Genomic DNA, 103,529 nt, shown 5'->3' with positions numbered 1-103,529 from the left:
CATCCTGGGCAGGCGGAGCCGGCTCGGGCGCAACGGCACCCGTTCGGCGCGGGCCGGGCGTGTTCGGCTCGTCATCCGACGCGGTGATCCCGCCGAACAGCGCCGCCAGGCCGTCGCCCTCGTCGTTGTTGAAACTCACTTCGCCCTCATCCCGATCCATATCTGCGGCAACCGCCGATCATCCATCGGCGGCCTGCGCCGGCGCGGTCAGCCCGGCGAGGGTCTTCTTTCCTCGCCGCAGCACGGCCATTCCCCCCGACAGCCAGGCGTCGGCCATCGCGTCGATGGCGTCGACGCGCACGTTGTTGAGGTAGACGCCGCCCTGTTCGATCGCGCGCCGCGACTCACTCAGGCTCGAGGTGAGGCCGGCATCCACCAGAAGCTGCGCGACGGTCGTTCCGGATGCCGCGGGGGCAGACGGTAGCTCGGTGATCGCCGCGCGCAACGTGGCCTCGTCGAGCGCACCGAGGTCACCGTTGCCGAACAGGGCCTCAGCGGCCGCGAACGCCGCCTCGGTGGCGGCGGCCCCATGCACGAGCGTCGTCACTTCTCGGGCGAGCGTGCGTTGCGCTTCGCGTTTGAACGGTTCGCTCGCGACCGCCGCCTCGAGTCGCTCGATCTCGGCCCGCGACAGGAAGGTGAAGACCTTGAGGCGTGCGATCACGTCGGCGTCGTCGGTGTTGAGCCAGAACTGACTGAACGCGTACGGAGAGGTGAGTTCGGCATCCAGCCAGACGGCGTTGCCTTCGCTCTTGCCGAACTTCGTGCCGTCGCTGTTGGCGATGAGCGGGGTGCCGATCGCGTTCACCGACACGCCCTCGGCCTTGTGGATGAGGTCGACGCCGCTGGTGAGGTTGCCCCACTGGTCGCTGCCGCCGGTCTGCAGCACACAGCCGTACTCGCGGTACAGATGCAGGAAGTCCATGCCTTGCAGCACCTGGTAGCTGAATTCGGTGTACGAGATCCCCTCGTCGGAGTGCAGCCGCTTCGCGACGATCTCTTTGCGCACCATCGTGCCGACCCGGAAGTACTTGCCGATGTCGCGCAGAAAGTCGATCGCCGACAGCGGGGCCGTCCAATCGAGGTTGTTGACGATGCGGGCAGCGTTTGTACCGTCGAAGGCGAGAAAGCGCGCAACCTGCGCCTGCAGCTTGCCCACCCATTCCGCGACCGTCTCGGGGGTGTTGAGCACGCGCTCCGCCGTCGGTCGCGGGTCGCCGATGAGTCCGGTCGAGCCGCCGACGAGGCCGAGCGGCCGATGGCCGGCGAGCTGGATGCGGCGCATCGTCAGCAGCTGCACCAGGTTGCCGAGGTGCAGGCTGGGCGCGGTCGGGTCGAACCCGCAATAGAACACGACGGGCGGGCCGGCGAGCAGACGCTTCAGCTCCCCCGCATCGGTCGAGACATGCACGAGGCCGCGATAGACGAGCTCGTCCCAGACGTCGTCGAACGTCGGGTCGTTGCGCTGGTGCGCGAGAGCATCAGTAGCGGGCACCGGGACAGATTACCCGCCTCGACCTGGGCAGTTGTTCGTCCGCGACCGCGATGTGGCCCGACACTAGGCTCGCAGCGTGCTCCCCCGCCCCCTCATCGCCGGATCGATCGTGCTGCTGGCCACCGGGTTGGCGTTGACCGCCGCCCCCGCCACGGCCGGTGTCGACGACTTCGAGTTCGAGTCGATGACGGTGCAGTACTCACTCAGCCGAGACACCGACGGAACAGCTCGCCTACACGTCGTCGAGACGCTCGTCGCGCTGTTTCCGGAGTACGACCAGAACCGCGGCATCGTGCGCGACATCCCCACCGATTACGGTCGCGTCGACATCGGTGTCGACATCCGGTCGGTCACCGACGAGACGGGCGACTCTGTGCCGTACGAGGAGTCGCGGTGGAGCGACGATCAGGGCGCCGAATACGTGTCGCTCGCGCTCGGCACCGACGACTTCGTGCACGGCCGCACGACCTACGTCATCGAGTGGACAGCGCACGACGTCATCGGCACGTTCGACACCGGCCAGGAGTTCTACTGGGACGTGAACGGCACCGGCTGGGCGCAACCGTTCGGTGGGGTGTCCGCCTCCCTCATCCTCTCCCCCGACCTCCGCGCCGCCGCGACGGGCCAGACGGCCTGCTTCTTCGGGCACGAGAGCTCCACCGAGCGCTGCGAGATCCAGACCACCGATGAGGGGGTCGAGATCGCGCCGATCGCCCTCGGCGGGTATCAGAACGTCACGATGGTCGTCGGGTTCGAACCGGGCACCTTCCGAGAGGGCACACCGGTCGACGAGACCTGGCCGTTCGTCGTGCTGCCGTGGGTGCTTCTCGGGGTACTCGCCGCGGCCGGCTTGACCGCCGTCGCGTTCCGCCGTCTCCTGTGGCGGCATGCGCCGGGGCGAGGCATCATCGTGCCCGAGTACGAGGGGCCCGAGGAACTCGGGGTGATGGCCGCCGCCGAACTGCTCGGGCGTCCGCGGGCCGCGCTGCCCGCCCAGATTGTGAAACTCGCGGTCGACGACATCGTGCAACTCGTCGAGGACCCTGACGAACCGGAGCACCGCCGGTTCCGGCTCGACGTGCTCGACCGCTCGGCGGCCGTGTGGGGACCGGACGACCGTGCGCTCCAGAAGCTGTTCATCGACGGCTCCCGCGATGGCGCATCGCTCGTGCTCGACCGCAAGAACCGAAAACTGGGTGACCGAGTGGCTTCCCTCGTGGGCCAATCGCGGAAGGGTCTGCGGCCGAAGTTCCTCAGCCGGGGCGAGCGCAGCCCGCTGCGGCGGGTCATCTTCTGGCCGGCCTTCGCGGTGCTCGCGGGCGCGATCGGGCTGGCCGTGCTGTGCGGCATCGAGGATGTCGGCAGCCCGCTACTCTCGGTCACCATCCCGCTCGCGATCGTCGGCTCGCTCGTCGTCATGGCCTTCAACGGCCGGCCGGAGCGCCGCACCGAGAAAGGCAGCGCCGTGTACGAGCAGCTGCTCGGATTGCGCGACTACCTGCAACTCGCCGAAGCCGACCGGCTACGGGTGTTGCAGAGCCCGGAAGGCGCAGTGCGTACCCGCATCGACCCCACCGACTCCGCCGCGGTCGTGAAACTCTACGAACGTTTGCTGCCCTGGGCGATTGTCTGGGGTGTCGAGAAGCGGTGGGCCGCAGAACTCGCGGCGCACTACAGCGAGACCGCTCCCCCGTCGTCGAGCCTGCAATTCTCGTCGGGTTTCTCGAGCCTCGCGAATCTCGGCACCACGTTCGCGGCGAGTTCGTTCGCGACGACGCCACCGGTGTCGTCGTCGTCGTCGGGGTCAGGGGGAAGCAGCTCGTCGAGCGGCTTCTCGAGTGGCGGCGGCTCCTCCGGCGGCGGCGGAGGCGGCGGAGGAGGCGGCGGCCGCTGATTCCGGCTGCACGGATGTTTCAGGCGGCTCGGATGTTTCAGGCGGCTCGGGCCTGTCGGGCGGCTCCGGCGGGTAGACCCAGGTGACGAGCACCACCGAGATCATCATCAGCAGGATCCACGACCCGAGTTTCGCGAGCGACACCGGCGTCCAGCCATCCGCCTGGGCAGGGTAGACCCACGCCTGCCCCGCCGTCGCGACATTCTCGGCGATCCAGATGAACAGGGCGACGAGCACGAACGCGAAGAGCACCGAGAGCCGCAAGCGGGCGCGGAACACCCGCGCTTCGAGAACCGTCGGCCAATAGAGGACGACGATCGCGGCGAATAGCGCCCACCGTACGTCGAGCACGAAGTGGTTGGTGAAGAAGTTGATGTAACACGCGATCGCGACGAGCGCGGTGAGCCAGCGCCGCGGGTAGCGCTCGAAGCGGATGTCGAAGAGCCGCACGACGCGCACCATGTAGGACCCGACTGCGGCGTACATGAACCCCGAGAACAGGGGAACCGCGCCGAGATGCAACACCCCGCCCGCGCTGTACGCCCAGGACCCGACGTCGGTCTTGAACAGCTCCATCACGGTTCCGACGACGTGGAAGAGCAGGATGACGCGCAACTCACCCACCGTCTCGAGGCGACCGACCAGCATCCCGATCTGGATGAGCACCGCGATGATCGTGAGCAAGTCGTTGCGGGCGAGCAGAGCGTCGTCGGGATACAGCACACGTGTCGCGACGATGGCGACGAGCAGCAGCGCGCCGAAGAGCGATGCCCACGCCTGCTTCGCGCCGAACACGAGGAATTCGGTGAGGAACACCCATCCGCGGGTCGGGGGTACTCGCGCAATCAGACGGTGCGCAGCGTGATCGACGAGAACCTCGAGCGAGGTGAAGCGGGGCACCGCCACATGCTAGGGGTGGCATCCGGAGCCGGGCTGAGACTCTGCCCGCGCGGGTCGACCGGTCGGTCGGCGGCGGCTGCTACTCTCCCGAAAGGAGGTGGCGAAATGGCCTGGCTCAGCGTTGCGGCGTTCATCGTCGCCGGAACGCTCGGGGCCTTGTCGATCGCCGCGAAGGGCCGGGTCGCCCTGACGATCCTCGGCGCGCTGACGTTTCTGATGGTCACCTTTGGCGGGGGCGTCGGCATCCTCTTCGCCGGGGCACCCAGCCACTCGTTCCTGCCGCAGCACGCCGTGCAGGGCATCATCGCGGCGAGCGCACTCTGGGCAGCGGTGCTCGGCGGCGGCGCCGTCGTACGGATGGTGCTCGAATGGGCGAACGGCGGTCAGCCCGACCCCGACCGGCTGCCGGGAAGCGCGTGGATCGGCGTGGCTGAGCGGTTCGCCTTCACGCTGGCCCTCATCATCGGCGCGACCGAGATCGCCGCGGTGGTGTTGGCGGCCAAAGCCCTTGGCGTGTACGCGACGCGTAAAGACAACGTGACCGCTGCGGTGCGGGTACTCGGCACCCTGGTGAGCATCGGCTGGGCGCTCTATTGCTTCGTCGTGGCCGTCCTGGTGGGATTCCGGCTGGCGTAGTGTTCGTCATCACCGCAGACCAGGTCGACAGCCGCCATCGACCCGACCTCGTCGATGTCACGCTCGAGGGGCTGAACCTGCGGTACGGGTCGGCGCTGACGCTGCCAGTCGAGCAGAACTCGGGCGACGAGATCCAGGGGCTCACCGACGACGCCGAGGCGGCGCTCGACATCATCTTCGAGCTGACTCGCGCCAGCCAGTGGAGCGTCGGATGCGGCATCGGCCCGATCGACGAGCTGCTGCCCAAGACGGTGCGCGCCGCCCGCGGCCCCGCGTTCGTGGCGGCGCGCCAGGCGGTGACCAAGGCGAAGCAGTCGCCCTACCGGTTCGCGCTGAGGTCGAGTCGGTCTTCGGCAGCCGATCCCGGGCCACTGGTGACGCTCGCCATCGCGTTGCGTGCGCGCCGCACCCTCGAGGGGTGGGAGGTGTACGACCTGCTGCGCTCCGGGCTGACGCAACGCGAGATCGCCCAGCGACTCGGGGTGAGTCCGCAGGCGGTGAGTCAGCGCATCTGGGCCGCCAACATCCGCACCGAACTGGATGCCCGAGCCGACCTCCAGGCGGTGCTCGCCCTCGCGAACGAGGCGACGCCCGCTTCATAGGTCGTCACGCGCGCCCGACTGTCAAGTGACGGGTGTGCGGGCAGGGATGATGGTGTCATGAGCACACTCCGGCTCGCGTTCTCGGCCGCCGACCCCGGTCTGCGCAGGCTCGGTGCCGCGGTGCGCGCCACGGCCAGTTTTCTCGTCGTGGTGATCGCCCTGCTCGTCGTCTGCGGATCGACCGGCATCGCCTGGTCGCTCGCGATTCCGGGCATGCTCGTCGCCGCCGTCGGCAGCGCGACGATCGGGATGGGGCTGCGCGAGCGTCGTCGCTTCGTGCCGCTCCTGCTGCTCGCCGGATCGGGGAGCCTGGGGCTCGTGCTCGGGATGCTCGTGCTCGGCGACCCGCTCGTCTCGGCCGCCGTATTCTTCGGAATCGCCGTCACGGTGATCGCCTCGACCCTGCTCGGCACCGGCGGCACGATCGTCGCGTTGGGCGGAGTGGCGGGATTCGTCGCGGCCGCAATCGTGAGACCGGTGTGGTCCGACCTGCCCTGGACTCTCGGCGGCGTCGTCATCGGAGCCGGCCTTCCCGTTCTGATGCTCACCGTGCTGCTGCGGTATCGCCCTCGCATCCACACCCGACGCATGGTCGGCAGCCTGCGCACCCTCGTCGAACAGATGCCGCGCGCCGTCGCGGGAGGCGAACAGTCCGCACGCCGGCACCTGGATGCCCTGGAAGCGGCGATCTCGGTGACCCGCGCCCGCATCGCCGCTGATCCCGACGGGTGGCCCGACGCGCTGCGACGCGGCGACGGCACCGCGCTGGCCGAACTGGGAGCGCGGTTCGAACTCGCGGTGGCGGCGGCACTCGCCGGGAAGGGAACGTCGGATCTCGACGCTCTCGTGGCCGATCCCCTGCTGCATGCCCCGGAACGCGCCCGCACCCCGGCGCGCACCTCCGCGCTTGATCAGCCGTACGCCCCGCCTCGCCTGGACTGGCGCCGCGCCGCCCGCAGCCTGCTCTCCATCGCGACGCAACTGCTGACGGCCGTAGTGCTGGCGCTTGCGGTCGCCCAGGTCGTCGACCCGCGGCACTGGTATTGGGCAGTGCTCGCCGCTCTGGTGATGGTGTTCGGAACGACGTCGGCGGCGGCATCCCTCAGCAAGGGCTATCGCCGGGTGCTCGGGGCGATAGCCGGGTTGGCGGTCGGCGTCGCCTTCTCGTTGCTTCTGGGTGACAACCTCATCCTCGTCGCGCTGGTCGCCGCGGTCGCGATGTTCGCGCAGCACTACGCGGCCGAGCTCGCTTACGGCGTCAGCGTCTTCGCCCTCAGCGTGCTGGTGACGGTGCTCTTCGGTCTGACGACAGCGGACAGCTTCGCCACGCTGCCGACGCACCTGCTGCTCACCGCAGCCGGCGCTGTCATCGGCACCGGGGTCGGCTTCGCGGTGCTGCCCGCCCGCATCGGTGAGACGATGCGGCGGCACGCCGACGACGCCATGGCCGAGGTGCTGGCGACGCTGTCGGGCATGGCCGCGGGCGGTCGAGCCGACGAGGTGACTCTGGCCGGACGCGACGCCCTCGCTCGCTTCGAGGTGCTGCGCTCCGAGGCCAAGTCGTCGCGCCGCGGATGGCAGCTCTCGCGCCACGAGCGCATCCTCGCCGAACAGATCGGTGCCGGCGCCATCGTCGCCCGCGAGCTGCGCGCCGCCGTGCACGACTACCGCGCGCGCGTCATCGACCGTCCCGGCTACAGCTCGGCGGTCGCGGACGTCGCTGCCAAGGTGGCCGGCATCCGCGCCGACCTCACCCGGGGGCCCTCCCGTTCCCGGGAAGAGTCCCGCCCCTCGGCGCCGACGGCGCCCGAACACGGCCTCGTGAGGCTCGAGCTCGCGATCGACGGTCTCGCGGACGCCCTCCGCGCGGGCTGACGGATCGCCTCAGCTTCGCTTCTTCGGCACCGACTTCTGGTACGGCGAAACGGTCGGATCGCCGGGGATACAGAAGCGCCACGGGTAGTCGTGTGAGCCGCCAAGGCCCGACACTCCCGTGCGCGGGCCGGTCGAGAACTCCGGCACCGGATGCGGCGGCAGGTCGATCCGGAACAGCTCGCCCACGCGGGCCCCGTTATCGGCGAGAGTGATCCCGAGCGCGACGGCGAGCCGCGCGGGACCGCGGGCGAGGTCGGCATCCACTTTCGACGTGATGCGGCGCGTACGCGCTGCGTCGATGCCCTCCACGATGGAGCCGGCACGCAACAGCACCGCCGTTGCCTCGCCTTCGGCGCCGCAGACGATGTTCGCGCAGGTGTGCATTCCGTAGCTGAAGTACACGTAGAGGTGGCCCGGCGGGCCGAACATCACGGCGTTGCGGCGGGTCTGGCCGCGGAAGGCGTGCGACCCGGGGTCGTGCTCGCCCAGGTAGGCCTCGACCTCGGTCAGCCGCACGCTCACGCCGCGGCCGTGCAGCACGGCGCCGAGCAGCTGCGGCGCGACCTCGGTGGCCGGCCGCGCCAGGAAGTCAGCGAGATCGGTCAGAGCAGTGAGTACCAGACGATCGCACCGACGACGACCACCACCGCGATGCCGATGATGAGCGGTAGCTGCCAGGGGCGCTTCGAGGCGGAACGCGCCTCGCGCTCGGCGCGCGCGGAGCGGGCGGATTCACGGCGGCGCTTCCAGTCGCTCTGGCCGGACAGTGTCATGGCATCGCCTTCGGGGTCATCGGGTCTCCTTCAGTGACGTCGGGGCGAGGGGTCGCACGGCGGCGGTCAGGGCGGCGAGCTGCTCGGCGACCCGCTCGGGCGCCGTGCCCCCGACGCCTGAACGGGACGCGATCGACCCGTCGACCGTGAGCACCGCCCGCACGTCGGGCGTGAGGCGGGTGTCGATCGCGGCGTAGTCGGCATCCGTCGGTTCATCGAGCTGCAGGCCGCGCTCCTCGCAGAACCGCACCAGAGCGCCCGCAATCTCGTGCGCCTCGCGGAACGGCACCCCGCCGCGCACGAGGTGATCGGCGACGTCGGTCGCGAGCGAGAAGCCCTCGGGCGCGAGGGCGCGCATCCGCTCGGTGTCGAAGGTGAGGGTCTCGACCATCCCGGCGAACGCCGGCAGCACCAGCTCGAGGGTCGCGACGGAGTCGAACACCGGCTCCTTGTCTTCCTGCAGGTCGCGGTTGTACGCGAGCGGCAGGCCCTTGAGGGTCGTCAGCAACCCGGTGAGGTTGCCGACGAGGCGACCGGCCTTGCCGCGCGCGAGCTCGGCGATGTCGGGGTTCTTCTTCTGCGGCATGATGCTCGAGCCGGTCGAGTAGGCGTCGTCGAGGCGCGCGAACCCGAACTCGCGCGTCGTCCACAGGATGATGTCTTCGGCGAAGCGCGAGACGTCGACGCCGACCTGCGCGGCGATGTAGGCGAACTCGGCCACGACATCCCGGGCGCTCGTGGCGTCGATCGAGTTCGGCAGCGGGTCGCCGAGGTTCAGCTCGCGCGCGATGATCGTCGGGTCGAGGCCGAGGGCGCCCCCCGCGAGGGCACCGGCACCGTAGGGAGAGCCTTGCGCCCGCACCCGCCAGTCCCGCAGGCGCTCGAGGTCGCGCACGAGCGGCCAGGCGTGGGCCAGCAGGTGGTGCGCGAGCAGAATCGGTTGCGCGTGCTGCAGGTGCGTGCGGCCCGGCATGACGGCGTCGGGATGCGAGGAAGCTTGCGCCGCGATCGCGTCGATGAGCCGCACGATCTCCCGGGAGATCACGTCGGCGTGGTCGAGCAGAAACAGGCGGATGAGCGTGGCGATCTGGTCGTTGCGGCTGCGGCCGGCGCGCAGCTTGCCGCCGAGCTCGGGCCCGACGACATCCACGAGGGCCGACTCGAGGGCGCCGTGCACGTCTTCGTCGTCATCGGTTGCGACGAGCTCGCCGCTGTCGAGGCGGCGCGCCAGTTCGTCGAGGCCATCGTGCATCGCCGACGCCTCGGCCGCGGTGAGATGGCCCGCGGCAGCAAGGGCTTTCGCGTGCGCGTGCGACCCGGCGATGTCGTAGCGCGCGAGCACCCAGTCGAAGTGGGTGCTGCGGCTGAGCGCGGCGAGCTCCGGGGCCGGACCCCCCTCGAAGCGCGCACCCCAGAGCTTGGCCATCAGGCGCGGGTCTCGACACGCGGGCTGCGCCCGCTACTCGACCATCGAGTCATGACAGGTCCCGGCGGGCCGAGATCTTCGAGGGCAGCGACCAGATCTCGATGAAGCCCTTTGCGAGCGACTGGTCGAAGGTGTCGCCGGTGTCGTAGGTCGCGAGTGAGAAGTCGTAGAGCGACTGCTCGCTCTTACGGCCGGTGACGACGGCGCGGCCGCCCTGCAGCTGCAGCCGGATCTCGCCCGACACGTACTTCTGGGTGTCGTCGATGAAGGCATCCATGCTGCGCTTGAGCCCCGAGAACCACAGGCCCTCGTAGACCAGTTCGGCCCAGTCGGCTTCCATCTTGCGCTTGTAGCGGTTGACGTCGCGCTCCAGGGTGAGGTTCTCGAGTTCCTCATGCGCCGCGATGAGCGCGATCGCGCCGGGCGCCTCGTACACCTCGCGGCTCTTGATGCCGACGAGCCGGTCTTCGACGATGTCGATGCGGCCGACACCGTGGCGACCGGCGATGGCGTTCATCTGCTGCACCGCCTCGAGCGGCGTGACCGCGGCGCCGTCGATCGCCACCGGGATGCCCCGCTCGAACGTGATCGTCAGCTCGTCGGCGGGGCCGTCGGCCGAAGGGTCGAGGGTGTACTCGTAGAGATCCTCGACCGGGGCGTTCCACGGGTCTTCGAGGAACCCGGTCTCGACGGCGCGACCCCAGACGTTCTTGTCGATCGAGTAGGGGTTCTTCTTGGACTGCTGGATCGGCAGGTTGTGCTCCTCGGCATAGACGATCGCCTTGTCGCGGGTGAGCGCGAGATCGCGCACGGGCGCGATGCTCGTCAGGTCGGGGGCGAGAGCGGCGACGGCGGCTTCGAAGCGCACCTGGTCGTTGCCCTTGCCGGTGCAGCCGTGCGCGACGGTGTCGGCGCCGAGCTCCTTCGCGACCCGCGCGAGGTGCTGGGCGATGACCGGACGGCTGAGCGCCGAAACCAGCGGGTACCGCTTCTGGTACATCGCGTTCGCCTTGAGGGCGGGCATCAGGAAGTCGTTCGCGAACTCACTCTTAGCGTCGACGACGATCGACTCGACGGCGCCGCAGTCCAAGGCGCGCTGACGGATGTCGTTCATGTCCTCACCGCCCTGGCCGACGTCGACCGCGAGGGCGATGACCTCCTTGCCGGTCGCATCCTTGAGCCAGCCGATTCCGACCGAGGTGTCGAGTCCGCCCGAGTAGGCGAGGACGACGCGTTGTGCCATGAGTTGTTTCTCCTGTGGTTGCTGGTGTTCAGCTTAGGGATGGGTAGGGTAGGCGCATGTCCGAGCCGAACTCAGCGTCCGACCCGACTCCCGAGGTGCCGAAGGCTCCGTCGTTCACTTACGGTGAGGCCGCGCCGGCGCCCCAGCAGACGCCCGAGCCGAGTTCGCCGCTCCCCCCGCCGATGTACGGCGAGCGGATGCCGGACTACGCCGCTGCACCCGCCTACGGCACACCCGCCTACGGAACGCCGGTCTACGGCGCCGCAGTGCCGCCGGTCAAGCGGCGTCGCGTCTGGGATCTCGTGCTGACGGTCATCCTGTTGGTCCTCGGGCTGTTCGGCATGGGCATCGGCCTGATCTACGCCGCGATCTTCGCCGACCCCGTGCTGGTGCAAGACGTCTTCGACCAGGCGTACGGTCAGTCCGGCCTCGGCAGCTGGAACGGAGACGTCGGAGCGGCCCCGGCGATCATCGCGATCAGCCACATCGTGCTGTACCTCATCGCCCTGGGCGTCAGTATCCCGATGCTGATCAAGAACAAGATCGCGTTCTGGGTGCCGCTGACCGCCGGTGTCATCGCGGCGATCGTGTTCTGGGGCACGTTCATGGCGATCATGTTCAGCGACCCGTCGCTGCTGTCGGGCACGATCCGCTGAACTGATCATCCGGCACTCTTCTCGAGCAGCCAGGTGAGCAGCGCCTTCTGGGCGTGCAGCCGATTCTCGGCTTCGTCCCAGATGACGCTCTGCGGTCCGTCGATCACGTCGGCGGCGACCTCGTAGCCGCGGTCGGCCGGCAGGCAGTGCAGGAAGATCGCGTCGGACTTGGCGAGCGTCATGAGGTCGGTCGTCACCTGGTAGCCGCCGAACACGGCGACGCGGTGCGCCTTCTCGTCTTCCTTGCCCATCGACACCCAGGTGTCGGTGACCACGACATCCGCCCCCGCGACGGCCTCGTTCGGGTCGGTGAAGATCGTGACCGAGCCGCCCGTCTCAGCGGCACGGGCGTCGGCATCCGCCACCACCGCATCCACCGGGCTGAACTCCTCGGGAGCAGCTACCCGCACGTGCATGCCCGCGGTCGCGCAGGCGAGCAGGTAGCTGTGCGCCATGTTGCTCGCCCCGTCGCCGAGGAACGTCACCGTGAGACCGGCGAGGGTGCCCTTGTGCTCGCGGATGGTGAGCAGGTCGGCGAGCAACTGGCACGGGTGGAAGTCGTCGGAGAGCGCGTTGACGACGGGCACCGTGGTGCCGGCCGCCATCTGCTCGAGCCCCGACTGCGCGTAGGTGCGCCAGACGATCGCCGCGACCTGCCGTTCGAGCACCCGGGCGGTGTCGGAGGGGCTCTCCTTTCCGCCGAGCTGGCTGTTCGCCGTCGAGATGATGAGCGGGATGCCGCCGAGGTCGGCGATGCCGACGGCGAACGACACCCGGGTGCGCGTCGACGACTTGTCGAAGATCACCGCGACGGTCTGCGGCCCGGCGAGGGGCTTGCGGCCCCAACGGTCGGCCTTGATGGTCTCGGCGAGGTCGAGAACCGCGGTCTGTTCGGCCTGCGTGAGGTCGTCGTCGCGGAGGAAGTGGCGGGTCATGAGGAGTGTCCTTCGGTTGCGGCCAGAGCCTTCGAGAAGAGGTCGAGGAAACGATCGACATCGTCGGCGTCGATCGTGAGCGGCGGAGCGAGGCGGATGCGGTCGTCGGCCGCCGCGTTGACGATGAGCCCCAGCTCGAGGGCCCGCGTCGCGACGGCGTTCGCCCACGGTCCGGCGAGGCCGATGCCGACGAGAAGCCCGCGACCGCTGACATCCGTGATCGAAGGATGCGTGAGGGCGGCGAGTCCGGCGCGGATGCGCTCCCCCATCGCCCGCGCGTTGCCCACGAGGTCGGCCCGCTCGATCTCACCGAGTACGGCATTCGCCGTCGCGGTCGCCAACGGGTTGCCGCCGAATGTCGTGCCGTGGTCGCCGGGCTTCAGCAGGTCGCCGGCCGCGCCGAAAGCCACGAGCGCGCCGATCGGGAAGCCGCCGCCGATGCCCTTCGCGAGCGCGACGATGTCGGGGGTGATTCCCTCGGCCTGGAAGGCGAACCACTCCCCCGTGCGCCCGGCACCCGTCTGGATCTCGTCGATGATCAACAGCACGCCGTGCTCGGTGGTCAGCTCGCGGGCACGGACAAGGTAGCCCTCGGGCAGGTCGAGCACGCCCGCCTCGCCCTTGATCGGCTCGAGCACGAGGGCGGCGACATCCGGGCCGATGGCACCTTCGAGGGCCTCGATCGTCGTCGGCAGAAACTCGGGCCCGGGCATCAGCGGTTCGAACGGCTCGCGAAGCGTCGGTTTGCCGGTGATCGCCAGGGCACCCGTCGTGCGGCCGTGGAACGACTTCTCCAGGGCCAGGATGCGCGGCCGCCCGGTGCGCCGAGCGACCTTGACGGCGGCCTCCATCGCCTCGGTGCCGGAGTTGCAGAAGAAGACGCGGTCCCCACCGGTGAGCCGCTTGAGCCGCTCGGCGAGCTCCAACTGCGGCTCGCTCGCGAAGTAGTTCGAGATGTGCGCGAGGGTCGCGGCCTGGCGGCTCACGGCATCCACGAACACCGGATGCGCGTGCCCGAGTGCGTTCACCGCGATGCCGGCGAGGAAGTCGAGGTACTCGACGCCATCGGCATCCCACACGCGGGCGCCCTCGCCGCGCACGAGCACCTTGAGCGGGGTCGGGGCGTAGGAGAACATCGCCTCCCGGAATCTGGTCTCGACACGCGCCTCCGGCGCTACTCGACCACCGAAGTCGTTCATGCCACCACCTCCGTGCCGATGCCGGCATCCGTGAAGATCTCCAGCAGCACCGAGTGGGGCCGCCGGCCGTCGATGATCGCCGCCTTCGGCACGCCACCGTCGACCGCTTCGAGGCAGGCGGTCATCTTCGGGATCATGCCGCTCTCAAGTTTCGGCAGCAGCGCCCGCAGCTCGGTCGCGTCGATGTTGGACACGAGCGACTCCCGGTTCGGCCAGTCGGAGTAGAGCCCGGCCACATCGGTGAGCACGACGAGCTTCTCGGCCCCGAGAGCGACCGCGAGGGCCGCGGCGGCCGAGTCGGCGTTGACGTTGAGCGACTGGCCCGGCACGTCGAGGTCGGGGGCGATCGACGACACGACGGGGATGCGCCCGGCCTCGACCTCCGCGAGCACCGAGGCGGGGTCGACCTGCACCACATCACCGACGAGGCCGATGTCGACCAGGTGCTTTTCGCCGTCTGGGCCATCCACGACGACACCCCGGCGCCGGCCGCCGAACAGCCCGGCATCCTCCCCCGAGATCGCCGACGCCAGCGGCCCGTGCTCGTTGATCAGGGTGACCAGCTCGCGGCTCACCTGTCCGGTGAGCACCATGCGCACGACATCCATCGTCTCGGGCGTCGTCACCCGGTAGCCGCCCCGGAACTCGCTCGGGATGCCGAGCCGGTCGAGCATCGCCGTGATCTGCGGGCCGCCGCCGTGCACGACGACGGGCTTCAGCCCGACGTAGCGCAGGTAGACCATGTCTTCGGCGAACGCACGCTGCAGCTCGGGGCTCACCATCGCGTTGCCGCCGAACTTGACGACGACGATCTTGCCCGAGAAGCGCTTCAGCCAGCCCAGACTCTCGATCAACGTGCCGGCTTTGATCTCGGCGCCGAGCGCCCGCTCGTCGGCTTCGAGTTCTTCCGGGGTCATGACGAGTACGCCGAGTTCTCGTGCACGTAGTCGTGCGTAAGGTCGTTGGTGAGGATGATCGCGCCCGCGTTTCCGGCGTGCAGTTCGAGCTGCAGCAACAGGGTGCGCGGGGTCAGGTCGACCTCTTCGCGCGGCCGGTCGGGGCCGCCCTTGGCGCACACCCGCACGCCGTTCATCAGCACGTCGACGTCGTAGGGGTCGAACGCGGCCTGCGTCGTGCCGATCGCGGCGAGAACCCGGCCCCAGTTGGGGTCGTTGCCGAACACCGCGGCCTTGAACAGGTTGTTCCGCGCGATCGCCCGCCCGACCTCAACGGCATCCTCTTCGGTCGCTGCCGACATGACCTCGATCACGATGTCGTGGCTCGCGCCCTCGGCATCCTGTTGCAGTTGGAACGCGAGATCCATGCAGAGCGCCTGCAGCTCGGCGGCGAAGACGTGGATGTCGGGGCTGATGCCCGAGGCGCCGCTCGCGAGCAGGGTGACCTGGTCATTCGTCGACATGCAGCCGTCGCTGTCGAGCCGGTCGAACGTGACCCGGGTCGCCGCCCGGAGGGCCTGGTCGAGCTGCTCCGACGTGAGGTCGGCGTCTGTCGTGATCACGACGAGCATCGTCGCGAGTCCGGGTGCGAGCATCCCGGCGCCCTTCGCCATGCCGCCGATCCTCCAGCCGTCCCGTTCGCGCGTCGCCGTCTTCGGGTGCGTGTCGGTCGTGATGATCGCGGCCGCGGCATCCGCTCCCCCGTCTTCGGAGAGCGCGGCGGCGGCTGTCGCGATGCCGGGCAGCAGCTTCTCGCGGTCGAGCTGCATGCCGATGAGGCCGGTCGAGCAGACAAGCACGTCGCCGGGGCTGACGCCGAGCGCCTCGCCGACGGCTTCGGCGGTGAGGTGCGTCGTCTGGAAGCCTTCGGCGCCGGTGAAGCAGTTCGCTCCCCCGGAGTTGAGCACGATCGCGCTCACGGTGCCGTCGGCGATGACCTGCTTCGACCAGATGATCGGGTTGGCCTTCGCCCGGTTGCTCGTGAACACCGCGGCGGCGTTCTGCCGGGGGCCGCGGTTCACCACAAGCGCGAGGTCGGGATTGCCTGATGACTTGAGCCCGATCGGGATGCCCGCGGCTTCGAAGCCTTTCGCGTACGTCGTGCCGGTGCTGGCTGAACTGCTCACGGGGCGACTCCATCGAGGGGAAGGCCGAGCGTCTCGGGCAGTCCGAGCGCGAGGTTGGCAGATTGGATGGCGGCGCCCGCGGTGCCTTTCACCAGGTTGTCGAGCGCGCTCACCACGACGACCCGGCCGGCCCGTTCGTCGACGGCGAGGCCGATCTGCACGGTGTTCGCACCGATCGTGTCGGCCGACTTCGGGAAGACGCCGGCAGGCAGCAGATGCATGAACGGCTCGTCGGCGTAGGCGCTCTCCCACACCTCTCGTACAGCCTTCGGGTCACCGACGAGTTTCGCCGTCGAGGTCGCCAGGATGCCGCGCGCCATCGGCACGAGCACCGGCGTGAACGAGATGGTCGGGTTCGCTCCCCCGGCCGCCGCGAGGTTCTGCACGATCTCCGGGGTGTGCCGGTGGATGCCGCCGACCTGGTATGCGGAGGCCGAGCCGAGCAGCTCGGCGGCGAGGAGGTCGGTGCGCAGGCTCCGGCCGGCGCCGCTCGGGCCAACCGCGAGAACCGAGACGAGGTCGTCGGGGGCGATGACGCCCGCCGCGATTCCGGGAACCAGCCCCAGGGTGATCGCCGTGACGTTGCAGCCGGGAACGGCAATGCGCGTCGCCCCGACCAGGTTCGCGCGCTGCGTGCCGCCCCCTGCGAGAAGCAGCTCCGGCATCCCATACGTCCACGCGCCGTGATACTCGCCGCCGTAGAAGGCGGCCCAGGCGTCGGGATCGGTGAGTCGGTGGTCGGCCCCGCAGTCGATGACCAGAACGTCGTCGGGAAGGTGCGCGGTGATCGCGCCCGACGCCCCGTGCGGCAGGGCGAGGAAGACGACATCCGCCCCCGAGAGCACGGCAGCGGTGGTCTCCTGCAGCACGAGATGGCGCAGCGAGACGAGGTGCGGATGCACGGCCGAGAGCGGCTGCCCGGCGTTCTGATGAGCCGTCACGGTGACGATCTCGAACTCGGGATGGGCGGAGAGCAGCCGGAGCAGCTCGCCACCCGCATAGCCGCTCGCGCCGGCGACGGCGACAGACACAGACATGAAAGGGGCCTTCAGATTCGACGGGACGAGGCCGGATCACCGACCAGGACGGTAAGCGGCGACGTCGCGCGAACTCGAGAGGCTCAGCGGTGCGACGTCGCCTGAAGTCGGCGCGCACGACGGAGCGAACGGAGCTCGAGGCCCCGGAAGTCGTTCCGCGTCAGTTCCACGCCTCGACCATACTCCCCGGGCGCTACCGAGCACTAATCTGAGACCTGAACAGGGCTCATCGCGGGCTCCCAAGCGGAAGAAGAAACCATGGCTGACCTCAGCTCGCTGCTCAAGCAGATCCCCGTCGCCGACATCGCCGAGCAGCTCGGCATCGACGAATCCGTCGCCGAAGCCGCCGTGCAGCAGGTCGTTCCCGGCCTCGTCGCCGGCCTGGCCGCCAACGCCGAAGACCCCAAGGGTGCCGCGTCGCTTGAGAAGGCCCTGTCGCGCGACCGCGGCGCCGTGCACAAGAAGAAGGTGTCGGAGATCGACACCGAAGACGGCAAGAAGATCGTGAAGAACGTCTACGGCGACAAGCAGGATGCCGTCGCCACCAAGCTCGCCGCCTCGGCGACGAAGGCCTCCGATGCCGGCGACGTCACCGGCGACATCATCAAGCAGATCCTGCCGATCGTCGCCCCCATCGTGCTCGCCTGGCTCGCGGAACAGTTCCTGGGAGGCAAGAAGGAAGAACCGGCGGCGAAGGAAGAGTCCTCAGGCGGGGCAATCGGCGACCTGCTCGGCGACCTGCTCGGCGGCGGCTCCTCATCCGGTTCGTCGAACTCGACCGGCGACCTGCTCGGCGGAATCCTCGGCGGTCTGCTCGGCGGCGGCAAGAAGTAGCCTCGGCATCCTCGAACGCGCTGTCCCCTCGGGGCGGCGCGTTCGTCGTCTTCCCGGGTCCGGCGGATGCTGCGGCTCGCTTTCCGTTAGTCGCGGAGAGTTGCACCGTGCCGGGATTCGGCGAGGGCGACGCCGGCGAGTTTCGCCTCGGTCGCCTCGGCTGCGGTCAACGTGCGGTCGGCGGCGCGGAAGCGCAGCGCGAACGTGAGCGACTTCGAACCCTCGGGGACGCCCGATCCGCGGTAGTCGTCGACGAGCCGGGCATCTTCGAGCAACTCTCCGGCACCCTCGATCACGGCATCCCGAACCTCGGCGGCGGGGATGTCGGTGGAGACGACGAGCGACACATCTTGCGTCGCCGCGGGCAGCGTGCCGATCGGGCGCGCGGCGATCTCGGTCGCACCGAGGCCGAGCAACGCGTCGACGTCGAGTTCGGCGACCGCGACGACCCCGGGCAGGTCGAGCTCGCGCGCGAGGGATGGCAACAGCTCACCGGCAACACCGACCGCCGTGGTGCCGACGCGCAGCTCCGCGGTGCGGCCCGGGTGAAGCGCGGGGTGCGTTCCGGTGGAGGGGCGGATGTCGGCGGCCAGCGCCAGCCCGACCGCGGCGACGGCGTCGAGGGCGTCTGCGAGGCCCGCGGCGACGGCCGCGGCCCGCGGCTGCTTCGGCACGACATCGCCGAGGAAGAGCACCGCGACACGGCGCGGCTGCGGCGGCAGCCCGCTGGTGAGTGCGTCGAGCACCGACGGCTCGAGTTCGACGGCGCCCGGCGGTAGTTCGGCCGTGCCGTACTCGACTCCCGGTTCCGGGCGGAAGACGGTGCCGATCTCGAAGATCGCCAGGTCGGTCAGCCCGCGCGAGAGGTTGCGACGCGCCGTCTCGAGCAGCCCCGGCAGCAGGGTACGACGCAGGAACGGCGCCTGCGGGTCGAGCGCATTCGCGAGCTGCACGGCAGCGGCGCCGGGTTCGAACCGCTCGACCGTCGCGGCCGACTGGAACGGGTAGGCGAGCACCTCGGTGAGGCCCGCCGCGGCGAGCGTCTGCGCCAGGCGCCGCGTCGCCACCTGCGACCGCGTCCAGCCGCGTCCGGGCGGGGCGACCGGCAGCTGCGAGGGGATGCGGTCGTAGCCCGTGATGCGCGCGACTTCCTCGATGAGGCTCGGGGCGTCGACGAGGTCGGGCCGCCACGGCGGTGGCGTGACGGTCCAGCGGTCGACGGTGGCATCCACTGTCGCTCCGATAAGGGTGAGCGTGTCGCGCACCTCGTCGTCGGTGTACTCGACCCCGATGAGAGCGGCGGCGTCACCGGGCGCGAACGCGATCGGGATCGGCTCGCCGAGATACGGCACGACAGTGCCGAGCGGGTCGATCGTGCCGCCGGCGAGCTGCACGAGCAGGTCGGCGACGCGCTGGGCGGCGATGGGTCCGAGGGTCGGGTCGACGCCGCGCTCGAATCGCTTGGATGCCTCGCTCCACAACTTGTGCCGACGCGCGGTGCGCGCGACGGTGACCGGGTCGAAGTGCGCGGCTTCGATCAGGATGTCGGTGGTCGCGTCCGACACTTCGGTCGCGAGACCGCCCATGACGGCCGCCAGCCCGATCGGGCCGGAGTCATCCGTGATCAGCAGGTCTTCGGCATCCAGCTTGCGCACCTGGCCGTCGAGGGTCTCGAGGGTTTCCCCCGCCGTCGCCCGTCGGACCACGATGCCGCCTGACAGTTTCGCCAGGTCGTAGGCGTGGGTCGGCTGCCCGATTTCGAGCATGACGTAGTTGGTGATGTCGACAGGCAGGGAGATGGAGCGGATGCCGGCGAGCTTGAGTCGCGCGGCCATCCCCGAGGGCGTCGGCCGGGTCGCATCGACGCCGCGCACCACGCGGACGGCGAAGGCGTCGCACCCGGCACGACCGCGGATCGGCGCGGCGTCGTCGATGCCCACCGAGTAGCCAGAGGCCTCGCCCACGACCGGCTCGAGGGCCGGGTCGCGGAACCGGGCGCCGGTCGAGTGCGAGTACTCACGGGCGAGCCCGCGGATCGACAGGGCGTAGCCGCGGTCGGGCGTGACATTGATCTCGACGGCCGAGTCGTCGAGCCCGAGCAGCGCGATCGCATCCTCGCCCGGCTCGCCGACGAGGCCGCGTTCGTGTAGCCGCAGGATGCCGGAGTGCTCGTCGCCGAGGCCCAGCTCGCGCTCGGAGGCGATCATCCCGTCGCTCACGTGCCCGTAGGTCTTGCGCGCGGTGATCGGGAACGGCCCGGGCAGCACCGCCCCGGGCAGCGACACCGGCACGAGGTCGCCGACCTCGAAGTTGTGGGCGCCGCAGACGATTCCGCGCGGAGTACCTTCCCCGACATCCACCTGCACCCAACGGATTGTCTTGCCGTTGCTCTGCGGCTCATCGACGAACGAGAGCACGCGGCCCACCACGACGGGACCCTGCACGCCGAAGCCGTGCACGTCTTCTTCCTCGAAGCCGACCTTCACCAGCGCCGCGTGGAGGTGCTCGAGAGTCACGTCTTCCGGGAGGTCGACCCAGTCGCCCAGCCAGGAGATCGGGATGCGCATCACACCACCATCCCGAACTGCTGCGAGAACCGCACGTCGCCCTCGACCATGTCGCGCATGTCGTTCATCTCGTTGCGGAACTGCAGGGTGCGCTCGATGCCCATCCCGAACGCGAAACCCTGGTATTCGGTCGGGTCGACGCCGGCGCTGCGCAACACGTTCGGGTTGACCATGCCGCATCCGCCCCACTCCACCCAGCGCGCGCCGCCCTTGGCGTTCGGCTGCCAGACATCCATCTCGGCGCTCGGCTCGGTGAACGGAAAGTAGTTCGGGCGCAGGCGGATCTGCGCGCCCTCACCGAACATCGCCCGAGCGAGGTGCTCGAGCGTGCCGCGCAGGTGCGCCATCGTCAGGCCGCGGTCGATCGCGATGCCCTCGATCTGGTGGAACACCGGGGTGTGGGTGGCATCCAGCTCGTCCTTGCGGAAGACCTTGCCCGGAGCGACGACGTAGAGCGGCAGCGGCCGGTCGAGCAGCGATCGGATCTGCACGTTGCTGGTCTGGCTGCGCAGCACGAGGTTGCGGTCGGCGGGCTCGACGTAGAAGGTGTCCTGCTCGCCGCGCGCCGGATGGTCGGGGTCGATGTTGAGCGCGTCGAAGTTGAACCAGGCGTGCTCGAGTTCGGGGCCTTCCGCGACCTCCCAGCCCATCGCGATGAAGATGTCGCCCATCTGCTCCATGAGCAGCGACAGCGGATGCCGGGCGCCGGTTCGGCGGCGGGACGGCACGGCAGTGACGTCGATCGCCTCGGCCGCGAGCTGCGCGGCCTCTTCAGCGGCGAGGATGCGGGCCTCGGCCTCGGCGAGCGCCCCGTTCACCTGCGCCCTGGCCTCGCCGACGAGCTTTCCGGCAGCGGCCTTGGAGTCGGTGGGCACCTCGCGCATCGACGCGTTGAGCTTCGCGAGCGGGCTACCCTCAGCGGTGTGGGCGGCGCGGGCCGCCTTCAGCGAGGCGGAATCCTGCGCATCGGAGATCGCCCTCAGTGCGGCGGTGACAGCCGTCTCGACAGCCTGCGGAGTGATCTCGGACACGAGTGTCGAGCTTAGTGGGACGGGCCGGTGCCGACTCCTCCCGAGCCCATGCCCGCATCCGGGACCTTCGACGTATCGATGTCGCCCTCCGGATGCACCCCGCGACGCGGGATGCGCGGCTTGCCTGCACCCGGTCCGGTGCGCTTCGCGACGATGCGCGCCACCCACGACAGCAGCAGGTTGAGGGTGAGGTAAATGACGAGCACGACGAAGAACAGTGTGAAGAAGTATTGGTTGCCGAAGAAGTTCGACAGGCTGCGCACCGTGTTGAGCAGCTCCTGGTAGCCGATGATGTAGGCGAGCGCCGTGTCCTTCAGCAGCACGACAAGCTGCGCGATGATGATCGGCAGCATGTTGCGCACCGCCTGCGGGAACTCCACGAGCAGCCGTGTGCCGAGCGGTGAGAGCCCGATCGCGAGACCGGCTTCGCGCTGGCCGCGCGGCAGAGCCGCGACGCCCGACCGCAGGATCTCACCGATCAACGCGCCGTTGTACACGGCGAGCGCCCACACGCCGGCCCAGTACGCCTGCGCGGCGAACACCAGCAGGATGAACAGCATCATGAGCAGCACGGGCATGCCGCGGAAGAACTCGAGCACGATCGTGACCGGCAGGCGGATGAAAGCCGACCGCGCGGTGCGCCCGAACGAGAACAGCACGCCGATGACGATGGCGAACACCGCCGCGACCCCGGCCATCGACAGGGTGCCGGCGAGCGCGGTACCGAGGCGCCGCCACACCGCGAGATCACGCAGGATGTCCCAGCGGCTCGGGTCGAACAGCCCGACCTGCACCGAACCGGCGGCGGTCGTGCGTGGCAGGGCGAGGGTCACGATGAGCCACGCGACGGCCGCGACGAGCAGTACGACCACGACGACTGACACGATGCGTGCGAACCGCTTCGCGCGCGGGCCGGGAGCTTCGTAGAGAACGCTCATCGCAGCACCGCCACCCGGCGTTCGACGAGCGCCGCGATACGGCCGAGCGTCACGGTCACGACGAGGTAGAACAGCGCGACCGACAGCAGGATCATGATCGTCGAGTCGCCCCGGTCGTTGATGACGGTGCGACTCGAGGCGATCAGCTCGACGACGAAGAAGCCACCGGCGACCGAGGTGTTCTTGGTGAGCGCGATGAGCACGTTGATGATCGGCGGGATGACCATCCGCACGGCCTGCGGCAAGATCACGATGCCGAGCGTCTGCCCGAACGTGAGGCCGATGGCGCGCGCCGCCTCCGCCTGGCCGAGCGGGATGCCGTTGATGCCGGAGCGCAGCGCCTCGGCGATGAAGGGCGCCGTGTAAGCGGTGAGGCCGATCGCGGCGAGCGTGAAGTAGCCCGACTGCGGGTCGAGGCCCGCGAAACGAACCCCGACGTAGGGCAGCACGAAAGCACACCCGAAGAGCACGAGCGTGAGCGGGATGTTGCGGAAGACCTCGGTGTACACGGTCGCGACCGCCCGCAGCGGCGCGACGGGAGAGATGCGCATCCCCGCGACGACGGTGCCGAGGATGAGCGCGCCGAGCCCGGCGATTCCCAGCAGGGCGAGCGAGCGGCTGAAGCCCGACAGCAAGGTGTCGAGATTCTCGATCACGGCATCCATCGGTGCGTCACCTCCTCGGTCGGGCCCCGCAGGGCGTGGGAAGCCGGGCGCCGCACTCCAGGTGCGACGCCCGGCTCATCCGTCAGTAGCGGTCGACAGCCGGCGGTTCGGGCAGGTCGAGCTGCGCTCCGACCGTTGCCTCCCACGCGGCGGCCCAGTCGCCGTTCTCGTACGACGCCTCGAGGACGTCGTTGATCCACGTGCGGAACTCGTCGTCATCGATCGCGAGACCGATGCCGTAGGGCTCCTCGGTGAACGGCGCGTTCAGGAGTTCGAACTCGCCCTCGTTGTTGAACGCGAGCCCCGACAGGATGACGTTGTCAGTCGTCAGCGCAACCGCGGCACCCGTGCGGATCGGCTCGAGGCAGTCGCCGTAACCGGCGGCTTCGAGGATGTTGTCGGTGTACTCCTGGATGTTCGCCAACGACGTGGATCCGCTCACCGTGCAGACGGTGGCATCCGGGTTGTCGGTGAACCACTCGGGCCCGGTGATTCCCTCGGGGTTGCCGGTCGGCACGAGGATGTCCTGGCCCGCGACGTAGTACGGCCCGGCGAAGGAGATGATCTCCTTGCGGGCGTCGTTGATTGTGTACGTCGCGACGACGACATCCACGGTTCCGGCCTGGATGAAGGGCTCGCGGTTGGCCGAGACGGTCTCGATCCACTCGATATTGCCCGGCTCGATGCCGAGGTGCTTCGCGATGATCAGACCCATCTCGACGTCGAAGCCCTCGGGCGTGCCGTCGGGGCCCTCGAGGCCGAACAGGGGCTGGTCGAACTTGGTGCCGATCGTGATGGCGCCCGCGTCGGCGAGCTCCGCCATCGTGGTGCCATCCTCGAACGGAACGGCCTCGAACTCGGTCGGATCGCCCGGGTCGGGATCGCCGCCAGGCGCGCTGGAGTCGACGCAGCCCGCCAGGACCAGAACTCCCGCCGCCGCGAGGGCGGTGATGGATAGACGTGTGCGGTGTCGCATGATGTCCCCTCTACTGCTGTGTATCGCACCCACTGGTCAGTGGGTGAGGATCTTCGACAAGAAGTCCTTCGCTCGATCGGAGCTCGGCTTCGTGAAGAAGTCATGTGGAGTCGCCTCTTCGACGACTTCGCCTTCGGCCATGAAGATCACGCGGTCGGCGGCCTTCCGGGCGAAACCCATCTCGTGCGTGACGACGATCATCGTCATGCCGTCTTTCGCGAGGCCGACCATGACGTCGAGCACCTCGTTGATCATCTCGGGGTCGAGCGCCGAGGTCGGCTCGTCGAAGAGCATCAGCTTCGGCTCCATCGCGAGCGATCTGGCGATCGCGACGCGCTGCTGCTGGCCACCCGAAAGCTGCGCGGGCATCTTGTCGGCCTGATCGGCGACGCCGACCCGGTCGAGCAGCTCCATGCCGCGCTTCTTCGCCTCGGTGGCGCTCTTGCCGCGCACCCGGATCGGGCCGAGCGTGATGTTTTCGAGAACCGTCTTGTGGGCGAACAGGTTGAACGACTGGAACACCATGCCGACATCCGCACGCAGTTTTGCGAGCGCGCGCCCCTCTTCGGGCAGCGGCACCCCATCGATGAGGATCTGCCCGGAGTCGATCGTCTCGAGCCTGTTGATCGCCCGGCACAGCGTCGACTTGCCGGAGCCCGACGGCCCGATGACGACGACGACCTCACCCGGGGCGACGGTCGTGGAGATGCTCTTCAGAACGTGCAATTCGCCGAAATGCTTGTCCACCGCGTCCAGAACGAGCAAGGGCTGCATCAGATCAGTGCATCACGTACCCCAACCGGGGGTCAACCGCTGGGCGAGATCGTCACACAGTCGACACACAGTCGCTCAGGAGCGTTGGGCGAATGCCGACTCGTAGAGACAGACGGATGCCGCCGTCGCGAGGTTGAGCGACTCGGCATGCCCATAGATGGGCACCTTCACCACCCGATCGGCGAGGCGCAACTGGTCGTCGGGCAGCCCGTGGGCCTCGTTGCCGAACACCCACGCGGTGGGGGCGGTGAGGATGTCGCGAACGCGCGGCAGGTCGGCGCCCTTCACGTCGGCGGCGAGAACCTGCATCCCGGCGGCCCGGACCGCCGCCAGTGCTTCGTCGAGAGTGCCGTTCTGCGCGACCGGCACGTGGAAGAGCGAACCCGTCGTCGACCGTACGACCTTGGGGTTGTAGGCATCCACGCTGTTGCCGGTGAAGATCACTCCGTCGGCGCCCGCGGCATCCGCTGCTCGGATGATCGTGCCCGCGTTGCCCGGGTCGCGGATCTCTTCGAGTATGGCGACCAGGCGCGGTCCGCTCGCGAGGAGGTCGGCGATCTCGACGGAGAATTGCCGGCAGGTCGCGAGCACGCCCTGCGGGGTGACGGTGTCGGCCATCGTGTCGAGTACGGCATCCGAGACGTTGACGACGTCGATGCCGCGCTCGGTTGCCGACTGCACGAGGTCGACGTAGCGGTCGCGGGCGGAGCGGGTGATGAAGATGTCGACGAGCAGGTCGGCTCGGAAGGCCAGCGCCTCGATCACCGCTTGCGGTCCTTCGACGAGGAACACCCCCGTGTCGGCGCGGGCGTGGCGCTTCGCGAGCTTCGCCACGGCGCGCACCCGCGGAGAGCGCGGGTTGTCGATCATGTCCTCAGGTTAAGCGCGCGGGGTGAACGCGGGGTGAAGGCTCGCTCGCGACGGACCCAGAAACGACGCGAGGGACCCCCGCGTGCGGGGATCCCTCGGGCCATAGAACCCTCTATGGCGAGCTAGCTCAGGCTGCGGGCGCGTTGACGTCCGACGGCAGGGCCTTCTTGGCGACCTCGACGAGGCCGGCGAAAGCGGCGGGCTCGTTGACGGCCAGCTCGGCGAGGATGCGACGGTCGACCTCGACACCCGCGAGGCCGAGGCCCTGGATGAGGCGGTTGTACGTCAGGCCGTTCGCCCGGGCCGCGGCGTTGATGCGCTGAATCCAGAGGCGACGGAACTCGCCCTTCTTCGCGCGACGGTCGCGGTAGGCGTAGACGAGGGAGTGGGTGACCTGCTCCTTCGCCTTGCGGTAGAGGCGCGACCGCTGACCGCGGTAGCCCTCCGCGCGCTCGAGGATCGTACGGCGCTTCTTGGCGGCATTGACCGCCCTCTTTACACGTGCCATGTCAGTTCTTTCTTGTCCGGGCCGGGCTTACTTGCCCAGGAGCTTCTTGATGACCTTGGCGTCCTGAGGAGCCAGAACGACTTCCTGGTTCAGGCGACGGGTCAGCTTCGAGGACTTGCCCTCGAGGTTGTGGCGCATGCCCGCGCCCTGCTTCATGACCTTGCCGCTGCCGGTGATCTTGAAGCGCTTCTTGGCACCGGAGTGCGTCTTCTGCTTAGGCATTGCTTTCCTCTTCTTGGGGCTCCGCGGCCTCGCTCGCTGCGGGGCGCGGGGGCTTGTTCTCGGCCTTCTTGGCCTGGGCTTCAGCCTTGGCGTCGACCTTGCTCTTCAGCGGGCCGATCACCATGACCATGTTGCGACCGTCGATGGTCGGGGTGGACTCGACGGTGCCAAACTCTGCGACATCCTCGGCGAAGCGCTGCAGGAGGCGGACGCCCTGCTCCGGACGGGACTGCTCCCGGCCGCGGAAGAGGATCATGGCTTTCACCTTGTCCCCGCCCTGGAGGAAGCCCTCCGCGCGCTTGCGCTTGGTCTCGTAGTCGTGCTTGTCGATCTTGAGGCGGAACCGAACCTCTTTGAGGATCGTGTTCGCCTGGTTGCGCCGGGCTTCCTTGAGTTTCTGGGCCTGCTCGTACTTGAACTTGCCGTAGTCCATGATCTTCACCACGGGCGGAACGGAGTTCGGGGCAACCTCGACCAGATCCAGTTCGGCTTCCTGCGCGAGGCGCAGCGCATCTTCGATGCGGACGACGCCGACCTGTTCTCCTGCGGGACCGACCAGGCGAACCTGGGGGACGCGGATCCGGTCGTTCGTTCTGGGATCGCTGATGTGTGGGTTCCTTTCGCTGTACTGATACGAAGGAAGCATCCACACGGCGCGCTGTGTGCAACAGCTGACCGCACTCACCCTGTCTACCGAGCGTCTCGCGACGACCGGCGGAGTGAAATTCGACCCGATAACCTAGGAACGGTTGTGCGGGTGGGAGGATTCTCCACTTCGTTACCGGGGTTATGGCCCCGGAGCCCGTATGAGAATAGCAGAGGACCCCGCACTTGGCACTTGACGCCTTCGGCCGCACCGTCGACCAGCCTCCTCTGACTGTTGAACCCGAGATCCGCGACATCGCCGAGGTTCCCGCCGTCGAGGTGATCAACACCGTCGCCGTGCATCTGCTCTCGGCCGCCGCCGTGCAGTGCGGGCTCGCCGAAGACGACCCCCGCGTCGACCTCGACGAAGCACGCAAACTCATCGACGCCCTCGCCGGTTTGGTGACTGCCGCCGCCCCGCATCTCGCCGACGTGCACGCCCGACCCCTTCGCGATGGTCTGCGCTCGGTGCAGCTCGCGTTCCGTGAAGCTTCCGCGATTCCCGACCCGATCGGTCAGGGCCCCGGCGAGAAGTACACCGGCCCCGTCACCTGAGTCGCCCACCCTGCCGCTCGCTCATCGACCCGGCACTCCCCCCTCCCCTCGATCCGCGACTTTTCGTCCAGATCGAGTCGTCGGCAGGACGAAAAGTCGCGGATAGAAGTGCGTCGGCGCGCTCAGAGCGACTCGAGGCGCACGGCGATCGAGTCGACGCGGCTCGCGATCACCGAGGATGCCGCCCACGCGTCGCCGAGACGAGCGTGCAGGGCATTGAGTTCGGCGCGGTCGAGCCCGCTGTCGAGGGCGAGTTGCACGATCAGTTCGGGGCCGGTGAGCCGAGCGTCGGGATCCCCGGGCGCGAGTTGCACGGCGCGCACCGCCCGCTCCCCCGTCGTCGCGGCCAGGAACGCCTCGAGAACCCGCTCGTCGAGATAGCAGGGGATGAAACGGGCCCCCGTCGCCAGCGCCTCGAACCCGGTGCGGCGCACGGCGAACTCGGTGGGCGAACCGGGATCGAGCACGATCGCGCCGAGATCGTCGGCGGCGGCGGCGAGAGCGGCCTGCGGCGCGGGCACCGGGATGGGACGCGCGCCGGGATTCCACGTGCGCATCGCGTCGACCGACGAGAAAACCGGAAGCACCGTGCGCCCATCCGGCCCGGCGACGGTGACGAGCGCGAGCTCCTGCGTCTTGTCGACGAGCTGCCCGTGGGCGCCGATCCCCTCGTCGCCGCGTTCGGTGACCAACGGCACCAGCAGCCGGGCGGAACCGAGTGCCGCGACGACCTCGGTCACCCCGAGCTCGCGACTGCGGAACCGCAGCACCGCCTCCACGAGACGCGCATCGGCCGAGCCGTCGTCATCCGCCGCCGGGTTCTCGTGGAACGCCCGCCCCTCGAAGGGGACACCGGCCGAGTCGGCGTGGACCACGAAGAAGCTCAGTCTCCCGCGACGTCGAGCGCTTCGGCGAGCGTGAACGCGCCCGCGTAGAGCGCCTTGCCCACGATCGCGCCCTCGAGGCCCTGCGGCACGAGTTCGCGTAGTTCGGCGATGTCGTCGAGGTTGGCCACGCCGCCGGATGCGATGACCGGCTTCACGGTGCGAGAGCAGACCTGCATCAGCAGCTCGAGGTTGGGGCCCTTGAGGGTGCCGTCTTTCGTGACGTCGGTGACGACGTACCGCGCGCAGCCGGCCTCCTCGAGACGGTCCATGACGGCCCAGAGGTCGCCGCCCTCCTGGGTCCAACCCCGGGCGGCAAGCGTCGTGCCGCGCACATCCAGTCCGACCGCGATCGCCTCGCCGTACTCAGCGATGACGTGGGCCGCCCACTCCGGGTTCTCGAGCGCGGCGGTGCCGAGGTTGATGCGCTTCGCCCCGGTCGCGAGGGCCGCTTCGAGCGTCGCGTCGTCACGGATGCCACCCGAAAGTTCGATATTGACGCGTTTGGGCGTGTTCTTGATGACCTTGCGGATGACGCCGGTGTTGCTGCCGCGGCCGAAGGCGGCGTCGAGGTCGACGAGGTGAATCCACTCCGCGCCCTGGTTTGCCCAGTTGGCAGCGGCCTCGATCGGGTCGCCGTAGCTGGTCTCGCTGCCCGCCTCCCCCTGGGTGAGCCGTACGGCCTTGCCGTCGGCGACGTCGACAGCCGGAAGAAGAGTGAGCTTAGGAGCGGAGTTGAACTCGGTCACAAGGTCGAAAGCGTAGTCGCTCCAACGCCCGGTTCCGTCACAGCGAGCCGATCCAGTTCGAGAGCAAACGGATGCCGGGCTCCCCCGACTTCTCCGGGTGGAACTGGGTGGCCGAGAGCGGGCCGTTCTCGGCGGCCGCGACGAACCGCCCACCGTGGTCGGCCCAGGTCACCCGGGGAGCCGCGAAGGCACCATACACGTCGAGACTCCAGTCGCGCGCCGCGTACGAGTGCACGAAGTAGAAGCGCTCATCGTGGATCCCATCGAACAACACCGAGTCGGCGGGCGCGTCGACGGTGTTCCAGCCCATGTGCGGCAGCACGGGTGCCTGGAGTTCGTCGACGACGCCGGGCCACTCGCCGAGGCCCTCGGTGTCGACGCCGCGTTCGACGCCCCGCTCGAACAGCACCTGCATGCCCACGCAGATGCCGAGCACCGGGCGACCACCGGCGAGCCGACGCTCGATGAGTTCCCCGCCGCGCACCGCGTTCAACGCCGACATCACCGCTGCGAACGCGCCGACTCCGGGCACGACGAGGCCGTCGGCATCCATTACCCGCTGCCGGTCGGCGGTGAGCTCGACCGATGCGCCGGCGCGTTCGAGCGCCTTCACGGCCGAGTGCACGTTGCCGGAGCCGTAGTCGAGGACGACGACGGATTTCGCGGACGCCACGACTACAGCGCGCCCTTCGTCGACGGGATGCCGCGCACCCGGGCGTCGGGCTCGACGGCCTTGCGGAAGGCACGTGCGAACGCCTTGAACTCGGCTTCCGCGATGTGGTGCGGGTCGCGGCCGGCCATGACCGCGATGTGCATCGTCAGCCCCGCGTTGAACGCGATCGCCTCGAAGACGTGCCGCACCATCGAGCCGGTGAAGTGCCCACCGATGAGGTGGTGCGCGAACCCTTGCGGCTCACCGCTGTGCACGAGATACGGGCGACCGGAGACATCCACGACCGCCTGCGCGAGCGCCTCGTCGAGCGGAACGAGAGCGTCGCCGTACCGCCCAATTCCCGACTTGTCGCCGAGCGCCTGCTTGATCGCCTGTCCGAGCACGATGCCGGTGTCTTCGACGGTGTGGTGCACGTCGATGTCGGTGTCGCCGGACGCCTTCACCGTGAGGTCGACGAGCGAGTGCTTGCTGAACGCCGTCAACAGGTGGTCGAAGAACGGCACCGTGGTGTCGATGCTCGACGTGCCCGTGCCGTCGAGGTCGAGGCTGAGCTCGATCGACGACTCGCTCGTCTGACGCGAGAGGCTGGCTTTTCGAGAGTTACCGGCGGTGCGGGAGGCCATGCGGCCAGCCTACCGAGCGCCACCTTCGCCCAGCGCCGCCAACGCCGACAGGAAGTACGTCGTCTCTTCCTCGGTGCCGGCCGTGACGCGGAGGGCCCCGGGCAGGCCGACATCCCGAATCAGGATGTCGCGCTCGCGCAACGCACGGAACGTCGCCTGGGGAGACTCGACGCCGTCGAAGAGTACGAAGTTCGCCTGGCTCTCGTGGGCGCGATATCCGAGCACCGGGAGCTCCGCCAGCAGCCGGTCCCGTTGACCGCGGATGTCGTCGACCATGGCGAGCATTTCCGGCGCGTGGCCCAGCGCCGCAACGGCCGCCGCCTGGGTGAGCGCGGAGAGGTGATACGGCAGTCGCACCAGTCGCAGGGCATCGGTGACGGCGGCATCGGCGGCGAGGTAACCGACCCGCACGCCCGCGAACGCGAACGCCTTGCTCATCGTGCGGGACACGATGAGCCGCTCCCGGCCGGGCAACAGGGTGAGGGCACTCGGCACCTCATCGGGCATGAACTCGGCGTAGGCCTCGTCGACGAACACGATGCCGCGCGACGCCGCGTAGACCGCCTCGATGGTCTCGATCGACAGCGGCGTGCCGGTCGGGTTGTTCGGCGCACAGAGGAAGACGAGGTCGGGGTCGGTGCGCTCGATCGCCGCGACGGCCGTCTCGGGCGAGATCGTGTACCCGGCATCCCGCTCGGCGGTCACCCACTCGGTGCCAGTACCGGCCGCGATGATCGGGTGCATCGAGTAGGTGGGCGGGAAGCCCAGCACCGCGCGGCCTGGGCCGCCGAATGCCTGGAGAACGTGCTGGATGATCTCGTTCGACCCGTTCGCCGCCCAGATCTGGTCGGCGCGGAGCCCGTGGCCCAGGTAGCCGGCGAACGCCTCCCGCAGCTCGAGGAACTCGCGGTCGGGGTATCGGTTGGCGCCGAGCACGGCCCGGGCCAGCGACTCGACGATGTCGCGCGCGACCGCTTCGGGGATCGGGTGGGTGTTCTCGTTGACGTTGAGCGCGTAGCGCACGGCATCCTGCGGCGCCCCGTAGGGCGTGGCGCCCTTCAGGTCGTCGCGGACGGGAAGATCAGAAAGGGAAACCACCGCGCGAGTCTACTGAGCGCGGGCCCCGCGGCTCAGTCGGTGTACTGCGGGGGGATCGCGAGCTCTTGCCCCGGCTGGATCACCGCCGAGTCGAGCTGGTTGAACGCTGCTACCTGAGCGGCGAACTCGCGCGGGTCTTCGGCGGGAGCGACGTCGGCGGCGATATCCCACAGCGACTGCCCGGCATCGACGGTGACCCAGGTGAGCGAATCCGAGGCCGCATCTCGGGTGGCGACGGCTCCCCCGGCGCCCAGCCCGAAGACGAGGCTGGCGATCACGAGCGGAACCACGGCGAGGGCGGTGAATACCGCACGACCGCGCCGGGTCAGGCGAAGCCGGGGCGTAACCATTCGCTGCGTCGGCAGGTAACTCACGACTGCGGTCATCTCGTCCTCCACGGGTTGCTGTGGTGTGAGTCCCGCTTCCGGAACCCCTGGCGGCCGGGCCGGGGGTTCCGGAAGCGAATCTCTGTTCCGAACATACCTTCGATCGAACGTATGTTCAACCTCATTCGCTCGATTTCTCGACGAATCAGCCGACACACTCGAACGAATGTTTGCCGAAGCGACCTCGACCGGATACAGTTTCGATCGCCGGGATGATTCGATCACCGACCACCGACATCGGGCAGACGACCGGCTACTAGAGGAGGAAGCGTGGACGAGATCCAGGACCAGGACGCCGCTCTGGAGCGCCAGCGCACGCGCCGACGCACCTCGCTGAGCGAGAAGCAGACCGCGATCCTCGAGATGATCCAGCGCTCCGTCGCGACGCGTGGGTACCCGCCGAGCATGCGCGAAATCGGGGATGCCGTCGGCCTTTCGTCGCTCTCGAGCGTGACCCACCAGCTCACCCAGCTCGAACTCTCCGGCTACCTACGCCGCGACCCGAACCGGCCGCGCGCCCTCGAAGTGCTCATCGAACTTCCCGGTACGGAGTCATCCGACTCGGGCATTCCCGTCGGCGACGCCGCGATGGTGCCGCTCGTCGGACGCATCGCCGCCGGCATCCCGATCACCGCCGACCAGCAGGTGGATGAGGTGTTCCCGCTCCCCCGCCAGCTCGTGGGCAAGGGTGACCTGTTCATGCTCAAGGTGGTCGGCGAGTCGATGATCGACGCCGCCATCTGCGACGGCGACTGGGTGGTCGTGCGTCAGCAGAAGAACGCTGAGAACGGCGAGATCGTCGCGGCGATGCTCGACGGGGAGGCCACCGTCAAGGTGTTCCGGCAGCGCGACGGCCACGTCTGGCTGCTGCCGCGCAACTCGGCGTTCGAGCCGATCGTCGGGGACGACGCCGAGATCCTCGGTCGCGTCGTCGCGGTGCTGCGCTCGGTTTAGCGGTCTCGACACGCGGCCTTCGGCCGCTACTCGACCACCGAGGTGGGTGGCCTTCGGCCGCTACTCGACCACCGAGGTGGGTGCGTGGCGGGTGAGCCAGCCGCGCACGAGGGTCATGAAACCCGCGTGGTCGTCGCGGAACACCGTGTGACCCGACCCCGCGATCGTCGTCACCGTCATGCCGAGGTCACGCAAGGTCGAGGCCGCCGTGCGCGAGATGAGCAGGCTCCTCTCCGCGAGAATGACCAGCGATGGCGCGACGAGCCGGCGCGGGGGCACGAGGGGGCGCGTGTTCGCGAAGCCGAGGATCGTGCGCTTGTCCCACACCCGTAGGGTCGCGAGCTCGAGTTCGATGTCAGCAGCGCTCCATCCGGGATTGAGCCGGCGCAACAGCCACGCGCTCGGACGAGGCGCCAACGTGAACATCGTCTTCACCGCGACTCCGCGCATGCCGCCGGGGAATGAGAAGGCGGGGTCGACGTAGATCGCGGCGCGCGGAGAGAATCGCTCGGCCACCAGGCTGGCGACCAGAGCGCCGAGCGAGTGACCCATGAGCAGGTCGGGCGGCGAGTCGAGCTCCGTTTCGAGCGTCTCGGCGACGTCCTCCGCCCACCCGCGCGGCGAGTACCGGCGTGAACGCGGGCTGACCCCATGGCCGGCCAGGTCGACCGCGACGACGCGGTAGCCGTCATCCCGGAGGTCGGCCGCGACGCGGTGCCAGGCGCGGTGATCCGACATCATGCCGTGGATCAACACGGCGGTGCGTGGCCCGGAACCGGACCGATGCACGGCGAGTCGCATGCCGTGACCCTAGCCGCGTGGGCTGGACGCTGGCCCAGCCCATGCGGTGAGCTTGCCGAGGGCTCAGCCGTCGAGCGCGGCCCGGATGATGCGCGCGATGCGGTCGGTCGCGACCAGCTTGATGCGCGTGCCGTCTTCCTCGTACTCCGTCTCGAGCACTCGCGCCTTCTGGTGCGCGAGCGAGATCACCTCGCCGCGGTCGTAGGGCACGAGCAGGTCGAGCTCGACATCCCACTGCGGCAGCGTGTCGGCGATGCGCTGCCGCAACTCGTCGATGCCTTCACCCGTGCGAGCACTGACGAAGACCGCACCCGGCTCGAGGCCGCGCAACACCAGCCGACGGTCGTCGTCCAGCAGGTCGGCCTTGTTGAACACCACGATCTCGGGAAGGTCGCGCGCGCCGACCTCGCCGATGACGTCGCGTACCGTCGCGAGCTGCGCCCCCGGGTCGGGGTGGGCCCCGTCGACGACGTGCACGATGACGTCGGACGCGCCGACCTCCTCGAGTGTCGACCGGAACGCTTCCACCAGTTGCGTCGGCAGGCTGCGCACGAACCCGACCGTGTCGGCGAGCGTGAACTCCCGGCCGTCGGGGGTCGACGAGCGGCGCACCGTCGGGTCCAGGGTGGCGAACAACTGGTTCTGCACGAGCACGCCGGCCTGGGTCAGCCGGTTGAGCAGGCTCGACTTTCCGGCGTTCGTGTAGCCGGCGATCGCGACGCTCGGCACCTCGAAGCGGTCGCGGTTGGCCCGCTTCGCCTCGCGCGCCGGAGCGAACCCCTTGATCTGCCGGCGCAACTTCGCCATGCGGTCGTGGATGCGGCGCCGGTCGAGTTCGATCTTCGTCTCACCGGGACCACGCGAGCCCATTCCGGCGCCGCCGGAGCCCACCTGGCCACCGGCCTGGCGCGACATCGACTCACCCCAGCCGCGCAGACGCGGCAACAGATACTCGAGCTGCGCGAGTTCGACCTGCGCCTTGCCTTCGCGGCTCTTCGCGTGCTGGCTGAAGATGTCGAGGATGACGGCGGTGCGGTCGATGACCTTCACCTTCACCTTGTCTTCCAGCGCGCGTCGTTGGCTCGGGGCGAGCTCGGTGTCGGCGATCACGGTGTCGGCACCGAGGGCGGTGACGATGTCGCCGAGTTCCTGCACCTTGCCGCGCCCGAAGTAGGTCGACGGGTCGGGATGCGGGCGACGCTGCAACACCCCGTCGAGCACGACGGCGCCCGCCGTCTCGGCGAGGGCCGCGAGTTCGCGCAGGGAGTTCTCGGCGTCCTCGGCATCCCGGTTGTACACGCCGATCAGCACGACGTTCTCGAGACGCAACTGCCGATACTCGACTTCGGTGACATCATCGAGTTCGGTGCTCAGTCCGGGCACGCGGCGGAGTGCCGCGCGCTCCTCGCGGTCGAACTGCTCGCCGTCGAGGTCGGCGGTGCTCGTCTCGTCGTCGTGCAGCGCCTCGGCCCGGCGCTCGCCGAACCGGCTCACCGTCGCTGCCCGCGTGAGCTCTGTCGCGAGTACGCGGTCGACGTCGCGATCAGGCTCGCTGGAGCCCTCGTTGGAGTGCGCGGTGGAAAGGGATTCGGTCATTGTCGTCTCACCCTAGTTCTGTGGTCTTGGCGTTTTCGGTAGGTTCATACGCATGCCCGCCCCCGAGCACTACTTCTCGGCCAACCCGGGAGGCGAACTCGTGCCCCGCACCATTTCGGTGCGACTCGCCGGGCGCGATCTGCAGCTGACGACCGCGAACGGCGTCTTCAGCCCGGAACGAGTGGATGCCGGAACCTCGGTGCTGTTGTCCCACGTTCCGGCGCCGCCACCCGGGGGCAATCTGCTCGACCTCGGCTGCGGCTGGGGTCCGATCGCGATCTCGCTCGCTCTCGAGTCGCCACGGGCTACGGTCTGGGCGGTCGACGTCAATGAGCGTTCTCTCGAGCTGGTGCGCCGCAACGCCGCGCAACTCGGGCTGACGAACATCAACGCCGTCACCCCCGACGAGGTTCCGGCTGATGCGTTGTTCACGACGATCTGGTCGAATCCGCCGATCCGGGTGGGCAAGAACGAACTGCACGCCATGCTGCTGCACTGGCTGCCGCGACTCGAACCCGGCTCGGACGGCTGGCTCGTCGTTCAACGCAACCTGGGGTCCGACTCGCTGCAACGCTGGCTACAGGCGGAGCTGCCGAGAGACTTCGCGGTCCTGCGCGCGGCCACCAACAAGGGCTACCGAGTGCTGCGCTGCCGGCGTCGTTCGGGACTGACTCAACCGATCGACATCGTCGACAAGACCGTGGTCTCCTAAAGAAGCTTCATAGTCCCCGAGAATACCAGCTCGGCCGGGCCGCTCAGCAGTACGTGGTCGCCGTCCGCGCTCGGCGTAACCCGCACTCCCACGGTGCCGCCGGGCACATCGACCCGCCACGCGTCGGGTGCCGCCTCCCCCGCCCAGTGCCGCGTCGCGAGCGCTGCGGCGGCTGCCCCGGTGCCGCACGAGAGCGTCTCGCCCGAGCCGCGCTCATGGACACGCATGCGGATGCGGCCGACGCCGTCGTGCACGAGCGGTTCCGCCGGCACCACGAACTCGACGTTGACGCCATCGGGAGGAACCGGGGTCACGTGCGGAGCGGCGCCGAGGTCGAGGGCATCCAGCTCGGCGTCGTCAGCCAGGGCGACGACGACGTGCGGGTTGCCGACGCCGACAGCGAGCCCGGGACGGTCGACGTGGAGACCGGTGGCGGCGACCATCGCGTCGCCCGCAACAATGAACGGGCCGAGGTCGACCTCGAAGCCGTCGGCGAGACGGGTCAGTTGTCGCACTCCCCCGCGGGTGCCGATCGCCACCGAGTCACCGACCGGCAGGTCGAGCAGGCCCTGGGCGATGAGATACGCCCCGTAGACACGGATGCCGTTGCCGCACATCTCCGCGGGGCTGCCGTCGGCGTTGTGGTAGTCCATGAACCATTCGGCTGCCGGGTCTTCGGCAAGCGCGGCGGCTCCCTCGGGGAGGTTCGCCGACCGCACGGCGCGGATGACGCCGTCACCACCGACCCCGAAATGCCGGTCGGCGAGTGCGGCGAGGTCGTCGGTGTCGAGGTCGACACGGCCGTCGGGGTCGGCGAAGAGCACGAAGTCGTTGCCCGTGCCGTGCCCCTTGGTGAAGGCGATATCGCGCCCGTCGAACTGCGAAGCCACCAAGCGATGCTATCGGCGCGACCCGGTCACGCGCCGAGCGCAGCCAGGGCCGCATCGACGCGCGCGGGGTCGTCAGCGTCGAGCCAGTGGGTCAGCCGGTAGCGACCGAACCAGCTCACCTGACGGCGGGCGTAGCGGCGGGTCAGGGCGGCCGCCTGTTCGATCGCCTGCTGTTCGGTCAGCTCGCCCCGCGACTGGGCGGCTGCCTGCGCGTAGCCGATCGCCCGGCTCGCGGTTACGCCCAGCCCGGCGGGCAGCAGCCGCTCAACCTCGGCGACGAGGCCGTCGCGCCACATGCCGAGCACCCGCTCGTCGAGGCGCTCGACCAGCCGGGCGCGGTCGGTGCGCAGCCCGATCGTCGTACTCGGCCGCCACAGCTCGCTCTCGGCGGGAATGCCGGCTCCGAACGGCGAACCCGTGATCTCGAAGACTTCGAGGGCCCGCACCAGCCGCCGCCCGTTCGCTGGGCCGATCGCGTCGGCGGCTGCCGGGTCGACGGCGCGCAGTCGGCGGTGGAGCATGCCGGGGCCCTCTGCGTCGAGTTCGGCCTCCAGCCGCGCGCGGATGCCCGCATCCGTTCCCGGGAACTGGAAGTCGTAGAGCACGCTCGAGACGTATAGCCCGCTGCCGCCGACCAGGATCGCGACCGCGTCGCGGGCGAGGACGTCATCGATGATGGCGCGAGCCTCGGTCTGATAGCGGGCGACACTCGCCTCCTCGCGCGGCTCGAGCACGTCGAGCAGGTGGTGCGGGATACCGCGCCGCTCGGCGACCGGAACCTTGGCGGTGCCGATGTCCATCCCGCGGTAGAGCTGCATCGCGTCGGCGTTGACGATCTCGACGCTTCGACCCGAGTCCCGAAGCCGGGTGGCGAGGTCGAGCGACAGCGAAGACTTGCCGGTGCCGGTGGCGCCGACGATCGCGACGAGCACGGGCGTCAGCTCGCGGTGGGGCGGAGGCCGATCGTGGGCAGGCCGAGGTTGACGCGCCCGACCGTATCGACCGGTGCCGACGGAACGGCGCAGGACTCGGCTTCTGCCCGGTCCCAGGCCTCTCCGGCGCGGGTCCGGCGAACCGGCAGGGTGGGACCGCTGGGAGCGGCGATGAGGAAGTGCGGCGCGGCACGGGTGACCTCGACGGTGACGACATCGCCCGGCCGCGGGATCTCACTGCCGTCGGGCACCTCGAAGTGCACGAGTCGGTTGTCTTCGGCGCGGCCCGACAGCCGCCCCCGCTCGACGTCGCGACGGCCTTCGCTGGTGGCGACGAGCACCTCGACGGTGCGACCGACCAGAGCCTCGTTCTCTTCAGCCGAAATGCGTTCCTGCAGCTCGATGAGGCGCTCGTAGCGCTCCTGCACGACCTCTTTCGGCACCTGGTCGGGCAGTGTGGCCGCCGGGGTGCCGGGCCGGATCGAGTACTGGAAGGTGTAGGCCGAGGCGAACCGCGCCTGCTCGACGACGCGCAGCGTCTCGGCGAAGTCATCCTCGGTCTCCCCGGGGAAGCCGACGATGATGTCGGTCGAGATGGCGGCTTGCGGAATCCGGTCGCGCACGCGATCGAGAATGCCGAGGAACTTCTCGGACCGGTATGACCGGCGCATTGCTTTGAGGATGCGGTCGGAGCCCGACTGCAACGGCATGTGCAGTTGCGGCATCACGTTCGGCGTCTCGGCCATCGCGTCGATGACGTCGTCGGTGAACGCGGCCGGGTGCGGGCTGGTGAAGCGCACGCGCTCGAGGCCGTCGATCTCACCGGTGGCGCGCAACAGTTTGCCGAACGCGAGCCGGTCGCCGAACTCGACGCCGTAGGAGTTCACGTTCTGCCCCAGAAGCGTCACCTCGATGACGCCGTCGGCGACGAGCATCTCGATCTCGCTGAGGATGTCGCCGGGGCGCCGATCCTTCTCCTTGCCACGCAGAGACGGCACGATGCAGAACGTGCAGGTGTTGTTACAGCCGACCGAGATCGACACCCAGCCGCTGTGCGTAGAGTCGCGCCGGGTCGGCAGGGTCGACGGGAAGATCTCCAGTGACTCGAGAATCTCGATCTGCGCCTCGTCGTTATGCCGCGCTCGCTCGAGCAGACTCGGCAGCGAACCCATGTTGTGGGTGCCGAAGACGACGTCGACCCAGGGCGCCTTGTCGAGGATGACCGACTTGTCCTTCTGGGCGAGGCAGCCGCCGACGGCGATCTGCATCCCTTCGTGCTCCCGCTTGGTGCTGGCGAGGTGGCCGAGGGTTCCGTAGAGCTTGTTGTCGGCGTTCTCCCGCACGGCACAGGTGTTGATGACGACGACATCCGCCACGCCGCCGTCGGCGCGCACGTAGCCAGCCGCCTCCAGTGACCCGGAGAGCCGCTCGGAGTCGTGCACGTTCATCTGGCAGCCGAAGGTGCGCACCTCGTAGGTGCGCGGCTGTGCGAGCACGGTCATTCTCGAAATCCTACGCGCGCTGCGCCGAGTACCGACGCAGAAGAGGGCCGACGTCTCCGCCCGCCCCCTGCGAAAACGCGCGTCTAATCCTGGGTGAGGGTGAGCGTGAACGTGCCGCCGGTGTACGTGCCGTCGAGGTCGATCGAGTCTTCGGCCACCGCTCCGCTCATGTCGACGTCACCGTCGGTGAACGCCACGTGGATCGCTACCGTGTCGCCGTTCATCGTCCAGGTGTCGCTCGCGTCGTCGTACGCTTCGTCGTTGTAGTCGAGGCCGATGGTACCGTCGCCCTGGAATTCGATGCCCCAGGAGTCGCCGTCGGAGTCAACGCCGCTCCAGGTGGTTCCGGTCAGGTCGATCGTGCCGGTGCCACCACCGGTGTCGCCGCCCGTGTTGCCGCCCGTGTTGCCGCCGGGGAGGCCAGGAAGCCCGAAGCATGCCGTCAATGAGGCAAGCAGCAGGAGGGTTGCGGACGCGGTTCCCAGAGTGCGACGAATGGTCATGACGGTCACCTTAGCGCTGGTGCGGGGTCAGCGGAATGCAACACCGCGCGCGGGTTTCGACGGCAGGGCCTGATCGACGGCCGCGCGAATCGTGCTGCCGCCATAGCCGCGGCGAGCGAGGTAGGCGCTCAGCCGACGCACTGCCGTCTCGCGGTCGACGTGGCGAAGCTGACCGGCGCGCTTGACGGCGATCTCACGAGCCCGAGAGAGCTCGTCGCCCGTGTCGATGAGGTCGAGCGCGTACTCGATGGCCGCGGGCGCGAGGTGTCTGCGGGTGAGTTCCGCGGCGATCGCTGAACGCCCCAATCCTTTGCGTTCCTGCAGGGTTCCGACGAGGTTTTGCGCGAGCGCGATGTCGTCGACGTAGCCGTCGCGCTCGAGCCGCGCCACCTCGTCGTCGATCTCGCCGTCGTCGAACCCACGGTCGCGCAGGTGACGCTCCAGCTCGCGGCGGGAAAGCCCGCGGCGCGCGAGCGCGGTGATGGAGACGTGACGCGCCGCACCCGGTGTCGGTTCGTCAGCGGGTTGGTCGGCGAAGGGGGAACGGCTCGACGACGTCGTCTCGGGAAGGGGGGTTTCCGGAGCCGCCTCGGGCTGCGTTGCGCCGAAGAGGGGCGTTACGCCGGGGAGGTAGGTGACACGCGCGAGCGTGCCGTCGTCGTCGAGCCGTTCCATGGGGGCCTACTCTCCCGACGCCTTGAGGGCGACGGGCTCGACCGAGGTAACCGCGGCCTTCTCTGCCACGGATTTCTCAGCCAACGGGGCGATGGACGCCACGTTCGAGGCTTCGGCAGCCTCGGCCGCTGCGGCCTTGCCTGCGGCACCGATCCCGAGCTTGGCGAGGATCTTGGTCTCGATCTCGTTGGCCATGTCGGGGTTCTCGAGCAGGAACGAGCGGGCGTTCTCTTTGCCCTGGCCGAGCTGGTCGCCGTCGTAGGTGTACCAGGCACCCGACTTGCGCACGATCTCGTGCTCGACGCCGTAGTCGATCAGGCTGCCCTCGCGGGAGATGCCGATGCCGTAGAGGATGTCGAACTCGGCCTGCTTGAAGGGCGGCGCCATCTTGTTCTTGACGACCTTGACACGGGTGCGGTTGCCGACGGCATCCGTTCCGTCTTTCAGGGTCTCGATGCGGCGGATGTCGAGTCGCACCGACGCGTAGAACTTGAGCGCCTTGCCGCCCGAGGTGGTCTCGGGGCTGCCGAAGAACACGCCGATCTTCTCGCGCAACTGGTTGATGAAGATCATCGTGGTCTGCGTCTGGTTGAGCGCCCCGGCGAGCTTGCGCAGCGCCTGCGACATCAGTCGCGCCTGGAGGCCGACGTGACTGTCGCCCATCTCGCCCTCGATCTCGGCCTTCGGCACGAGTGCCGCAACGGAGTCGATGACGATGAGGTCGATCGAGCCGGAGCGCACGAGCATGTCGGCGATCTCGAGCGCCTGCTCCCCGGTGTCGGGCTGCGACACGAGCAGCGCGTCGATGTCGACGCCGAGCTTCTTCGCGTACTCGGGGTCGAGCGCGTGCTCCGCGTCGATGAACGCCGCGATGCCGCCGTCCTTCTGCGCGTTCGCGATGGCGTGCAACGTCAGCGTCGTCTTACCCGACGACTCGGGGCCGTAGATCTCGACGATGCGGCCGCGCGGGATACCGCCGATGCCGAGGGCGACGTCGAGGGCGATCGAGCCGGTCGAGATGACGGCGACCGGCGCGCGCTCATCGCTGCCGAGCCGCATCACCGAGCCTTTGCCGAACTGACGGTCGATTTGGGCGAGAGCGGTCTCGAGGGCCTTCTCGCGGTCTGCGGGACTGGGCATTGCGTTCTCCTTCAGTTCGTATGCGGTGCGCCCATCGGCTGCCGTTCTCTCGCTGACCGGTGAAGCAAGGTCAGCGCCCTCACGGCAGGGCTAGTCGGTGTCCGACGAGTGCGACGCTACGCCCGGGGTCCGACATCGGCCGGGACCGACGGGCAGAACGCTCACAACTCGTCTTCGAAAGACTCTGTGAAGGACACTACGCGTATCCGAACGAATGTTCGAGACGTTCGAGCTGCGGCGTGTCGGGATCGCCCACTCAGCCGCGCGCGGGCTTGGGGAGGCCGGCGCCGTGCCAGCGCTCGACGGGAACCTCCTGCACCCGGCACAGCGCGACCCAGACCTCACGCGCGGGGATGCCGGCGGCGAGAGCCTGCTCGGGCGTGCGGTTTCCCAACTCCACCACGACGGTGTCGCGCAGCAACACTCGCCCGAAGTCGCCGAACTCGTCAGAGACGGCGCGGGTGAACTCGCTGAGCTTCAGAAGCGGGATCTCAGCGAACGGCGAGGTCGGCGTCGAACTCGGCGACCAACTCGTCGGGCAGCGTATCGGGCACGCGGTCGAACGTGGTGTCGGCGAACGACACGCCTTCGACGACGGCGAGCCGGTCGCCCACTTCGCGCATGATGACCGAGATCGGGGTGTCGAGTGCGTCGGCGACCGACGCGAGGATCTCACTCGACGCCTCTTTCTGACCGCGCTCGACCTCACTGAGGTACCCGAGTGCGACGCTCGCCCGCGAGGCGACCTGCCGCAACGTCATCGCCTTCTGAAGGCGGAAATCACGGAGGACGTCACCGATTTCCTGACGGACCAGAACCATGGTGTCCTCCTTCACAAACTCTGCGGGGCCGTTTCGGGCTCCGGGTGGGGTGGCTACGTTACTCCACCGGCTACCTGAACTCTAATTCGCGTCACCTCAGGAATCCCTGTGACGACACGATCTGTAACGAGATCGAAACGGCATCTATTCCGGGAAGGACTCGAGCGCCAGCCTGATCACAGCTTCCACGGTCTCACGGCGGATGGCCGCACGGTCACCTCCCAGTTCGAGGCGCAGCGACCGCACGGCGTCGGCCGTTGCGATCGCGATCCACACGTCCCCGGGGAGATGCCCGTCCTGCGGGTCGGGACCGGCGACCCCGGTGGTGGCGAGCCCCACGTCGGACCGCAGCAGGTGGCGCACCCCCGACGCCATCTGTTCGGCGACCGCCGCCTGGATGGGGCCTCCCGCCGCGAGGAGGCCGGCATCCACCCCCAGCAGGTCATGCTTGAGTTCGGTCGCGTACGCCACGATCCCGCCGCGCACGACGGCCGATGCGCCGGGCACCGACACGAGTTCGGCGGCGACCGATCCGCCGGTGAGTGACTCGGCGACGGCGACGGTGAGCCCCCGCGCGGTCAGGGAGCGGATGATTCGTTCCGCGAGTCTCTCGGACATTGGTTTCGACACGCCGCTTCGCGGCTGCTCAACCGGCGGATTCCGGGCGGGGGCGACCTTTGTAGGCCTGCCAGAGGTACTCGATGCCGCTGACGATCGTGATGATCACGGCGAGGGTCATCAGCACGGCGTTGACGACGTGCATGGTGTCGCCGAAGAAGTTCCACAGCGGCACGATCGCGAAGGAGATCGCGATGATCTGCACCCAGGTCTTGATCTTGCCGAGGATCGACGCGGCGATCACGTGGTCGCGCAGCGCGACGAACCGCAGCACCGTGATGCCGACCTCGCGCAGCAGGATGACTCCGGTCACCCACCAGGGCAGTTCGCCGAGGATGCTGAGGGCGACGAGCGCGCCGCCGGTGAGCAACTTGTCGGCGATCGGGTCGAGCAGCTTGCCGGCGTCCGTGACGAGGTTGCGGCGGCGCGCGAGGAAACCGTCGACGCCGTCGGTCGCCGACGCGAAGATGAACAGTCCGGCGGCGATGTAGCGCAGGTACCCGTCTTGCCCCGCGTCGAGCAGCAGCAGCACGATGAACACGGGCGCCAGCAGCATCCGGAACACCGTGATGATGTTGGCGAGGTTGCCGGCGCTGGCGGTGCCTTCGCCGCCGCGCACGACACGACCGCGCATCGGGTTGACCCTCGCGGGCGGTGGTCCGTCGAGAGTCATCGTCACTCCCTGCCGGTCAGACTCCAAGCGTCCCCGTCCGAGCCGCCGTCGTCATCAGGATACTCCGAGCCCGCAGCCCCAGCCGCCGGGGCGGGAGCGCCGCGCAAGCGGGCCAGGACCTCGGGCAGCTGCTCGACGGTGACGAGCACGTCGCGCGCCTTGGAACCCTCACTGGGCCCGACGATCTCGCGGGATTCGAGCAGGTCCATGAGGCGACCGGCCTTGGCGAAGCCGACCCGCAGTTTGCGCTGGAGCATCGACGTCGAGCCGAACTGGGTGTTGATGACGAGTTCGGCCGCCTGGAGCAGGATCTCGAGGTCGTCGCCGATGTCGCCGTCGACTTCCCGCTTCTCGGCGACGGCTTCGACGTCGGCGCGGTATTCCGGGCGGGCCTGCGCGGTGACGTGCGCGACGACGGCGTGGATCTCGTCTTCGGTGACCCAGGAGCTCTGCACGCGGATCGCCTTCGACGCCCCCATCGGCAAGAAGAGCCCGTCGCCCTGGCCGATCAGCTTGTCGGCGCCGGGCTGGTCGAGGATGACCCGGCTGTCGGTCATCGACGACACCGCGAACGCGAGCCGCGACGGCACGTTCGCCTTGATGAGACCCGTCACCACATCCACCGAGGGACGCTGGGTGGCGAGCACGAGATGGATTCCGGATGCCCGCGCGAGCTGGGTGATGCGCACGATCGAGTCTTCGACATCCCGCGGGGCGACCATCATGAGGTCGGCGAGCTCGTCGACGACGACGAGCAGGTAGGGGTAGGGCTGCAGCACGCGTTGCGACCCGACCGGCAGCACGATCTCGTTCGATAGCACCGCCCGGTTGAAGTCGTCGATGTGCCGGAACCCGAACGACGCGAGGTCGTCGTAGCGCATGTCCATCTCTTTCACGACCCAGGCGAGCGCTTCGGCCGCCTTCTTCGGATTCGTGATGATCGGCGTGATGAGGTGCGGAACCCCCTGGTACGCGGCGAGTTCGACGCGCTTCGGGTCGATGAGCACCATGCGTACCTCGGCGGGCTTCGCGCGCATCAGCACCGAGGTGATCATCGAGTTGATGAACGACGACTTCCCCGATCCGGTCGAGCCGGCGACGAGCAAGTGCGGCATCTTCGCGAGGTTCGCGACGACGAACCCGCCCTCGACGTCTTTGCCGAGGCCGATCGTCATCGGATGCTGCGAGCGCGCGGCGGCACTGGAGCGCAGCACGTCGCCGAGGGTCACGATCTCGCGATCCTTGTTGGGGATCTCGACGCCGATCGCGCTCTTACCGGGGATCGGCGAGAGGATCTGCACCTCGTTCGACGCGACCGCGTACGACAGGTTCTTCGCGAGTGCGGTCACGCGTTCGACCTTGACCCCGACGCCGAGCTCGATCTCGTAGCGGGTGACGCTCGGCCCGCGTGAGAAACCGGTGACCTTGGCGTCGACCTGGAACTGGGTGAGCACCTCGGTGATCGCGGCGATCGTCTCGTCGTTCGCGGGGGTGCGGGTCTTCGGCGGCGTGCCGGCCTGAAGACTGGATGCCGCGGGCAGTCGGTAGGGACGCCGGTTGACCGGCGGGCGGGTCGGCGCCAGGCCCTGGTCGGAAAGCTCGGGATCGGGCAACTCGGTCGGCACCGAGACCTCTCCGTCGCCCTGAAGCCCCCGCCCACTCGGCGGAACCTCGCCGGTGAACCGGCGCACGGCATCCTCGGCCTTGTCCAGCTCTGCGAGCAGGTCGAACGGGTTGACTTCTGACGGCGGCAGGACGACATCCGTCACCTGTTCCCGCGCGACGGGGCTGTCGAACGCCGGATCGCCGGTGGCGTCTTTCTTGCGACGCCACCACGGCATCGACGCCGGGTCCTCGGGCTCGAAGCCGAGATCGGTGAGCGAGCCGAGCTCGGGCTGCTCGGCGGGACTCTTGGCGGCGCGGGCCGGCAGCTCGGCGCCGAACAGATAGCTGTACGCCTCGCCGAGGCGCGGGCCGATGCGGTTCGGCGGCGTCTTCGTGAGGATGAAGAGCGACAGCAGCATGAGGCCGCCGGCGAGCGGCACGGCGAGCCAGGCGGCGCCGATCGTGACGAACGGCTGCGCGACGATCCAGCCGAGGATGCCGCCACCATGCGCCATCGCGACCGCCCCGTCGGCCGGTTGCGGCTGACCGCCGAAGAGGTGGCTCAGCCCGCTCACGCTCGTGAGCAACAACACGAGGCCGACGCCGAGGCGTCCGTTGTCGTGAACGCTCGACGGATGCCGGAACAGCCAGACGGCGAACACCAGCATGATGACGGGCAGGGCGAACGCGACCCGGCCGAACAGTCCACCGAAGGTGTACGCGTCGAGCGCGATCGCGACCTCGTGCGTCGGGTTGAACCACTCGACGACCGCCCCGGCGATCGCGAGCACGATGAGCAGGAACGGCACCCCGTCGCGACGCTCATCGGGGGCGAGAGTCTCCTTGCCGAACAGCCGCGCGCCGCCGCCGACCAGGTGCGCCAGCCCCATCCAGAGGCTGGTCAGCGCTCCGGGATCCTCGGTCTTCGCGGGCGACTTGCCCCTCGGGTAACGCTTCGTCGCGGCTGATGTGTTCGAGCGCGCGCGAGAGGTCGAGCGCGCACGCGCGCTCGTTCGCCCCGTGCTCGTGGCCATGCGGTCACGGTACCCGCGGGTCACGCCGCCGTCGCGGAGCGACACCCGTCGAGCGTCAGTATCGGATGGCGTCGATGACCTTCACCCGCACGGCGACGAGCGCGGGAAGCAACCCGGCGAGCGCCCCGACACCGGTCGCCGCGACCAAGCCGATGGCCGCAGCCTCGACGGGGAACGCGGGAACGTCCTGCACGTAGCCATCGAGCCACGCCGTGACCCACGGGTTCTTCACCAGCAGCACCGCGACGAGCACTCCGACGACGCCGGCGAAGGCCGTGGCGACGACGCTCTCCATCATGACCGAGAAGAACACCCGACCCGCGGTCGCACCGAAACTGCGCCGGATGCCGATCTCGCGGATGCGATGACGCACCGTCACGAGGGCGATGTTCACCAGGCTCAACGCCCCCAGAAGCAGCACGAGGACCGCAACGCCCCCGACGGCGAGCTTCAGCAGCAAGAGCGGGTCCTCGCCCTGTGCCAGGTAGTCCTGGCGCCAGGCATCGACCTGCCAGCCCTCGCCGAGAGTCCCCGCGACGTCGAGGCGAAGGCGCTCGGTGAGCTCCGTCGCCACCTCAGGCGGAATCCAGAACTCGTACTGGTAGTAGAGGTTGGCACGATCCGAGGCCGACGCGAACTCCAGGTAGTCGTCGTTGAGCAGATACGCGGAGAGATCCATCCCCTGCGCGTCGGGCGACGACGAGAAGACGCCTGTCACAACCGACACGATCGTGCGTTCGGCGGCCACGAGCCCGATCGTCGGGTTGGCGCGCAGGTCGGGAGAGCCGAGTCTCGCCCAGAGGTCGCTCGAGATGATGATCGGCGGCGCGAGCCGGTCGACGTCGCGCTCGGTGAACCACTCCCCCTCCTGAAGGCGGGTGCGATGGATCACGCCGTAGGCGCGGTCGACGAGTTGTGCGTTGATCCCGTACACGCCGTCGGGCAGTTGCGCCTGCAGCGGTCCATTGCCGTTGCGCGTGGTGTAACCGATGCCATAACGTTCGGCTGCCCCGGCGATGGCCGGCGCCATCTGCTCCGCCGTCGCCTGCATCCCGGTGACCGGGTTGTAGGCGTTGACCGACACGGTGGCCGGCCGGCCGCCCCAGCGTTCCGACTGCTCGGTCTGCACCTGAGTGGCGATCGCGCCTCCGGCCACGACCGTGGTGAGCGCTGCCACCGCGACGCCCACCCCGATGAGGCTCAGCAGCACGCGGGTGCGGTGCACCTTCACCTCGGACCACGCCTCGACGACCGACCCGACGAGAGCCGTCCAGAGCCTCACAGCGTGAGCTCCTTCTGTGCGAGCGCGTCGATCTGCGCCTGTGCGACGGGTCCGAGAACGCCGCGATCGAGTCGGTAGTGACGCCGGGCAAGAGCTGCGACCTTCGGGTCGTGCGTGATGGTGATGAGCGCGGCGCCGGTGGTCTCGGCCACCTCGTCGAGGAGGGCCATGATCGCTGCCCCCGTCTCGACGTCGAGCGCGCCGGTCGGCTCGTCGGCGAGGATCAGCCGCGGCCCGCGAACCAGGGCGCGGGCGATCGCGACCCGCTGTTGTTCGCCCCCGGAGAGCTGGTCGGGCGTCGACGCGAGCCGCGTTCCGAGGCCGACGCGTTCGAGCATCTGGGTCGCCAGCTGCTGCCGCCTCCAGAACTGCCGGCCCGTCGCGTACAACAGCGGCGTGACGACGTTCTCGAGCGCGGTGCGCCGAGGAAGCAAGTTGAACTGTTGGAAGATGAACCCGACATCGCGTCCGCGGCGCCGGTCGCGTTCCGCTCCACTCAACCGCTCGAGCGGCACCCCGTCGAACTCGAGCGCCCCGCTCGTGGGCGTGTCGATGAGTCCCAGGATATTGAGCAGCGTCGATTTGCCGGAACCAGAGCGGCCGACGACGCTCACATGTTCGCCCACCTCGACGTCGAGGTCGATGCCGCGCAGGATCTCCAGGTTGTCTCCGTCGGGGAGCACGACGGATCGCGTGACGCCCTCGAGGCGTAGGAACGGCATCCTCAGCCGCCGTACCCGATGATGATGCCGCCGTCGCCCATCCCGGGATCGGCGGGGGCGCCGGGCACGAACTGCAGGATGACCTCGCCCTCCTCGATCCCTCCGGTGACCTCCACCGAGGTCCCGTCGGAGAGCCCGAGGGTCACCTCTCTCGGCTCCGTCGCGCCATCCGGGCCGACGACGTAGACGACCCCGGTGCCGCTGCCCCCCTCGACCGCCGTCGTCGGCACCACGAGCACGTTCTCGGCGATGCCGCCGGCGATGGTGAGACGGGCGGTCAGGCCCGGAAACACGCGCACGTCGCTCGGCACGGAACAACGCACGGAGGTGCCGCTCGTCGGCGGGGCGCCGCCGTCGTCCGGCGAGCCGTCGCCCGTCGTGGGCGTCGAGCTCGAAATCGTGAGGCCGGAGCACGTGAACGGCGCAGGACCGCCGGCAATCACGACTTCCGCCTCGGTGGGCTGGGTGGTGAGACGGTATTGGAGTTCGGGCGACAGCGACGCCGTGACGTTGAAGGTCGCCGGCGCGACCTGCCCGATCACGGTACCGATGCCGACCGTCTGCCCGACGAGCACCTCGAACGACGTGAGAATGCCGGCGGCCGGCGCCTTGACGATCGACCAGCGATTCGTTCCGTCATCATTCATGCCGCGGATCTGCATGATCTCGGTTCCGGCCTCCAGCCACTGTCCGCCGGCCACCGAGATCTGACGCACCTCGCCGTCGAGCGTCGCCTTGATCGGAACCGTGGCATCCGCGGCTACGGCGCCATCGAGCACGATGTCGTTGCGCACGGTTCCCGTCATGACCGGGATCTGCGGCTCCACGATCGCACCGGTCGGGAACTCGCCACCACCGCCTTCCTGCACGGGGTCGGCGAAGAAGGCGAGTTTGACGAGCGCTGCGGCGATCGCGGCGAACACGATGATGCGGAGAATGGGGAACACCCATTTGCGGGCTACAGACACGAGGCACTCCTCTTCAGGGCGGGATGCCGTGCCCTGACGACATGACGAACCCCATCGAACCAGGGCGGCCATCCGATCGCATCCCAACCATTCGGGCAGGTCGAACGTCCGCTGGGTCGACTCTAGGTGGGGCCCCGCCGATCAGAGATCATTCCCGAGGATGATTCGCCCTCAGTCATGCAGCATGATCGTGCCGTCGCCCGACCGCCCCACGGCGACGAAGCCCTCCGCCTCGTAGAGCGCCCGTGCCGGGTTGCCGTCTTCGACGCTGAGACTGATCCGGGGATGCTCCGTCACCGCGGCGCGGAGCAGTAGTCGCCCGATCCCGCGCCCCCGCTCCCCCGGCCAGACAGCGATGCCAAGCTCCGGGGTGCGTTCGTCGACGAAGCCGTAGCCCGCGTCATCGGCTCGGAAGAGCCGCCACCAGACGGCGCCGACGACGCGACCGTCTTCCTCGGCGACGAAGCCGCCGTCGCCGTCGCGACCCCATCCGCCGGTGTACTGCGCGAAGGTCGGGTCAGCGCGCCAGAACGCCTCGCCCCGAGGCGACGTCGGGTTCCAGTCGGCGGTGAGCAGGAACCCCGTTTCGACCAGGTGGACGTCACCGAGGCCCAGGGCGCGCATTACGCCTCGATCACGACCGGGATGATCATCGGGCGGCGCCGGTGCTGAGTGTTGACCCAGCGGCCGACGACGCGACGCACGACCTGCTGGTAGCCGTGCTGGTCGCGGGTTCCGCCTTCGGCTGCCTCGGTCAGCGCCTTCACGATCTGCGGGCGCACGCCGTCGAACACCGAGTCGTCTTCGGCGAAGCCGCGCGCCTGGATCTCGGGGCCGACGATGATCTTGCCGGTCTGCACGTCGATCGCGATGAAGATCGAGATGAACCCCTCTTCGGCGAGGATGCGGCGATCCTTGAGGTCGGCATCCGTGATCTCGCCGACCGTCGAGCCGTCGACGTAGACGAAACCGATGTCGAGCTGCCCGGTGACCTGGGCGACGCCGTCCTTGAGGTCGACGACGATGCCGTTCTCGCCGATGATCGCGCGGGCGGGCTCGACGCCGGTCTCCATCGCGAGGTCGGCGGCGGCCCGCAGGTGGCGGGCCTCGCCGTGCACGGGAAGCACGTTGCGCGGCTTGATGATGTTGTAGCAGTACAGCAGTTCGCCGGCCGCCGCGTGGCCCGACGTGTGCACCTTCGCGTTGCCCTTGTGCACGACGTTGGCGCCGAGCTTGGTGAGCCCGTTGATGACCCGGTACACGGCGTTCTCGTTGCCCGGGATGAGACTCGACGCGAGGATGACGGTGTCGCCCTCGCCGATCTCGATCTGGTGATCCTGGTTCGACATGCGGGCGAGCACCGCCATCGGCTCGCCCTGCGACCCGGTGCTCATGAACACAACCCGGTCGTCGGGCATGTTGACGGCGGTCTTGAGGTCGACGATGACCCCCGGCGGAACCTCGAGATAGCCGAGGTCGGCGGCGATGCCCATGTTGCGCACCATCGATCGGCCGACGAAGGCGACGTGCCGCTCGTTGGCGACGGCGGCATCCAGAACCTGCTGCACCCGGTGCACGTGCGACGAGAACGACGCGACGATCACCCGCTTCTTGGCGCGCGAGATGACGTTCTCGATGACCGGGCCGATGTCGCGTTCGAGCGGCGTGAAGCCCGGCACGTCGGCGTTGGTCGAGTCGACAAGGAAGAGGTCGACGCCCTCCTCGCCGAGCCGCGCGAACGCCCGCAGGTCGGTGATGCGACCGTCGAGCGGCAACTGGTCCATCTTGAAGTCGCCCGTGTGCAGCACGAGGCCCGCAGGGGTGCGGATGGCGACGGCGAGCGCGTCGGGGATGGAGTGGTTGACGGCGACGAACTCGAGTTCGAACGGCCCGAAGCGGTCGATCTGGTCGGCCCTCACCTCGCGCGTCTGCGGCGCGATCTTGTGCTCCTTGAGCTTCGCCTCGACGAGCGCGAGCGTCAGCCGCGATCCCATCAGCGGGATGTCGCGGCGCTCCCGCAGCAGGTACGGCACGGCGCCGATGTGGTCTTCGTGGCCGTGGGTGAGCACGACCCCGACGATGTCGTTGAGCCGCTCCCGAATGGGCGCGAAGTCGGGAAGGATCAGGTCGACGCCGGGCTGGTGCTCCTCAGGGAACAGCACGCCGCAGTCGACGATGAGCAGCTTGCCCTCGTACTCGTAGACGGTCATGTTGCGACCGATCTCGCCGAGCCCACCGAGCGGGAGGACGCGGAGAGTGCCGGGCGCGAGCGCGGGCGGGTCGTACAGGTCGTCGGCCATCAGCGGGTCGTTCCGGCGATCTTGGGAAGCGCTCCGCCAGCCGCCGCGTTCGCGTCGGGGCGGAAGGTCTTCGCGTCGATGCCCTCGATGTCGTGCACCAGGGCGATCTCGTCCTCGATCAGGGCGGCCTCGTGTTCCTCGGGCCCGACGAGCGGCAGCCGCACGCGCGGGGTGCTGATGCGACCGAAGCCGTGCAGGATGTACTTCGTCGCGACGGTGCCGGGCACGTGGGTCATCGTGGCGCGCACGAGCGGCTCGAGCGCCTGATGCGCGGCGCGCGCACTGTCGAGGTCGTTGGCGTTGACGGCATCCACCATGCGCCGGTACGGCTCGGGCGCGATGTTCGCGGTCACGCCGATCAGCCCGGTGCCGCCGATCGCGAGCGTCGGCAACGCGTTGGCGTCGTCGCCGGCGAAATACATCAGGTCGGTCTGGTTGAGCACGCGGCTCACCTCGCTGAGGTCGCCCTTGGCATCCTTCACCCCGAGGATGTTGGGGTGCTTCGACGCTCGAAGTATCGTCTCGTACTTGATCTCGACTCCCGTGCGGCCCGGGATGTCGTAGAGAATCACCGGCAGATCGGTCGCGTCGGCGACCATGCGGAAGTGGGTGAGGATGCCCGACTGCGTCGGCTTGTTGTAGTACGGGGTGACGATCATGATGCCGTCGGCGCCGGCCTTCTCACTGTCCTTGTAGAGCTGGATGGCGTGCGCCGTCTCGTTGGAACCGCCCCCGGTGATGACCTTCGCGCGGCCGGCCACGACATCCTTCGCCACCTCGACCAGCTTGATCTTCTCGGAGTCGGTGAGCGTGCTGGTCTCGCCTGTCGTGCCGGTGACGACGATGCCATCGGCTCCGTGGGTGACCAGATTGTCGATGTGCTTCTCGACGTCGGCCCAGTGCACCTCTCCGTCGTGGGTGAACGGAGTCACCAGCGCGACGAGCACCTGCCCGAACGGATTCTCTTGCGACGACACGCGTTACAGGCTATCGGTGTGGACGGCGGGGGATATCCGCCCGGAAGGCAGAGGTCAGTCCGGCCGACGCTCGGCGGACGTGGGTGGCGGCAACGTTGGCCGTGGCGATCCGGCACCCTCCGGAATCGGGATGCCTCGCACGGCGAGGTCGTGGTTGGCCCAGATGGCCTGGATGCCGGCTTTGAGGCACAGGATCGCGACGAACAGCAGCAGCGCGTCGAACTGCAGCAGGAAGCCGAACCCCAGGGGATTCTGGGGGCGCGCGAACCCGGCGAGCAGCACGAATCCGCCCAGCGCCAGCAGCCCGAACGCGGTGATGATCGCGGTCCCTGGCCGCCCATTCGATCGATCCATGGCCAGTGCGACGAGTCGAGCATCCCGTGGCGTCGCCGCACGGTAGCGCAGCCACGGAGCGATCGCGAGGATGCCACGCACGAGAAGAAGGACTGTGCCCGCGGCGCTCAGGAACGGGGCGACCAGCACGAAGACCTCGGTGCGCTGCCCGTACATGTCGAAGCCGATCGCTTCGCGCCACCCGGAGGTGAACGCGATGACTCCGCCCACCGTGCCGACGAGCAGGATCGCCGCGTACAGAAGCCCGAACCACGGGTTCCGGGGATGTCGCAACCCGTCGCGTGAGCGCTGTCGGGGCGGGCCGGGTGTCGTCACGGGGCGACCCGGCCGCCGCCCTCGAAGGCGGCGTGAGTGAGGGGCATGAGCGGCTTCCACGCCTCCTCCATCAGCTCGGCGACCATCTCGATCTCGCGCTGCGGGAACGACGGGAAGTGCGATTCGGGGCGCTTGGTGCGCAGCGACAGGAAGTTCATGAGCGACCGGGCGTTCATCGTCACGTACATCGAGGAGTACAGCGACAGCGGCAGCACGGTGCGGGCGACCTCGCGGGCGACGCCGGCATCCAGCTGCTTCTGGTACTCGGCGTAGGCGAACGTCGCGACCGCGCGCCCCGACTCGACCGCGAGAGCCGTCTGCTCGGGGGTGCCCGGGATGAAGTCGTACGCGCCGGGCTTTCCAACCTGAACCAGATTCCGCGACGGCGACGGCACGTAGAACACGGGACGCATCTCGCGGTAGCGGCCCGACTCCTCGTTGTAGGAGGCGATGCGGTGCCGCATGAACTCGCGGAAGACGAACAGCGGCGCCTGCACGTAGAACGTCATCGAGTTGTGCTCGAACGGCGAGCCGTGCCGGTCGCGCATCAGGAAGTTGATGAGCCCCTTGTCTTTCGACCCGGCGTCGACACCGGAGGCGGCATCTTCGAGGGTCTGCTCCCCCATCGTCGACACCCGGGCGGCGAACACCACGTCGGAGTCGTGGGCGCTGCTGCGCACCAACTCGACGGTCATGTCGGAACGGAACTCGATCTGGTAGTCAGCCTCAGGCACGGCCCTCACGATATCCGCCCGCGACGTATGACGGAGTGTGACAGGCCCGGGTGACGCGACCGGATCAGCTCACTACCTTCAGAGAGATGGATGCCGCACTGGTCACGCTCGCGCTGGGGAGCCTCGTGTTCGCCGCGACGCTGCTCGGCCTCTGGCACCGGGCGACCCAGGGCCGCGCCCGGACGGTTTCCGATACGCGCATCGTGAGCATCGACGGCGTCGCCCTCGGCGGCCGCGCGACACTTCTGCAGTTCTCGACCGAGGTGTGCGCCCCCTGCAAGTCGACGGCCCGCGTGCTCGACGATCTTGCCGCCCGCACCGAAGATGTCGCGCACGTCGACCTCGACGTGACCCACCGGCCCGAGCTGGCGTCGCGCTACCGGGTGCTGCAGACCCCGACGACGCTCATCCTCGACGCCGACGGCGCGGTGCGCGCGCGTATCGGCGGGGCCGTGCGACGGGATGTCGTGGTCGCCGAACTGGATCGAGTGCTCGCCCTCGAGCGGGTGCTCGCCGCATGACCGCTCCCGAAACCCCGCGGGGCATCGACCCCCGCGGATCGCGGTTCAGCGCCGGCATCACGGCGATCCTGTTGCTCGTCGTCATCGCGCTCGCACTGCTGGAGTTCGGCACCGCCGCGCTCATCCTGACGATCTACATCGCCGCGGTGTTCCTCTGGGGCGCCGTCGCGGGAGTACAGCGGCATCCCTACGGCCTGTTCTTCAAGAAGGTGCTGCGGCCGCGGCTGAAGCCTCCGGTCGACCTCGAAGACCCGGCTCCCCCGACCTTCGCGCAGGGCGTCGGCCTGTTCGTGACGGTCGTCGGCATCGCCCTGTACTTCATCGTCGGGCCGGTCGCACTCGTCATCGCCGGTGCCGCCGCGTTCGTCGCCGCCTTCCTCAACTCGGTGTTCGCCTACTGCCTGGGCTGCCAGATCTACCTCCTTCTGGCGCGCGCCGGCATCGTCGGTCGCAAGGGTGCCGCGGCCGCCTAGAAAACGTAGGCTCGGGTCATGGCATTGACTTCTGAAGCGACGACGCTGTGGTTCGGAGACCTGAAGAGCGGATCGGGCACGACGAGCCTCGATTCCTCGGACGCGGGTGAGTTCCCGGTCACCTGGCAGGCCCGGTCGGAGGGCGCTCCGGGCCGCACGAACCCCGAGGAGCTGCTCGGCGCCGCGCACTCGGCGTGCTACTCGATGGCGTTCTCGAAGGCGCTCGGCGAGGCGGGGCACGCCCCCGAAAGCCTGCAGGTGACCGCCGCCGTGACCTTCCAGCCCGGTGAGGGAATCACCGGCGTTCACCTGCTGGTGAGCGCCAAGGCTCCCGGTCTCGACCCGGTCGAATTCCAGCGGCTCGCCGAAGATGCCAAGGCGAACTGCCCGGTGTCGAAGGCGCTCACCGGCACCACGATCACCCTCGAGGCGAGCCTGGCCTAGGCCGGGCCGCTCAGATTCGGGACGCACCGTTGAGTCGAATCGTCGTCTCCGGCGCGTCCGGACTGATCGGGCGCCCCCTCGTGCGCGACCTGCGCGCCGGCGGTCACCAGGTGACCACTCTGGTGCGTCACGCTCCGAAGGGTCCGGACGAGGTCCGGTGGGATCCAGATTCCGGCGGGCTCGACGCACGCGCGCTGGAGGGTGCCGACGCGGTCATCAACCTTTCGGGGGCGTCGATCGCCCGCATCCCGTGGACGACCTCCTATCGTCGCGAACTCGTGTCGTCGCGCATCACTACCACGCGCCTGCTTGCCGAGACGATGGCGGGCATGTCGACGCCCCCGGCGACGTTCCTCAGCGGGTCCGCGATCGGCTTCTACGGCGACCGACCCCGAGTGCGACTCGACGACGACTCGCCGCGCGGCGACGGCTTCGTGCCCGACCTCGTACTCGCCTGGGAACAGGCGGCCGCACTCGCCCCACCGCAGACCCGGGTCGTCGCACTGCGCACGAGCGTCGTCGTCGCGAAGTCGGGCGGGCTGGCCCCGGTGCGGCTGCTCACCGCCTTCGGCCTCGGTGCGCGATTCGGATCGGGGCGGCAGTTCTGGCCGTGGATCTCACTCGACGACGAGGTGCGCGCGATCGTGCACCTGCTGTCGTCGTCGATCTCGGGACCCGTCGTGCTCGCGGGCCCGACCCCGGCGACGGCCGACGAGATCACGCAGGCCTACGCCGACATCCTGAAACGGCCACGGTGGCTGCCGGTTCCTGCCTGGGCAATCCGACTTGGGCTGGGTGAGGCAGGGCAGCGGCTGCTGCTCGACGACATGCAGGTGCAGCCCGTGCGACTCGCCGCGGATGGCTTCGAGTGGCGGCACCGTACGGCGCGCGACGCGATCCGGGCGGCTCTGGGCCGATGACGACCCCGACATCCCGACGCCTCGGCCTCATGGTCGACCGTGCCCTCCCGCCGGAGCGGCTGCCCGGCCTCGCGACCGACGCCGAGCGACTCGGTGCCGACGAGCTGTGGCTCGTCGAAGACCTCGGCTGGGCCGGCGCGATCGCCACCATCGGCACGGCCCTCGCGGTGACGACGCGCCTGCACGTGGGGATCGGCATCATCCCCGCTCCGCTGCGCAACCCTGCGGTGCTGGCGATGGAGCTGGCCGCCCTCGAGCGGCTCAACCCCGGGCGGCTGATCGCGGGCATCGGCCATGGCGTGACCGAATGGATGGCGCGGATCGGCGTGAGCACGCCGTCGCCGCTCGCGCTTCTGGAGGAGACGTTCGTCGCCGTGCGCACGCTGCTCGCCGGCGAGGAACTCACCCTCGACGGCCGGGCGGTGCACGTCCGTGACACGCGGCTCGTGCATCCGCCCGCCCGGGTTCCCCCGCTGATCGCCGGGGTGAAGGGGCCGAAGTCGCTGGAACTCGCGGGACGAATCGCCGACGGCACCCTGCTCGCCGAAGGCAGCGGGGCGGCGCACATCGTCGAGGCTCACGCCGCGGCAGCACGCGGGGGTGGCGGTTCCGGATACGAGGTCAGCATCTTCGTACACCTGGCGATCGACGACGACCCGGCGCGTGCCCGAACCCTTGTCGTTCCCGCCGCAGCTGATGCCGCCAGCTTCCTTGGCATCCCGATCGATGAGGCGACCGTTGCCGCCGGTTCGCCGGCCGACGCCGCTGCGACCGTGACTGCCCTCTGGGATGCCGGGGCCGCATCCGTCATCGTGCGCCCGGTGGGCGACGACCCGATCGGGCAGTTCGAGCGACTCGTTGCCGCTCTCAGCCCGCGCGGCTGAGAGCAATCGCCTGACGGGTGGCCCAACGCGCGCGGCGCCGGTCGCCGGCGGCGTCGTAGGCGAGGCCGAGCCGGAACCAGGTGCGCCAGTCGTCGGGAGCCGCTTCGGTCGCCGCCTGGTATGCCGGGAACACCGCGGCGGCGGCGGCCGGGTCGATCCGCCCGCTCGGACGGAGCGGGAGTTCGCCGTTGGGCAGCCCACCCTCGGCGTCGAGTAGCACGCCGAGCCGTTCGGCCCGCACGGCGAACAGCACCTCGGCGACGAGAGCCCAGCCCGCGATCAGCGGCAGGATGAAGAGGGCGATTCCGAGGGAGACGGCGACCGGTTCGCCGACACCGATCAACACCAATCCGTACCTGATCGCGAAGACCAGGTAAAGGGCCAGAAGTGCCACCATGACGGCGACGGCGGCCTTGGTGCGCATAGCTAGGATCACAGCCCGAGCAGCGCGCCGAGCCCGACGACGAGTCCGGATCCGGGGGTCGCGGCGGCGAGGGCCAACAGGATGCCGGGCTCGTACGACTCATCCGACAGCGTCTCGTGCACGATCCGCACGGTCTCGCCCGCGCCGCCCAGGACGACTTCCTGCCGCGCGCTGATCCCCGACATCCGCATCGAGTGCACCGGCACGTTCGCGACCTGCTGACCGCGGGCGCGCTGGTCGGCGTGCGGTGCGGCGACAGGACCGAGCTCGGAGCGTGCGGCGGCGATCAGCTCGGCGGTGCGGATGGCGGTGCCCGACGGCGAGTCGGTCTTGCCCGCGTGGTGGGCCTCGATGATCTCGATCGACTCGAAGTGCGGGGCGGCGAGTTCGGCGAAGCGGGTCGCGAGGGCCGAGCCGAGCGAGAAGTTCGGAATGAACAGCGCCGTCAGCCCCGGATCGGCGGCGATGCGGGCGGCGACGGGGGCGATGCGGTCGGTCGTCCACCCCGAGGTGCCGACGACGATCGGGATGCGACGGTCGAGCGCCGCCTCGACGACACCCGGCGAGACGGCCGGCGCGCTCACGTCGATGACGACGTCGGCGCCATCGAGCTGGTCGAACGAGTCGCCGCGCCCGATGCGCGCGTGCACGTCGAAGTGGTCGCCCGCAGTGAGCAGCCGGTCGATGAGGCCACCCATTCGGCCCGGAGAACCGACGATCGCGACAGAGGTGACCATGCCCCTCAGCTTAGGGTTGGGGCGTGCTCGACTTCGTTCCGACCCCGACGGATGCGCCGGTCGCCGACGAGCTGCTCGGCGAGTACTTCACCAGCCGCGAACTCGGGATGCCCGGCTACCGCACGTTCCGGCCGGCGCCCGAGTTGTTCGTGCCGCCCGCCGGAGTGTTCCTCGTTGCCGAGATCGACGGCTCCGCGATCGGCTGCGGCGGCATCCGCATGCTCGCGCCCGACCGAGCCGAGGTGAAGCACCTCTGGGTGCGGCCCGCCGCCCGCGGCACCGGCCTCGGCCGCGCGCTGCTGATGGAGTTGGAGCATCGCGCCGCCGAACTCGGGGCGACCGAGATCGTGCTCGATACCCACGAGCGTCTCGAAGCCGCGCAGGCGCTCTACCGTTCATCGGGGTACAGCGATGTCGAGCCCTACAACGACAATCCCAACGCGACGCACTGGTTTCGCAAAGGTCTCGACACGCCGCGCTGACGCGCGGCTACTCGACCACCGACACGGACACGCCGCGCTGACGCGCGGCTACTCGACGACAAAGGGGGGCTGGTCAGTAGGGCTGGGCGACGGTGAGGCCGGTGCGGAGCTCGGGGGCGAGGTGGCCGAGGTCGTTGTGGGTCACCAGTACGGGCGGCTTGGCCGAACGCACGCGGATGATCGTGAGGCCGCAGTTCGCCTGATTGACACCGAGCCAGCGCCAGGTGGGCGCCCCGAAGGTCTCGCGCACGAACCAGCCGATCACGAAGTTGTGGGTGATGAGCAGGTCGTGGCGGTCGCGGCCGGAGGGCGGCGTCATCCACTCGGCGAGCGCGTCGGCCATCTGCGCCTCGCCGGCCGCGATCTCTTCGGCGGTGACTCCCCCGAAGAACGGCTCGAACGCGTGCGGGAGATCGTGCGTCGGACCCGACGGGATGCAGTCCATCAGCAGCGCCGAGGGCTGCGGCTCGAGGGCGGGCAGGCGCTCGGTCATGATGCGTGCGGTCTCCTGCGCCCGCTGAAGCGGTGAGGTCCACGCCCCCGAGAACGGAACGCCCCCGAGGCGCTCGGCGAGAGCGTTCGCCTGACGCACGCCCCGCGCACTCAGCGGTCCGTCGGGCAGGCCGTGTTCGGCATCCTGCTGCTCGCCGTGGCGCACGAGGTACAGATAGCGGGAAGACAATGCGGCTCCTTGGAACTGATGAGAATCAGGCGGCGACGGCAGCGCCGTCGAGACCCGTGAGAGATGCCGGGTCGACCGCACCGACGGCGGCGACCGAGAGCGGGCGAGCCGCGAGTTCGGCGGCGAGGTCACGCACGGCGTCGGGGGTGACCGATGCGATGCGTCGCAGCGTCTCGTCGAGATCGGTGAACTCCCCCGTCGTGAGCTCCGAGCGTCCGAGACGCGTCATGCGGGTGTCGGAGTCTTCGAGCGCCAAGGCGGATGCACCACCGAGCTGCCCCTGGGCGCGGGCGAGCTCCTCGTCGGTGATGCCGCCATCCGCGAGCCGCCGGAACTCGTCGAGCATGAGACCCGCGACCTGCGGGGCGCGCTTCGGGGAGCATCCGGCGTAGAGGCCGAGCACGCCGGCATCGGAGTACGACGCCGCGAACGAGTACACCGAGTATGCGAGGCCGCGCTTCTCGCGGATCTCTTGAAACAGCCGCGACGACATCCCGCCACCGAGCACCGAGTTGAGCACGGTGAGCGCGGGCCGACGCTCGTCGGCCGCGTGGAGCCCGGCGACCCCGAGCAGCAGGTTGGCCTGCTCGAGCGGCCGGTCGACGACGACCAGCGGGCTGCCGCGGTCGACCGCGTCGAGCTTCGGATCACGGCGAGCCACCGGATGCGCGGGCAGGTGCAGATTCCAGCCTGCGGTTTCCAGCGCGGCGACCGTCCAGCCGACGAGCTCGTCGTGATCGACGGCACCGGCGACCGAGATCACCAGATCTTGCGGCCGGTAGTTGGCGCGGTAGTGCTCCCAGACCGCCTCACGGGTGACGGCGGTGATCGCCTCCGGATTTCCGCCGATCGGGCGACCGAGGTCGTGGGCGCCGAAGACGGCCTCGAAGAAGCGTTCTGACACGACATCCGACGGGTCATCGTCGGCCATCGCCAGCTCTTCGAGGATGACGCCGCGTTCGCTCTCGAAGTCTTCAGGAACCAGAAGCGACGACGTGAACATGTCGGCCAGCACGCGCACCGCCATCGGCAAGTCGATGTCGCGCACCTTCGCGTAGTAGCAGGTGTACTCCTTCGCCGTCATCGCGTTGTGCTCTCCGCCGACAGCATCGAACGAGACGGCGATGTCGAGGGCGGTGCGGGAGGTCGTGCCCTTGAACAGCAGGTGCTCGAGAAAGTGGGTCGACCCGTAGGTCACCGGCACCTCGTCGCGTGATCCGACAGCCACCCAGAACCCCACGGTCGCACTTTGCGAGCCGGGCACCTGCTCGCTGAGGATGCGCACCCCGCTCGGCAGGATGGTTCGCCGAACGCGCGACCCACCGGATGCGGCGATCTCCAGCTCGGGCAGGTCGAGCGGGAACGCAACGGCGCCGTTCATCCCGTCGAGCCTAAGTCATGCGCATGGCGCACCGACGACACCCCCCGAACTGGAGAGGAGGACAGACAACTCTGTCTGTCCTCCTATGTTATTCTGGCGTCAGTAAGGTCCACTCCCCCGGGTGGATCTGAGGTCCGCGGGACCGGCCCGAACGTTCCCGCGGACGGGTCGTGTTCGCTCCCCCCGGCGGGCACGGCCCCTTCCCGTTTCATCCGGCACCACCCCGAACGACCGAGAGCAGCCCGTGTCCATCGACATCGAACCGCCCCTGACATCGCTGCCCGAGGCGCCCGCAAAACTCCGCATCCTGCTGACTGCCGACGAACTCTTCTACGACGAAGGCATCCGTTCCGTCGGGGTCGATCGCCTCATCGCGACGGCCAACGTCACCAAGGCCACGTTCTACAAGCACTACGGCTCGAAAGACCGGGTCATCACGGCGTATGTCGGGTACCGGCACCGCCAGATCGCCGAAGCATTCGCCCAACTCGCGGAGGCCACCACGACCCCGACCGCGACATTGACGGCGCTGCGGGACTCGATCCTCGACGAGATCGCAGCACCCGGGTTTCGCGGTTGCCCGTTCATCAACGCCGCCGCGGAGTTCTCCGACCCCCAGCATCCGGTTCGCGTCGCCGTCCGGGAGCACCGGGAGTGGTACGGCACCGTTCTCGAACGACTCACTCGCGCCCTCGGCCATCCGATGCCCGGTGAAGCCGCCGACGAGCTGGTGCTCGCACGTGACGGGGCGATGAGCGGCGGCTACGCGGGCGACCCGATCGCCGCTTCGACGGCGCTGACCCGCACGTTCGATCGGATCCTGGCCGAAGCCACCGCCTGACCCTTAGCACCGACGGGGCGTCCCCCGGAAGAGGGGACAAGGCCGGTTGAACGCCGATAGGCTCGGGGCGCTCGGCAACCCCTGCCGGGTCTCACAGGAAGGTTTCACGCCGTGGAGATCACTTTCGCCATCGAGCTCAGCCTGATGTTCTTCATCGCCGCCATCGGCGGCATCCTTGCCCTCATCGACGGGATCACCCGAGCGCGGGGCGGAGCTGCCCTGCTCGCGATCCTTCAAATCATCGTCGCAGTGCTGTTCCTCATCTCGCTGTTCGTGCGCGGCATTCCGCTGACCGTCGGCGAGCTCGAGTTCACCACCCCTCTGCTCGGGTTCATCCTGGTGATCATCCTGCTCATCCAGTTGGCCTTCCGCGCCGGAGTGCGCCGCGGCGGGGTGGCCATCACCCTGATCGCGATCATCCTGCTGGTGATCTGGTTCGTGTTCGGCCTGGGTGCCCGCATCGACCTCTACGTGCCGGGCGTCACCGGCTGACCCTCGTCGGGAGTCTCGGCCGCGCGGTCAGGAACTCGCGCGGTCGAGGCTCATCAGCTCCGACCGGCTGAGGTGCACGTCCACCGCCGCGACGAGATCGAACACCTGGTCGACCGCGCTCGCCGACACCACCGGGGCGACGACGTTCGGCTTGCTCAGCAGCCACGCGAGCGCGATGGTCGCCGGCGGCGAGTCGTGGTCGGCCGCGACGGCATCGAGAGCCTGAAGCACCCGCAGCCCCGAGCGATTGAGGTACCGGCGCACCTCGGCCCGGCGGTTGCCGTCGAGGTCGGCCTTCGAGCGGTACTTGCCGGTGAGGAAGCCGCTCGCGAGCGCGAACCGCGGCATCACGCCGAGAGCGAGGTCGGCGGCGACGCGCGCCAAACCCTCCTCGTACTCGCGCCGGAACACCAGGCTGTACTGGTTCTGTAATGCCACCATCTGGGCCACGCCGAGTTGCGCTGACGCAATCCGCGCCTCCATCAGCCGGCTGCCGGTGTGGTGGGAGCCGCCGAAGTAGCGCACCTTGTCCGACCGAACGAGTTCGTCGACCGCCAGCAACGTCTCTTCGAAGGGCACGTCAGGATCGTCGATGTGCAGGTAGAGCAGGTCGATGCGGTCGGTGCGCAGACGGCGCAGCGACGCCTCGACGGCCGCCGTGACCGCACGGGCCGACAGCCCGGGGTGGTCGGCACTCTTGCCGACCTTCGTGGCGAGCACGATGTCGTCACGTGCCGCCCGGGCGCGCATCCAGTTGCCGATGATGATCTCGCTGCGTCCTCCGGCGTACGAGTCGGCGGTGTCGATGAAGTTGCCGCCATGCGCCACATAGGAATCGAGTACCCGGTCGCTCTCGGCCGCATCGGCGGTCCAGCCGAAGACGTTGCCGCTCAACGCAACGGGAAAGACCTGCAGGTCGGAGAGCCCGATGCGGCGACGCGGTACCGGGGTCGAGCCCACGATCGCGCGGGTCTGCTCCGTGGTGATGCGCGGCTGCTGTGCCGGGGTGGGGGATGTCGTGACGGCGACCGGCGGTCTGGCCGCAGGAGCACTCTGCTCGCTCATCTGGCGCCTCCTCGACCCCGCTCACTTGCAATGTGCCGTCTGCGGGTGCGGCGTGTGCTGAGCAAAGGTTAACGCTGATCGAGCGCCGCACCCCGGTGACGTGGCCGAATTGTTACGACTCCGTCCACCCCCCGTTCGCGGTACCCGGGATGAACTTCTCGGCAAATCGCTGTCAAGCCCTCCCGTTCCTCGCAAGGTGGACGTAACGTGAGTCTCGCGCGGATCGCGTTTCGCATCCGGAGCCGGATCGTCCACAGCGCACGGGTCGGCCATCGCACCTCACTTGAAGGGCCCGCGACTCCACTCGATGACGAGCGGGGTCGCGGCCCTTCGCCAAGAGGCTCAGGCGGATGCGGCGTCGAGCGACGCGATCTGCTGCCGGGTCAGTCCGATCGTCGAACTCAGCAGGCCGACGTCGAGCGTGTCGACGCTATAGGCGCGCACCACAGCCGCGGTGATTCCCGGCTTCGACAAGACCCAGGCGAGCGCGACCGTCGCGAGGGTGGTCTCGTGCTCATGCGCCACCGCGGTGAGGGCGGTCAGCACCCGTTCACCGCGCCGGCCGATGTGTTGCAGAGCCCCGTCCGACAGCCCGTTCGGCGGCACATCGTCAGCACTGCGGATGTCGCCGGTCAGGAATCCGGCCGCCAGCGGCAGCCGCGCGAAAACCGCGAGGCCCTGCTCGGCGGCGAGAGGGAGCATCTCCTCTTCCATCGCCCGACGGGTCATCAGGTTGTACTCACCGAGCACAGCCCGGAAGGTCGGAAAGCTCGCCGGAGCGGTCCACTCGTTGAGTTCCCGCACCCGCGATGCCTCGAAGTGCGCCGCGGAGAGAAACCGCACCTTGCCGGCGCGGATGAGCCGGTCGACCGCCTCGAAGGCTTCGATCGGGTCTTCCGGCAGCAGGTCGCCGTCGTAGGAGAGGAAGTCGATGTAGTCGGTTCCCAGCCGCTCGAGCGAGGCATCCACCGAATTCTCGATCTGGTGGCGCCCCAATCCGGGGCGATCCGGATGCCGTCCCACCTTGGTGGCGACGAGCACCGACGAGCGGTCGACGGTCTTCAGCCACCGGCCGATCATGAACTCGCTGCGGCCCGCCGCATAGTGGTCGGCGGTGCTCACGAGCGTGCCGCCCGCGTCGGAGAACCGGCCGAGCACCTCGCCGGCTCGCTCGACGCCGGTGACCCATCCGAGCACACTGCCGTCGAACCCGATCGGAAAGGTGCGCAGACCGGTGGTGCCCACCTCGCGGGGGGTGAGCACGCTCGCCGAAGTCGGGGCGGTAGTCGGGTCTATCGTCACCCGTCGAAAATACCGGCGGGGTCTCATCGATGCACCGGGTTGACATCCACCCAACGTTCCGGGAGCGTCAGGCGTCGAAGTAGGTAAGGGCCCATCCGGGTCGAGAGGATGCCATGACGAACGCAACCACCGCCCCGGCCCCAAGCCGCCACCGTTCGCTCGCCTGGTGGCTCGCCCCGACGGGCGTGTTCGCCGTCGTCGCAATCGGCATCCTCTGGGCGATCCCACGCCCCGCGCAGATGTGCATCATGATCTACCCGCCGCCGCCCGAGTGCTCGACCGGCGGCGACCCGTCGACGGTCATCGTGTTCCTCGTGCTGATCGTCGCGCTCTACGCCGCGATCGTGACCTGCGCACTCCTCGTGCCGGCGCGGCTGCGGCTGCTCGTGCTCGGTCTGTTGTCGGGCGCACTGGTGCTGGTGTTCCTGGTCGGTCTCGCCGCGACGCTCGCCGCCTCCGCCGGCCCGACGTACTACTACTGAGCCGGCGCACGAAACGACGGATGCCGCCCCCGCGTGAGCAGGGACGGCATCCGGTTACCTGAGGCGGATCAGCCTTCGGCGGGTGCTTCGGGGCCGTCGGATGCGGCGACCGACGACTCGGTGTCGCCGCCCTCGGCGACGGCACCCTCGACCTCGTCGACGACCGGGGCGAGGCTCAGCTTGCCCTTGTCATCCATCTTGGTGATCTCGACCGTGATCTTCTGGCCGACCGAGAGCACGTCTTCGACGTTCTCGACCCGCTTGCCGCCGGCGAGCTTGCGCACCTCGGAGATGTGCAACAGCCCGTCTTTACCCGGCATGAGCGAGACGAACGCACCGAAGGTCGCGATCTTGACGACCGTTCCGACGAAACGCTCCCCCACCTCGGGGTTGATCGGGTTGCCGATCGCGAGCACCTGGGCGCGCGCGGCCTCGGCCGACGGACCGTCGACGGCGCCGATGTACACGGTGCCGTCTTCCTCGATCGAGATGTCGGCCCCGGTGGCGTCCTGGATCGCGTTGATCGTCTTGCCCTTCGGGCCGATCAGCTCGCCGATCTTGTCGACCGGGATGTTGACGCTGATCACGCGCGGGGCGGTGGCAGCCATCTCGTCGGGTCCGTCGATCGCCTGGTTGATCACCGCGAGGATCGCCGTGCGAGCCTCCTTGGCCTGCTTGAGCGCACCGTCGAGCACCGACGACGGCAGACCCGCCAGCTTGGTGTCGAGCTGGATGGCCGTGATGAAGTCCGACGTGCCGGCGACCTTGAAGTCCATGTCGCCGAGCGCGTCTTCCGCACCCAGGATGTCGGTCAGCGCCGCGTAGCGGGTCTCACCGTCGACCTCGTCGGAGATGAGACCCATCGCGATGCCCGCGACCGGGGCGCGCAGCGGCACACCGGCGTTGAGCAGCGACAGCGTCGAGGCGCAGACCGAACCCATCGAGGTCGAGCCGTTCGACCCGAGGGCCTCGGAGACCTGACGGATCGCGTAGGGGAAGTCCTCACGCGGCGGCAGCACCGGCACGAGGGCGCGCTCGGCGAGGAAGCCGTGCCCGATCTCGCGACGCTTCGGCGAACCCACCCGGCCGGTCTCACCGGTCGAGTAGGGCGGGAAGTTGTAGTGGTGCAGGTAGCGCTTCTTCTTGACCGGCGCGAGCGAGTCGATCTGCTGTTCCATCTTGAGCATGTTCAGCGTGGTGACGCCCAGAATCTGGGTCTCGCCGCGCTGGAAGATCGCCGAGCCGTGCACGCGCGGGATGACCTGAACCTCGGCGTCGAGCGCACGGATGTCGCTCAGGCCGCGGCCGTCGATGCGGATGCCGTCGGTCAGCACGCGGGTGCGCATGACCTTCTTGCTGACCGACTTGTAGGCGGCGCTGACCATCGGCGGAACCTCGCCGCTCAACTGGCCCGCTTCGACCTTCTCGTTGATCGCGGTCTTGACGCGCTCCTTGAGGGCGTCGTCGGCGTTCTGCCGCTCCTGCTTGTCGGCGATCTGGTAGACGCCCTTGAGCTCGTCGTAGGCGAGCTCGGCGACGGCGTTGTACGCCTCGTCGGAGTACGGCGGGAAGAGGGTGAACTCCTGGATCGGCTTCGCCGACTGCGCCGCGAGTTCCTGCTGCGCCTTGATGAGCTGCTTCAGGAACGGCTTCGCCGCCTCGAGACCCTGCGAGACGACGGCCTCATCGGGCTTGATCGCACCGGAGCGGATCAGCTCCCAGCTGCCTTCGGTCGCTTCGGCCTCGACCATCATGATCGCGACATCCTCGTTGCCATTGGCATCTGTGACGAGGCGACCCGCGACCGTGAGGTCGAACACCGCGTCGGCCAGCTGGCTGAACTTGGGGAACGCGACCCACTGGCCGTCGATGAGGGCGAGGCGGATGCCGCCGACCGGTCCGTAGAACGGCAGGCCGGAGATCTGCGTCGACGCCGAGGCCGCGTTGATCGCGAGGGCGTCGTAGAACTCGTCGGGCGCGATGCTCAGCACCGTGATGACGATCTGCACCTCGTTGCGCAGACCCTCGACGAAGGTCGGACGCAGCGGGCGGTCGATGAGGCGGCAGACGAGGATGGCCTCGGTCGAGGGGCGACCCTCGCGACGGAAGAACGAACCGGGGATCTTGCCGGCGGCGTACGAGCGCTCTTCGACATCCACCGTCAGCGGGAAGAAGTCGAACCCGTCACGCGGGTGCTTGCCGGCGCTCGTCGCGCTCAGGATCATGGTGTCTTCGTCGAGGTACGCGGCGACCGCGCCCTGCGACTGCTGCGCGAGCCGACCGGTTTCGAACCGGACGGTGCGCGTGCCGAACTTGCCATTGTCGAGAATGGCTTCGGCGAACTTGATTTCGGGACCCTCCAAGGGATCCTCCTTCGTTGGTTGAGTAGCCCGCGTTCGCGGGCGTGTCGAAACCAAGAGCAGGACACGCTGAACTGCTTTCAGGCTGTTCTGGCCAACAGTAGAAGTGCTCCGACGCGTCTGCTTCGGAAGACCACCACCGGTGACCAGCGCTGTGCCCCTCTGGGCACTGCGCCAAAAAGGCGCAGCGTGCCGGCCTGCTCCGGGTATCGGCTGCCGTTTGACAGCCTCGGGAATCCTACCAGTTGACTCTCAGATCCCGGCCTGGACATCCCCCTACGGCGGGTCTTGACTGGAGACATCCGCGTCATCCCTCGATCGAAGGAGATCTCATGACCACCGTCGCCCGCGTCACCACCATCACCGCACGCAGCACGAAGAGCTTCGAAGACGCCGCCAACGAAGGCGTCGCCCGCGCCAACAAGACGCTCCGCAACGTCTCGGGCGCCTGGGTGAAGGAACAGAAGATCGAGGTGACCGACGGCGCCATCACCGCGTGGCAGGTGACGTTGGAAGTGACCTTCGTTCTCGACGACTGATCAGCCGCCGATCCGAGTCATCCCGGGCGCGTCGCACTTCGTCGTCGCCGAACAGCCGGAAGCCTTCGCGGCGCTCATCCGAGCGGCGCACGCGGGGGCCTGACAGCTCACCCGGGCAGCACCCAGCGCCGCGCGGCGAGCCCGTTTAGGCTTGATTCATGGCAACCCGCGAGCTGACCGCCGAGAACTTCGAGTCGACGATCCTGACGCCCGACGCCGAGTCGGGCATCGTGCTCGTCGACTTCTGGGCCGAGTGGTGCGGGCCGTGTCGCGCCTTCGCCCCGATCTACGGTGCCGCCGCGACCGACAACCCGGATGTGGTTTTCGCCAAGGTCGACACCGAGGCGAACCCCGACCTGTCGGGTGCGATGAACATCCGGTCGATTCCGACGCTCATGATCTTCCGCGACGGCATCGGGGTGTTCTCCCAGGCCGGCGCCCTGCCCCGTCCCGCACTCGATGACCTGCTCCGCCAGGTGCGTGCCCTCGACATGGATGACGTACGCGCCGAGATCGTGAAGCAGCAGGCCGCCGCGTCGGCACCCTAAGCACGACACCGTAAGCTCACGGGTCATGGACGACAAGCCGGCCGACACCTCCGCTTCGGAAGAGACGAAGCGCAAGTTCCGCGAGGCGCTCGAGCGCAAGAAGAAGAGCGCGCAGGACCGCCCCGGCCACCTCGAGGGGGGTTCCGCGATCCACGGCACCCACGGCGCTGCGGGGAACAAGCGGGAGTTCCGCCGCAAGAGCGGCTGACTCTGCTGCCGACCCGTGACGTGGGCGGAGCCCGCGCAGTACAGTCGTGCCATGTCTGACACGACGAGTTCTGAGCCCGCTGTTCCCGCCTCCACGACCCCGGCCGAGCCGGTCGCCGTCACCGAACCTGCGACCGACACCGCTGCCGAGGCGACGTACGTCGCACCCTCCGCGCCGGTCGAGAAGAAAAAGCGCGGCGTCGGAGCCTGGTCGTTCGTTCTCGGCCTGCTCACCGCCCTCGGCGACCTCGCCTTCCTCATCTTCGTGATCGTCGTGCTCGTCGGCGCGATCAGCGCCTTCACGAGCGGCGACATCTCCGGTGTGACGACCGCACTCGGCGCCGCCGGCCTCACGATCGCCGCCTTCTTCATCTTCTTCGGCGGGTTCTTCACGGGTGGTCTCGCGGCCCTTCTCGGCCTGATCGCCCTCGTCACGGGTCGCGGTCGCGTGCTCGGTGTCTTCGGGCTGCTGTTCGGTGCGGCGGCGATCGCCGTGCGACTGCTGCTGTTGTCGTCGGGCCAGTTCGTTCCCGAATTCGGGTGAGGCGCCCCCTCCCTGACGTCGGAGATCGTGCCTAGCCTGAACTCGTGGACCTGACGACACTGACCTCGGCCATCAGGGGCGCGGTACTCACCCCGGGCGACGACGCCTACCTCGAGGCGGCGACCGTCGTGAAGGGTCCGGGCAGCCCCGCGGCCGTCGTGAGACCGGCGGATGCGGCCGACGTCGCGGCGTCCGTGGCCTTCGCCCGCGACGAGGGGCTCGTACTCTCGGTGCGCAGCGGCGGCCACGACAGCCTGGGGCGATCGACGAACGACGGCGGTCTGGTCATCGACCTGCGCTCGATCGCCGACATCTCGGTCGAGGGCGACCTCGTGACGATCGGCGGAGGCGCCCGCTGGGGCGACGTGGCGGCGGCGCTCGCCCCTCACGGCCTCGCGATCTCGTCGGGTGACACCACGACGGTCGGCGTCGGGGGTCTCACCCTCGGCGGGGGCGTCGGCTGGTTCGTGCGACTGTGGGGCCTCGCGATCGACAGCCTGGTGAGCGCCGACGTCGTACTCGCCGACGGCCGCGTGGTGACCGCGAACGAGACATCCGAACCCGATCTGTTCTGGGCGATCCGCGGCGGTGGCGGCAACTTCGGGGTGGTCACCCGCTTCACCTTCCGGGCGCACCCGCTGCCCGACGGTGTCGTGTCGGGCGCGATCGAGCTCTCCCCCGACGCCGACCTCGCGAACGTGTTCACAGCCTGGCGGGATGTCGTGCGCGCCGCCCCCGAGCAGCTCACGACGACCTACCTGGGCATGCCGGCCTTCGGCGAGATGCCGGCTTCGTCGCAGATCGTCTTCGTCTGGGCCGGCGGAGACGTCGATTCGGCGGCCGAGGCGACCGCCGCGCTGCTGGACATTCCCGGGGTGACCGGGCACACCATCGCACCAATGCCCTACGCCGACGTGTTGATGGACGAGCAGCCCGACGCCGCCGAGGTCGGCTCGCCGGCGATCGCGATGGTCGACGACAACGGTTTCGCCGCGCGGTTCGACGACGAGCTGATCGCCGAACTCGCCGCGGTGAAAGGCGAACTCGGCGAGACGGTGCTGATGGTGCGGTTGCTCGGCGGCGCGTACGGACGGGTCGCGCCCGAGGCGACAGCGTGGGGGTACCGCGACACCGAAGCGTGGATCATCTCAGTCGCGTTCTACCCCGAGGGGGAGGTCTTCGACACACAGGCGCCGCGTGCCCGCGCACTCTGGTCACGGCTCGACCCGTGGCTGGCGGGGATGTACGGCAACTTCTCGAGCCTCACCGACCCGGTCGAGCGGATGTACCCGCCGGCGACGCTCGCCCGGTTGCGCTCGATCAAGGCGGCCTACGACCCGGCCAACCTCTTCCACCGCACGTACAACATCCGGCCCTGATCTCGACACGCGGCCTCCGGCCGCTACTCGATCACCGAATCAGTGGTCGGCGAGCACGATGATCTTGTCGCCGGGGGCGAAGATGCGCTTCTCGGTCTTCGTCGGATTCACCGTGACGCCGTAGTCATACTCGCTAGTGCGGGCGAACTCGTCCAGCCGGTAGCCGATCGCCGTCTCGCCGCGGCGACGTGCCGCCTCAAGCACGGCGTAGAAATCCGTCTCGGAGCCAGGGGTGACGTAGAGGTCCGCGGAGCGCAGATAGATCTCGGCTCCCGATGAGGCGAACAACTCGTCGAAGACATCCGTCAGTCGCTTGTTCTCGCTGAGCTGCGAGAGCATCAGGCTGATGAGCTGATCGCTGACGATGAAGTCGTCGGCTTGGGTCACCTCGGCGAGCTCGCGGTTGCGGTCGTCGATCATCTCGCTGACGACGTTGAGGTTGGAACCCTTCTTCACAGCGATGTCGCGCAGGTGCAACAACGTGATGAGGGTCTTCGCGTCGGCACGCTGCGCGGGCAGCGTCTCCTTTGCGGCGAGCACGATGATGTGATCGAACCCATGCACGTAGAGCGCGTCGAGCACCGCCCGGCTCGTCGGATCGCCGCGCTGGAATGACACGTCGAGGTTGAGGAGACCGTCGAAGCCGGGCTCGTCGACATCGGCCACGATGGTGACCCGCGAGCGGGCCGTCGAGTAGCCGTCAAGCTCGGCCAGCATCAACTTGAGGCCCTCGTTGTGGCCGAGCACGAGGGTCGCTTCCGGCATCGCGGGCTCGACCGTCGAGTCGCTCACCGCGCCGAGGTCGGGGGTTCCCGGTTCGGCCAGCTCGACCGCGGCGTCATCTTCGGCGATCACGATGATCAAGTCGCCGGCTGCGAGCGTGGTGTCGGCGGGCGGGTTGAGCGTCACCTTGCCGCCCCGCACGAGCCCCATCACCGCCGACGTCGCGAACGCGAGCTGGGCGTCGAAGTAGCTCTTGCCCACGAGTCTCGGTTGTTCGGTGAAGTAGATCTCGGCACCGTCGAAGTCGAGCAGCTCGGAATAGACGACCGAGAGCCCGCTCTGTCGGCAGGTCTGCACGGTGATGCGGCTGATCAGCTCGGTCGACAGCACCCAGTGCGCCTCGTCGCGACCGACGAGCGTCGCCGCCTCGAGGTTGCCGGGATGCTGCAACTCGCCGACGATGTGGTAACTACCAGCTTTGCGGCGTGGGTTGTTGGTGACCGCGAGCGCCGTCTTGATGACGGTGGAATCCGGGTCGTCGGCGTCGTCGGGGGCGAGCACGATGATGCTGCGCGCGGTGTGCGGGTTGGCCACCTCGAGCTCGGCGAGATTCATCGGGTCACCGGAGCGCACGATGATCCTTGTCTTGCCGGTGTCGCCGACCTGAGCCTTGATGTCGTCTTCCATCTCGACCTTGTCGCGGTCGGCCAGGATCACGATCGCGCTCTTGCCGCGCGACAGGTTCGCGGTGGAGATCTCGCGGATGATCGGGAAGACCTTGGTGCTCCAACCCAGGATCAGGGTGTGGTCGTGCTCGAGCACGCGGGAGCGCCCCTTGCGCAGCTCTTCGACCTTGCTGTCGAAGGCGCCCGACACGATGCCGATGAGGCTCGCGACGATCACCAGCCCGCCGATGGTGACGATCAGCATCATGATGCGGAACGGCCACTCCTGGTCGCCGCCCATCGTGCCGGGGTCGAGGGTGCGCATGAGGCTGCGCCAGATGAGGTCGAGCGGAGTCTGCGACTCCTCGCCGAGGTTGCCCGTATCGCCGATGAGGGTGAGGACGATCCACGCGATGGTGCCGAGTACGGCGACGAATGCGATGGTGGCGATGCCGAGCAGCGCCATGAGCGCGATCGGCCCCCGCGCCATCCAATTGTCGAACCAGTAACGCAGGCGTTCCCCGGCGGTGGGTGTCGTGCTCATTCGGTCCTCCTGGAGCGGGTGAGTGAACACTAGCGGGAAGCGGAGTGACCTAGGGTGCGTCTGGCTCGGCCTCGTCGACCCGCACGGTGAGGGCCGCGATGACGGCGACCGACAGCCAGAGCAGCCCGAGAACCACGAGTTGGGAGTCGTTGAGGAAGCTCGGCAGGGCGAGGGCGAACACGACGAGGGCGAGTACTTGGCCGCCGGAGGCGGTCAGCACGTGAAGCGCGTGGCGATCGCGGGTCTCGGCAAGCGGTGGCAGGAAGAACAGCACCGCGAGCAGCACACCGACGACCAGAACGATGCGGCCGGCATCCGACCACACGGCCGGCAGCAGCCATCCGGCGTGCACGGCGACGATCGGCACGACCGCGAAACGCACGACCAACCCGGTGCCGAACGTTCGACGCACCGCGGGCAGGATCAGGCCGGCGATCGCGGCGACGAGCAGCACGAGCGTCACCTGCACCGGGCTGGCGGGATACCCGGCCAGCCCGGGCGGCAGCGTCACCCCCGCCGCACCGAGCAAGCCGTTGAGGGTGAGCGGCACGAGGTAGGCCCCCGAGACGATGGCGAGTGCCCGAGCGGCGGTGCCCCGGAAGGGCGACAGCAGGGCGACCACGGTGATGGCGACGACGCCCGCGACCTTCAACGCCGCGATGACGACCGGCGACGCGTCGGGGATGACGAACCCACCCGTCACGGCGGCGAGCACCATCGCGGCGACGATGACGGCGATACCGAGCGCGAGGTCGGCGTTGCCCGACACCGCGAGCGCCGCCGTGACCCGGCGTTCCCCAGAGCGACGCAGCGGATGCCGAACGGACCGCCCGGCGACCGCCACGACCAGCGCGCCGACCGCGACGGCGTGCACCCACGAGATCGGCGCTTTCGCGAACGGGCTCCACAACTCGGGGTCCGGCGGCGGGAAGAGGCCGCGCGCCACCGTGAGGCGCAGCACGACGAGCACGACCACCGCGGCGACGATGCCGGCCACCACGAGCGGTCGCAGGTCGTCGCGGAACAGCGGACGCAACCACGCGACGCGGGACTCGGCGGCCCGGGCGACGCCGTAATAGCTTCCGAACGCGGCGAACGCGGCGGCGAACCCGAACAGCGCGATCCACGCCCAGCCGCCGACGGCGGTCGGCGTCGTGAGCTGCGCGAAGAACAGTACGCCCCAGATCGCGGCACCGAGCAGCCCGACCAGCACGGTTCCCACCCTGCTCGCCACGCTGGGCCGATGCGCCGCCACTTCGGCGAGCCCGAGTAGCACGAGCGCCGCCCCCGCGAACACCCACTCCCGGTCGGCAGCGAGCGCGAGCACCGGGAAACCGCCCGCCGCCCCGAGAGCCACCTCGCGGGCAACCCGGCGGGCCGGTGCGAAATCGAGCTGTTCGCGCAACAGCAGTGCGACGAGCAACGTTCCGGTGAGGATGCCGCCCGCCGCCACGACGAGCAACCGGATGCCGAGGGGGGCGGTGAAGACGCCGACGAGAGCCGACGATCCGGCCTGCTGCGCGACGATGTCGTCGGTGCCTCCGGGCAGCAGGATGGCGGCCGCCAGCAGCAACGCGATCACCCAGCACGCGAGCACCCAGCCGAGGTACGGGGCCGGGATGCGGTCGGGGCGGATCCGACCTACCCGCGCGACGACGCCGGCCCCGGCGCCGGTTATCACATCGCCCGCGCGGTTCATCGACGGCTGACGGGTCGGTCCCGTGCCGCCCAGACGTACCCGCCGGCGGCGACCGCGAACACATAGAGCCCTAGGGCCACCGTCTCGAGCGCGACGGGACGCCACCCCAGGGTGGCGCCGGTTCCGACGGCGAGCAGAGCCCCCAGCGCGACGACCGCTCCCCCACCGACGCAGGCCGCGACGCCCGGTCGCGAGGTCGGGGCGAGGGCGACACCCAGCACGTACCCGCCGAAGGCGCCGAGCGCGGCGAAGCCGGCGACGAGGATGCCGAAGATCGCCGACAGCAACGCGGCGTATGCCTGCACCCCGGTGAGGGCGCCGGTTTGCACCGCCACCTGCCCGGCGGCGATCAGCCACCCACTGAGCGCGCCGATCCCGAGCGCGGCGAGTCCGCATCCGATCAGGGCGCGACGGGTGAGCACCACGACGGGCGCGGCCTTCGACGCCTCCGCGTCGAGAGTGCGATTCATGGTGCGAGGCTAGCCCTCCGACGGCGAGTGTCGCTCTGCGGGGACGAACTCAGCGACACGCCGTCGACACGCCGGGTCGTCGCCATTCCGTCATCGAAACGCGACGAAGCGGCAACAGAAACGGGCCGCCGCCCCGGAGGACGACGGCCCGTCGTAGTGTCTTGCGCTGCGGCGATCTAGCGGCGCAGGCCCAGGCGCTCGATCAGCGAGCGGTAGCGCTCGATGTCGATGTCCTGGAGGTAGCCCAGCAGCCGGCGGCGCTGGCCCACGAGCAGCAGCAGACCACGACGTGAGTGGTGGTCGTGCTTGTGCTCCTTGAGGTGTTCGGTCAGATCCTTGATCCGGTTGGTCAGGAGTGCGACCTGAACCTCGGGGGATCCGGTGTCACCGGGCTGGGTTGCGTACTCGTCGATGATCGCCTTCTTGGTCTCAGCGTCAAGAGCCATAGATTCGATCCCTCCTTCACCTCGTTGCGCGGCGCCGGGCACCCGATGTGCCGGCTCTCTGTATCCGCGGCCGTTCTGACGGCAACCTTGCGATGGTATCAGAGGGGGATGGGGCTCAGAGGACGAAGAGGTACAGCACCGCCGTCGCGGCGAAGGAGCCGAGGATGAGCAACCCGTAGAGCCCCGCCACGACGAGGCCGACGATCGCCCAGGGACGTCGCTTGAGGGCTCCGTCGCGGGTCTGGTTCAGCCCGCGCACGCCATACCGGATGGCGACGGCCAGCAGGGTGCCCACGATGATGAACCGCACCGCCTCGAGACCGACCGCGGCCTCGGTGAGGCGGGCGGCATCCGACAGCAGGTAGACGACGCCGAATGATGCGCCGCCGACGAGGATGTTGGTGAGCACCGCGAGCGCGGCGAACTGCAGCGAGCGCGTAGCTGCGATCGAGGCGATTCCGCTCTTCACGGACAGGGTGACCCGGCTGCCGCAGTGCGCGCAGAAGGGCTTGTCGAGGGCGACGGCACGCGTGCCGCAGGAAGTACACGCGAGAGCGGGGGCTTCTCTTTGCGGGGTGAGCATGCCGGTCGTCGGGTACGCGACCGTCATGTCCCCAATATGAGGGACACGACGGCCGCGCGCAACCCCGAGTTCTTACTCGCCGAGCATGCGGTAGAGCTCGCGACGCAGGTCGTCGAGTTTCGCCGAGGCGCTCGCGCGCTGCTCGGTGGTGCCTTCGGAGGCGACCTGGCGAACGACGCCGGCCAGCTTCCGCGCGGCGGTCAACAGGTCACCCTGCTCTTTCCACGGGTTGCGGGACTGCGTCCAGGCGGCCGCGATCTCGTCGGCGTGTTCGGCGACGTGGGCGCGGCCCTCGTCGGTGAGGTCGTACTCGGCGCGCGGGCCTTGCGACGTGGGGGCGATGAGCGCTTCGTCGACGAGCTGCTGCAACGTCGGGTAGACCGAGCCGGGGCTCGGACGCCAGGCGCCGTCGCTCTTCGCGTGGATGGCCTTGATGAGGCCGTAGCCGTTGGTGGGTCCTTCGCCGAGAAGCGAGAGGATGGCGCTGCGCACGTCGCCCTTGCGGGCTCGGCCGCCGAAACCGCGCGGTCCGAATGCCGGGCCCCCGAGGAAGCCCATGTAGTCGGCTCCGGGGTGGCCGCCGGCGCGGAAGCGCGGGTGTATGCCCTCAGGCTGGGCTCCCTGACGGGAGCCTCGATCGTGATTCATGTTCATGCGGTGCATGGGGTACTTCTTTCGTACTGCCTGCCGTCCGGGTCGGGCGGTCTTGTGGTCTCGGCGCTACTTTACGACATATTCCGATATATCGCAATACATCGCCGATAGCCCGATCCGTCGCGGTCGCGGTGCGTGCCGCAGACTAGGACCCGATGATCGCCTCCCGACTCCTCGATCTGCTGCTCGTGCTCACCCTGCTGGTGTTCATCGGCGAGGGCGTTCGCAACGGGCTCGCGCGCAGCTTCGGTGCGATCGTCGGGGTCATCGTGGGCGGCATCCTCGCGTTTCTCGGGATCCCGCTGCTCGCCGCGGCGGTGCCTGACTCGTTCTGGAGAGTCGTCGTCGTCGTCGGTGTCTCGGTCGCGTTGCTGCTCGGTGGCCACGCGGTCGGGGGCTTCATCGGCCGGAGCATCAGCGAACGGCGTGAAGAGATCGCGCTCGGCAGTCGGGTGGCGGGCGGCGTCGCGAACGGCGTCATCGCCGCGCTCACCCTCGCGCTCGTCGCCGGCGGGGTGAGCGCGCTCGGCGTTCCGCTCTTCAGCCAGGCCATCTCGGGCTCCTACGTCGTGCGGGCCATCGACGCCGTCACGCCGCCGCCCGTCGACGCGGTGCTCGCCCGCATCCGCTCGGCGATGCTCGAGGAGGGGTTGCCGGCGATCGGCGAAGCCCTCGGCGGTGTCGTCGACTCCCCCGGCATCCCCGACGTGCCAACCGACACCGACCCGCTCACCGCGGCGGCCCAATCGGTGGTGCGCATCGGCGGCACGGCGTTCGCCTGCGGGCAGAACCAGACCGGCACGGGCTTCGTCGTCGCCCCCGACCGCATCGTCACCAACGCCCATGTCGTCGCGGGCGTCGACCAACCGATCGTCGAAGCCCCCAACGGTCAAGCCCTCGAGGGCCGCGTCGTGTACTTTGACCCGATCGACGACCTCGCGGTGATCGCCGTCGACGGGCTCGCCGCAGCCAGCCTGCAACTCTCCCCCGCCCTCGACGTGGGTGCCGACGCGGTCGTCGAGGGCTACCCGCACGGCGGGCCGTTCACGACCGGCGCCGCCGAGGTGCTCGCCCGTTCGACGGAAGCCATCCCCGACATCTATGGCGGCCCCCGCAACCCACGCGAGGTCTACACGCTCGCCGCGCTCGTGCAACCCGGCAACTCGGGCGGGCCCCTGCTGGCGCTCGACGGACGCGTCGCGGGGGTCGTCTTCGCCCGCAGCGCCGACGATCCCGAACTCGGGTATGCGATGACGAATGCCGAACTTGAGCCGGTGGCAACTGGCGCGGCGGGACTCTCCACGCGGGTGTCGTCGGGCAGCTGCGTGCGCGGCTGACTCATTTCGCCGCCGCTGTCAAGGCCCACCCCGTGTTCGGTCATCCCCCTTATGGTCAGGGCAAACAGAGGGGTTCCACGATGACCACCACCGAAAACGGCGGGCGCCGAGATCTGGCCCTGACCATCATCACCGGCGTGCTCGCGATCGCGGTCACCGCGTTCGCCGTCATCGTCGCCGTCGACGTGTTCTTCGCCTGATCGACTCTTGACGCCGGGCGCCGACAGGTGCACCCTGGAGTCAGGACAACTCATCGCCCAGAAGCGTCGGAGTCACTGACCCGCCACTGGGCGATGAGTCTGTTTGCGGCGGCTCCCGACAGAATGGGTGCATGGCCGCCCGCGTCGTCGACTACTCCCCCCTGCTGACCACACCGACGCCGGACGAGATCAGCGCGTACCGCGACCAGGCCCGTGCGTCAGGCGCTACTTTTGCGAACACCACACCGCAGACGATCATCGTGATCGTCATCGGCTTCGTCGTCGGAATCGCGGTGCTCGTTCCGATGGTGGGCGGCATCCTGTTGTTCGTGGTCGACGGGATCGGCAGCGGAAGTCCCGTCTCGATCGTCGCCCTCCTGTTCTTCGTGTTCCTCATCGTCCTGTTCGGTTTCGTGATCGCCCGGGTCGCCATCGCGGGCAGCGGCAAGTGGGGGCGCTGGTTACGGATGGACCGCTTCGCCCGCGCCAATGGCTTCACCTTCTCGCCCGAGAGCCCCAACCCCGGCTATCCGGGCGCGATCTTCCATGTCGGCGACACGCGCAAGGCGACCGAGCACTTCCGCACCAGCGAGGGGCGATTTCTCGACTTCGGCAACTACCAGTACTCGACCGGTTCCGGTAAGAACCGCTCGACGCGGCTGTGGGGCTTCATGGCGATCGAGCTGGATCGAAAGCTGCCGCACATGGTGCTCGACTCGAAAGCGAACAACGGGCTCTTCGGCGGCACGAACCTTCCGGCGACCTTTCACAAAGACCAGATCCTCTCGCTCGAAGGCGACTTCGACCAGTACTTCACGCTCTACTGCCCGAAGGAATACGAACGCGACGCGCTCTACGTGTTCACCCCTGACCTGATGGCACTGCTGATCGACAACGCGTCACCGTTCGACGTCGAGATCGTCGACGCCTGGATGTTCGTGTACTCGGCGACCCCGTTCCCCGCCGCGCAGCCCGCCGTCTACCAGCGGCTGTTGCGCATCGTCGAGACCGTGGGAGCGAAGACGCTCACCCAGACCGACCGCTACCAGGACGACCGCGCGGCCGCACCGTTCGCCGCCAACATCGTCGCCCCGCAGGGCACCCGGCTGAAGCGCCGCGTCAGCGTCGGTGCGATCATCCTGATCGTCGTCGCCGCGCTGATCTGGGGCTGGAGCTTCTTCGCCGACGTGCTGTCGTCGTTCGGCGGCTGAGGGCTACCCTGCGGGAGGGGTGGGCGCTGCCGCTGCCGTCGTCGTGGGGGTCGCCGCCGCGAGCCGCGCCCGCGACTCCGACACCTGAGCCAGCAGCACCGCCTCATCCTGCTGCGACCCGATGCGGTCACGGCCCGAGACGATGCGGTTGCGGGTGAACGCCAGGTGCGTCGCGTCCTTGATGTACTCCTTCATCACCTTGCCGAGGCCCCGCTGACGAGCCCAGGCCCGGGCCTGGCGGCGACCGGCGGCGGTGCCGAGCGTATTCACCTCGGTGGGATTGAACCACCCGGCGGCCGCGTATTCACCGAGCCGCAACTGGGTCATCTGCGCCTCGCGCCGCCGCAGCAAGATGACCGTGACGACCGCGATCACGAACAGCGGCACCTGCACGACGAGGTAGTAGCCGTAGAAGTCGTAGATGAAGAACAGCACGCCGTTCCAGAAGGCGTGCAGCAGGATCGCCGGGATCAGGCCGACGAAGAACATCAGGATGCCGCCGAGCGCCGTGCCCTTACGTGCGGCGAGCCCGATGAAGAACCCGGTGAACGCCGAGAACATCACGTGCGCGAAGGGCGACAGGATGCCGCGGATGAAGAAGATCTCGCCGACGGCGATGTCGAGGGTGCCGGACTCGGCGATCTGGATCGCGAAGTACTGGATGTTCTCGGTGAAGGCGAACCCGCCGCCGACGAGCGCCGCGAACACGATGCCGTCGACGGGCCCGTCGAAGTAGCGGCGCGCGACGAGGTAGATGAGCAGGATGCCGAGGCCCTTGCCGAACTCTTCGACGATCGGGGCCTGCACCGTGCTCTGCAGGAACACCGTCATGTTGACGTCGGCACCGCCGGCGGCATAGAAGTACGAGGTGCCGACATCGACGACCAGGGCGAGGACGATCGACACCGTCGCGCCCCAGAGGAAGGCGATGAGCAGCAGCAGGCGCGGCTCAGGCTCCCACCGGTCGATCCAGCGCACCCCGAGCAGCACGATCGCGAGCGGGATGAGGGCGAGCACACCGCCGATGAAGGTGAGCCCCGGGCCGATGAACAGCAGGAAGTACGCGAGGATCAGGATCAGCGCGATGAGCAGCACGATGCCGCCGATGATGATGCCCGCGAGCAGCCCGGGCCGCCACCGCGGGTCGACGTCGAAGATCGCCTGAGGGGTCGCGGCGGTAGCAGCCTGCACCTCGGCGGGCGCCTGCTGGGGCAGCTGCGTCGTGGTCTTCTGGGCCGCGTGAGCCGTCACCGTCGTGGGGGTGCCATCGGGAGTCGCCTGGGACATGGGTCACAATCTATCGGCACTTGAGCGGTGCTTAGCGTTGCTTCTCGCGCAGGATGGTGAGCGCGCGCGTCACCCGGTCTCGAAGGCCCGGCACGTTGCCGCGCTGCGGGATGCGGGCGCGCTCCAGCATCGCCACGACCTCGTCGCGCTGCGCCTCGAGCACGGCTTCGAGGCGGCGACGATGGACCGCCGATGCCCGCAGCGAGACGACGAACGCGACCACCTCGAGAGCGATCGCGGCGACAAACGCCCAGGCCAGGGCGGATCCGACAACCCCGAGCCCGATCACCATCGACCCCGCGACACCCCCGACGAGCACCAGTCCGAGGACCTTCAGTGCCAGGCTCGCGAAGGGACGGCGTGCGCGAAGCACGTCGGCCCGATCGAGTCGAGACTCGAACTCGGCGAGCTCCTCGTCGCTCACCGAGAAGGTCGAGCGGTCGCGAAGATCCCGTCGCAGCCGCGCGTACGTGGGGCGTTCTCGCCGGAGGATGGCCACAACTCCAGCACTGCCGACCAAGAACGCCGCGGTAGCCGTGGCAACAAGGACACCCAGCCCGGAGACAGGCTGATCGTCCTCCCAAACCAGGCGAGCCGCCCAGTCCACCCCGAAGGCGATGAACACCGCAACTGCAGCGAGAACAGCAAGCGTCCAGATGAGTTCGCGGAGTCTGTTCCTGGTTACTGCGTCAGGTTCATCGGAGTCGCGCACCCCCGCGGCGTCGACGAGCGACGTGACTGCACTCGCGACTTGCAGCGCGAGGGCGGCCGACGCTGCGAACAGCGGGCCGACTAACACACCATCGATCACAGCTGAGTCGTGGCCTCGGGTTCGAGCCCGGCGACGAGCGAGAAGATGCAGACCGCGAACATCAGCCCGGCGTAGCCGGCGAGCACCGCCCGGCTGGCGGGCTTGAACGTCTGCTCGACCCTGGCCACCAGATCGGCGGGCACTCGGCTGGGGTCGGCACCGACGGCGCGACCCCACTCCAAAAGCAGCGTTTCGGCCTCGGTGACCTGCGGGTTGTCGGGGTCGTCGCCACCGTTGCGCAGTTCGCCTTCGAAGAACGCGGTCGGATACGGCGCCGGCACGGCTCGCGAGAGGGCGAGCGAGAACAGGGTGACGGCGCGTTCACCGACGAGCGCCTCGAGTTCGTCTTTCACGTCGAACCATCGCGTGTACGCCTCGAAGACGGTGACGTTGTTCAGCAGCGCGCGGTCGAGGGGCGACAGCGGGCCGGGATGCTCGTCGGCGAACCGGTTTCGTGCGGCGACGGCGTCGTGCGACAGTTCAGCGTCGGATGGCACGGGCAGAAATCCCATGCCGCCAGCCTAGGGCGCACATCCGGCCCGACGGCAGGAGTTACGCCGCCAGTCGGCCTTCCGCGGCCGGCAGCAGCGGCACCTCGTCGAAGACGCCCGCACGAATCGCCTGGAACACCTCGACGGCAGCCTGGGCGAGGCGGCCGTGACTTCCCAGGCCCCGGCGGCGCGCCATCCGGTCGTCGTGGATGGCAACCTCGGCGGTGTCGGCGATGCGGGCGCCGAGCGAGCGCGCCCAGGCAGCCGTCATCTCGGCGACCAGCGGGTCGTTGGACTCGATGCGCACCTGCTCGCCGCGGTGGAACGGCCGGGTGCGCACCAAGGCCCGCGCGATGAGACCGGCGCCGAGATACGACACCACCTTGTCGTCGCTCACCCAGGAGGGCACGCCGAGCACGTCATCCTGGTCGATGAGGATGAGCCTGTCGAGCTGCTGCCCCGCGTCGCGCCAGGCGACCCGGTCGCGCGGCGCAAAGCCGTTCGTGTCGGGACCGACGGCGTCGACGACACCGACGATGAAGCCGCGCCCGCGCCGCGTCGGACGCAGCCGAAGACGCCCGATCGTCGGACGCGGAACGAGGGTCGGGCTCGGAGCGCTCATGCGCTGTCGCGTATCAGTGAGGTTCGTAGGCATACAACCTCAATAACGCGAGCGATTCACCCGCTATTCCCGGCCGGCGGGGGCATTCCGGATCAGAAGACCTTGCCGGGGTTCAGGATGCCCGCAGGGTCGAAGACCTGCTTGATCTGGCGTTGAAGGGCGAAGGAGTCGTCGCCCAGCTCATCGCGCAGCCAGCGCTTCTTGAGGATGCCGACGCCATGTTCGCCGGTGAGGGTGCCACCCAGCCGCAGGCAGTCGAGGAACATCTCGTCGGCCGCCGCCCAGACGTGATCGGGCACGTCGACGTGGCCGCCCACCTCGGGCGCGTCGAACACGAAGTTCGGATGCAGGTTGCCGTCGCCGGCGTGCGCAACCGTGGGGATCTCGATCCCGTACTTCGCCGCGATGCGCTCGATCGACGCGAACATCGCCGGAAGCGCGCTGCGCGGCACGGCGACGTCTTCGATGAGCACGGTGCCCAGCCGTTGCAACGACGGATGGAACGCCCGCCGGATGTCGAACAGGCGCTTCGCTTCGTCGGCATCCTCGGTTCGTTCCACGACGCCGCCGAGCGACCGCATGATCGCGGTGATCGACTCCGCCTCCTCGACGGAACCCACACCGTCGGTTTGGGCGAGTAGCAGCGCCCCGTCGCCGAGGTCGATGTCGAGGTGCGCGGCGATATTGCGCACCGCCCCGGGGTCGAGCAGTTCCATGATCGCCGGGGTGATGCCGCTCGCACTGACCACGCTCGATGCCCGCGCCGCCTGCTCCACGGTGGGGAACGCCGCCTTCACGGTGACCGGGATGCCCTTCGGCAGCGGCCGCAGGCGCAGCGTCGCCTCGACGATCACGCCGAGCGTGCCCTCGGAGCCGATCATCAGCGCCGTGAGGTCGTAGCCGGTCACGCCCTTCACGGTGCGGTGCCCCAGTTCGAGCAGCCGGCCGTCGGCGAGCACGACCTTCAGACCGAGTACCGCCTCGCGGGTGACGCCGTACTTGACGCACAGCAGGCCGCCCGCGTTGGTGGCGATGTTGCCGCCGATCGTCGAAATGGCGCGGCTCGCCGGGTCGGGTGCCCACCACAGGCCGCGGTCGAAGAGGGCGGCGTTGAGGTCGGCGTTGATGACGCCCGGTTCGACGACGGCGAGTTCGTCGTCGAGCGAGACCTCGAGCACCCGGTTCATCTGCAGCGTGCTCACCACGATCTCGCCGTCGCTGCCGATCGCGCCTCCGGCCAGGCCGGTGCCGGCTCCGCGCGGGACGACGGGGATGCGGTGCTCGGTCGCGAACCGCAGCGTCGCCTGCACGTCGGCGATCGTGCGCGCCTCGACGACCGCGAGCGGGAACGTGGGGGCGACATGACCCGACTTGTCGGCTCGGGCGTCGTCGAGGACGGCCCGGTCGGTGCGCACGATCTCGCCGAGCTCGGCCAGCAGCGGCTCGAGCCCCGTGACAGGCTGGCCGGCCTCGAGGGTCATGGTCGCAAGCGTAATCGGGCGGAGGCGATGTCTGATTTCCGCGACTCGGGGTCGGTCGCTCGTGCGACCCTGGGGGCATGGACGGGTGTGCCGAGAAGGCCGAGTTCGCCGAGAAGTACGGCGCACTGGCTTCGAAAGATTCCCGGTTCGATGGGCAGTTCATCGCCGGCGTGCACTCCACCGGCATCTACTGCCGGCCCAGTTGCCCCGCCATGACGCCGAAGCCGGGCAACGTCTCGTTCTACCGCACCGCTGCGGCTGCCCACGAAGCGGGATTGCGCGCCTGCAAGCGATGCCAGCCGGATGCCGTGCCCGGTTCGCCGGAATGGAACCTGCGCGACGACCTCGCCTCGCGGGCGATGCGCCTGGTGCACGACGGTGTCGTCGAACGCGAAGGCGTGAGCGGTCTCGCCTCCCGGCTCGGGTACACGCCCCGGCATGTCACCCGGGTGCTCACCGCCGAACTCGGCGCCGGCCCGCTGGCGCTCGCCCGCGCGCATCGGGCGCAGACCGCGCGGTCGCTGCTCGCCGCGACCGACCTGCCGGTCACCGACATCGCCTATGCGGCCGGGTTCGGGTCGTTGCGGCAGTTCAACGACACGATCGCCGAGGTCTACCGCGCGACCCCGAGCGAGCTGCGGGCGCTCGCGCGCCGCGGAGCGCCCCAGCCGCGGGACGCGGGCACGATCACGCTGCGCCTGCCTGCCCGAGCGCCGTTCGACGGGCCCGGCCTGTTCCGCTTCTTCGCCGACCACGGCATCCGCGGCTTCGAGGAGGGCGATGACACCCGCTACGCCCGGCCGCTGCGGTTGCCCGGTGGTCGGGCACAGATCGACGTGACGCCGGACCCGACCGGAGTGGTGCTGCAAGCCCGGCTCGCCGCGCTCGCCGACCTTCCCGCGCTGACGGCGCGGGTACGCCGGATGTTCGACCTCGACGCCGACTCGGTCGCGATCGACGCGCACCTCGCCCGCGACCCCGACCTGGCCCCGCTCGTCGCGGCGGTGCCCGGCATCCGCATTCCCGGCAGCGCGAGCGGCGAGGAGGCGCTGTTCCGCACCCTCGTCGGGCAGCAGATCTCGGTCGCCGCGGCACGCACCGTGCTCGGCCGCCTCGTCGACCACTTCGGCGACTTCCCGACGGCCGCGCAACTCGCGGAGCACGGCGGGGAGGTGCTGCGCGGGCCACGCACCCGGGTGGACGCCATCATCGGGATCGCCGAGGTGATCGCGGCCGGTGACCTTCCGCTGGACCCCGCGACGCCGGTCGTCGAACTGCGAGCTCGGCTGCTTGCGCTCCCCGGGGTGGGCCCGTGGACGGCCGAGTACCTGGCGATGCGCGCCCTCGGGCATCCGGATGCCTTTCCCGCGACCGATCTCGTGCTCGCCCAATCCGCCGCCGCCCTCGCAATCGACCCCTCTCCCCGCCCGTCGTGGGCGCCGTGGCGTTCCTACGCCGCCCTCCACCTCTGGCGCAATCGACCGCTGAGAAACCCGATCCCCGCGGCTCAATCCGCGTTGTAACCTGGCGACGATGTTCGTCTCGGTCGTGATCCCCGCCCGCAACGACGCCGAAATGCTGGCGCGTTGCCTCGCGTCGCTCGCGCGCCAGCGCCGGCTGCCCGACGAGGTCGTTGTCGTCGACAACGGCTCGACCGACGACACCCGCATCGTCGCCGAGGCCGCCGGTGCGCGGGTGATCTGGGAGCCGATCCCCGGCATCCCCCGGGCGTCGGCGGCCGGGCTCGACGTTGCCCGCGGAGACCTGATCGCCCGAATCGACGCCGACTCGGTCTGCCCACCGGAGTGGCTCGAATACGCAGTCGCCGCGTTCGTCGACGATCCCGACCTCGATGTGATCTCAGGCTCGGGCGACTTCTACGACGCCGGCCCGATCAAGCGTCGCCTCGGCAGGTCATGGTGGGTCGGCGGCCTGTACTGGTCGATGACGATCTACCTCGGGCACGCCCCGATCTTCGGCTCCAACTTCGCGATGCGGCGGGAGGTGTGGGAGGCGATCGGCCCCGACGTGCACCGCGACGCGGTCGACATCCACGACGATCTCGACCTCAGCCTGCACATCCAACCGTGGATGACGGTGCGCTACGACCCCGAGCTGGTCGTCGGCATCTCGGCGCGCCCGTTCGCGAGCTGGTCGGGTTTCACGCGGCGCCTGTCGTGGATCATCCCGACTCTGCGCAACCACTGGCCCGACGATTCCCCGTGGGCGCGTCGGGCGGCACGCCGCCGCTACGCCGAGGAGCGCGACATCGAGCGGGAGAAGCTCTCTTAGGTGCCTGCCTAGTTCGCCAGATTCGCCGACGCGAACAGGGCGAGCATGTCGCGGGACAGCTGGTTCGGCGCCGTCTCGCACGGGCTGTGACCGGTGGGGTAGACGACGAGACGCGCCCCGATGCGGTCGGCGAACTGCCGATGCAGCTCGGTGGGCCACAGGTCGTGCGAGCCGACCGCGACCAGCTTCGGCACCGGCGACGCGGCGACGGCATCCCGCACGTCGGGGGCGCGTTTCATGAGCCGGATGATGTCTTCCATGCTGCGTCGGCTGGTGAAGTCGAATCGCATCCTGACGAAGTCGAGGCGCAGCGGCGGCACGTGGTTCTGGTTGGAGCGGATGCCCCAGGTCATCAGTGCGGCGCCGATGCGCCCGCCGGTCAGGAAGGTGTACGGCCCGAGGCCGCGCACGCCGCGGAATCCATTGCCCGGCTCGGGCGGGGTCGCCAACAGTGTCAGGCTGCGCACCAGATCGGGGCGCCGCACGAGGGTCAGCATCGCGACGGTGCCGGCGAACGAGTAGCCGAGCACATGAGCCGGGGCGCCATCGTCGAGGAAGGCGATGAGGTCGTTCACGAAGAGGTCGTAGTCGTAGCGCTTCCCCTTCGCCGGGCCCGCTGAACCCGACTGGTACTGGCCGGCCATGTCGAACGACTGCACGAAGTACCCGCCGGCCGCGAGCACCGGCAGCATGAGAACGAAGTCCTCTTTCGACCCGGAGACGCCGGGCACGAGAACCACCCGAGGATGCGCGGGGTCGCCGAGCGAGACGACCGCCAAATCGCCGCTCGGGGCACGGAACCGGGAGGCGACAGAACCGGGCGCGGGCACGGTCCAGTCGCGGTCGGTCAGCGCGCGGTCGAGCCGCTCGGCCTCGTCGGCGGGTTCGCCGGAGACCTCCTGGTAATGGTCGAACACCCCGTCAGGATACTGACGGGGTGTTCGACCGTCGTACTACCGACCGGTCGCGTCGGGGGCGCGGTCGACATCCCCGCGCCATGCACCCGACTCGACGCCCTGCGCCTCGATGATCTCCTTGAACTTCGCCAGGTCACGGCCGACCTGGAGGTCGTCGATCTGCAGAGCCGCCCCCGCGGTCTCGACGAAGCCCTCGGGCTCCCAATCCAGTTGCAACGTGACGCGCGTCTGGTCGTCGGAGAGGCGATGGAAGGTCACCACGCCCGCGTGCTCGGGTCCGCCGATGCTGCGCCAGGCGACCCGCTCGTCGGGGTGCTGCTCGGTGATCTCCGCGTCGAACTCCCGCTCGACGCCGCCGACCGACACCCTCCAGCGCAGGTGTTCGTCGTCGACCTGCGTCACTTGGTCGACTCCGCTCATGAACTCGGGAAACTCCTCGAACTGGGTCCACTGGTTGTAGGCCGTGCTCACCGGCACGGCCACGTCGATGCTCTTCTCGATGGTGGTCATGGATCCACCCTGCGCCGCCGCATGCCCTACCGGGAGCGGGTTGACAATCCCCCGTCGCTGACGCAGCCTGCGACCTACCATCGGAGCATGCCGCCCGCAGGTGAGACCGAGTCAGAACGCATCGCCCGCAACTGGGACGAGATCCTTCAGGAGTTGCGCGTCATCCAGACGGGCACCCAGGTGCTGCTCGGGTTCCTGCTGACCATCCCCTTCCAGGCCGGCTTCGCCGACATCGACTCCCGGCAGATCGGCGTCTACCTCACCCTCGTGGTGGTCGCCGCCCTCGCGACGATCTTCGCGCTCGCCCCGGTCGCACTGCACCGCGCGTTGTTCCGCCGCGACGCGAAGCCCGAACTGGTGCGTGCCGGTCATCTGTTGATGCGGCTCGCCCTGGTGGCCATCTCGCTCGCGCTCAGCGGTACCGTCTACCTGATCTTCGCCGTCGTCATCGACGGCGTCGCGGCCCTTATCGCGGGCGGCGGGGCCCTCGCCCTGACGGTGGCGTTGTGGGCGGTGCTGCCCTCGTTCCTGCGGGGACCGCCCGAGTGAGCACCCCCGCGGTCTGGCGGCTTGCCCTGCGACGCGCGATCCACGGGTTCGTGCGACACCGAGGAATCGACGCCGCCGCCGCGCTCACCTTCTTCTCACTTCTGGTGTTGCTGCCGGGAGCACTGGCGGTGGTCTCGGTGTTCGCCATCTTCGACGACCGCGACCGCGCCGTCGACGACCTGGTGGCGATCCTCGACGTCGTGCTGCCCGACCAAGCGGCACGCGACCTCGAGGGCGTGTTGCGCGAACTGTTGAGCCTGGGAAACCCCTACCTCGCGCTGGCCATCGCGCTCGTACTCGTGCTCTGGACCGCTTCGGGTTACGCGACGGCATTCGGCCGCGCCGTGAACGCGATCTACGAGGTGGAAGAGGGTCGGCCGTTCTGGGCGTTCCGCGGGCGCATGCTGGTGGTCGCGCTCGTGCTCACGCTGCTCGGTGCGATCCTCATCACCGTGCTGTTCGGCCCGGGCGACCTGCCGCTGTGGGCGATCCTGCGCTGGCCGGTGCTGTTGGCGTTTGCCGTGCTCTTCGTCGCCGTACTCTACGCGTATACGCCCAACGTCATCCGCCCGCACCTGCGGTGGGTGAGCGTCGGCTCGAGTGTGGCCATCCTGATCTGGATCGTCGCCACCGCAGGCTTCGCCCTCTACGTGCGACTCGTCGACCACGGCGCAATCTACGGGTCGCTCGGCGGCGTCATCGTGGGGCTGTTGTGGCTCTACCTCACCAACGCCGCACTCATCGCCGGGGTGGAGCTGGATGCCGAGTTCACCCGCGTGAAGCAGCTCGCGAGCGGCGAAGACGTGGCCCGCACTTTGAACCTGCCGGTGCGCGACAGCCGGCGCATCCGCATGCTCGGCCGTCAGCGCCGCGCCGACATCGCCGCCGCGCGTGAGCTGCAGGAGGATGCGGAGTAGCGAGGGGTCTAGCTCGGTCGGCGCCTGGGGGCAAGCCCTTACCCGTGCGGGCGAGGCTGAAGTAGACCGGAAGCATGTCCACCGCAACCGACAGAAACCCCGTCACCCGCTACCCCAACCACGACTTCCCGCGCCAAGAGCAGGAACAGCCGGGGCTGACGAACCGCACCGAACCCACCCCCGACCACGGCGAAGAGTCGTACCTGGGCACCGGCAAACTCGCCGGCATGCGCGCTCTCATCACGGGCGGCGACTCGGGGATCGGCCGCGCCGTCGCGATCGCGTTCGCCCGCGAGGGGGCGGATGTCGCGATCTCCTACCTTCCCGAAGAAGAAGAGGATGCCGCCGACACGACGCGCTGGATCGAACAGGCCGGGCGCACCGCCCTGCGCCTGCCGGGCAACGTGCGTAGCGAGGCCGAGTGCACGTCGCTCGTCGACGAGGTCATCGACGGGCTCGGGGGCATCGACATCCTGGTGCTGAACGCCGCCTACCAGCAGAATCGCGACGGGCTCGAGAACATCCCGACCGACGAGCTTGAGCGGGTCTTCGACACCAATCTCTACGCGCCGCTGTGGATCGCTCGGGCTGCGATCCCGCACCTGAAGCCCGGGTCGTCGATCATCACGACCTCGTCGATCCAGGCGTTCAACCCGTCGCCGCAACTCATCGACTACGCCATGACGAAGGCGGCCCAGGTGGCCTTCACGAAAGCCCTCGCGCAACAGCTCGGCGCCCGCGGCATCCGCGTCAACGCCGTCGCGCCCGGGCCGATCTGGACGCCGCTCATCCCCGCGACGGCGTGGCCCGACAAGGTGCCGACGTTCGGGCAGGACACGCCGCTCGGCCGAGCCGGGCAGCCGGCCGAGTTGGCGCCCGCCTACGTCTTTCTCGCGTCGCCCGAGTCGTCGTACGTGTCGGGCGCGATCCTGCCGGTGACCGGAGGAAAGGGGCTGTAGCGGAAGGGAGAGCGGCATGCCTCAGGGACGCGGATCGAGTCGCTGAAGGATCCGGAACTCTACGAAGAGCTGCGCGACGACGGCGCGAGCAAGCAGAAGGCGGCGCGTATCTCGAATGCGGCCGGGGCCTGCGGCCCTTCTCGCCATAGAACCCTCTCTGACGTCGGAGAGCCCCGCGCGCGGGGTTCTGGAACGTCAGAGAGGGTTCTATGGCGCACCGTCGGCACGAGTAGCGTAAACGGCATGTCGTTCATCACGCGTGGGTTCACCGGTGGTGGCCGGGAGCGGGATCCGCGGCTGCCGCCCGGGCAGACGCTCGTCGCCGACTGGCCGGTGCTCTCGGCCGGGCCGACGCCCGAAGTCAGCACCGACGGGTGGACGTTCTCGGTGCGCACTGAGACTGGCCTCACCACCTTCACCTGGGACGAGCTGCTCGCCCTCGGCGTCGACGACGTGACCGTCGACATCCACTGCGTCACCCACTGGACGAAACTCGACATGGACTGGCGCGGGGTTTCGCTCGACGCGATCTTCGAGAACATCGAGACGAGCGCCGACTACGTCATGGTGCACAGCCACGGCGGCTACACGACCAATGTCGCACTCGACGACCTCCTCGGCGGCAAGGCCTGGATCGCGACCGAAGCCGAAGGCGAGCCGCTCGAACCCGAGCACGGCGGCCCGGCCCGGCTGCTCGTGCCCGCGCTGTACTTCTGGAAGAGCGCCAAGTGGGTGCGCGGCCTGGTGATGATGGATGACGACGAGCCCGGCTTCTGGGAACAGAACGGGTATCACATGCACGGCGATCCCTGGACCGAAGAGCGCTATTGGTAACTCGAGTTCGGCCTGTGTGGGCCGTCGGCACCGTCACCGAGGTGATGTCCGAAACCCCCACGGCGCGCCGCATCGTGCTCGACGTTCCGGGCTGGCCGGGAAACGACGCCGGGTCGCACCTCGACATCCGGCTCACCGCGCCCGACGGGTATCAGGCGAGCCGCTCGTACTCGATCGCGTCCTACGGGTCATCGCAGCGGCTGGTACTCGCGGTCGACGACATCCCGACCGGTGAGGTGTCGCCCTTCCTCACCCACGAGCTGCGCGTCGGCGACCAACTCGAGGTGCACGGGCCGCTTGGCGCGTACTTCGTGTGGCGTCCCGCCGGCTTCGGGTCGACGACCGGCCCCGTGCAGCTGGTCGGCGGCGGGTCGGGAATCGTGCCGCTCTACGCGATCGCCCGCGCAGCCGCCGACGCTGGGCGGATGGGCGACTTCCGGTTGTTGTCGAGCGTGCGCTCGCCGGGTGACCAGTTCTTCGCCACCGAATTGGATGACCTCGCGGCGTCGGGCCTGCGGATCGACCGCGTCTATACGCGCGTCGCGCCGGCGGAGTGGCCGCTACCGCCCGCGCGGCTGACGCGCGAGACGCTCGCGCTCGCGATCCCGGATGCGGCGTCGCTTGAGCGGTCGTACGTGTGCGGCCCGACCCCCTTCGTCGAGGCGGTCGCCGGGTGGCTCATCGACCTCGGCCACTCCCCCGGCACCATCCGAACCGAACGTTTCGGCGGCGCGTAGCCCCGCCCCCACATCGGTGGTTGAGTAGCGACCGCCGTCAGGCGGCCGCGTGTCGAAACCACACCCCGAGTGACCCGTGTGGTGTGGTTTCGACACGCCGCCTTCGGCGGCTACTCAACCACCGAGTTCGGTCAGCCGGCCTTCTTCTTTGCTGCCGGCTTCTTCTTCTTGGGAGCTGCGTCGGCATCCGACCGCTTCGACTCCACCGAGCGACGCAGGGCCTCCATGAGGTCGAGCACTTCGCCGCCGCCCTCGGTCTCGCGCCCGAAGGTGGCCTCGGTGTCGAGCGCGTCGCCCTGTTCGAGTTTCGCTTCGATGAGCGTCTTCAGCTGCTCCTGGTAGTCGTCGGTGAACTTCTCGGGCGTGAAGTCGCTCGCGAACGAGTCGACGAGCTGCCGACCCATCTTGAGTTCGTCGGCCGAGATGCGCGGCGTCTCATCGAGTTCGGGGAACCGGGCTTCGCGCACCTCGTCTTCCCAGAGCAGGGTCTGCAGCACGAGCACGTCGTCGCGCACCCGCAACGCCGCGAGCCGGGTCTTCTGGCGGAGGGCGAATTGCACGATCGCGGTGCGGTCGCTGTCTTCGAGGGTGCGCCGCAGCAGCACGTACGCCTTGTTCGACTTCGAGTCGGGGGCGAGGTAGTAGGCCTTCTCGAACATGATCGGGTCGATCTGATCGCTCGGCACGAACTCGACCACGTCGATGTCCTTACTGCGCTCGACCGGCAGCGCCGCGATGTCATCGTCGGTGAGGATGACGGTCTCTTCGCCGTCGACGTAGGCCTTGGCGATGTGTTCGTAGTCGACGACCTTGCCGCAGATCTCGCACTTGCGCTGATACCGGATGCGGCCGCCGTCTTCGTCGTGCACCTGGTGCAACGAGACGTCGTGGTCTTCCGTCGCCGAGTACAGCTTCACGGGCACGTTGACCAGCCCGAAGCTGAGGGAACCCTTCCAAATGGAGCGCATCTGCCCATTCTCACCCTCGGTGGGTAGCTTGGGAAAGGTGGTTGCCAGAGCGCGCGGGAAGGGCACGGAGCAAATCGTCTCCGTCGGTGGCCACCGCCTGAAACTCACCAACCTCGACAAGGTGCTCTACCCCGAGACCGGCACGACGAAGGCCGAGGTTCTCGACTACTACACGCGGGTCGCGGATGTGCTCATCCCGCACGCCCGCAACCGACCCGTCACCCGCAAGCGCTGGGTCGAGGGCGTCGGCAGCGACGCGAAGCCGGGCACGGTGTTCTTCGAGAAGAACCTGCCCGACTCAGCGCCGTCGTGGATCTCGCGCCGCGACATCCAGCACTCCGATCACGTCAACAGCTATCCCCTGGTGAATGACCTGGCGACCCTGGCGTGGATGGCGCAGCAAGCCGCGCTGGAACTGCACGTGCCGCAGTGGCGGTTCGGCAAGGGAGGCGCCCGGCAGAACCCCGACCGGCTGGTGCTCGACCTCGACCCCGGCGAGGGCGCGGGGCTTGAGGAATGCGTCGAGGTCGCGGGACTCGTGCGGGCGATCCTGACGGGGATGGGGCTCGAGGCGTTTCCGGTGACGAGTGGCTCGAAAGGCATCCATCTGTATGCCCCGCTCGACGGCGAACAGACTTCGGAACAGGTCTCGCTCGTCGCGCACGAGCTTGCTCGGGCGCTCGAGGCGGATCATCCCGACCTCGTGGTCAGCGACATGAAGAAGACGCTGCGAGCCGGCAAGGTGCTGCTCGACTGGAGTCAGAATAACGGCAACAAGACGACGATCGTGCCGTACTCGCTGCGGGGCAGGATGCGACCCACCGTCGCGGCGCCGCGCACCTGGGACGATCTGCTGGCCCCCGACCTGCGGCAGCTCGAGATGCACGAGGTGCTGGAACGGGTCGCCGCGGGCGGCGACCCGGCGGCCGACCTCGAGCGGGAGATCTGGCACTCGTCGGAGGCCGAGGAGAAGTTGGCGCAATACCGGTCGATGCGGGATGGCGCGAAGACGCCCGAACCGATGGGCGGGGTTTCGACAGGCTCAACCAACGTCGGGGCGGCGGGCAACTCGTTCGTCATCCAGGAGCATCACGCGACGGCGCTGCACTACGACTTCCGGCTCGAACGCGACGGCGTGCTCGTGTCGTGGGCGGTGCCGAAAGGCGTGCCGACCGAAGTGGGCAAGAACCACCTGGCGGTGCACACCGAAGACCACCCGCTGGAGTACGGCCAGTTCGAGGGCGCGATCCCGAAGGGCGAGTACGGCGCGGGCACGGTCACAATCTGGGATCGCGGCTCGTACGACCTGGAGAAGTGGCGTGACGACGAGGTGATCTTCACGATCCACGGCGAGAAGCACGGTTCCCACCGGCTCGCGTTGATCCAGACCGGCGGCAAGAACTGGCTGCTGCACCTCATGAAAGACCAGCAGCCCGTCGACTGGGACGACCCCGAGAGCGTCGCCGCCTCGAAAGCGCGCAAGGCCGCGGGATCGGCGGGATCGTGGAAACGCGTGGGAGCCGAACCGCGCCGCGGGCTCAAGCGCGGCAAGTCGGTCGTCGGCGGGCGCACGAATGCGGCCGGCACGGTGCATCCGATGCTCGCCACCCTCGCCGACCTCGACACCTTCGAGCGAGGCGACGACTGGGTGTTCGAGATGAAGTGGGACGGCTACCGGGCGATCGCGACCGTGCGTGACGGCGCGGTGGAATTGCGGTCGCGCAACGGGCTCGACTTCACCCCGACCTACCCCGAGTTGCAGGCGCTCGCTGAAGCGACGGATGGCGACGCGGTGCTCGACGGCGAGATCGTCGCCCTCGACAGCGCCGGGCGGCCGTCGTTCGGACTGCTGCAGACCCGCTCGGGCATCACCTCTCCGCGCGACGTCGAGCGCGCGCGCAAAGCCCAGGGGGTGCAGTTCTTCGCCTTCGACATCCTCGAGCGCGACGGGCGTTCGCTCGCCTCCCGGCCGTACACGGAGCGCCGCGCCGAGCTGCGCGAGGCGGTGCGGGATGCCGACGTCGTGCGGGTTCCCCCGGATGCCGGCTCCGACCTCGACGACGCCGTGGCGACCAGCCGGAAGCTGCGACTCGAAGGCGTCATCGCAAAGCGCGCGGGCTCCCCGTACCGACTCGGTCGTCGCTCACGGGACTGGCTGAAGATCAAGCACACCCTCAGCCAGGAGGTCGTCGTCGCCGGCTGGCGGCCGGGTAACGGGGCGCGGTCCGACACGGTCGGGTCGCTGCTCGTCGGCATCCCGAGTTCCGAGGGGTTGCAGTACGTCGGCCGGGTCGGCAGCGGCTTCAGCGACCGGGAACTGACCGGCTTGCGCACCCGCCTCGACCGGATCGCCCGCGAGACGAGCCCGCTCGTCGACGTACCGCCGGTCGACGCGAAGGATGCCCGCTGGGTCACCCCGAAACTCGTCGGCGAGGTCGAGTACGCCGAAGTGACATCCGACGGCCGGCTGCGTGCGCCCACCTGGCGTGCCTGGCGCCCCGACAAGAACCCCGAAGAAATCACCTGGGAGGTGCCCTGATGGATCGTGAACCGTACAGCGCAGAATACGAGCCGAACCCCGACGACGAACGCATCGAGCCGCTCGAGACCGACGACGACGTGCAACCCCCGCCGCCGACGCTCGACCCCGACGAACGCATCGAGCAGACCGACGATCGCGACATCGCCCTCGACGACGACCGCCCCGCCTGACGACCCTTCCCCTGCGGACTGCATCGATTTGCGTCGAGCGCAATTGGGTGATTGCGCGCACTCGACGCAAATCGATGCAGTCGGCGTCGTCAACCCTCAGTAGAGGAAGAAGATGGGCGCCCAGTCGGGATTGCGGGCGTGCACGATCGCGAGAAACACCAGGGCGTCGAAGAGCAGGTGCACGGCGAGCACGTAGCCGAGCGACCGGGTCTTCGCGAACAGGTAGCCCTGCAACAGCGCGAAGGGGGCTGTGAGGAGAGGCCCCCACGCCTGGTACCCCAGCTCCCAGAGGAACGACACGAAGATCACCGCTTGCAGGATGTTGGCCTGCCACAGCGGGAAGTGCCGACGCAGCAGAACCAGGGCCGTACAGATGAAGAACAGCTCGTCCCAGGTGCCGACAGCGTTGACCCCGATGAAGAAGCGCAGCAGCTCGCCGCCGTCCTCGAGCGGCGGCCAGTTGAGGTAGGCCCCCGACCGGATGAAGTAGAACGGCAGAATCAGGTACCCCAAGAGCGGCACCGCGAACAGATAGGCGATCTCGAGTCGCGTCTTCTTCTCGCGTGAACGCCAGGGGAACCGGATGACTTTTCGCCGGTAGACGAACCGATCGAGCAGGAACGGCACGAGCACGGCCAGCCCGAGCACGACTCCGATGCGGATGAACGACGGCCACGAGACATCCGCTTTGACGTTGGTCGTCGACACGATCGCGATGCCGACCCCGATCAACACGAGGTCTTTGCCGAGTTCCCGATCAATGAGCACGGCGGCGATGAGCGATGCGGCCAGCAGCGGTGCCCCGACCGCGTGCAACTGCAGCCCGAAGAAGAAGAACGCCGACAACGACACCCCGGCGGCGGGCAGGAGCTTCCAGCTCCAGTTCGCGTGCGGTGCGGTTTCGATACGCCCGCTCGGCGGGCTACTCAACCCGCGGGAATCGAGGCGCCCGCCGCGCGGGCTACTCAACCGGTGGCTCTTCGAACTTCGGCAGATCGATCACGCCGGTGGTCGGCACCATGCCCGACAACCGTTCGGGCGACAGCACCCGCCGCACGTCCTCGGCCGCCATCAGACCCTGGTCGACGACCAGTTCGGCGATCGAGGCGTTCGTGGTGAGCGCCGTGTGCGCGAGGGTCGCCGCCGCGGCGTACCCGATATACGGCGTAAGCGCCGTCACGACGCCGACGCTCATGCCCACCTGTTCGGCAAGCCGGGCCGTGTTCGCCTCGATGCCCTCGATGCAGTTCACCCGCAGCGTCGTGCAGGCGTGCGTCATCCAGTCGAGCGACTGCAGGATGCTGTGCGCGATCACCGGTTCGAACGCGTTGAGTTGCAGTTGGCCGGCCTCCGCCGCGGCGGTGACCGTGGCATCCGCCCCGATGACGGCGAACGCCACCTGGTTGACCACCTCGGGGATGACCGGGTTGACCTTGCCGGGCATGATCGACGACCCCGCCTGGCGGGCGGGCAGGAAGATCTCGCCGAGCCCCGCCTGCGGGCCCGACGACAGCAGCCGCAGGTCGTTGCAGATCTTCGACAGCTTCACCGCCGCGCGCTTGAGCGTTCCGGATGCCGTCATGAAGATGCCGGCGTCGGCGGTCGCCTCGATCAGGTCGGGCGCCGTCTCCTGCGGGATGCCGGTGACCTCTTCGAGGTGGCGGCGCACCGCCTCGGCGTAGCGCGGGTCGGCGGTGATGCCCGTGCCGATCGCGGTCGCGCCCATGTTGATCTCGTTCAGCCACGGGATGACTTCCGAGAGCCGGTCGAAGTCTTCGGTGAGGGTGCGGGCGAAGCCCTTGAACTCCTGCCCGAGCGTCATCGGCACGGCATCCTGCAGCTGGGTGCGCCCCACTTTCAGGATGCTGGCGAACTCGCGCCCCTTCTGGGCGAACGCCTCGGTCAGCAGCACGTGCTCTTCGAGCAGCTTCTGGATGCCGAACACCATCGCGAGTTTGATGGCGGTCGGGTAGACGTCGTTGGTCGACTGCGACCGGTTGACGTCGTCGATCGGGCTGAGGTGCTGGTACTCGCCGCGACCGTGACCCATCATCTCGAGGCCGATATTGGCGATCACCTCGTTGGCGTTCATGTTGGTGCTCGTGCCGGCACCGCCCTGGATCACCCCGACGACGAACTGGTCGTGGAACTCTCCGGCGATGATGCGGGTGCACACGGCGTCGATGATGTCGGCCTTGGCCGGCTCGAGCACGCCGATCTCTTTGTTGGCGCGCGCCGACGCCTGTTTCACGTACGCCAGGGCGCGCAAGAGGCTCGGGTAGTTCGAGATCGCGCGACGCGATATCGGGAAGTTCACCAACGCTCGCGCGGTATGGATGCCCCAATAGACGTCAGCGGGAATCTGCATCGATCCCAGCGAGTCGTTCTCGGTTCTGGTGGGTCCGCCGCCGGTCAGCACGCTTGTGGCGGGCTCGGGACCGTTCGTCGGTTGGACAGGTGCGGTTGCCTGCATGAGATGAAGCCTAGGCGGGCGAGCGCCGATACGTCAGGGGAAATCCCATCTGAAGAAGTCCGCGCCACCGCGAAGGGGTGCGACCCGAAGGGGGAGCCCCCGAATCGGGGAATATCCCTCGCTTCCGCCCCGCCGTAGTGTCAGCACCAGTCGCGATGGGGGTTGCGATCAAGGGGGAAAATCCGATGCACTCGCCGCGAGTGTTGGGCGTAGTCGCTCTGATAGCGATTCTCGTCGCAGCCGTCAGCTTCGCCGTCGTCGACGTGACGATCGCCGACGGCTGCGGCGCGGACGCCTGCCGGGCCGGCATCCCGATCGTCGCCATCACGTTCGTCGCACTCGGCGCCCTCGCGGCCCTGGTCAGCGTCATCCCGGCGGTGACCTGGATCGTCGAAGCGATCCGCACGGCGCGAGCCGCGAGCAACGAAGACGACCGCGAACTCGCCCGGGCGGCGCGTGCGCGGCCCGTGTACCCGGACGACGAGCTCTGATGCCGCCACTCACCAGCGGGGCGCACTGTCGGGGCATCGGCTGCGATCATGCGCAGCCGTCGTCGGGCGGTGACGGGGATGTTGTCAGTCCAGCCGACCGACGGCGAGAACCCGCACGACCGCGACACCTTCTTCGGCTGACGCCGCGAGGTCGACTTCGGCGGTGATCGCCCAGTCGTGATGCCCGGCGGGGTCGTCGAGGATCTGCCGTACGAGCCAGCGCTCCGGTTCTTCGTCGATGACGAGACGGGCGACACTTCGGGCATCAGGGCCGGTGCCGATCTCATCGTGCTCGGCGTAGTAGGCGTCGAGCGCCTCGCCCCACGGAACTCCCGGGTCGAGGGCGAGCAGCTCGTCGTCGCGTTGCAATGCGGCCGCCTGCACTCGCCGCCACAGGGCGTTGCGCACGAGCACCAGGAACGCTCGGCGGTTGGTGACGACGCTCGTCGGCGGCGGCGGCAGCACCGGCTTCTCCCCCGCCACCGGTTCGGCCGGGTTCTGTAGCGCCGCCCACTCGTCGAGCAGGCTGGAGTCGACCTGCCGCACGAGTTCGCCGAGCCACTCGATGAGGTCCTGCAGCTCGTCGGTCTTCAACTCGTCGGGGATCGTCTGCCGCGCCGCACGGTACGCGTCGGAGAGGTAGCGCAGCACGAGCCCTTCGCTGCGGCCGAGCTGGTAGAACGCGACGTAGTCCGAGAACGACATCGCCCGCTCGTACAGGTCACGCACGACCGACTTCGGTGACAGTTCGAAGTCGCGTACCCAGGGCTGGGATGCCGCGAAGGTCTCGAACGCCTGCTCCAGCAGCTCGTCGAGCGGCTTGGGCCAGGTGACCGCCTCGAGCAGTTCCATCCGCTCGTCGTACTCGATGCCGTCAGCCTTCATCGCCGCGACCGCCTCGCCGCGGGCCGTGAACTGCTGTTGCGACAGGATCGGCCGCGGGTCGTCGAGCGTCGCCTCGAGCACGCTGATCATGTCGAGGGCGTAGGTCGGCTGGTCGGGATCGAGCAACTCGAAGGCGGCGAGCGCGAACGGTGACAGCGGCTGGTTGAGCGCGAAGTTCGGTTGCAGGTCCACGGTGAGTTGGGGGATGCCGTCGCGCACCTCCACGACGCCGGCCGCGGTGAGCGTGCGATAGATGCCGAGGGCCCGTCGGGCCAAATCGCGCTGCCGTTCGGGCGGCTCGTGGTTGTCGAAAACCAGGGCACGCACGTTCGCGAACGGGTCGCCCCCCTCGCGTCCGATCACGTTGATCAGCATCGCGGCGGTGATCTGCATGGATGACGTGAGGGTTTCGGGCTCGGCGGCGATGAGCCGTTCGAACGACGCCGGGCCCCACGACACGAAACCTTCGGGCGCGCGCTTCTTGGGCCCGCCTTTCTTGCCCTTCGCCTCCGCCTTCTTCGCGGCGATCTGATTTTCAATCTCGTGTTCGGGCGCCTCGGCCACGACATCCCCCGCGGTGTCGTGCCCCGCCCGGCCGGCCCGCCCGGCGATCTGGTGGAACTCCCGCGCCGAGAGCTGCCGCATCTTCACGCCGTCGAACTTCGTCAGCGCGGTGAGCAGCACCGTGCGGATCGGCACGTTGATGCCGACACCGAGGGTGTCGGTGCCGCAGATGACCCGCAGCATGCCGAGCTGTGCCAACTGCTCGACAAGCCGGCGGTACTTCGGCAGCATCCCCGCGTGGTGCACGCCGATCCCCGCCCGCACGAGCCTCGAAAGCGTGGAGCCGAAGCCGGGCGAGAACCGGAAGCCGCCGATCTCGGCCGCGATCAGGTCGCGCTGTTCGCGCGTGGCGACGCGCGCCGAGAGCAGGGCTTGTGCGCGCTCGACTGCGGCGGCCTGCGCGAAATGCACGATGTAGACCGGCGCCAGCCGCTCCTCGAGCAGCGACTCGACCGTCTCGTGCACCGGCGTCGTGACATAGCGGTAGTGCAGCGGCACCGGACGTTCGACGCCGGTGACGTGCGCGACCTCGCGACCGGTGCGGCGCTCCAGGTCGGTGGAGATGTCGGTCAGATCGCCCAGTGTCGCCGACATCAACACGAATCGCGCGCGGTTCAGCACCAGGAGCGGCACCTGCCACGCCCAGCCGCGCTGCGGGTCGGCGTAGAAGTGGAACTCGTCGGCGATGACGACATCCACCTTCGTCTCGGCGCCTTCGCGCAACGCGAGGTTCGCCAGGATCTCGGCCGTGCAGCAGATGATCGGCGCCTCGGGGTTGACGCTCGAATCCCCCGTCACCATGCCGACGTTCTCGGGGCCGAACACCTCGACCAGCGCGAAGAACTTCTCGCTCACCAGTGCCTTGAGCGGCGCCGTGTAGAACGACCGCTGGCCCTGCGCCAACGCGGCCGCATGTGCGGCGATCGCCACCAGCGACTTGCCCGTGCCCGTCGGCGTGGAGAGAACGAGGTGCCGCTCCAACACGAGCTCGAGCACCGCCTCCTCTTGCGCCGGATAGAGCCGCAGCCCGCGCGACCTCGCCCACTCGTCGAACGCCTGCACGAACGAATCCGCGTCCCACGGCGCCGGCAGGGCGGCGACCAGAGCCGTCTTCTGCATCGACGAGGTGGGCGGCATGAGTCGAGTCTGCCTTGTCCCTCGGGGTGGGGTAGCCATGCCCCCACCTCGGGGTGGATCGCGCGGGTACCCCGAATCGGACTCAACACTTAGAATCATCTGGGAATCCTGTACTCGACAGGGTCGCGGGCCTAAGGAGCGTGCAGTCGTGGCAGACGACGACGTCCGCGTACCTGCGGGTTGGTATCCCGATCCGCTCGGGCTTCCGCAACTGCGCTGGTGGGACAACCACGCCTGGACCGAGCACACCTCGGACGCCCGCCAGCCCATGGTCGCCGAAGCGATGACCGCTCAGCCGAGCTTCGCTCAGCCGCGGCAGACCGCGCCGGCGACGCGACTCGCGTTCGCCGACGACCTGCCGTTCGCCGACGACCTCGCCGATCCCGCAAATCTCGCCTACCCGCTTCACGACCTCGACAGCGACGTCTCGCTGCCGTCACGTCGCACCCTGCGCGAAGCCGAGCGTCTCGTCCCCGACGACGACACGGTGCGTGACCTCACCGGCGACGCCTCCGGCTTTGCCGACCCGCTGCCCGAACTCGAGGCGCCTTTCCTGGGAAGCCAGATCGACGCCGAGCCGTCACCCGCCGTGCGCTACGCACGCGCCGCGGGCATCGCCGACGCCCCGCGTTCGATGCGGTACGACCTCGCTGAGAGCCACGAAGACCTCCTCGGCGAAGCATCCGTGCCGCGCTCGGCCTTCGACCACGCCTCATCGTCGACGACGACGTTCATCCCCGACTATCCCACCGAGGCCAAGCCCGAGCCCGAGACATTCCGCGCCCACGGCTCGCACCGTGCCCGGCTCGCCCACGCGCCGCGCATCAGCACCGTGCCCGGGTGGTTGCTGCCGCTTCTGCCGCTCTACATGCTGCTCGTCGGCATGATGGTGCTGCTGAGCGGCGTCGATGCTTCGTTCGCCCCGATCACGGCGGCCCTCATTCTCGGGGTCCCGTGGCTGGCGAGCATCATCCTCGCCATCATCGACCGCCGCATGCTGCTCGCCGGCGGCATGGAGTCTCCCGCGCACTGGGCGTGGGCGATTCTCGGCGCACCCGTCTATCTCATCGCCCGGCTCGTCGCGACCGTGCGCGAAGCCGGAACCGGCTTCGGTCCGGTTCTCACCTTCTTCACCCTCGGGATCTTCATGGTCGGGGCGGTCGTCGCCGTGCCCGGACTCGTCATGGGGCTGCTGCCGGAATCCTTCTCGCTCGAAGCGGAACGTTCGGTTGTCGCCGACGCCCGCTCGCTCGGCATGGACCTGCAGATCGACTGCCCCACCACTCCGCCGATGCTGGTACAGCAATCGTTCACCTGCCAGGGGACGAACAACGATGGCGACACGTACGACGTCGTCGTCAGCCTGCAGCGCGCCAACGGTTGGATCGACTGGCGAGTCGACAGCTGGGGTGTCTTCACCATGGGCTCCTGACACACCCGAACGGGGTCATGAGACCTCCAGTCGCCATCCCTAGACTGGGCTCAGCTTTTGTACCACCGCAGTTGCAGCCTTCGCATTCGTCTTCGCCGTTTCCGGCCCGAAGGAGTTGAGTCTTGACCGACCAGGCGATCCGAGTCGTGCCAGCAGGCTGGTACGAAGACCCCGCCTCGAGCGCTCACGTGCGCTGGTGGAACGGGCTCTCCTGGACGGAGCACACGGCGATCAAGCCGACGCCCCAGCCTCAGCCGGTTGCCACGACGTACGCCGACGACTTCGCCGACCGCCGATTCGGTGACGGCTATGCCGGCAATTCCGGTGTCACGGCCGGCGCCACGACGGCCGAACACCTCACCGCGGCCGACCAGGTCACGACGTCGACCGGGTCGACGCAGACCCCCGAGATGCTGGCCCGCATCGCCGAGGCCCGTGACCTGGAACGCCAGTACGGCATCAGCACCGAAGAGAACGACGTCATCATGCGGGCGGTGCAGAAGGGTCACACCGACTCGAGCGCCGCCTCGAGCGCCGCCTCCGACTACCGCCCGTGGAACGCCGAGCCCGAACCCGAGTACGAGGAGCCCGGCACCCTGACGGCATCCGCGTGGTTCATCGCGCTGTGGCCGCTCCTCACGCTCGTCGCCGCTGCCACCGCCGCCTATCTCGCCTTCTACGTGATGCCCGAGCCGAGCGTCGCCGGCGTGCCGCTGGTCGCCGGGATCGTTCTCGTGCCGACGCTGCTCACTCTCATCTGGGCAGCGGTGGATGCCCGCCAGCTGCGGTCTCGCGACTTCGAGCCGGCGAGCCCCGCGCTCGCTCTGCTCGGACCCCTCGTCTACCTGATCGGCCGCCGCACCCGGGTGAAGGGTTCGGGGCCGCTCGTGACCCTCATCGTGCTCACCCTCCTCGCGGTGGGGGGTCCGGTCGCGGCGTACCTGACCGGGTCGGCGGTTCCCGTGACGAAGGCCGTCGAGATTCAGCAGACCGTGCAAGCCGACCTCGTCGGCAACGGTCGGCTCGCCTCGGTGTCGTGCCCGGTGCTCGTGCCGGAGCTCGATCGGGGCTCGCTCTACACCTGCGACGGCGTGCTGCCCGACGGCGGCTCGAAGCTGGTGTGGGTGAGCATCGACACCGCCGGCGGCGACTTCTCGTACGCCCTCGCGGTGCGCTGACCCGCCGCAGCCGCCGAGCTACGTCGCAAGCCACGCTTAGGCTGAGCGGGTTATGCGGCTCTTCATCATGAAGCGGGGGCGGCTCGGGTTCGCCAGGGCTTGTGGCCGCCGGCGGCGAGCAGGATGCGGAGCCGGTAGTTGTCGAAGTTGCGGAACCCGTGGGCGAGCCGTCGGGTCTTCTCG

At 68.9% G+C, this 103,529-nt stretch carries 109 protein-coding genes and 1 pseudogene; 38 read left to right on the top strand and 72 right to left on the bottom strand.

Annotated elements, in window-relative coordinates; genetic code table 11:
• Positions 1-178: 178 nt before the first annotated feature.
• Positions 179-1,495 (bottom strand): tyrosine--tRNA ligase, encoded by a 1,317-nt coding sequence (gene tyrS / locus WBL06_RS13595; RefSeq protein ID WP_424456923.1) that lies wholly within the window; start codon positions 1,493-1,495, stop codon positions 179-181.
• Positions 1,496-1,571: 76 nt separating this feature from the next.
• Between tyrS and WBL06_RS13590 the strand changes: the two genes are divergently transcribed.
• The gene (locus WBL06_RS13590) at positions 1,572-3,389 is read left to right on the top strand and encodes a DUF2207 domain-containing protein (protein WP_424456922.1); all 1,818 of its coding nucleotides are present in this window, start codon (positions 1,572-1,574) and stop codon (positions 3,387-3,389) included.
• Here WBL06_RS13590 and WBL06_RS13585 read toward each other — a convergent pair.
• Entirely contained in the window at positions 3,300-4,289 is a 990-nt protein-coding gene (locus WBL06_RS13585) for a DUF817 domain-containing protein (RefSeq protein ID WP_424456920.1), read from the bottom strand. The two genes, WBL06_RS13590 and WBL06_RS13585, sit on opposite strands and share 90 nt — an antisense overlap.
• A 105-nt stretch (positions 4,290-4,394) precedes the next feature.
• On the opposite strand from WBL06_RS13585, the gene WBL06_RS13580 reads away from it, so the two are divergent.
• The 3 genes from WBL06_RS13580 to WBL06_RS13570 are packed head-to-tail and all read left to right on the top strand — an operon-like array spanning position 4,395 to position 7,402.
• Positions 4,395-4,925, top strand: coding sequence for a hypothetical protein (locus WBL06_RS13580; RefSeq protein WP_424456919.1), 531 nt, complete (start codon positions 4,395-4,397; stop codon positions 4,923-4,925).
• Positions 4,925-5,527: a winged helix-turn-helix transcriptional regulator gene (locus WBL06_RS13575; protein WP_424456917.1), complete on the top strand. Its 603-nt coding sequence runs from the start codon at positions 4,925-4,927 to the stop codon at positions 5,525-5,527. Before WBL06_RS13580 ends, WBL06_RS13575 begins: the two co-directional genes overlap by 1 nt.
• A gap of 57 nt (positions 5,528-5,584) precedes the next feature.
• A complete protein-coding gene (locus WBL06_RS13570; RefSeq protein WP_424456915.1) occupies positions 5,585-7,402 on the top strand; it encodes an FUSC family protein in 1,818 nt (605 codons plus the stop codon).
• Positions 7,403-7,411: 9 nt separating this feature from the next.
• On the opposite strand, the gene WBL06_RS13565 is transcribed toward WBL06_RS13570, so the two are convergent.
• Genes WBL06_RS13565 through WBL06_RS13550 form a run of 4 tightly spaced genes read right to left on the bottom strand, consistent with a single transcriptional unit; the run spans position 7,412 to position 10,844 of the window.
• Complete coding sequence (locus tag WBL06_RS13565) at positions 7,412-8,023, bottom strand: DNA-3-methyladenine glycosylase (RefSeq protein ID WP_424456937.1); 612 nt, start codon at positions 8,021-8,023, stop codon at positions 7,412-7,414.
• Positions 8,005-8,175: a hypothetical protein gene (locus tag WBL06_RS13560; protein WP_424456913.1), complete on the bottom strand. Its 171-nt coding sequence runs from the start codon at positions 8,173-8,175 to the stop codon at positions 8,005-8,007. Before WBL06_RS13560 ends, WBL06_RS13565 begins: the two co-directional genes overlap by 19 nt.
• Before the next feature lie 16 nt (positions 8,176-8,191).
• The gene (argH, locus tag WBL06_RS13555) at positions 8,192-9,601 is read right to left on the bottom strand and encodes an argininosuccinate lyase (RefSeq protein WP_424456911.1); all 1,410 of its coding nucleotides are present in this window, start codon (positions 9,599-9,601) and stop codon (positions 8,192-8,194) included.
• 49 nt (positions 9,602-9,650) lie between these two features.
• Entirely contained in the window at positions 9,651-10,844 is a 1,194-nt protein-coding gene (locus WBL06_RS13550) for an argininosuccinate synthase (RefSeq protein ID WP_424456910.1), read from the bottom strand.
• A 56-nt stretch (positions 10,845-10,900) separates the two neighbouring features.
• Here WBL06_RS13550 and WBL06_RS13545 point away from each other — a divergent pair, with 56 nt between their 5' ends.
• Positions 10,901-11,500, top strand: a complete 600-nt coding sequence (locus WBL06_RS13545; RefSeq protein ID WP_424456908.1) for a DUF6264 family protein — start codon at positions 10,901-10,903, stop codon at positions 11,498-11,500.
• 5 nt (positions 11,501-11,505) lie between these two features.
• Here the strand turns inward: WBL06_RS13545 and argF are convergent, their stop codons facing one another.
• Genes argF through argC form a run of 5 tightly spaced genes read right to left on the bottom strand, consistent with a single transcriptional unit; the run spans position 11,506 to position 16,754 of the window.
• Complete coding sequence (gene argF, locus WBL06_RS13540; RefSeq protein ID WP_424456907.1) at positions 11,506-12,435, bottom strand: ornithine carbamoyltransferase; 930 nt, start codon at positions 12,433-12,435, stop codon at positions 11,506-11,508.
• On the bottom strand, positions 12,432-13,571 hold the full coding sequence (locus WBL06_RS13535) for an acetylornithine transaminase (RefSeq protein WP_424456935.1): 1,140 nt from the start codon (positions 13,569-13,571) through the stop codon (positions 12,432-12,434). The genes argF and WBL06_RS13535 overlap by 4 nt, the downstream gene beginning before the upstream one ends.
• 59 nt (positions 13,572-13,630) lie before the next feature.
• Positions 13,631-14,551, bottom strand: a complete 921-nt coding sequence (gene argB, locus WBL06_RS13530; RefSeq protein WP_424456906.1) for an acetylglutamate kinase — start codon at positions 14,549-14,551, stop codon at positions 13,631-13,633.
• A complete protein-coding gene (gene argJ / locus WBL06_RS13525) occupies positions 14,548-15,717 on the bottom strand; it encodes a bifunctional glutamate N-acetyltransferase/amino-acid acetyltransferase ArgJ (protein WP_424456904.1) in 1,170 nt (389 codons plus the stop codon). The genes argB and argJ overlap by 4 nt, the downstream gene beginning before the upstream one ends.
• Complete coding sequence (argC, locus tag WBL06_RS13520; protein WP_424456903.1) at positions 15,714-16,754, bottom strand: N-acetyl-gamma-glutamyl-phosphate reductase; 1,041 nt, start codon at positions 16,752-16,754, stop codon at positions 15,714-15,716. Before argC ends, argJ begins: the two co-directional genes overlap by 4 nt.
• Positions 16,755-17,012: 258 nt before the next feature.
• Between argC and WBL06_RS13515 the strand changes: the two genes are divergently transcribed.
• A complete protein-coding gene (locus WBL06_RS13515) occupies positions 17,013-17,588 on the top strand; it encodes a DUF937 domain-containing protein (RefSeq protein WP_424456901.1) in 576 nt (191 codons plus the stop codon).
• A gap of 86 nt (positions 17,589-17,674) precedes the next feature.
• Here the strand turns inward: WBL06_RS13515 and pheT are convergent, their stop codons facing one another.
• From pheT to infC, 10 genes are all read right to left on the bottom strand, one after another.
• Positions 17,675-20,155: a phenylalanine--tRNA ligase subunit beta gene (gene pheT / locus WBL06_RS13510; protein WP_424456899.1), complete on the bottom strand. Its 2,481-nt coding sequence runs from the start codon at positions 20,153-20,155 to the stop codon at positions 17,675-17,677.
• On the bottom strand, positions 20,155-21,186 hold the full coding sequence (gene pheS, locus WBL06_RS13505; RefSeq protein ID WP_424456898.1) for a phenylalanine--tRNA ligase subunit alpha: 1,032 nt from the start codon (positions 21,184-21,186) through the stop codon (positions 20,155-20,157). Before pheS ends, pheT begins: the two co-directional genes overlap by 1 nt.
• Positions 21,187-21,197: 11 nt before the next feature.
• Positions 21,198-22,124, bottom strand: coding sequence for an amino acid ABC transporter permease (locus tag WBL06_RS13500; RefSeq protein ID WP_424456896.1), 927 nt, complete (start codon positions 22,122-22,124; stop codon positions 21,198-21,200).
• Positions 22,121-22,789, bottom strand: coding sequence for an amino acid ABC transporter permease (locus WBL06_RS13495; protein ID WP_424456894.1), 669 nt, complete (start codon positions 22,787-22,789; stop codon positions 22,121-22,123). The genes WBL06_RS13500 and WBL06_RS13495 overlap by 4 nt, the downstream gene beginning before the upstream one ends.
• 82 nt (positions 22,790-22,871) lie before the next feature.
• Entirely contained in the window at positions 22,872-23,765 is an 894-nt protein-coding gene (locus tag WBL06_RS13490; protein WP_424456893.1) for a glutamate ABC transporter substrate-binding protein, read from the bottom strand.
• 36 nt (positions 23,766-23,801) lie between these two features.
• Positions 23,802-24,539 (bottom strand): amino acid ABC transporter ATP-binding protein, encoded by a 738-nt coding sequence (locus WBL06_RS13485; RefSeq protein ID WP_424456892.1) that lies wholly within the window; start codon positions 24,537-24,539, stop codon positions 23,802-23,804.
• Positions 24,540-24,614: 75 nt separating this feature from the next.
• A complete protein-coding gene (locus tag WBL06_RS13480) occupies positions 24,615-25,409 on the bottom strand; it encodes a TrmH family RNA methyltransferase (RefSeq protein WP_424456890.1) in 795 nt (264 codons plus the stop codon).
• Positions 25,410-25,536: 127 nt separating this feature from the next.
• The gene (rplT, locus tag WBL06_RS13475; RefSeq protein WP_424456888.1) at positions 25,537-25,917 is read right to left on the bottom strand and encodes a 50S ribosomal protein L20; all 381 of its coding nucleotides are present in this window, start codon (positions 25,915-25,917) and stop codon (positions 25,537-25,539) included.
• A gap of 27 nt (positions 25,918-25,944) precedes the next feature.
• On the bottom strand, positions 25,945-26,139 hold the full coding sequence (gene rpmI, locus WBL06_RS13470; protein WP_309714126.1) for a 50S ribosomal protein L35: 195 nt from the start codon (positions 26,137-26,139) through the stop codon (positions 25,945-25,947).
• A complete protein-coding gene (infC, locus tag WBL06_RS13465; protein WP_424456934.1) occupies positions 26,132-26,785 on the bottom strand; it encodes a translation initiation factor IF-3 in 654 nt (217 codons plus the stop codon). Before infC ends, rpmI begins: the two co-directional genes overlap by 8 nt.
• A 227-nt stretch (positions 26,786-27,012) precedes the next feature.
• Between infC and WBL06_RS13460 the strand changes: the two genes are divergently transcribed.
• Positions 27,013-27,339 carry a DUF1844 domain-containing protein gene (locus WBL06_RS13460; RefSeq protein ID WP_424456932.1) on the top strand — a complete coding sequence of 109 codons (327 nt, stop codon included), beginning with the start codon at positions 27,013-27,015 and terminating at the stop codon, positions 27,337-27,339.
• Positions 27,340-27,461: 122 nt separating this feature from the next.
• Here the strand turns inward: WBL06_RS13460 and WBL06_RS13455 are convergent, their stop codons facing one another.
• From WBL06_RS13455 to WBL06_RS13430, 6 genes are read right to left on the bottom strand one after another with little or no spacing between them, the layout of a single operon-like run.
• A complete protein-coding gene (locus WBL06_RS13455) occupies positions 27,462-28,214 on the bottom strand; it encodes an SseB family protein (protein ID WP_424456886.1) in 753 nt (250 codons plus the stop codon).
• An 8-nt stretch (positions 28,215-28,222) separates the two neighbouring features.
• Positions 28,223-28,972: a bifunctional 1-(5-phosphoribosyl)-5-((5-phosphoribosylamino)methylideneamino)imidazole-4-carboxamide isomerase/phosphoribosylanthranilate isomerase PriA gene (priA, locus tag WBL06_RS13450; RefSeq protein WP_424456884.1), complete on the bottom strand. Its 750-nt coding sequence runs from the start codon at positions 28,970-28,972 to the stop codon at positions 28,223-28,225.
• Positions 28,973-29,009: 37 nt separating this feature from the next.
• Complete coding sequence (hisH, locus tag WBL06_RS13445) at positions 29,010-29,645, bottom strand: imidazole glycerol phosphate synthase subunit HisH (protein WP_424456882.1); 636 nt, start codon at positions 29,643-29,645, stop codon at positions 29,010-29,012.
• A 2-nt stretch (positions 29,646-29,647) separates the two neighbouring features.
• Positions 29,648-30,268, bottom strand: a complete 621-nt coding sequence (hisB, locus tag WBL06_RS13440) for an imidazoleglycerol-phosphate dehydratase HisB (protein ID WP_424456880.1) — start codon at positions 30,266-30,268, stop codon at positions 29,648-29,650.
• 9 nt (positions 30,269-30,277) lie between these two features.
• Positions 30,278-31,366, bottom strand: a complete 1,089-nt coding sequence (locus WBL06_RS13435) for a histidinol-phosphate transaminase (RefSeq protein WP_424456878.1) — start codon at positions 31,364-31,366, stop codon at positions 30,278-30,280.
• Between the two features lie 32 nt (positions 31,367-31,398).
• The gene (locus WBL06_RS13430) at positions 31,399-31,752 is read right to left on the bottom strand and encodes a LysM peptidoglycan-binding domain-containing protein (RefSeq protein WP_424456876.1); all 354 of its coding nucleotides are present in this window, start codon (positions 31,750-31,752) and stop codon (positions 31,399-31,401) included.
• Positions 31,753-32,052: 300 nt separating this feature from the next.
• On the opposite strand from WBL06_RS13430, the gene lexA reads away from it, so the two are divergent.
• The gene (lexA, locus tag WBL06_RS13425) at positions 32,053-32,706 is read left to right on the top strand and encodes a transcriptional repressor LexA (RefSeq protein WP_424456931.1); all 654 of its coding nucleotides are present in this window, start codon (positions 32,053-32,055) and stop codon (positions 32,704-32,706) included.
• Positions 32,707-32,766: 60 nt separating this feature from the next.
• Here lexA and WBL06_RS13420 read toward each other — a convergent pair whose 3' ends face one another.
• Both WBL06_RS13420 and hflX read right to left on the bottom strand, forming a co-directional pair.
• A complete protein-coding gene (locus WBL06_RS13420; protein WP_424456874.1) occupies positions 32,767-33,507 on the bottom strand; it encodes an alpha/beta fold hydrolase in 741 nt (246 codons plus the stop codon).
• A 63-nt stretch (positions 33,508-33,570) separates the two neighbouring features.
• The gene (gene hflX, locus WBL06_RS13415) at positions 33,571-35,103 is read right to left on the bottom strand and encodes a GTPase HflX (protein WP_424456873.1); all 1,533 of its coding nucleotides are present in this window, start codon (positions 35,101-35,103) and stop codon (positions 33,571-33,573) included.
• 52 nt (positions 35,104-35,155) lie between these two features.
• Here hflX and WBL06_RS13410 point away from each other — a divergent pair, with 52 nt between their 5' ends.
• Positions 35,156-35,815, top strand: a complete 660-nt coding sequence (locus tag WBL06_RS13410) for a class I SAM-dependent methyltransferase (protein WP_424456872.1) — start codon at positions 35,156-35,158, stop codon at positions 35,813-35,815.
• On the opposite strand, the gene dapF is transcribed toward WBL06_RS13410, so the two are convergent.
• The 19 genes from dapF to thyX form a co-directional block, all read right to left on the bottom strand.
• The gene (gene dapF, locus WBL06_RS13405) at positions 35,812-36,705 is read right to left on the bottom strand and encodes a diaminopimelate epimerase (RefSeq protein ID WP_424456870.1); all 894 of its coding nucleotides are present in this window, start codon (positions 36,703-36,705) and stop codon (positions 35,812-35,814) included. The genes WBL06_RS13410 and dapF overlap by 4 nt on opposite strands.
• 26 nt (positions 36,706-36,731) lie before the next feature.
• Complete coding sequence (gene miaA, locus WBL06_RS13400) at positions 36,732-37,646, bottom strand: tRNA (adenosine(37)-N6)-dimethylallyltransferase MiaA (RefSeq protein ID WP_424456929.1); 915 nt, start codon at positions 37,644-37,646, stop codon at positions 36,732-36,734.
• On the bottom strand, positions 37,643-39,139 hold the full coding sequence (gene miaB / locus WBL06_RS13395) for a tRNA (N6-isopentenyl adenosine(37)-C2)-methylthiotransferase MiaB (protein ID WP_424456868.1): 1,497 nt from the start codon (positions 39,137-39,139) through the stop codon (positions 37,643-37,645). Before miaB ends, miaA begins: the two co-directional genes overlap by 4 nt.
• 83 nt (positions 39,140-39,222) lie before the next feature.
• On the bottom strand, positions 39,223-39,642 hold the full coding sequence (locus tag WBL06_RS13390; RefSeq protein WP_424456866.1) for a hypothetical protein: 420 nt from the start codon (positions 39,640-39,642) through the stop codon (positions 39,223-39,225).
• A 27-nt stretch (positions 39,643-39,669) separates the two neighbouring features.
• Entirely contained in the window at positions 39,670-40,317 is a 648-nt protein-coding gene (locus WBL06_RS13385) for a regulatory protein RecX (protein WP_424456864.1), read from the bottom strand.
• Positions 40,318-40,323: 6 nt separating this feature from the next.
• Complete coding sequence (recA, locus tag WBL06_RS13380) at positions 40,324-41,457, bottom strand: recombinase RecA (RefSeq protein WP_424456862.1); 1,134 nt, start codon at positions 41,455-41,457, stop codon at positions 40,324-40,326.
• A gap of 256 nt (positions 41,458-41,713) precedes the next feature.
• Positions 41,714-41,938, bottom strand: a complete 225-nt coding sequence (locus tag WBL06_RS13375) for a DUF3046 domain-containing protein (RefSeq protein ID WP_424456927.1) — start codon at positions 41,936-41,938, stop codon at positions 41,714-41,716.
• 10 nt (positions 41,939-41,948) lie between these two features.
• Positions 41,949-42,278: a helix-turn-helix domain-containing protein gene (locus WBL06_RS13370; protein ID WP_424456860.1), complete on the bottom strand. Its 330-nt coding sequence runs from the start codon at positions 42,276-42,278 to the stop codon at positions 41,949-41,951.
• Between the two features lie 144 nt (positions 42,279-42,422).
• Positions 42,423-42,896, bottom strand: a complete 474-nt coding sequence (locus WBL06_RS13365; protein WP_424456859.1) for a CinA family protein — start codon at positions 42,894-42,896, stop codon at positions 42,423-42,425.
• A gap of 28 nt (positions 42,897-42,924) precedes the next feature.
• Positions 42,925-43,530: a CDP-diacylglycerol--glycerol-3-phosphate 3-phosphatidyltransferase gene (gene pgsA, locus WBL06_RS13360; RefSeq protein WP_424456857.1), complete on the bottom strand. Its 606-nt coding sequence runs from the start codon at positions 43,528-43,530 to the stop codon at positions 42,925-42,927.
• Positions 43,531-43,571: 41 nt separating this feature from the next.
• Positions 43,572-46,208 (bottom strand): DNA translocase FtsK, encoded by a 2,637-nt coding sequence (locus WBL06_RS13355; RefSeq protein ID WP_424456855.1) that lies wholly within the window; start codon positions 46,206-46,208, stop codon positions 43,572-43,574.
• A gap of 55 nt (positions 46,209-46,263) precedes the next feature.
• Positions 46,264-47,490, bottom strand: coding sequence for an ABC transporter permease (locus tag WBL06_RS13350; RefSeq protein ID WP_424456853.1), 1,227 nt, complete (start codon positions 47,488-47,490; stop codon positions 46,264-46,266).
• Complete coding sequence (locus WBL06_RS13345; RefSeq protein WP_424456851.1) at positions 47,487-48,212, bottom strand: ABC transporter ATP-binding protein; 726 nt, start codon at positions 48,210-48,212, stop codon at positions 47,487-47,489. Before WBL06_RS13345 ends, WBL06_RS13350 begins: the two co-directional genes overlap by 4 nt.
• 2 nt (positions 48,213-48,214) lie before the next feature.
• On the bottom strand, positions 48,215-49,180 hold the full coding sequence (locus WBL06_RS13340; protein WP_424456850.1) for an efflux RND transporter periplasmic adaptor subunit: 966 nt from the start codon (positions 49,178-49,180) through the stop codon (positions 48,215-48,217).
• A gap of 171 nt (positions 49,181-49,351) precedes the next feature.
• Entirely contained in the window at positions 49,352-49,804 is a 453-nt protein-coding gene (locus tag WBL06_RS13335) for an N-acetyltransferase family protein (protein ID WP_424456848.1), read from the bottom strand.
• Complete coding sequence (locus tag WBL06_RS13330) at positions 49,804-51,480, bottom strand: ribonuclease J (RefSeq protein ID WP_424456846.1); 1,677 nt, start codon at positions 51,478-51,480, stop codon at positions 49,804-49,806. The genes WBL06_RS13335 and WBL06_RS13330 overlap by 1 nt, the downstream gene beginning before the upstream one ends.
• Complete coding sequence (dapA, locus tag WBL06_RS13325) at positions 51,480-52,457, bottom strand: 4-hydroxy-tetrahydrodipicolinate synthase (protein ID WP_424456844.1); 978 nt, start codon at positions 52,455-52,457, stop codon at positions 51,480-51,482. The genes WBL06_RS13330 and dapA overlap by 1 nt, the downstream gene beginning before the upstream one ends.
• A 54-nt stretch (positions 52,458-52,511) precedes the next feature.
• A complete protein-coding gene (locus tag WBL06_RS13320) occupies positions 52,512-53,084 on the bottom strand; it encodes a hypothetical protein (RefSeq protein ID WP_424456842.1) in 573 nt (190 codons plus the stop codon).
• Positions 53,085-53,122: 38 nt separating this feature from the next.
• Entirely contained in the window at positions 53,123-53,821 is a 699-nt protein-coding gene (thyX, locus tag WBL06_RS13315) for an FAD-dependent thymidylate synthase (protein WP_424456925.1), read from the bottom strand.
• A gap of 125 nt (positions 53,822-53,946) precedes the next feature.
• Between thyX and WBL06_RS13310 the strand changes: the two genes are divergently transcribed.
• From WBL06_RS13310 to WBL06_RS13290, 5 genes are read left to right on the top strand one after another with little or no spacing between them, the layout of a single operon-like run.
• Complete coding sequence (locus WBL06_RS13310) at positions 53,947-54,381, top strand: TlpA family protein disulfide reductase (protein WP_424456841.1); 435 nt, start codon at positions 53,947-53,949, stop codon at positions 54,379-54,381.
• Positions 54,378-54,854 (top strand): DUF4395 domain-containing protein, encoded by a 477-nt coding sequence (locus tag WBL06_RS13305; RefSeq protein ID WP_424456840.1) that lies wholly within the window; start codon positions 54,378-54,380, stop codon positions 54,852-54,854. The genes WBL06_RS13310 and WBL06_RS13305 overlap by 4 nt, the downstream gene beginning before the upstream one ends.
• 18 nt (positions 54,855-54,872) lie before the next feature.
• On the top strand, positions 54,873-55,298 hold the full coding sequence (locus tag WBL06_RS13300) for an OsmC family peroxiredoxin (protein ID WP_424456838.1): 426 nt from the start codon (positions 54,873-54,875) through the stop codon (positions 55,296-55,298).
• Positions 55,299-55,327: 29 nt separating this feature from the next.
• Positions 55,328-56,218: a TIGR01777 family oxidoreductase gene (locus WBL06_RS13295; protein ID WP_424456836.1), complete on the top strand. Its 891-nt coding sequence runs from the start codon at positions 55,328-55,330 to the stop codon at positions 56,216-56,218.
• Positions 56,215-57,102: an LLM class flavin-dependent oxidoreductase gene (locus tag WBL06_RS13290; protein WP_424456834.1), complete on the top strand. Its 888-nt coding sequence runs from the start codon at positions 56,215-56,217 to the stop codon at positions 57,100-57,102. The genes WBL06_RS13295 and WBL06_RS13290 overlap by 4 nt, the downstream gene beginning before the upstream one ends.
• Here WBL06_RS13290 and WBL06_RS13285 read toward each other — a convergent pair.
• On the bottom strand, positions 57,086-57,526 hold the full coding sequence (locus WBL06_RS13285; RefSeq protein ID WP_424456833.1) for a tetratricopeptide repeat protein: 441 nt from the start codon (positions 57,524-57,526) through the stop codon (positions 57,086-57,088). The genes WBL06_RS13290 and WBL06_RS13285 overlap by 17 nt on opposite strands.
• Before the next feature lie 8 nt (positions 57,527-57,534).
• The gene (gene dapB / locus WBL06_RS13280; RefSeq protein ID WP_424456831.1) at positions 57,535-58,263 is read right to left on the bottom strand and encodes a 4-hydroxy-tetrahydrodipicolinate reductase; all 729 of its coding nucleotides are present in this window, start codon (positions 58,261-58,263) and stop codon (positions 57,535-57,537) included.
• A 23-nt stretch (positions 58,264-58,286) separates the two neighbouring features.
• Between dapB and WBL06_RS13275 the strand changes: the two genes are divergently transcribed.
• Entirely contained in the window at positions 58,287-58,745 is a 459-nt protein-coding gene (locus tag WBL06_RS13275; RefSeq protein WP_424456829.1) for a GNAT family N-acetyltransferase, read from the top strand.
• Between the two features lie 73 nt (positions 58,746-58,818).
• On the opposite strand, the gene WBL06_RS13270 is transcribed toward WBL06_RS13275, so the two are convergent.
• Both WBL06_RS13270 and WBL06_RS13265 read right to left on the bottom strand, forming a co-directional pair.
• The gene (locus WBL06_RS13270; protein WP_424456827.1) at positions 58,819-59,427 is read right to left on the bottom strand and encodes a histidine phosphatase family protein; all 609 of its coding nucleotides are present in this window, start codon (positions 59,425-59,427) and stop codon (positions 58,819-58,821) included.
• A gap of 25 nt (positions 59,428-59,452) precedes the next feature.
• The gene (locus WBL06_RS13265; RefSeq protein WP_424456825.1) at positions 59,453-60,808 is read right to left on the bottom strand and encodes a M16 family metallopeptidase; all 1,356 of its coding nucleotides are present in this window, start codon (positions 60,806-60,808) and stop codon (positions 59,453-59,455) included.
• A gap of 244 nt (positions 60,809-61,052) precedes the next feature.
• Here WBL06_RS13265 and WBL06_RS13260 point away from each other — a divergent pair, with 244 nt between their 5' ends.
• Both WBL06_RS13260 and WBL06_RS13255 read left to right on the top strand, forming a co-directional pair.
• Positions 61,053-61,649 (top strand): TetR/AcrR family transcriptional regulator, encoded by a 597-nt coding sequence (locus tag WBL06_RS13260; RefSeq protein WP_424456823.1) that lies wholly within the window; start codon positions 61,053-61,055, stop codon positions 61,647-61,649.
• 111 nt (positions 61,650-61,760) lie between these two features.
• On the top strand, positions 61,761-62,141 hold the full coding sequence (locus tag WBL06_RS13255) for a hypothetical protein (protein ID WP_424456821.1): 381 nt from the start codon (positions 61,761-61,763) through the stop codon (positions 62,139-62,141).
• Positions 62,142-62,168: 27 nt separating this feature from the next.
• Here the strand turns inward: WBL06_RS13255 and WBL06_RS13250 are convergent, their stop codons facing one another.
• Positions 62,169-63,206, bottom strand: coding sequence for an aldo/keto reductase (locus WBL06_RS13250; protein ID WP_424456819.1), 1,038 nt, complete (start codon positions 63,204-63,206; stop codon positions 62,169-62,171).
• A 342-nt stretch (positions 63,207-63,548) separates the two neighbouring features.
• Positions 63,549-64,508, bottom strand: a complete 960-nt coding sequence (locus WBL06_RS13245; RefSeq protein WP_424456817.1) for an aldo/keto reductase — start codon at positions 64,506-64,508, stop codon at positions 63,549-63,551.
• Between the two features lie 113 nt (positions 64,509-64,621).
• Between WBL06_RS13245 and WBL06_RS13240 the strand changes: the two genes are divergently transcribed.
• Positions 64,622-64,990, top strand: coding sequence for a hypothetical protein (locus tag WBL06_RS13240; RefSeq protein ID WP_424456815.1), 369 nt, complete (start codon positions 64,622-64,624; stop codon positions 64,988-64,990).
• Between the two features lie 68 nt (positions 64,991-65,058).
• Here the strand turns inward: WBL06_RS13240 and WBL06_RS13235 are convergent, their stop codons facing one another.
• Positions 65,059-67,353: a polyribonucleotide nucleotidyltransferase gene (locus WBL06_RS13235; RefSeq protein WP_424456813.1), complete on the bottom strand. Its 2,295-nt coding sequence runs from the start codon at positions 67,351-67,353 to the stop codon at positions 65,059-65,061.
• Positions 67,354-67,682: 329 nt separating this feature from the next.
• Between WBL06_RS13235 and WBL06_RS13230 the strand changes: the two genes are divergently transcribed.
• The 5 genes from WBL06_RS13230 to WBL06_RS13210 all read left to right on the top strand — a co-directional run bounded on the left by WBL06_RS13230 (position 67,683) and on the right by WBL06_RS13210 (position 70,567).
• Positions 67,683-67,889, top strand: coding sequence for a dodecin family protein (locus WBL06_RS13230; RefSeq protein WP_424456811.1), 207 nt, complete (start codon positions 67,683-67,685; stop codon positions 67,887-67,889).
• 158 nt (positions 67,890-68,047) lie between these two features.
• On the top strand, positions 68,048-68,437 hold the full coding sequence (locus WBL06_RS13225; protein WP_424456809.1) for a thioredoxin family protein: 390 nt from the start codon (positions 68,048-68,050) through the stop codon (positions 68,435-68,437).
• 25 nt (positions 68,438-68,462) lie between these two features.
• Positions 68,463-68,645, top strand: a complete 183-nt coding sequence (locus WBL06_RS13220) for a DUF5302 domain-containing protein (RefSeq protein ID WP_424456807.1) — start codon at positions 68,463-68,465, stop codon at positions 68,643-68,645.
• A gap of 51 nt (positions 68,646-68,696) precedes the next feature.
• Complete coding sequence (locus WBL06_RS13215; protein ID WP_424456805.1) at positions 68,697-69,188, top strand: hypothetical protein; 492 nt, start codon at positions 68,697-68,699, stop codon at positions 69,186-69,188.
• 44 nt (positions 69,189-69,232) lie between these two features.
• Positions 69,233-70,567 (top strand): FAD-binding oxidoreductase, encoded by a 1,335-nt coding sequence (locus WBL06_RS13210; protein WP_424456803.1) that lies wholly within the window; start codon positions 69,233-69,235, stop codon positions 70,565-70,567.
• 39 nt (positions 70,568-70,606) lie between these two features.
• Here the strand turns inward: WBL06_RS13210 and WBL06_RS13205 are convergent, their stop codons facing one another.
• The 6 genes from WBL06_RS13205 to WBL06_RS13180 form a co-directional block, all read right to left on the bottom strand.
• Positions 70,607-72,499 (bottom strand): CASTOR/POLLUX-related putative ion channel, encoded by a 1,893-nt coding sequence (locus WBL06_RS13205; RefSeq protein ID WP_424456801.1) that lies wholly within the window; start codon positions 72,497-72,499, stop codon positions 70,607-70,609.
• 49 nt (positions 72,500-72,548) lie between these two features.
• A complete protein-coding gene (locus WBL06_RS13200; protein ID WP_424456799.1) occupies positions 72,549-74,198 on the bottom strand; it encodes a hypothetical protein in 1,650 nt (549 codons plus the stop codon).
• Positions 74,195-74,668 carry a hypothetical protein gene (locus WBL06_RS13195; protein ID WP_424456797.1) on the bottom strand — a complete coding sequence of 158 codons (474 nt, stop codon included), beginning with the start codon at positions 74,666-74,668 and terminating at the stop codon, positions 74,195-74,197. The genes WBL06_RS13200 and WBL06_RS13195 overlap by 4 nt, the downstream gene beginning before the upstream one ends.
• A 176-nt stretch (positions 74,669-74,844) precedes the next feature.
• Positions 74,845-75,114 (bottom strand): 30S ribosomal protein S15, encoded by a 270-nt coding sequence (rpsO, locus tag WBL06_RS13190; protein WP_424456795.1) that lies wholly within the window; start codon positions 75,112-75,114, stop codon positions 74,845-74,847.
• Positions 75,115-75,229: 115 nt separating this feature from the next.
• The gene (locus WBL06_RS13185; protein WP_424456793.1) at positions 75,230-75,724 is read right to left on the bottom strand and encodes a hypothetical protein; all 495 of its coding nucleotides are present in this window, start codon (positions 75,722-75,724) and stop codon (positions 75,230-75,232) included.
• Positions 75,725-75,769: 45 nt separating this feature from the next.
• A complete protein-coding gene (locus tag WBL06_RS13180; protein ID WP_424456792.1) occupies positions 75,770-76,360 on the bottom strand; it encodes a PadR family transcriptional regulator in 591 nt (196 codons plus the stop codon).
• Between the two features lie 146 nt (positions 76,361-76,506).
• Between WBL06_RS13180 and WBL06_RS13175 the strand changes: the two genes are divergently transcribed.
• Together WBL06_RS13175 and WBL06_RS13170 are read left to right on the top strand one after the other, a co-directional pair.
• Positions 76,507-77,688 (top strand): MarP family serine protease, encoded by a 1,182-nt coding sequence (locus tag WBL06_RS13175; protein ID WP_424456791.1) that lies wholly within the window; start codon positions 76,507-76,509, stop codon positions 77,686-77,688.
• Positions 77,689-78,019: 331 nt separating this feature from the next.
• Positions 78,020-79,099, top strand: a complete 1,080-nt coding sequence (locus WBL06_RS13170; RefSeq protein ID WP_424456790.1) for a hypothetical protein — start codon at positions 78,020-78,022, stop codon at positions 79,097-79,099.
• A 3-nt stretch (positions 79,100-79,102) separates the two neighbouring features.
• On the opposite strand, the gene WBL06_RS13165 is transcribed toward WBL06_RS13170, so the two are convergent.
• The 5 genes from WBL06_RS13165 to WBL06_RS13145 all read right to left on the bottom strand — a co-directional run bounded on the left by WBL06_RS13165 (position 79,103) and on the right by WBL06_RS13145 (position 83,791).
• A complete protein-coding gene (locus WBL06_RS13165) occupies positions 79,103-80,386 on the bottom strand; it encodes a PrsW family intramembrane metalloprotease (RefSeq protein WP_424456789.1) in 1,284 nt (427 codons plus the stop codon).
• Between the two features lie 31 nt (positions 80,387-80,417).
• The gene (locus WBL06_RS13160) at positions 80,418-81,185 is read right to left on the bottom strand and encodes a hypothetical protein (RefSeq protein ID WP_424456788.1); all 768 of its coding nucleotides are present in this window, start codon (positions 81,183-81,185) and stop codon (positions 80,418-80,420) included.
• 8 nt (positions 81,186-81,193) lie between these two features.
• On the bottom strand, positions 81,194-81,709 hold the full coding sequence (locus WBL06_RS13155) for a hypothetical protein (RefSeq protein WP_424456786.1): 516 nt from the start codon (positions 81,707-81,709) through the stop codon (positions 81,194-81,196).
• Positions 81,710-81,749: 40 nt separating this feature from the next.
• The gene (locus WBL06_RS13150; protein ID WP_424456784.1) at positions 81,750-82,310 is read right to left on the bottom strand and encodes a hypothetical protein; all 561 of its coding nucleotides are present in this window, start codon (positions 82,308-82,310) and stop codon (positions 81,750-81,752) included.
• 92 nt (positions 82,311-82,402) lie between these two features.
• The gene (locus tag WBL06_RS13145) at positions 82,403-83,791 is read right to left on the bottom strand and encodes an FAD-binding oxidoreductase (RefSeq protein ID WP_424456782.1); all 1,389 of its coding nucleotides are present in this window, start codon (positions 83,789-83,791) and stop codon (positions 82,403-82,405) included.
• A 77-nt stretch (positions 83,792-83,868) separates the two neighbouring features.
• Here WBL06_RS13145 and WBL06_RS13140 point away from each other — a divergent pair, with 77 nt between their 5' ends.
• Together WBL06_RS13140 and WBL06_RS13135 are read left to right on the top strand one after the other, a co-directional pair.
• Positions 83,869-85,314 (top strand): DNA-3-methyladenine glycosylase 2 family protein, encoded by a 1,446-nt coding sequence (locus tag WBL06_RS13140; RefSeq protein ID WP_424456780.1) that lies wholly within the window; start codon positions 83,869-83,871, stop codon positions 85,312-85,314.
• A gap of 10 nt (positions 85,315-85,324) precedes the next feature.
• Positions 85,325-86,083 carry a glycosyltransferase gene (locus tag WBL06_RS13135; RefSeq protein WP_424456779.1) on the top strand — a complete coding sequence of 253 codons (759 nt, stop codon included), beginning with the start codon at positions 85,325-85,327 and terminating at the stop codon, positions 86,081-86,083.
• A gap of 8 nt (positions 86,084-86,091) precedes the next feature.
• Here the strand turns inward: WBL06_RS13135 and WBL06_RS13130 are convergent, their stop codons facing one another.
• A complete protein-coding gene (locus WBL06_RS13130) occupies positions 86,092-87,000 on the bottom strand; it encodes an alpha/beta fold hydrolase (RefSeq protein ID WP_424456777.1) in 909 nt (302 codons plus the stop codon).
• A gap of 36 nt (positions 87,001-87,036) precedes the next feature.
• Positions 87,037-87,510 (bottom strand): SRPBCC family protein, encoded by a 474-nt coding sequence (locus tag WBL06_RS13125; protein ID WP_424456775.1) that lies wholly within the window; start codon positions 87,508-87,510, stop codon positions 87,037-87,039.
• An 87-nt stretch (positions 87,511-87,597) separates the two neighbouring features.
• Here WBL06_RS13125 and WBL06_RS13120 point away from each other — a divergent pair, with 87 nt between their 5' ends.
• From WBL06_RS13120 to WBL06_RS13095, 6 genes and pseudogenes are all read left to right on the top strand, one after another.
• The gene (locus WBL06_RS13120; protein ID WP_424456773.1) at positions 87,598-88,059 is read left to right on the top strand and encodes a DUF6328 family protein; all 462 of its coding nucleotides are present in this window, start codon (positions 87,598-87,600) and stop codon (positions 88,057-88,059) included.
• Positions 88,056-88,976 carry a YihY/virulence factor BrkB family protein gene (locus WBL06_RS13115; RefSeq protein WP_424456771.1) on the top strand — a complete coding sequence of 307 codons (921 nt, stop codon included), beginning with the start codon at positions 88,056-88,058 and terminating at the stop codon, positions 88,974-88,976. The genes WBL06_RS13120 and WBL06_RS13115 overlap by 4 nt, the downstream gene beginning before the upstream one ends.
• Before the next feature lie 74 nt (positions 88,977-89,050).
• A complete protein-coding gene (locus WBL06_RS13110; RefSeq protein WP_424456769.1) occupies positions 89,051-89,935 on the top strand; it encodes an SDR family oxidoreductase in 885 nt (294 codons plus the stop codon).
• Between the two features lie 33 nt (positions 89,936-89,968).
• A pseudogene (locus WBL06_RS13105) lies at positions 89,969-90,052 on the top strand (DUF7218 family protein); the annotation flags it as partial.
• Positions 90,053-90,178: 126 nt separating this feature from the next.
• Positions 90,179-90,769: a molybdopterin-dependent oxidoreductase gene (locus tag WBL06_RS13100; protein WP_424456767.1), complete on the top strand. Its 591-nt coding sequence runs from the start codon at positions 90,179-90,181 to the stop codon at positions 90,767-90,769.
• A gap of 14 nt (positions 90,770-90,783) precedes the next feature.
• Positions 90,784-91,506, top strand: a complete 723-nt coding sequence (locus WBL06_RS13095) for an FAD-binding oxidoreductase (protein WP_424456765.1) — start codon at positions 90,784-90,786, stop codon at positions 91,504-91,506.
• Between the two features lie 131 nt (positions 91,507-91,637).
• Here WBL06_RS13095 and WBL06_RS13090 read toward each other — a convergent pair whose 3' ends face one another.
• Positions 91,638-92,474: a Ku protein gene (locus WBL06_RS13090; protein ID WP_424456763.1), complete on the bottom strand. Its 837-nt coding sequence runs from the start codon at positions 92,472-92,474 to the stop codon at positions 91,638-91,640.
• A gap of 37 nt (positions 92,475-92,511) precedes the next feature.
• On the opposite strand from WBL06_RS13090, the gene WBL06_RS13085 reads away from it, so the two are divergent.
• Positions 92,512-95,013, top strand: a complete 2,502-nt coding sequence (locus tag WBL06_RS13085; RefSeq protein WP_424456761.1) for an ATP-dependent DNA ligase — start codon at positions 92,512-92,514, stop codon at positions 95,011-95,013.
• On the top strand, positions 95,013-95,186 hold the full coding sequence (locus WBL06_RS13080; RefSeq protein ID WP_424456759.1) for a hypothetical protein: 174 nt from the start codon (positions 95,013-95,015) through the stop codon (positions 95,184-95,186). The genes WBL06_RS13085 and WBL06_RS13080 overlap by 1 nt, the downstream gene beginning before the upstream one ends.
• A gap of 96 nt (positions 95,187-95,282) precedes the next feature.
• Here WBL06_RS13080 and WBL06_RS13075 read toward each other — a convergent pair whose 3' ends face one another.
• Together WBL06_RS13075 and WBL06_RS13070 are read right to left on the bottom strand one after the other, a co-directional pair.
• Positions 95,283-96,155 (bottom strand): CPBP family intramembrane glutamic endopeptidase, encoded by an 873-nt coding sequence (locus tag WBL06_RS13075; protein ID WP_424456757.1) that lies wholly within the window; start codon positions 96,153-96,155, stop codon positions 95,283-95,285.
• Positions 96,148-97,659: an aspartate ammonia-lyase gene (locus WBL06_RS13070; RefSeq protein WP_424456755.1), complete on the bottom strand. Its 1,512-nt coding sequence runs from the start codon at positions 97,657-97,659 to the stop codon at positions 96,148-96,150. The genes WBL06_RS13075 and WBL06_RS13070 overlap by 8 nt, the downstream gene beginning before the upstream one ends.
• 185 nt (positions 97,660-97,844) lie before the next feature.
• On the opposite strand from WBL06_RS13070, the gene WBL06_RS13065 reads away from it, so the two are divergent.
• A complete protein-coding gene (locus tag WBL06_RS13065; RefSeq protein WP_424456753.1) occupies positions 97,845-98,150 on the top strand; it encodes a hypothetical protein in 306 nt (101 codons plus the stop codon).
• Between the two features lie 84 nt (positions 98,151-98,234).
• Here WBL06_RS13065 and WBL06_RS13060 read toward each other — a convergent pair whose 3' ends face one another.
• Positions 98,235-100,736, bottom strand: coding sequence for a DEAD/DEAH box helicase (locus tag WBL06_RS13060; protein WP_424456751.1), 2,502 nt, complete (start codon positions 100,734-100,736; stop codon positions 98,235-98,237).
• Positions 100,737-100,884: 148 nt separating this feature from the next.
• On the opposite strand from WBL06_RS13060, the gene WBL06_RS13055 reads away from it, so the two are divergent.
• On the top strand, positions 100,885-102,168 hold the full coding sequence (locus WBL06_RS13055) for a DUF2510 domain-containing protein (RefSeq protein WP_424456749.1): 1,284 nt from the start codon (positions 100,885-100,887) through the stop codon (positions 102,166-102,168).
• Positions 102,169-102,290: 122 nt separating this feature from the next.
• Positions 102,291-103,346 carry a DUF2510 domain-containing protein gene (locus tag WBL06_RS13050; protein WP_424456747.1) on the top strand — a complete coding sequence of 352 codons (1,056 nt, stop codon included), beginning with the start codon at positions 102,291-102,293 and terminating at the stop codon, positions 103,344-103,346.
• Positions 103,347-103,529: the final 183 nt, after the last annotated feature.

The sequence above is a fragment of the Pseudolysinimonas sp. genome (assembly GCF_049651805.1).
GTDB lineage: Bacteria > Actinomycetota > Actinomycetes > Actinomycetales > Microbacteriaceae > Pseudolysinimonas_A.
Note: the sequence above shows the minus strand (reverse complement) of the source record. Positions and strands in the feature narration are given on the sequence as shown.

Excerpts from the sequence above, each read along its gene's own strand:
- WBL06_RS13580 (WP_424456919.1), top strand. The coding sequence starts at position 4,395 with ATGGCCTGGCTCAGCGTTGCGGCGTTCATCGTCGCCGGAACGCTCGGG.
- WBL06_RS13570 (WP_424456915.1), top strand. The coding sequence starts at position 5,585 with ATGAGCACACTCCGGCTCGCGTTCTCGGCCGCCGACCCCGGTCTGCGC.
- WBL06_RS13560 (WP_424456913.1), bottom strand. The coding sequence starts at position 8,175 with ATGACACTGTCCGGCCAGAGCGACTGGAAGCGCCGCCGTGAATCCGCC.
- argH (WP_424456911.1), bottom strand. The coding sequence starts at position 9,601 with ATGGCCAAGCTCTGGGGTGCGCGCTTCGAGGGGGGTCCGGCCCCGGAG.
- WBL06_RS13550 (WP_424456910.1), bottom strand. The coding sequence starts at position 10,844 with ATGGCACAACGCGTCGTCCTCGCCTACTCGGGCGGACTCGACACCTCG.
- WBL06_RS13545 (WP_424456908.1), top strand. The coding sequence starts at position 10,901 with ATGTCCGAGCCGAACTCAGCGTCCGACCCGACTCCCGAGGTGCCGAAG.
- argF (WP_424456907.1), bottom strand. The coding sequence starts at position 12,435 with ATGACCCGCCACTTCCTCCGCGACGACGACCTCACGCAGGCCGAACAG.
- WBL06_RS13535 (WP_424456935.1), bottom strand. The coding sequence starts at position 13,571 with ATGTTCTCCTACGCCCCGACCCCGCTCAAGGTGCTCGTGCGCGGCGAG.
- argB (WP_424456906.1), bottom strand. The coding sequence starts at position 14,551 with ATGACCCCGGAAGAACTCGAAGCCGACGAGCGGGCGCTCGGCGCCGAG.
- argC (WP_424456903.1), bottom strand. The coding sequence starts at position 16,754 with ATGTCTGTGTCTGTCGCCGTCGCCGGCGCGAGCGGCTATGCGGGTGGC.
- WBL06_RS13515 (WP_424456901.1), top strand. The coding sequence starts at position 17,013 with ATGGCTGACCTCAGCTCGCTGCTCAAGCAGATCCCCGTCGCCGACATC.
- pheT (WP_424456899.1), bottom strand. The coding sequence starts at position 20,155 with ATGCGCATCCCGATCTCCTGGCTGGGCGACTGGGTCGACCTCCCGGAA.
- WBL06_RS13500 (WP_424456896.1), bottom strand. The coding sequence starts at position 22,124 with ATGAGCGTTCTCTACGAAGCTCCCGGCCCGCGCGCGAAGCGGTTCGCA.
- WBL06_RS13495 (WP_424456894.1), bottom strand. The coding sequence starts at position 22,789 with ATGGATGCCGTGATCGAGAATCTCGACACCTTGCTGTCGGGCTTCAGC.
- WBL06_RS13490 (WP_424456893.1), bottom strand. The coding sequence starts at position 23,765 with ATGCGACACCGCACACGTCTATCCATCACCGCCCTCGCGGCGGCGGGA.
- WBL06_RS13485 (WP_424456892.1), bottom strand. The coding sequence starts at position 24,539 with ATGCAGCCCTTGCTCGTTCTGGACGCGGTGGACAAGCATTTCGGCGAA.
- WBL06_RS13480 (WP_424456890.1), bottom strand. The coding sequence starts at position 25,409 with ATGATCGACAACCCGCGCTCTCCGCGGGTGCGCGCCGTGGCGAAGCTC.
- rplT (WP_424456888.1), bottom strand. The coding sequence starts at position 25,917 with ATGGCACGTGTAAAGAGGGCGGTCAATGCCGCCAAGAAGCGCCGTACG.
- rpmI (WP_309714126.1), bottom strand. The coding sequence starts at position 26,139 with ATGCCTAAGCAGAAGACGCACTCCGGTGCCAAGAAGCGCTTCAAGATC.
- infC (WP_424456934.1), bottom strand. The coding sequence starts at position 26,785 with ATGCTTCCTTCGTATCAGTACAGCGAAAGGAACCCACACATCAGCGAT.
- hisB (WP_424456880.1), bottom strand. The coding sequence starts at position 30,268 with ATGGCCTCCCGCACCGCCGGTAACTCTCGAAAAGCCAGCCTCTCGCGT.
- WBL06_RS13430 (WP_424456876.1), bottom strand. The coding sequence starts at position 31,752 with ATGACCGCAGTCGTGAGTTACCTGCCGACGCAGCGAATGGTTACGCCC.
- WBL06_RS13420 (WP_424456874.1), bottom strand. The coding sequence starts at position 33,507 with ATGCGACTCGCCGTGCATCGGTCCGGTTCCGGGCCACGCACCGCCGTG.
- hflX (WP_424456873.1), bottom strand. The coding sequence starts at position 35,103 with ATGACCGAATCCCTTTCCACCGCGCACTCCAACGAGGGCTCCAGCGAG.
- WBL06_RS13410 (WP_424456872.1), top strand. The coding sequence starts at position 35,156 with ATGCCCGCCCCCGAGCACTACTTCTCGGCCAACCCGGGAGGCGAACTC.
- miaB (WP_424456868.1), bottom strand. The coding sequence starts at position 39,139 with ATGACCGTGCTCGCACAGCCGCGCACCTACGAGGTGCGCACCTTCGGC.
- WBL06_RS13390 (WP_424456866.1), bottom strand. The coding sequence starts at position 39,642 with ATGACCATTCGTCGCACTCTGGGAACCGCGTCCGCAACCCTCCTGCTG.
- WBL06_RS13385 (WP_424456864.1), bottom strand. The coding sequence starts at position 40,317 with ATGGAACGGCTCGACGACGACGGCACGCTCGCGCGTGTCACCTACCTC.
- recA (WP_424456862.1), bottom strand. The coding sequence starts at position 41,457 with ATGCCCAGTCCCGCAGACCGCGAGAAGGCCCTCGAGACCGCTCTCGCC.
- WBL06_RS13370 (WP_424456860.1), bottom strand. The coding sequence starts at position 42,278 with ATGGTTCTGGTCCGTCAGGAAATCGGTGACGTCCTCCGTGATTTCCGC.
- WBL06_RS13365 (WP_424456859.1), bottom strand. The coding sequence starts at position 42,896 with ATGTCCGAGAGACTCGCGGAACGAATCATCCGCTCCCTGACCGCGCGG.
- pgsA (WP_424456857.1), bottom strand. The coding sequence starts at position 43,530 with ATGCGCGGTCGTGTCGTGCGCGGCGGCGAAGGCACCGCCAGCGCCGGC.
- WBL06_RS13355 (WP_424456855.1), bottom strand. The coding sequence starts at position 46,208 with ATGGCCACGAGCACGGGGCGAACGAGCGCGCGTGCGCGCTCGACCTCT.
- WBL06_RS13345 (WP_424456851.1), bottom strand. The coding sequence starts at position 48,212 with ATGCCGTTCCTACGCCTCGAGGGCGTCACGCGATCCGTCGTGCTCCCC.
- WBL06_RS13335 (WP_424456848.1), bottom strand. The coding sequence starts at position 49,804 with ATGCGCGCCCTGGGCCTCGGTGACGTCCACCTGGTCGAAACGGGGTTC.
- WBL06_RS13330 (WP_424456846.1), bottom strand. The coding sequence starts at position 51,480 with ATGGCCGACGACCTGTACGACCCGCCCGCGCTCGCGCCCGGCACTCTC.
- thyX (WP_424456925.1), bottom strand. The coding sequence starts at position 53,821 with ATGACCGTCGAGTTGGTGCGCAGCAGCGCCCACGACTCCGACGTGGTG.
- WBL06_RS13310 (WP_424456841.1), top strand. The coding sequence starts at position 53,947 with ATGGATGCCGCACTGGTCACGCTCGCGCTGGGGAGCCTCGTGTTCGCC.
- WBL06_RS13305 (WP_424456840.1), top strand. The coding sequence starts at position 54,378 with ATGACCGCTCCCGAAACCCCGCGGGGCATCGACCCCCGCGGATCGCGG.
- WBL06_RS13300 (WP_424456838.1), top strand. The coding sequence starts at position 54,873 with ATGGCATTGACTTCTGAAGCGACGACGCTGTGGTTCGGAGACCTGAAG.
- WBL06_RS13290 (WP_424456834.1), top strand. The coding sequence starts at position 56,215 with ATGACGACCCCGACATCCCGACGCCTCGGCCTCATGGTCGACCGTGCC.
- WBL06_RS13285 (WP_424456833.1), bottom strand. The coding sequence starts at position 57,526 with ATGCGCACCAAGGCCGCCGTCGCCGTCATGGTGGCACTTCTGGCCCTT.
- dapB (WP_424456831.1), bottom strand. The coding sequence starts at position 58,263 with ATGGTCACCTCTGTCGCGATCGTCGGTTCTCCGGGCCGAATGGGTGGC.
- WBL06_RS13265 (WP_424456825.1), bottom strand. The coding sequence starts at position 60,808 with ATGAACGGCGCCGTTGCGTTCCCGCTCGACCTGCCCGAGCTGGAGATC.
- WBL06_RS13250 (WP_424456819.1), bottom strand. The coding sequence starts at position 63,206 with ATGAGCGAGCAGAGTGCTCCTGCGGCCAGACCGCCGGTCGCCGTCACG.
- WBL06_RS13240 (WP_424456815.1), top strand. The coding sequence starts at position 64,622 with ATGACGAACGCAACCACCGCCCCGGCCCCAAGCCGCCACCGTTCGCTC.
- WBL06_RS13230 (WP_424456811.1), top strand. The coding sequence starts at position 67,683 with ATGACCACCGTCGCCCGCGTCACCACCATCACCGCACGCAGCACGAAG.
- WBL06_RS13225 (WP_424456809.1), top strand. The coding sequence starts at position 68,048 with ATGGCAACCCGCGAGCTGACCGCCGAGAACTTCGAGTCGACGATCCTG.
- WBL06_RS13220 (WP_424456807.1), top strand. The coding sequence starts at position 68,463 with ATGGACGACAAGCCGGCCGACACCTCCGCTTCGGAAGAGACGAAGCGC.
- WBL06_RS13215 (WP_424456805.1), top strand. The coding sequence starts at position 68,697 with ATGTCTGACACGACGAGTTCTGAGCCCGCTGTTCCCGCCTCCACGACC.
- WBL06_RS13205 (WP_424456801.1), bottom strand. The coding sequence starts at position 72,499 with ATGAGCACGACACCCACCGCCGGGGAACGCCTGCGTTACTGGTTCGAC.
- WBL06_RS13200 (WP_424456799.1), bottom strand. The coding sequence starts at position 74,198 with ATGAACCGCGCGGGCGATGTGATAACCGGCGCCGGGGCCGGCGTCGTC.
- WBL06_RS13195 (WP_424456797.1), bottom strand. The coding sequence starts at position 74,668 with ATGAATCGCACTCTCGACGCGGAGGCGTCGAAGGCCGCGCCCGTCGTG.
- rpsO (WP_424456795.1), bottom strand. The coding sequence starts at position 75,114 with ATGGCTCTTGACGCTGAGACCAAGAAGGCGATCATCGACGAGTACGCA.
- WBL06_RS13185 (WP_424456793.1), bottom strand. The coding sequence starts at position 75,724 with ATGACGGTCGCGTACCCGACGACCGGCATGCTCACCCCGCAAAGAGAA.
- WBL06_RS13180 (WP_424456792.1), bottom strand. The coding sequence starts at position 76,360 with ATGCACCGCATGAACATGAATCACGATCGAGGCTCCCGTCAGGGAGCC.
- WBL06_RS13175 (WP_424456791.1), top strand. The coding sequence starts at position 76,507 with ATGATCGCCTCCCGACTCCTCGATCTGCTGCTCGTGCTCACCCTGCTG.
- WBL06_RS13170 (WP_424456790.1), top strand. The coding sequence starts at position 78,020 with ATGGCCGCCCGCGTCGTCGACTACTCCCCCCTGCTGACCACACCGACG.
- WBL06_RS13165 (WP_424456789.1), bottom strand. The coding sequence starts at position 80,386 with ATGTCCCAGGCGACTCCCGATGGCACCCCCACGACGGTGACGGCTCAC.
- WBL06_RS13155 (WP_424456786.1), bottom strand. The coding sequence starts at position 81,709 with ATGGGATTTCTGCCCGTGCCATCCGACGCTGAACTGTCGCACGACGCC.
- WBL06_RS13150 (WP_424456784.1), bottom strand. The coding sequence starts at position 82,310 with ATGAGCGCTCCGAGCCCGACCCTCGTTCCGCGTCCGACGATCGGGCGT.
- WBL06_RS13145 (WP_424456782.1), bottom strand. The coding sequence starts at position 83,791 with ATGACCCTCGAGGCCGGCCAGCCTGTCACGGGGCTCGAGCCGCTGCTG.
- WBL06_RS13140 (WP_424456780.1), top strand. The coding sequence starts at position 83,869 with ATGGACGGGTGTGCCGAGAAGGCCGAGTTCGCCGAGAAGTACGGCGCA.
- WBL06_RS13135 (WP_424456779.1), top strand. The coding sequence starts at position 85,325 with ATGTTCGTCTCGGTCGTGATCCCCGCCCGCAACGACGCCGAAATGCTG.
- WBL06_RS13125 (WP_424456775.1), bottom strand. The coding sequence starts at position 87,510 with ATGACCACCATCGAGAAGAGCATCGACGTGGCCGTGCCGGTGAGCACG.
- WBL06_RS13120 (WP_424456773.1), top strand. The coding sequence starts at position 87,598 with ATGCCGCCCGCAGGTGAGACCGAGTCAGAACGCATCGCCCGCAACTGG.
- WBL06_RS13110 (WP_424456769.1), top strand. The coding sequence starts at position 89,051 with ATGTCCACCGCAACCGACAGAAACCCCGTCACCCGCTACCCCAACCAC.
- WBL06_RS13100 (WP_424456767.1), top strand. The coding sequence starts at position 90,179 with ATGTCGTTCATCACGCGTGGGTTCACCGGTGGTGGCCGGGAGCGGGAT.
- WBL06_RS13090 (WP_424456763.1), bottom strand. The coding sequence starts at position 92,474 with ATGCGCTCCATTTGGAAGGGTTCCCTCAGCTTCGGGCTGGTCAACGTG.
- WBL06_RS13080 (WP_424456759.1), top strand. The coding sequence starts at position 95,013 with ATGGATCGTGAACCGTACAGCGCAGAATACGAGCCGAACCCCGACGAC.
- WBL06_RS13070 (WP_424456755.1), bottom strand. The coding sequence starts at position 97,659 with ATGCAGGCAACCGCACCTGTCCAACCGACGAACGGTCCCGAGCCCGCC.
- WBL06_RS13065 (WP_424456753.1), top strand. The coding sequence starts at position 97,845 with ATGCACTCGCCGCGAGTGTTGGGCGTAGTCGCTCTGATAGCGATTCTC.
- WBL06_RS13060 (WP_424456751.1), bottom strand. The coding sequence starts at position 100,736 with ATGCCGCCCACCTCGTCGATGCAGAAGACGGCTCTGGTCGCCGCCCTG.